The sequence below is a fragment of the Streptococcus sp. 1449 genome (assembly GCF_013276805.1).
Classification (GTDB): domain Bacteria; phylum Bacillota; class Bacilli; order Lactobacillales; family Streptococcaceae; genus Streptococcus; species Streptococcus pseudopneumoniae.
In genome coordinates, this window is the sequence record NZ_VMLS01000010.1 from 1 (window position 1) to 113734 (window position 113734).

Genomic DNA, 113734 nt, shown 5'->3' on the forward strand with positions numbered 1-113734 from the left:
GTCAGTTCTATCTGCCACCTCAAAACGGTGTTTTGAGCTGACTTCGTCAGTTCTATCTGCCACCTCAAAACGGTGTTTTGAGCTGACTTCGTCAGTTCTATCTGCCACCTCAAAACGGTGTTTTGAGCTGACTTCGTCAGTTCTATCTGCCACCTCAAAACGGTGTTTTGAGCTGACTTCGTCAGTTCTATCTGCCACCTCAAAACGGTGTTTTGAGCTGACTTCGTCAGTTCTATCTGCCACCTCAAAACGGTGTTTTGAGCTGACTTCGTCAGTTCTATCCACAACCTCAAAACAGTGTTTTGAGCAGCCCGCAGCTAGTTTCCTAGTTTGCTCTTTGATTTTCATTGAGTATTACTTCATTTTCTTCTGAAATAGAGTTGTCGCCCAGTCTATGCTATTGAAAATACGCCAAAACTTCTAAGGGTTTGTGAGCGATATAATCAGGTTGATAGTTTAGTAGATCTGCTTGCTCTCCAAATCCCCAAGTGACGGCCAATTTCTGAATACCTGTTTCTCGAGCTCCCAGCATATCAAACTTGGTATCTCCGATGATGATGGCTTGTTCTGGTGCTAGTTGATGTGTCTGTAAGGCTTGGTGAATGACATCTGCCTTATGGGGTGCTTCAGGGCTAGAACCATAAATACCATCAAAGAAATGATGGATTTCCAAGTTTTTGGCCATGTCTTGAGCAGTAGATGTATTCTTTGTCGTGGTGATGTAGAGTGGATAACTGCTCGATAACTCCTCAAGCAAGTCTATAATCTGAGGAAAGAGTTGAGCTTCATAGATGCCTTTTGCCTTATAGTAAGAACGATATATCTGCATGGCTTCAGAAATTTGGTCTTTGGACAGGCAGGTCGCAAAACTACTTTCGAGAGGTGGTCCCATAAAACCACGAATCGTTTTGGCATCAGGGCTAGGCACCCCCAGCTCTTTAAAGGTATAGGTAAAGGCATTGTGAATCCCGATAGAACTATCAACGAGGGTTCCATCCAAATCGAAAAAAATCGCTGTGATAGAGGTCATGGTTTCTCCTATTTGATAAGCTTATTCTCCGAAAATCTCTTTTTGGAGGCGACGACCAGTAGGGGTGGTAGCGAGTCCACCTTCAGCTGTTTCACGAAAGGCAGTTGGCATGCTTGCTCCTACTTGGTACATGGCATCGATCACTTCATCCACAGGGATTTTAGATTCGATACCTGCCAAGGCCATGTCTGCTGCGATGAAAGCAAAGCTAGCTCCCATGGCATTACGTTTGACACAGGGAACTTCGACCAAACCTGCAACAGGGTCACAGATGAGGCCTAGCATATTTTTAATGACAAAGGCAATAGCTTGACTGGCCTGATAAGGTGTTCCACCTGCAGCCAGAGTCAAGGCGGCAGCACTCATAGCAGAGGCTGAACCAACTTCAGCTTGACACCCACCCTCAGCACCTGAGATGGAGGCATTGTTTGCGATGACTAGTCCAAAGGCACCAGCAGCAAAGAGGAAATCCAATTGTTGCTCGTGGCTGAGGTCTAATTTTTCAATAGCAGCAGTGAGAACGGATGGCAGACAGCCAGCACTTCCAGCGGTTGGAGTGGCACAGACCAAGCCCATTTTGGCATTGTGTTCATTGACTGCGATGGCATTTCGGGCAGCCGAGAGAATCGTATAATCTGACAGAGTTTTTCCGTTTTTGATGTAGTGATCCAATTTGGCAGCATCTCCACCTGTCAGGCCACTACGAGATTTATTTTCATTGAGGCCAAGTTGGACAGAGGCTTTCATAACTTCCAGATTGCGTTCCATGAGAAGGAAGACTTCTTCACGTTCGCGACCGGTCAATTCAAACTCTGTTGTAATCATGAGTTCTGCGACATTTCCTTGAAAGTCCAGATCTGCTTGCTCGACCAATTCTTTGATAGAATAAAACATGCTTCCTCCTATTTAAAGAAATTGACATTGTGGAGATGAGGGATTTTTCGAATTTCTTCGATAGCCTCATCACAGTTGCGACTGTCAACTTCGATAATCATAATGGCTTTTTCACCAGCTTTTTCACGAGTGACATTCATCTGGGCGATATTGATACCATAGCGGGAAAGCGCCTCTGTTACAAGAGCAATCATGCCTGGAATATCTTGATGAACGATGATGATAGTCGGTGTATTCATATTGAGAGAGACGGCAAAACCATTGAGTTCGGTTACCTGAATATTTCCTCCACCGATAGAAATACCAGTTACGCTGATGGTCTTGTGAGCATTTTTGACGGTAATTTTAGTGGTGTTTGGATGAGGAGCATTGCTGTCTTTCTGAATGGTCCAGACAATCTTGATACCACGCTTGTGGGCAATCTCCAGACTGTTTGGAATTTCAGGATCATCTGTATCCATGCCTAAAATACCTGCAACAAGGGCTAGGTCTGTTCCGTGACCACGATAGGTCTTGGCAAATGAGTTAAAAAGTTGGAATTCAACTTCTGTCGGAGTATCATCAAAAATGGAAGAGACAATCTTCCCAATACGAACAGCACCAGCGGTATGGCTACTAGATGGGCCAATCATAACTGGTCCGATGATATCAAAGACAGATTGAAAACGAAGTGATTTCATCAGTTTCCCCTTATAAAAATTCTTATCTCTATTATATCAAAGAATGAGGGTCTTGACTTTAATTGTGGATGAAAACCTTTCTAATACCTCAAATAGCATAAAAATAGTATCTTTTATGACAAAAAACACCTTATCTAGGGAAATAAAAAATAATTTTGTAATATTTCTACATAAAAGTGTCAAGAAACGGTAATATTTAAAGGGTATGATAGAACTATAGAAAGAAGGAGAATTTTCGAATATGAAATCAATAACTAAAAAGATTAGAGCAACTCTTGCAGGAGTAGCTGCCTTGTTTGCAGTATTTGCTCCATCATTTGTATCTGCTCAAGAATCATCAACTTACACTGTTAAAGAAGGTGATACACTTTCAGAAATCGCTGAAACTCACAACACAACTGTTGAGAAATTAGCAGAAAACAACCACATTGAAAACATTCATTTGATTTATGTTGGTCAAGAGTTGGTTATTGATGGCCCTGTAGCGCCTGCTTCAACACCAGCGCCAACGACTTATGCAGCTCCAGCAGCTCAAGATGAGGCTGTTTCAGCTACAGTGACAGAAACTACAGAAGTAGCAGAAGAAACTCCAGTAGTAAGTGAAACAGTAGCAGAAGAAACAGTTGCTTCAACTGTCAGCGGATCTGAAGCAGAAGCTAAAGAATGGATCGCTCAAAAAGAATCAGGCGGTAGCTACACAGCTACAAATGGACGTTACATCGGACGTTACCAATTGACAGATTCATACTTGAACGGTGATTACTCAGCTGAAAACCAAGAACGTGTAGCAGATGCCTATGTTGCAGGACGTTACGGTTCATGGACTGCTGCTAAAAACTTCTGGCTTAACAATGGCTGGTATTAAGAACTAACGAACAAATAATATGTAAAGAGTCGAGGAAATCCCTCGGCTTTTTTATCTTTCCTTCGCTTGGTAATAGATCTCTACTTCTTTTTTGAGATGAGACAGTATAGAAGTTTCCTCGGTTAGCTCCAGAAGGGAGAACCCTTTTTGGATAAGTTTCGCATCATCCCTACAAATCCCAATACGGACATAGCAGATAGCCAGCCTATCGTAGCTTTTCTTATTCTTGGCGTCCTCCAGTAAAGTGTAGCAGATTTGCTTACACATGTTTTTATCTTGATTGTATAGATAGAGTGTGGAAAGGTTTAATAGAATTGTCATTCGCAAGTCATATAAATGTTGATAGTTTTTATAGACTTCTAGGCGTTGCAATATTTTTCCAGTGATGAGATGGAGGTATTCAATGGGAAAACTGAAAAGAATGGTATTGAGGATTTTTAGATCACTCTCATACCATGTATCTTGTTTTTCAATTTTTTTCCAAAGTTTTTTGACAACCTGTTCTGCGTGTTTTGATAGTTCCCCTGCCCCGTGTTGACGGAGATAAATAACAACTTCAAGCATATCTCTGATTTCTTCTATAGGGAGATCGTGGTGGGTCTTGAGGTAGTCTTGGCATTTTTGAAATAAATTGACAAGATCGCTGGTCCCGATAATGGAACGCATATTGAGATAGGTTTGCATAATCTCTGTGCGTTGACTTGGTTGATAAAGTTGACAGATATATTCAAACTCTTCAAAACTCATATTGATTTGACGGAGAAGAAATTCCATATTTTCATATTTTGGGGTTGTCTTGCCATTTTCGATTTTTGATAAGCTGGTTCTTGAGAGAACACCCCCACAGACCTCTTCTTGGGTCAGCCCCTTTGACTCACGTATTTCTTTATAGACCTTTCCGAAATCATAACGCATGATTTTCTCCTTTTCGTGAAAAAAGTTAACAAACAATAAAATTTTGTTAAAAATATTGTATCATAGCAATGTAAAAAGTAAAAAAGAAAGTCGAAATAAATTTGTGAAAAAAGTTAACGTAATTTTAAAATGAGCTTAATAAGAGGTATGATGTAGGTAGAAAATAAAGATAGGAGAAAAAGTATGAATAAAAAAATATTTTGTATTCTAGTATGTATTATATCATTGATTAGTCTGGCCATAATCTTTCCATGGGGCTGGCCGATATAATGTAAGGGAGCTTGAGTTGTTAAAGGAGGCTCAGTCCTTGGACAAAAATCTGCTGTACTACAATGCTTGGAAAGATATCAAGAACAAAGAATGATACGGTTGAAAATAAACTAATTCAAGAACTACTGGGCAGTGATTGAGGTTTGGGTGACATCAAAGAAAAGTTAGATGAATTCTAAAGAATTGAGTATTTCTATGTTAAAAAAATATCCTTGTACGATGCAACATGACCAGTCAGATTGTGCTGCGGCAGTTGTTTCAACAGTTCTTTTATCTTACAAAAAGGAACTATCAATCATGAAGATTAGGGAAATTATTGGTACAGACATGTATGGAACGACTGTCAGTGGTATTGTTTCAGGTCTGAATAAGTTGAATTTTACAGTAAAAGCTGTTCGAGTAGCACTGGAAGATTTGACTCCAAAATTAACATTTCCTGCGATTCTTCAAGTTAAGAATGATTTAGGTCAAAATCATTTTGTGGTATTACATAGTATCAAAAGGAATAGTAAATTTTACGTAGCAGACCCTGCTAGTGGCATACGCAAGATGTCAAGTGACGAACTGGGAGAAATTTATCAAGGTATTACTCTTTTTATGGTTCCAAATTCGGATTTTGAAAGAGGGAAACTAAAGGGAAAAGGACTTCTTGATTTATTTGGAAGGTTAATTTTTAATCAAAAAGGATTGATTAGTACAGTCATATTAGCTTCCTTTGTTTTAAGTATCATTGGTATTTTATCGAGTCTCTTTTCAAAAGTTATCATGGACGAGGTGATTCCATATGCTTTAAAAAATAGTCTGTATATGTTTTTGATAGTATTTGGAATAGTGTCGTTCTTACAGACTCTTCTATCTGCATTTCGTCAGCACGTTCTTTTGTTTCTATCTCGAAAAATTGATATACCGGTTTTAATGGGATATTATGACCATATTATTCATCTTCCTTATAGTTTTTTTGGAAGTCGTAGAGTTGGTGATGTTTTAACAAGATTTCAAGATGCGATGACGATAAAGAATGTGTTTACGTCAGTCTCTATTTCATTAGTCATGGATATCACCTTGTCAGTTATTAGTGCGGTTGTCCTTTGGACTATTAATCAATCTTTATTTCTGATATTAGTTTTTATGGTTATTGTTAACATCATTCTTATATACTGTTTTAAAAAGCCTTATAAAAAAATTAATCATGAACAAATGGAAGCAAATGGACTTCTTAATTCACAGTTAATTGAATCTATTCGTAACATTGATACCATTAAGTCTCAGCATGATGAGGAACAACGTTTAAACAAAATTGAAGAAAAATTTGTTCATACTTTAGAAATTGGTTATAAAGAGGGTGTTTTGCAGAATATTCAATCTACAATATCTTCAATGACCTCAACCATGGGTGGGTTATTATTTATGGGAGTGGGCGCATTATTTATCATTGATGGAAAAATGACTATTGGGGACCTCTTGGTTTTTCAGACATTAAGTCAATATTTTACAGAACCTATTCAGAATTTAGTTGGCTTGCAGTTAACCTTTCAAGAGGTACAGGTTGCGGTTAGTCGGCTTCAAGAATTGATGGAAGTAGATCGTGAAGACATTGCCTTGGATTATAGTATTAGAGACTTCACCTTATGTGATGACATTGAATTTAAAGATGTAACATTTGCCTATGGTTCACGCCCTCCTGTTATCAAGGACTTTAATTTGCGAATTAAACAAGGAGAAAAAATAGCTTTTGTTGGAGAAAGCGGAGCAGGAAAAAGTACGCTAGTTCGTTTGTTATTAAGATTTATAAATCCGAGTGAGGGGAAAATTCGTATAGGAGAAAATGACTTATCAGATCTTGACTATGGTAAACTACGTAAGAAAATTTCCTACATTCCTCAGACCATAGAGCTCTTTACAGGGGCAATTATTGATAATCTAAAAATTGGTAATCCTTCTGTTACATATGAGGATATGGTGAGAGTTTGTCGTATTGTTGGTATTCATGATACGATTCAACGTCTTCAAAATCGTTATGGCTCCTTTGTAGAAGAAGGCGGTCAAAATTTCTCGGGTGGAGAGAAACAACGATTGGCTATTGCAAGAGCACTACTGAGTAAAGCTGATTTGTATATATTTGATGAGGCAACCTCTAACTTAGATTCATTTAGTGAACAGATTATTCAGGATTTAATCTTTAATAAAATAATAGATAAGACAACAATTGTAGTAGCCCACAGGCTGTCTACAATTCTTCGATGTGATAAGATATGCTTTTTAGAAAATGGGACTATTGTGGAATATGGGACTCATGAAGAACTAATGGCGAAAAATGGAAAGTATGCTAGAATGGTTGGTTTGCAGAGCGTTCAAGTGAATCAACAAATTCAGTCACAGGCTGTGTTAGATACAGAGGAGGTTACTTATGGCTAAGTTAGAGGTAAAAGATAATAAAAAACTGGTACTAAAGTCAGTTATCTGTAAAAAGTTACATGATACAAAAGTAGAAGATGTAGATCAGGAAATTAATAAATTTCATCAACATTTGCAGTTGTTAAAAGCACAAATTTTTGGTCCATTAATTGTAAAAAGTTGTGGTACTACTATTCATGATGATGGATTAATAACGACTGATTTTGAGTTTTATATTCAAGCTCATAATGCTCAACAGTACAGTAACATTTATGATGTACAGGATTCTATCTCTGTTCCATATTGTTTATATGTTCGTTTTGAAGACAGTCCAGAGTATCTACAGTATGCGTATTCTAAATTGGATCTATATGTCTATGAAAATGATATTCAAACGGATGGGATTGTCTATACAGTTTATGTTAATTCTTCTCCTGAAAAAATGGTAGTAGATATTTTTAGACCAATTGTAAGCCTATGAAATTATATAATAAATCAGAATTACGTTATTCTCGTATTTTCTTTGATAAGAGACCACCAGCTTTTGCGTTTATTCTCATTATTTCAACTGCTATTATCTTAAGCGGTGCATTGGTTGGCGCAGCTTATATACCCAAAAACTATATTGTAAAAGCGAATGGAAATTCAGTTATAACAGGTACAGAGTTCCTATCAGCAATTGGTTCAGGGAAGGTAGTTACTTTACATAAGTCAGAAGGAGATATGGTAAATGCTGGAGATGTCATTATTTCGTTATCAAGTGGACAAGAAGGTTTACAAGCGAGCTCTTTAAATAAACAATTGGAGAAGTTACGTGCAAAAGAAGCTATCTTTCAAAAATTTGAACAATCATTAAATGAGAAATACAATCATTTATCTAATTCTGGTGAAGAACAGGAATATTATGGGAAAGTTGAATACTATCTGTCTCAGTTAAACTCGGAAAATTATAATAATGGTACCCAGTATTCAAAGATTCAGGATGAATATACGAAGTTGAATAAAATAACAGCTGAAAGAAATCAGTTAGATGCCGACTTGCAAGCTCTACAAAATGAATTGCTTCAACTTCAACAGCAAGGAGACTCACCTTCTCTATCAGATACGACATCAGCTGATAACAAAGCTAAGTTAGAAACTAAGATATCGGAAATAACAACAAAAATCGAAGCATTAAAAACAAATATTACTTCTAAGAATAGCGAGATTGATAGTCAACAAAGCAATATTAAGGATATGAACCGTACCTATAATGATCCAACTTCTCAGGCTTATAATATTTATGCTCAATTAGTTAGTGAGTTAGGTACTGCTCGTTCAAACAACAATAAAAGTATTACAGAGCTTGAGGCTAATCTTGGAGTGGCAACAGGTCAAGATAAAGCTCATAGTATATTAGCGCCAAATGAAGGTACTCTGCATTATCTGGTACCTTTGAAACAAGGAATGTCTATTCAGCAGGGGCAAACGATAGCAGAAGTTTCAGGGAAAGAAAAAGGTTACTATGTAGAAGCTTTTGTACTTGCGAGTGATATTTCTCGTGTTTCGAAAGGAGCAAAAGCTGATGTTGCTATTACTGGTGTAAATAGTCAAAAATATGGAACACTAAAGGGACAAGTCAGACAGATTGATTCAGGAACAATTTCCCAAGAAACGAAAGAAGGCAATATTAGTCTTTATAAAGTCATGATAGAATTAGAAACCTTAACTCTAAAACATGGAAGTGAGACAGTCGTCCTCCAAAAGGATATGCCAGTTGAAGTGCGGATTGTCTATGATAAAGAAACCTATCTTGATTGGATTTTAGAAATGTTAAGTTTCAAGCAATAATTGGTTTTAAACCTTAGGTAACCTATAAAAACAAATAAGGTAGAGAAAGGATATCTTATCTAGGTAGCTAAGTGATAGAAACACAGACGACGATTACTTGTTAGGAAACCATCCTAACCATGCTTAATAAAAAGGAGAAAACAAATGGAACTTGTATTACCAAATAATTATGTTGTGATTGATGAAGAAGAGATGATGTATCTTGATGGTGAAGGGTGGCTTGCCTTGCTTTGTGGAGGTGTAGGTGGTGTCGCAGGCGGAATAGCAGGAGCTATAACTGGTGCGGCAGCTGGTGCAGCACTAGGGACAATAACCTTACCAGTTATTGGTACAGTTAGCTATGCATTCATTTTAGCTACTTGTGGTGCAGCAACAGGTTATATGTCAGGCTATATTACCGGCTATAATTTCGGTAGGATATTGGAAAGTAATTTAGGCTGGGACTAGTTATGAAAGATAAAAAAGTACAACTATTTGCGACTATAGTATTTATTATAAATCTATTATTAGCTATCGTGAGTTCATTTGATACTATTATTTTTAAGCATGTTTTCCTTATAGTTAGCTATCTGGCAATCATGCTTGCCTTTCTTATCTATATTATTGTTAAATACATTCAATCACGGAATAATGGAAGGTAAGTATAGGATATTTTATGTGCCTATTCAATCATGGGCCTCTTTATCGATTACCATTTCATTTTCGGCTTAGAAAAGAAAGGACAAGGTTAAAACAATTTCTTCAATAAAGGAGTCAAGATTGGCTCCTTTTCTTGTCTTCTCTATCTAAGCATGTTATAATGAAAACTGCTCAAGCGACCTTCAATCGTGAAGCACACACGACCTTCAATCGTGAACTAGTCATTTCGTTTATCTTTTATTACGTCGTTAACTCGAAATGAGATGCAAGCTGAGCTTGTCTGATTTATAACCTCAATCAGTCTCCCAGACTGATTGAGCGAACTCAAGTTATGCCTGCGACTCGTTGCCTATCATATTTTCATTTTAAGATGATAGGCTAAAATGGTCTCCCAGACCATTTTACTACTAAAAGCAAACGAAAAGACTATACTCGAAGAAATTCTATTGAAAGTCATAGTAAATAGAATTTTGAGGGGTATAAATAAACGAATAGATGGGAGACTTACCATGAGTGATAACTCTAAAACACGTGTTGTCGTGGGGATGAGTGGTGGTGTTGATTCGTCGGTGACGGCTCTTCTTCTCAAGGAGCAGGGCTACGATGTGATCGGTATCTTCATGAAGAACTGGGATGACACAGATGAAAACGGAGTCTGTACGGCGACCGAAGATTATAAGGATGTGGCTGCGGTAGCAGACCAGATTGGCATTCCCTACTACTCTGTCAATTTTGAAAAAGAGTACTGGGACCGCGTTTTTGAGTATTTCCTAGCGGAATACCGTGCAGGACGCACGCCAAATCCAGATGTTATGTGCAACAAGGAAATCAAGTTCAAGGCCTTTTTGGACTATGCCATGACCTTGGAGGCAGACTATGTAGCGACTGGGCATTATGCCCGAGTGGCGCGTGATGAAGATGGTACTGTTCATATGCTTCGTGGCGTGGACAATGGCAAGGATCAGACTTATTTCCTCAGCCAACTGTCGCAAGAACAACTTCAAAAAACTATGTTCCCACTGGGACATTTGGAAAAGCCGGAAGTGCGAGAACTAGCAGAAAAAGCAGGCCTTGCGACTGCTAAGAAGAAAGACTCGACAGGGATTTGCTTTATCGGAGAAAAGAACTTTAAAAACTTTCTCAGCAACTATCTGCCAGCTCAGCCTGGTCGCATGATGACTGTGGATGGACGTGATATGGGCGAGCATGCAGGCCTTATGTACTATACGATTGGTCAGCGTGGCGGACTCGGTATCGGTGGGCAACACGGTGGTGACAATGCCCCTTGGTTCGTTGTTGGAAAAGACTTAAGCAAGAATATTCTCTATGTAGGACAAGGCTTCTACCATGACTCGCTCATGTCAACTAGCCTTGAGGCCAGTCAGGTTCACTTTACTCGTGACATGCCAGAGGAGTTTACGCTCGAATGTACGGCCAAATTCCGCTATCGTCAGCCTGATTCTAAGGTGACAGTACATGTTAAAGGAGACAAGGCAGAGGTCATCTTTGCGGAACCGCAACGCGCTATCACACCAGGACAGGCAGTTGTCTTTTACGATGGCGAAGAGTGTCTCGGTGGTGGTTTGATTGACAATGCTTACCGTGATGGACAAGTTTGTCAGTACATTTAGATTGACAAATTTTCTCAATTTGCTACAATAATAAAAGCAATAGAAATGATGGTCAAAGCTCATGGATGTTGCAGGCTTTTTTGTCCTGCACTTCTTTGGAGTTTTGACTGTTTTTGTGTCGTTTAGAGGAAAGGACAAAAATGACTCAACAAGACTTTCGGACAAAAGTGGGAAATACGGTTTTTGGTGTTCGGGCGACAGCCTTGATTCTCCAAAATCGCAAGTTTCTAGTCACCAGAGACAAGGGCAAGTATTATACTATTGGCGGTGCGATTCAAGTCAATGAAAGCACGGAAGACGCGGTAGTCCGTGAAGTGAGGGAAGAATTAGGTGTCCGAGCTCACGCTGGGCAACTAGCTTTCGTGGTTGAAAATCGTTTTGAACAGGACGGTGTTTCCTATCACAATATCGAGTTTCATTATTTGGTGAACTTACTTGAGGACGCCCCATTGACCATGCAGGAAGATGAGAAAAGGCAGCCTTGTGAGTGGATTGACTTGGATCAGCTCCAGAATATCCAGCTAGTTCCAGCCTTTTTGAAAACAGCCCTACCAACTTGGGACGGCCAACTGCGACACATTCATCTTGAGGAATAGGAGAGAAACATGACTTATAATTTTACTGAAGAATACGATATTATTGTAATCGGTGCGGGACACGCTGGGGTCGAGGCTTCCTTAGCTGCCAGCCGTATGGGTTGTAAGGTCTTGCTTGCGACCATCAACATTGAAATGCTGGCTTTCATGCCTTGTAATCCCTCTATCGGTGGTTCTGCCAAGGGGATTGTCGTGCGTGAAGTTGATGCACTTGGTGGCGAAATGGCCAAAACCATTGATAAGACTTACATCCAGATGAAGATGCTCAACACAGGGAAAGGACCAGCCGTTCGTGCCCTTCGTGCGCAGGCTGACAAGGAACTATACTCTAAGGAGATGCGCAAGACAGTTGAAAATCAAGAGAATCTCACCCTTCGTCAAACCATGATTGATGAGATTTTGGTGGAAGATGGCAAGGTTGTCGGTGTGCGTACAGCGACCCATCAAGAGTATGCTGCCAAAGCTGTTATCGTGACGACAGGGACTGCCCTCCGTGGGGAAATTATCATCGGAGACCTCAAGTACTCATCAGGTCCTAACCACAGCCTAGCATCTATTAACCTTGCTGACAATCTCAAGGAATTGGGACTTGAAATTGGTCGTTTCAAGACAGGAACCCCTCCACGTGTCAAGGCTTCTTCTATCAACTACGATGTGACAGAGATTCAGCCAGGAGACGAAGCGCCTAATCACTTCTCATACACTTCACGTGATGAGGATTATGTCAAAGATCAAGTGCCATGCTGGTTGACCTATACCAATGGTACCAGTCATGAGATTATCCAAAATAACCTCCACCGTGCGCCTATGTTTACAGGTGTGGTCAAGGGAGTGGGCCCTCGTTACTGTCCGTCGATTGAGGACAAGATTGTGCGCTTTGCAGACAAGGAACGCCACCAACTTTTCCTAGAGCCAGAAGGGCGCAATACAGAGGAAGTCTATGTCCAAGGCCTCTCAACCAGTTTACCTGAAGATGTGCAACGTGAGCTGGTTCATTCTATCAAAGGTTTGGAAAATGCAGAGATGATGCGAACAGGTTATGCCATCGAGTACGATATGGTCTTGCCACACCAGTTGCGTGCGACTCTGGAAACCAAGAAAATCTCCGGACTTTTCACTGCTGGTCAGACTAATGGAACGTCAGGTTATGAAGAGGCAGCAGGCCAAGGGATTATCGCTGGGATCAATGCGGCTCTGAAAATCCAAGGTAAACCTGAGTTGATTTTGAAGCGCAGTGACGGTTATATCGGGGTGATGATTGATGACTTGGTGACCAAGGGAACGATTGAGCCTTATCGCCTTTTGACCAGTCGTGCTGAATACCGCCTCATTCTCCGCCATGACAATGCTGATATGCGTTTGACTGAGATGGGCCGTGAGATTGGTCTTGTGGATGATGAACGCTGGACTCGCTTTGAAATCAAGAAAAATCAATTTGAAAATGAGATGAAACGCCTAGACAGCATCAAACTCAAGCCAGTCAAGGAAACCAATGCCAAGGTTGAGGAGATGGGCTTCAAGCCGTTGACAGATGCAGTGACAGCCAAGGAGTTCCTTCGCCGTCCAGAAGTTTCTTACCAAGATGTGGTGGCCTTCATCGGACCAGCTGCAGAGGACTTGGATGACAAGATTATCGAATTGATTGAAACAGAAATCAAGTACGAAGGCTATATTTCCAAAGCCATGGACCAGGTTGCTAAGATGAAACGTATGGAAGAAAAACGCATTCCAGCCAATATTGATTGGGATGACATTGACTCTATCGCGACAGAAGCCCGTCAGAAGTTCAAACTCATCAATCCAGAAACCATCGGCCAAGCCAGCCGTATTTCGGGAGTAAATCCAGCAGACATTTCTATTTTGATGGTGTATTTGGAAGGTAAAAATCGTAGTATTTCTAAAACTCTTCAAAAATCAAAATGATACGTCGTCGGCTTCTTACGAATGAGTTCAAAGCTTGGATTTGATTCATCTCCAGCCTCTCATAGTTCTCCGAACTATGAGAGCTAACTCAAGTTATGCTTTCGCCTAGCCTTCTAGTCTGATTTCGATTTTTATTGAGTTTTAATCTCAAAAGAAAGCATAGAGAAAAACAGCTCCGAAAATCGGGGCTGTTTTATGATTTATTCTTCATCTGGTGTGAGGATCATCGGGATGATAATCGGTTCACGTTCGGTATTTTCATAGAGGAAGGGGCGAATAGCGTTGACAATGGCACCATTGACAGATTGCACGCTAGCATCCTTGTTTTTCAGTGCGATACGAATGGCATTGAAGAGGATACGCTGGCTTTGGCGAATCAGGTCGCCAGACTCTCTCATGTAGACAAAGCCTCGGCTGAGGATGTCTGGACCAGATAGAATCATCTGCGACTTGAAGTCAACAGTTGCGACTGCTAAAACGACACCGTCTTCAGATAGATCACGACGGTCTTTGAGGACAGCTGCGCCGATTTCACCGATACGATTTCCATCGACATAGATGTCTTGGGCGTTGAAATGACCTGCAATACGAGCTGAGTCAGCAGTAAGGGCAAGCACATCACCATTACTCATGATAAAGATATTGTCCTTCTCAACACCAGTATCCACTGCTAGTCCAGCATGGACTTTTTGCATGCGGTATTCACCGTGGACAGGCATGAAGTATTTTGGCTTAATCAAGCGGAGCATGAGTTTTTGCTCTTGCTGGCCACCGTGTCCAGATGTATGGATATTGTTCACTTTACCGTGGATAACTTCGACACCAGCTTCAGAAATGATGTTAATCAGCTTGTTGACGCTAGTCGTATTTCCAGGGATTGGGCTTGAAGAGAAGATAACGGTATCACCGGGTTGGAGTTGCACCTGACGGTGGGTTCCGTTGGCGATACGAGAGAGGGCTGCCATCGGCTCACCCTGACTACCTGTACAGAGGATGAGAACTTCGCCTGCAGGGTAATCTTTGATTTCATTTGGCTCGATAAAGGTTCCCTTAGGAGCTTTGATGTAGCCAAGCTCAATTCCGTTGACAATGGCTTTTTCCATAGAACGACCAAAGACCGCAATCTTACGTCCAGTCTTAACAGCGGCTTCTGTTGCTTGTTGGAGACGAAAGATATTTGAGGCAAAGGATGCAAAGATGATACGTCCTTCAATGCCTTGGATAATCTTCATGATGGACTGACCAACGACTTTTTCAGAGTTGGTAAAGGTTGGCACTTCCGCATTTGTTGAGTCAGACAGAAGACAAAGCACGCCTTCTTCACCAAGGGCAGCCATACGATGCAAGTCTGCAGGTTCTCCAACTGGAGTAAAGTCGAACTTGAAGTCACCCGTACAGACGATTTTTCCTTGAGGAGTATGAATGACAATTCCCAAAGGCTCTGGAATAGAGTGAGTCGTTCTAAAGAAAGTTGCCTTGAGATTTTTAAAGGTCAACTCAGTGTTGTGGTTGATTTCGTAAAGTTTGGCGTTGCGCAAGAGGCCGTGTTCTTCGAGCTTCCCACGGATCAAAGCCAAGGCAAGTGGTCCAGCATAGATAGGGACATTTGCTTGCTTTAGCAGGAAAGGAATCCCACCGATGTGGTCCTCGTGTCCGTGTGTAATCAAAACAGCCTTGACGCGGTCGATATTGTCCACGATGTAAGAGTAGTCAGGAATGACATAGTCGATACCCAGCAAGTCATCTTCTGGGAATTTAATCCCAGCATCGACGATGATAATCTCATCTTGGTATTCAATCCCGTATGTGTTTTTCCCGATTTCTCCCAGACCACCGATGGCAAAAACGCCGACTTCTTCAGGTTTAAGAGTATAGGCCATATTAGAACTCCGTGATTTCGAAGGCGCCAGTTTCTTTTTCGTAATCTAGCAATTTGTCAGACAAGAGTTCGATATACTCGATATTGTACTCTGGGCGATTTTCTTCGACAAGTTGGCGAGCAGCGATACGGCCCTCAAGTTCTGAGTTGGCATCGATGTCTAGGTATAGTGCGCGTGTTGTTTCACGACGTGGGCTACGTTCTTTTGTTTCTTGATAAAAAACTTTGTAAATCATATAGTTCCTTTCTATTTTACAGGTCAGCTTATTCCAAACTTTTAGCATAGATTTGCTTGATTTCATTCCATTTTGTGTCTAGATTGACCTTGATTCGTTACAATTATTTCAATTATACCACAAAATGAAAAATTAGTAAAAGACGGAAACGAGAAAGTCATGGGACGATTTCTTTGGTAAACGCTTGCAATATCAAAAAGTATATGCTATAATAATAGAAAGAAATAGTATAAGCTGGAAAGGAAATAATTCGGAAACTATATTGTTTAGTGCTATTGATATTATGTTTAACTTTATAGATACTTCTGAATTGGATAAAGTTACCGAATTGAATGAACATGCTTTCCCTGTAGTTAGATTAGATAAAGCAGAGGAGCTTGGTTTAGATAATGAAGCTTTGGAGGTAGGCGTGTTTTAAACGAAATCGTAACGGATATAGAGACTAACGGAGAGTCAACTGATTTGGCTAGAATGGATCGCTCTCTTTTTCCTATAGGCTCTTATGGTAATTATTGTGGTTATGGGAAATAATGGATATTCTATTCCAGCTATTGATGATTTAGATATGGCTTGTTTCTATCATGATAAGTGTTTTAAGGGATTTTTAGCAGATAATAGAAGTTGCAATGCCGCATTCCTAATAAGATTATCTCCTATTGTAGCAAATAATGCTTGGAATACAACTAAAGGAGCATATGCAAGAGCAGCTGTGGTTCTATTTTCTAGATTCGTATAAGACCAAGTTTTTGTAAAATATGAGTTGTTACGTAAAAGTGTTGATATGAGTATTGGTGTCTATGAACAGAATCTTATTTTATAAGTTTTAACTTATCTTTTAAGGTTTCTGTTTATAGGCACTTGTAGATGTGTTTATGCCACTGAAATTAGATGCATATGCAATATTTCACTTTACTTATTAAGATAAATTTAAACTAAGGAGGTTGCTCTATGTATAACTTATTTGCTTTTGCTATCGGAGCTCGCTTGGTAGCTTTTATTGTTTTTGTTGCTTGCGTTTATGGAGGGAATCTTCTATTTGCCAAACTGGAACGACGACAAACCAAGTTCTTGTGGAAAATTACCTTTGTGACTCTCTACTCGCTTTTTCTCCTCCTTGTAACCTATGTCGTTTGGTTTGTATTTTACTTTGGATTAAATGCTTAGATGCCCCGCTTATGCTGGGGCTTTTTGTTTGGTGGCAAAAGATAGTAAATTTATGACACGAAAATTCCACCCCATCTATCAAGATGAGGTGGTCTTTGCATTTTTCTAAAATGACATGACAATGGAATTTTCAGAGCTTATTATTTTTATGGGAGTCATTGTTCTGCTCAAAAATAGAGTTGAAGCATAAAAATAAAACAATACAAACAGATAGATCAATTGGTAAAGGGATAGTAGTCATGTTTAAATCATTGAGAATGCTGAGCAAACTGTAAGAGATGAAGACAATAAAATTTATCCTTCTAAAAATGTGTTTCTTATCTAGCATGACTTACCAAACTTTTTACGAAGGTCTTTTCCAATGGTATAACCTGCCATAAATAAAGCGATACCAACACCTACACCAAAGCCACCCTTTATTTCTTGCAATTCCTTAGTAGAAATTTCACAATAGTTGTTCAAATCTTTCATCATATTAATCTCCTCCTAAAAAATAACCAGCTGCCAAACCAGAACCTATAAGTGCTGTTCCACCTGCAATAGCTTTCCAAGATACTGCTACTCCAAAGATAACCAAGGGAGCGAGACCGCCATCAATATCTGATAATTCATTTTCAGATAAGGATAAAAATTGATTGTCAAGAATGTCAAAATTTGTCATTGAACTTTCCTCCTTTTTTCTTATTCACTTTTATATTCGGAAAAGAAAAGGAAAAGTGAACATTTTTTTAAATTATTTTTAGTTAAGTGAGGGCATTTTTGTTTGGGGATAAAGAAAATTCCCATGTGCCAGCTTTTGTAGTATAATAGTAAGCAGACAAAAAGATAGGAATGTGTTATGAAAGTATTAGCTTTTGATACGTCTAGCAAGGCTCTTTCTCTGGCTATTTTAGAGGACAAGCAGGTTATTGCCGAGACGACGATTAATATCAAGAAAAATCACAGTATTACCCTTATGCCTGCCATCGATTTTTTGATGGCAAGTTTGGATTGGACACCCAAGGATTTGGACCGAATCGTGGTAGCTGAAGGGCCAGGTAGCTACACAGGCTTGCGAATTGCGGTGGCAACTGCCAAGACCTTAGCTCACACTCTGAACATCGAGTTAGTTGGTATGTCGAGTCTCTTGGCTCTGGTGCCCTACCAACAAGAAGGCTTGTTTGTCCCCTTGATGGATGCGCGTCGCAATAATGTTTATGCAGGATTTTATGAAAATGCCAAACCTGTCATGCCAGAAGCGCACCTGCCTTTTGAGCGAGTGATTGAGCTAATCAAGGGGGCTAGTCAGGTAACCTTTGTCGGAGAAGTTGGCCCCTTTGTGAAGCAGATTCAAGAACACTTGCCAAGGACTAATTTCAAAGAAACCTTGCCAAATGCAGCCAATCTAGCTCTTTGGGCTTGGGACAAGGAAGCAGACTCCTTGCACGACTTTGTGCCGAACTACCTCAAACGTGTTGAGGCTGAGGAAAACTGGCTTAAGAACCACACGGAGTCTGGCGAGTCTTACATTAAACGCCTATGATAGAAATCAAACGAACTCAACAGCAGTCTGACTTGGCTCAAGCCATCTACGCTGTTATGGCAGCTGTTTACCCAATCAGTCCGTGGACGCTGGAACAAATCCAAGCAGACCTGGCTCAAGACCAGACTTGGTATGCTCTGGCTTATGATGGGGCAGAAGTGATTGGATTTCTAGCTGTACAGGAGAATCTCTTTGAGGCAGAAGTCCTGCAAATCGCTGTCAAAGAAGCCTATCAGGGTCAGGGAATTGCGTCAGCCTTGTTTGCGACACTGCCGACAGACAAGGAGATTTTCCTCGAAGTCAGAAAATCAAATCAACGAGCGCAAGCATTTTACAAGAAAGAAAAGATGGCAGTCATCGCTGAGCGAAAGGCCTACTACCATGCCCCAGTCGAGGACGCCATTATCATGAAGAGAGAAATAGATGAAGGATAGATATATTTTAGCATTTGAGACATCCTGTGATGAGACCAGTGTCGCCGTCTTGAAAAACGACGATGAGCTCTTGTCCAATGTCATTGCTAGTCAAATTGAGAGTCACAAACGTTTTGGAGGCGTAGTGCCGGAAGTAGCCAGTCGTCACCATGTAGAGGTCATTACAGCCTGTATCGAGGAGGCGTTAGCCGAAGCAGGGATTACCGAAGAGGACGTGACAGCTGTGGCGGTTACCTATGGACCGGGCTTGGTCGGAGCCTTACTGGTCGGTTTGTCAGCTGCTAAGGCCTTTGCTTGGGCTCATGGACTTCCGCTGATTCCTGTTAACCACATGGCTGGTCACCTCATGGCCGCTCAGAGTGTGGAGTCTTTGGAGTTTCCCTTGCTAGCCCTTTTGGTTAGCGGTGGACACACAGAGTTGGTTTATGTTTCGGAGGCTGGGGACTACAAGATTGTTGGAGAAACGCGAGATGACGCGGTTGGGGAGGCCTATGATAAGGTTGGCCGTGTCATGGGCTTGACCTATCCTGCCGGTCGTGAGATTGACGAGCTAGCTCATCAGGGACAGGATATTTATGATTTTCCTCGTGCCATGATTAAGGAAGATAATCTGGAGTTTTCATTCTCAGGTTTGAAATCGGCCTTTATCAATCTTCACCACAATGCCGAGCAAAAGGGAGAAAGCTTGTCCACAGAGGATTTGTGTGCTTCCTTCCAAGCAGCTGTCTTGGATATTCTTATGGCAAAAACTAAGAAGGCTTTGGAGAAATACCCTGTTAAAACCCTTGTCGTAGCAGGTGGGGTAGCAGCCAATAAAGGCCTCAGAGAACGCCTAGCGGCCGAAATCACAGATGTCAAGGTTATCATCCCACCTCTGCGCCTCTGCGGAGACAATGCAGGTATGATTGCCTATGCCAGCGTCAGCGAGTGGAACAAAGAAAACTTTGCAAGCTTGGACCTCAATGCCAAACCAAGTCTCGCTTTTGATACCATGGAATAAAATGGAGTCAGCTTAAGGCTGGCTTTTTCACCCTTTGAAATGTCAGAATATTTTGACAAAACTATAAAAATAATGATATAATATGCAAAAGCTAGGAGGTGGCAAGATGATTGAGAGAATGGAATTGGGAGAATTTTACAAGGAATTGCGCTTGGCTAGAAAGCTCAAGCAGTCAGATGTGGCTTGTGAGGGTCTAACAGCTTCTCAGCTATCCAAGTTCGAACTAGGGCAGTCTATGCTATCTGCAGATAAGTTGATCCTAGCCATCCAAGGTATAAATGTGACCTTTGATGAGTTTGGGCACAAGCTCAACAACTATCAAGAATCTCCACATATGCGAATCGGTCGAAAGGTTGTGGATCGCTTTGCCCACCAAGATATCGCTGGCTTAGAGCAACTATTGGAGAAAATCAAGCAAGAACAGATGGCAGAGACCTATCGTCGTTTGAATGCTATTGTAATCAAAGATGCCATCCACTCACTAGATAAAAGCTACCCACTAGCAGAGGAGGATAGCGAGTTTTTGACCACCTATCTCTATGCTATCGAGTCTTGGACCTGGTTTGAACTCTATCTCTTTTGCAATACTATGCCCTTCTTGAGCAATCAAGATCTGATCTTTTTATCAACCTCCTTACTCGAAAAATCCAAAGAATTTAAAGAGTTGGTACATAATAGACTGTATATGAAAAGTGGCTTTCTGAATATTATATCAGAGCTCATGGAGCGAAAACTTTTCTCATACATCCCAATCTTCGAAGCCGAGTTGGAGAGCATGTTGCGTCCGTACGATGTTTTTGAGAAAGTATCGTGGCAATTTTTAAAGAAAATGAGTATTTTTCTTCAAACCAAGGGAAGCAACCAAAAAGAGATTGAAAATTTTATCCAATCTCTGCAAGTATTAGAAAATCCACAATTGACAGCCCTTTTTGAATTGCGTTTGCAGCAATACAAAGAGTTTATCGATTAGTTAAAAACGGGATGACAATAACCCACTCCGAAATAAGCAGGAGTATCAGTTGTATTTTTCTTTTCTTCATCATTATATCCCTCCTTGTTAGTAATAACTTTATTATACCAGAGAAGTAATCAAATTCACCAAAATCGCAAATCTGAAATTTCTATAAGAAAAAATATCAAATATGCGATTTTCTAAAATAAGCCAATTTCCGTGTTATACTGTCCTTGTAAAACATTTGAAGCAAATCCTAGGTCGCAGAAGTGGTTTACAAATGAAGATAATTGAAGGAGTGTAAAAGATGTTAAATTTACAATTTGCAGAAACAATGGAATTGACAGAAGCTGAGTTGGAGACAGTTTATGGAGGGGAACTTGGGTATAATGCCGTTATCCCAGGTGGTAGTTGGGGAGGTTTAGGAACGTCTTGGTCAATCACTAATTTCTGGGAGAAATATTTTAACCATGATTCTTCCACTGTTAATCGTCGCCATTATTGATATTCAAAGTCCTTGCCTTTTTCTTGGGTAGGGGCTGTCTTTATTTCATAGTATAGGAGAAAATAAAATGGGAAAGATAACTTCAAGATACTACTTTTTTATAGCGATTCTACTCGTTCTTGCTTATCAGTACCTTAGTGGTCTGGTTTTATCTAGCGACTTTGCTCTTGTTCTATCTGACTTTGGTTATTATCTGTCGGATATGATGTTGCATTTTCTTGTCGTTTTTATTGCTTTTTTTGCTATGGTTAAGTCAGGCAAATGGCAGAAAATCAAGAGTAGAAAGTTTAAAGGATCCTATCTTTTCTATTCCTTCCTAGCTCTGCTTGCTTTTGTTGTTTGGAATTTCGTCACCTTTTTTCTTTTCCCTCCTACCAAAAATGAAATTGCTTATCAACTGGATGTTCCTACTTTTACAGGAGCTACAGCATTTTTGATGTATTTTTTCTATCCTGTTATAGCAGGTCCCATTTTTGAAGACATGATTTATCGGGGATTGGTGATGACAGCTCTGGAAAAAGGAAAGAAATGGGGACTAGATGTACTTGGTTCTGCTATTTTATTTGGGGTCTTGCACATTAGTAATCACGGTTGGGTTTTAACAGACTTTTTTGTATATATGGGTGGTGGCCTCATATTTGCCATCTTGTTTAGAGTAACCAAGTCCATTTATTGGCCTATTGGACTGCATATAGTCTACAATGGCATTGGTCAAATTTTACCGTTGCTGTAATTTTGGTTGTGAGTAGTATCGCGGTCTATTTCTGGGGAAAGATTCCCATTTGAACTTAAAAAGGAGTTATAATGAAAGTATTTCTTCAAAATAGAGATTTTAGGCAATTAACCATCAACCAGTGGATTTCAACGGTTGGGGATACGATTTTTTATCTGGCCTTTTTGAATTATGTGGCAGACGCCTCTTTTGCTCCTTTGGCGATTTTACTTATCACGATTTCAGAAACCCTGCCCCAAGTTCTACAAATCTTTCTGGGAGTTTTGGCGGATTTTCAACATCATCGTGTCTTGAAATATACAATTATTAGTTTTGCAAAATTTTTGCTTTACTCTATAGTGTCCTTATCGCTTTCAGGGCAGTCCTTTTCCTTAGTACTAGTAGCCTTTATTTGTCTGATTAACCTCTTGTCTGACACATTGAGTTATTTTTCAGGCGCCATGCTCACTCCGATTTTCATTAGAATTATTGGACAAGACCATCTGGCAGAAGCTATTGGATTTAAACAGTCAACTGTTAGTTTAGTGAAAACAATCAGTAATATTTTAGGAGGAGTCTTATTAGGTATTCTATCCATCCAGTTTATTTCCTTACTGAACGCTCTTACCTTTTTAATCGCATTTTTAGGTATCCTATTCATAAAAACTGACCTCTTGAAAGTAGAAAAAACGATTAGCTATCAAGAAGGACTCTCTGTAAAATCCTTTTGCCAGCATTTGCTCCAATCATCGAAATTGATATGGAATATGAATAAGGTGCTCTTAGTTTTGTTTATTATTTCTATTAGTCAAGCAGTGATAAATGTTACAGTTCCTGTTTCTACTCTGTTTTTGAGGAATCAACCCTTTTTGAATTTACAAACAGGTCAATCTCTTGCCTTGCTATCCACTTTTGAACTGTCAGCCCTGATTGTCGGAAGTCTTGTAAGTGGCTATCTGAAAAATACGATTTCTATAAAAACAGCTCTCTATGCCTCACTTGTCATCCAATTGCTTCTTCTAGTAGGATTTGCCACAGTTCGTTTTGACTGGATTCTTATCTTTAGTACCTTGGATGCCTTTTTCGCAGGTGTTCTCTCTCCTAGATTGCAAGAACTCGTCTTTAAACAAATACCTGAGGAGTCAATGGGAGCAGTTCAATCTTCTATCGGTGCTATTACGGTTGTTTTACCTAGCTTATTTACAATAGCTTTGGTAACCATTGCTACTAGCTTTGGAACTCTGGCAGTTAGCTTTGTTTTATTGCTATTTCTTCTAGTTGCCTTTGTCATGCTTCTGAATATTCGTGAAAGTATTTAGCGGAGAATTTGTTTAATATATGTTTGAGACTGGATTGCCAGTCTTTTTATGATGGTCAAAATCAACAGACTTTTTTCTCTTTCCTGAATGTGTTATAATAGTCCATGCTGTGGCTGGAGTCTTTTCAGCCCACCTATTAAGACAATATGAGGAGAAAGATGAAAGAAAAAGGATTTTGGGAGGGAGCGCAGGCAGCCATGCCAACGGCCCTTGGTTATGTCAGTATCGGACTTGCCTGTGGGATTATCGGTGCGCCCTATGTGACACCTGTTGAGATGGGCTTGATGAGCCTCTTTGTTTATGCTGGGAGCGCCCAGTTTGCCATGTTGGCCCTGATTGCGGTTCAAGCGCCTGTGGCTGCCATTGCTATGACGGTTTTTTTGATCAATTTGCGTCTCTTTTTGTTGAGTTTGCATGCGTCGACCTATTTTCGTCATACTAGTCTCTGGCACAATATCGGTATGTCTAGTATCTTGACGGATGAGACTTATGGTGTTTTGATGGGCGAATTGGCCCATGCAGACAAGGTCAATCCTATGTGGATGCACGGAAACAATCTTAACAGCTATGTGGCTTGGTTTGTGGGAACAGTTGCCGGAACGGCTCTGGGTGGTCTGTTACCAAATCCAGAAATCTTTGGTTTAGATTTTGCCCTAGTTGGGATGTTTATCGGTATTTTTGCTTCGCAATTTCAGATTATGCAAAGACGGATTCCTGTCCGCAATCTGCTCATTATCCTAGCAGTTGTTGCGGTGTCCTTCTTTTTACTCTTGACAGTGGTGTCTCAGTCGCTAGCTGTTCTGTTTGCGACGCTACTTGGTTGTAGCATGGGGGTGGTTTTAGATGGTCAGTAAGTATCTTTTATTAGCAGTTATTTTCTCTGGTCTTGTGACCTGGATTCCCCGTATGATTCCCTTCATCTTGGTCAAGTATAAGGGCTTGCCTGCGATCGTTGAGCGTTTTTTGAAGTTCTTGCCCGTCTCTATTATTTTTGCCTTGATTCTTTCAAGCGTAGTGGCAGGTAAGGTTGGAAGTTTGCCTCAAATCAAATGGCTGGACTTCTTAGCCGTCTTTCCAACAGCTTGGGTAGCCTTTCGCTACCGCAATCTAGTCGGAACAGTTCTCTTTGGAGTGGTCTTGATTGCCGTCTTGCGTTTGGTCTTTTAATACTCTCCGAAAATCTCTTCAAACCACGTCAGCTTTGCCTTTCCGTAGGTATATGTAACTGACTTCGTCAGTCTTATCTCCAACCTCAAAACAGTGTTTTGAGCAACCTGTGGCTAGCTTTCTAGTTTGCTCTTTGATTTTCATTGAGTATAAATCAGCCATAAAGAAAACCTATCACAGATATAGATATCATATAATGGCGTAAATGGTCTTTTTCTGTTAAGATTATAAGGTATTCTATTTTGGAGGAAATGACATGAAAAAAATCGTTAAATACTCATCTCTTGCTGCTTTAGGGCTTGTTGCTGCAGGTGTTTTAGCAGCTTGCTCAGGTGGTGCTAAGAAAGAAGGAGAAGCAGCTAGCAAGAAAGAAATTATCGTTGCAACTAATGCTACACCAAAACCATTCAACTATGAAGAAAATGGCGAATTGACTGGTTACGAAATTGAAGTGGTTCGCGCTATCTTTAAAGACTCTGACAAGTATGATGTCAAGTTTGAGAAGACAGAGTGGTCAGGAGTCTTTGCAGGACTTGATGCCGACCGTTACAATATGGCTGTTGCCAACATCAGCTACACTAAAGAACGTGCTGAAAAATACCTTTATGCAGCTCCAACTGCTAAAAACCCTAACGTTCTTGTAGTGAAAAAAGATGACCCTAGCATCAAATCGCTTGATGATATCGGTGGAAAATCAACAGAAGTTGTTCAAGGGACAACTTCTGCTAAACAGCTAGAAGACTACAACAAACAACATTCAGATAATCCAACTGTCCTAAAGTATACTAAAGCAGACTTCCAACAAATCATGGGACGCTTGAGCGATGGCCAGTTTGACTACAAGATTTTTGATAAAATCGGTGTTGAAACAGTCATCAAGGACCAAGGTTTGGACAACTTGAAAGTTATCGAACTTCCAAGCGACCAACAACCTTATGTTTACCCACTTCTTGCTAAAGGTCAAGATGAGTTGAAAACATTTGTAGACAAACGTATCCAAGAACTCTACAAAGACGGAACTCTTGAAAAATTGTCAAAACAATTCTTCGGGGACACTTACCTACCAGCAGAAGCTGATATTAAATAATTATTTGAAATCATCCATTCTGAGTAAGGGGGGTGATTTCTCAGTTTTTAGGGGTATAGTTTTAAACTATATATCTGGCTATCTAATAACAATTTGTGAAATCAAACAAATTGTGAGATACTAGTACGGTATTATTTTTAAGGAGAAAGAATCATGAAAATTAAAAAATGGCTTGGCCTAGCAGCCCTTGCTACAGTCGCAGGTTTGGCTCTTGCAGCTTGCGGAAACTCAGAAAAGAAAGCAGACAATGCAACAACTATCAAAATTGCAACTGTCAACCGTAGCGGTTCTGAAGAAGCGCGTTGGGATAAGGTCCAAGAATTGGTTAAAAAAGACGGCATCACTTTGGAATTTACAGAGTTCACAGACTACTCACAACCAAACAAGGCAACTGCTGACGGCGAAGTAGACTTGAACGCTTTCCAACACTATAACTTCTTGAACAACTGGAACAAAGAAAACGGAAAAGACCTTGTAGCGATTGCAGATACATACATCTCTCCAATCCGCCTTTACTCAGGTTTGAATGGAAGTGACAACAAGTACACTAAAGTAGAAGACATCCCAGCAAACGGAGAAATCGCTGTACCGAACGACGCTACAAACGAAAGTCGTGCGCTTTACTTGCTTCAATCAGCTGGCTTGATTAAATTGGACGTTTCAGGAACTGCTCTTGCAACAGTTGCTAACATCAAAGAAAATCCAAAGAACTTGAAAATCACTGAATTGGATGCTAGCCAAACAGCTCGTTCATTGTCATCAGTTGACGCTGCCGTTGTAAACAATACCTTCGTTACAGAAGCAAAATTGGACTACAAGAAAGCACTCTTCAAAGAACAAGCTGATGAAAACTCAAAACAATGGTACAACATCATCGTTGCGAAAAAAGATTGGGAAACATCACCTAAGGCTGATGCTATCAAGAAAGTGATCGCAGCTTACCACACAGATGAGGTGAAAAAAGTTATCGAAGAAACATCAGACGGTTTGGATCAACCAGTTTGGTAATAAGAAACAGGGAGGTGGGAGAGAGAATTCCACCTCTTGCTTTTGTATAGAGCATGAATTGTCAGGAAGAGTAGTTCATAGAAAGGTAGAGAGAATATGGTTTTTCCTAGCGAACAAGAACAAATTGAAAAATTTGAAAAAGATCATGTAGCCCAGCATTATTTTGAGGTTTTGCGTACCTTGATTTCTAAGAAATCAGTCTTTGCCCAGCAAGTGGGTCTCAAAGAAGTTGCCAACTATCTGGGTGAGATTTTCAAGCGTGTGGGGGCTGAAGTGGAGATTGATGAGACTTACACGGCGCCTTTTGTCATGGCGCATTTCAAGAGTTCGCGTCCAGATGCCAAGACCCTGATTTTCTATAACCACTATGACACTGTACCAGCGGACGGGGATCAGGTCTGGACAGAGGATCCCTTTACGCTTTCGGTCCGCAATGGCTTTATGTATGGGCGTGGAGTTGATGACGACAAGGGTCATATCACAGCTCGTTTGAGTGCTTTGAGAAAATACATGCAGCACCACGATGACCTGCCTGTCAACATCAGTTTTATCATGGAGGGAGCGGAGGAATCGGCCTCGACAGACCTAGATAAGTATCTGGAAAAACATGCGGATAAACTCCGTGGGGCGGATTTATTGGTCTGGGAACAAGGAACCAAAAATGCCTTGGAACAGCTGGAAATTTCTGGTGGAAATAAGGGGATTGTGACCTTTGATGCCAAGGTAAAAAGTGCGGATGTCGATATCCATTCTAGTTATGGTGGGGTTGTGGAATCAGCTCCTTGGTATCTCCTCCAAGCCTTACAGTCTCTTCGTGCTGCGGATGGCCGTATCTTGGTTGAAGGTTTGTACGAAGAAGTACAAGAGCCAAATGAACGAGAAATGTCCTTGCTAGAAACTTATGGTCAACGAAACCCAGAGGAAGTTAGTCGGATTTATGGATTGGAGTTGCCTCTCTTACAGGAGGAGCGGATGGCCTTTCTAAAACGTTTCTTTTTTGAACCAGCCCTTAATATCGAAGGGATTCAGTCAGGTTATCAAGGACAAGGAGTTAAAACGATTTTGCCTGCAGAAGCCAGTGCCAAGCTAGAGGTTCGTCTGGTTCCGGGCTTAGAACCGCATGATGTTCTGGAAAAAATTCGGAAACAGCTAGACAAAAATGGCTTTGATAGGGTAGAATTATACTATACCTTGGGAGAGATGAGCTATCGAAGCGATATGAGCGCACCAGCCATTCTCAATGTGATTGAGTTGGCCAAGAAATTCTATCCACAGGGCGTTTCAGTCTTGCCGACGACAGCAGGGACAGGGCCTATGCATACGGTCTTTGATGCCCTAGAGGTGCCAATGGTGGCCTTCGGTCTAGGAAATGCCAATAGCCGAGACCACGGTGGAGATGAGAACGTGCGAATCGCCGATTACTACACCCATATTGAATTAGTAGAGGAGCTGATTAGAAGCTATGAGTAGAGATATTATCAAGTTAGATCAGATCGATGTGACTTTTCACCAAAAGAGGAGAACTATCACAGCGGTCAAGGATGTGACCATTCACATCCAAGAAGGGGATATCTACGGAATCGTTGGATATTCTGGAGCAGGGAAATCAACCCTTGTACGGGTGATTAATCTCTTACAAAAACCATCTGCAGGGAAAATTACCATTGACGACGATGTGATTTTTGATGGTAAGGTCACCTTGACGGCCGAGCAGTTGCGTCGTAAACGTCAGGATATCGGGATGATTTTCCAGCACTTTAACCTGATGAGCCAAAAGACAGCAGAGGAGAATGTAGCCTTTGCACTTAAACACTCTGGACTCAGCAAGGAAGACAAGAAGGCTAAAGTAGCTAAGTTGTTGGACTTGGTTGGTTTGGCAGACCGTGCTGAAAACTACCCTTCACAACTATCTGGAGGGCAAAAACAGCGTGTGGCTATTGCGCGTGCCTTGGCAAATGATCCAAAAATCTTGATTTCAGACGAGTCAACTTCTGCCCTTGATCCGAAGACAACCAAGCAGATTTTGGCCTTGTTGCAAGATTTGAACCAAAAATTAGGCTTGACTGTTGTCTTGATTACGCATGAAATGCAGATTGTCAAAGACATTGCCAACCGTGTGGCGGTTATGCAGGATGGGCATTTGATTGAAGAGGGTAGTGTGCTTGAAATCTTCTCAGACCCTAAACAACCTTTGACTCAAGACTTTATCTCAACAGCTACAGGTATTGACGAAGCCATGGTCAAAATCGAGAAGCAAGAAATCGTGGAACACTTGTCTGAAAACAGTCTCTTGGTGCAACTCAAGTACGCTGGAGCTTCAACAGACGAGCCACTTTTGAATGAATTGTACAAGCATTACCAAGTAATGGCTAATATTCTCTATGGGAATATCGAAATTCTCGATGGTACTCCTGTTGGAGAATTGGTGGTGGTCTTGTCAGGTGAAAAAGCAGCCTTGGCAGGTGCCCAAGAAGCCATTCGTCAAGCAGGTGTACAACTAAAAGTATTGAAGGGAGTACAGTAAGATGGAATCATTGATTCAAACCTATTTACCAAATGTCTATAAGATGGGCTGGGCTGGTCAGGCAGGCTGGGGAACGGCTATCTACTTAACTCTTTATATGACAGTTCTTTCCTTCATTATCGGAGGCTTCTTGGGGCTAGTGGCAGGTCTCTTTCTCGTCTTGACAGCGCCAGGTGGTGTCTTGGAGAATAAAGTCGTCTTCTGGATTTTAGATAAGATTACTTCCATTTTCCGTGCGGTACCATTTATCATTCTCTTGGCAGTCTTGTCACCCTTCTCTCATCTAATCGTAGGAACAAGCATTGGTCCAAATGCAGCTATCGTACCCCTATCTTTTGCAGTCTTTGCCTTCTTTGCCCGTCAAGTGCAGGTTGTCTTGGCTGAGCTAGATGGTGGTGTCATTGAGGCGGCTCAAGCTAGCGGAGCGACTTTCTGGGACATCGTGGGTGTTTACCTATCAGAAGGTCTTCCAGACTTGATCCGCGTGACAACTGTGACCTTGATTTCTCTTGTTGGGGAAACAGCTATGGCTGGTGCGGTTGGAGCCGGCGGTATTGGTAACGTAGCCATCGCTTATGGATTTAACCGTTACAATCACGATGTGACTATCTTGGCAACCATCATTATCATTTTGATTATCTTTGCAATCCAATTCTTGGGAGATTTCTTGACTAAGAAATTGAGCCATAAATAAAGAGAATTAGGCAATCTGTACATCATTCATAGGAGTTATCGTTATAGTCAAGACTTAAAATTCTCTGTACTGGTTGCTATCAACCGTTACTTTTATGAGTAAAAGAGTTAAGAATTGTGGGGAGTCAATATGCAAAATCTGGGAGAAGTTTTTAAAGAATTGAGAAAGAGTCGGAATGTATCTCTACAGGAGGCGACGGGAGGAGAGTTTACTTATTCCATGTTGAGCAAATTTGAGCGTGGAGAAGCAGACCTATCATCTATGAAATTGATTACTGCCTTAGATAACATCCACTCTGATTTGAATGAATTTATGTACTTGGTACGTGGTTTTTCTCAGAAAAAGGTTCTGGCTTTTCAAGAAAATCTTTGGGATCTATATGACAGAGAAGGGATTGATTCTCTCCATTCCTTGTATGAAGAGATGACTCAAAAGTATAGGTCAAGTGGTGAAACAAGCTATCTTTTACAAATGATTCGTATCAAAAGCCTTCTTGTGTTTTTTGATTCAAAAATAAGGGCAACGGATGAAGAACTGACTTTTCTCTATGACTATTTTTTTACTATTGACATCTGGGGAAATTATGAATTGGAACTATTTTCAACGATTTCTACTTTGTTTCCTCTGCCCCTCTATTTTAAATATTCTAGGGAGATGTTACAAAAGACGGATTTATTAGGCTCTTTACCTAGTAACAAAGTTGGTATTGACACCATTTTAATTAATGGACTCTTTAAAGCGATAGAGGAAAAGGATAAATTAAAAGCAGATTATTTTATCTTTCAGATTGAAAAACGAGAATTGCCAGAATCTCAAGCTTATCTTAAAATCATTTATATGATTGCTAAAGGGTATTATGATACTATTTTTAATGTAAAAAATAAGGGTCTTGAGAAAATCCAGAGAGGCATTACAATCTTACAAGATTTAGAGTATGTAGATGGTGCAAGATACTATGAAAACTATTTTGCAAATCAGCTTTCAAATAAAGATTTGTAATATATTCTCGTTACATCGACTGATGAAAAATAAATGGATTTGTAGATGGAGTGATAAATAGCAGTATCTAGGAGCTAGAGTTCCTATTTTCAGAAAAAATATATTACAAAAAAGTGGGGAGTCCCGCTTTTTTTGTTATACTGGCTTCAATAGAATACTCTTTGAAATATGGAGAAAGGCCTGTTATGAAACTATTCTTAAGACATCATTTATTTAGAATACTGACCTTATCGAGGTTTTTGAGCTCAAGTGGAGCTTATATTTATAATCTGGTATTTATCGTTTATGCTGCGAGTCTACCCTTTAAAAATATAGCTGTATTTATGGCGAATATGATTACGATTTTACCTTTCCTATTTACTTTTTATGTTGGGATTAAGGCGGATCATACTCGGAATAAAGCAGGGACAATTATCTGGGTTGGTTGTGTGCAAAGTCTCCTATTTCTTTTGATTGCTAGTGTGATTCATGATCAGAACTTCGTAACGTTTGCTGTTATCTGTATGGTTAATATCTGTTCGGATATTTTATCAGATTATACAGCAGGCCTTCGTATGCCGATTATCCAGCATAATATTTCGGAAGATAAGCTCTATGAAGCTTATTCCTTTACTCAGTTTGTCTCCTATTTATCAAATCTAGGAGGTCAAGCCTTAGGAGTGTGGTTACTCACAACCAGCAATCAAAATTTTTCTTTTGTTGCAATTGTGAATGCTGGCTTCTTTTTACTATCTTCTCTTATTTTGTTCAAAAATAGAAGAGAATTGACGTATTTGTCTGTAACGGTAGAGAATGAGTCGATTAGTTTACTTCAACAAGTTAAGGCAATCTATGCGGACATGGATGATATCTTTAGGCAAAGAGAAAGTAAATCTTTGTTTAAAATGATCCTTGTCATTTTGGTAATGAATACTTTGGGAGGAGCTGTTGGAGGTATTTATCACTTTTACTTATTAGACCATACTATCTATCATCTCAGCTATGCTCAAGCCCTATTTTTAATTGAATGTGTTAGCTTGGGAGGAGCTATTCTTGGTAGCCTAACCCCCAATGATTATTTTGGGAAATTGTCGTTTTCAAGTTTGCTATCGCTCAATGCAAGTCTGTTTGTCTTGCTTGCTACTGCTAATATTTTAGATTTTTCTCCTCTAGTAGGTGTTGCCTGCTTAACCTTTGTCATGTATTTGATGTCGAAATCAATGCCTAAATTAGATACTCTGTTATTGTCTAATTTGAGCGCGGATGTATTAGCTCGAAGTAATAATCTCTTGAGTATGATTGTTTCCCTAACATTACCTTTGGGGATGTCTGTATTTTCCTTCTTAGCTTTGCAAGATATCAGGCTTTGTTGGTGGGTATTTTTGGTAGTGAGTGTGATAGGGTTGATTTTACCACTAGAAAAAAGAAGTTTTTCAGGTAAAAAAGTTTAACCTAGGCAAATCAGGCTTACTAGAAGGTCTTCCAGATTTGATCCGTGTGACGACTGTGACCTTGATTTCCCTTGTTGGGGAAACAGCTATGGCCGGTGCGGTTGGAGCTGGCGGTATTGGTAACGTAGTCATCGCTTATGGATTTAACCGCTACAATCACGATAAAACTATCTTGGCAACCATCATTATCATTTTGATTATCTTTAAATTCATACTCAATGAAAATCAAAGAGCAAAGTAGGAAACTAGCCGCAGGTTGCTCAAAACACTGTTTTGAGGTTGGAGATAAGACTGACGAAGTCAGTTACATATACCTACGGCAAGGCGACGTTGACGTGGTTTGAAGAGATTTTCGAAGAGTATCAATTCTTGGGAGACTTCTTGACCAAGTCTTGAGCCATAAATAAAAAAGAGCCGCCTGGCTCTTTTTAACTAATCAGATTTTCTGTGCAAATTTTTTACTCAAGGCTTGTCCAATCAAGGCACCCACTAGGGCTCCGATGACAATACTTGCGATAAATAGAAGGACAGTTCCAGGGTTTGGCGCAACCATGATACGGTCGATATATTCTTGCGATTTTCCTCTTGCTAGAAGGGTTGCCATATAGGCTTGGGGTGCAATCCACATGAGTAAGATTGGTCCTGCTGTGCTAAAGGCAAAGAGTATGAAAGAAAGGAAATTCTTAGTTTGGTTCTTGTATTTTCCGAGGTTAGCTACTCCATCTGCTAGCAGCCCACAGATAATTCCAGGAAGGAAGGCACCGGCACCGTGTTTAGTTCCCAAGAAAAAGAGAGCAATAACAAGACCGATAGTGGTAACGGCTCCAAAGCGCGGAACTTTTGCGACTAGAATCATATAGACGCTACCGCCGACAAGGGCAGTAAAAGCAGGCGCATAAAACATGTTTCCAGTTTGGTCAAGGAGATTGCCCAAAAGAACACCAATCCCCATGCAGAGGAAGTAAAGAACTGCAAAAAGCAGTGTAGTTAAGATAGATTTTTCCATGAATTGTCTCCTGATCATTTTTTCACAATTCTCATTTTACCATGGTTTGATGGGATTGTAAATGGATACTAGAAGTTTTTGAAAACGCTTGAAATATGATATAATAGTTTCATAGTTATTTTTAGGAGGATATCATGGGGAGATTTTTAGACTTTGTCTTTAATCGTTTCTTTTTAGGGATGATTGCGACAGCCTTCTTTTGGCTATTAACCTTGGTGGGAGGGATTATCCTTGGTCTAGCGCCTGCTAGTGCCACCTTGATGAGCCTATATGCAGAACATGGTTATAGCTTTCGGGAATACAGTTTGAAGGAGGCCTGGTCTCTTTATAAGCAAAATTTTGTCTCAAGCAACCTGATTTTCTATAGCTTTCTAGGAGTGGATCTAGTTTTGGTTTATGGCCTGTATCTCTTGGTACAATTGCCTCATCAGACCATTGTTCATTTGATTGCGACCTTTTTAAATGTTCTAGTAGTTGCCCTGATCTTTTTGGCTTATACAGTATCTTTGAAATTACAAGTTTATTTTGATTTGTCCTATCGAAATAGCCTCAAACTATCCTTGATTGGCATCTTTATGAGCCTAGCAGCTGTGGTCAAGGTTCTCCTTGGGACCGTGCTACTTGTAGCAATTGGTTACTATATGCCTGCTCTGCTTTTCTTTGTAGGAATTGGGATGTGGCATTTCTTTATCAGTGATATGTTGGAACCGGTCTATGAAAGTATCCATGAAAAATTGGCGACAAAGTAGGATGAAGCAGTTTTGGCTACATACGCTTCTGCGAACCTACAGTTCAGTGATGATCATTATTATTGCGAGTTTTGCAATCTTACTCTCTTACGCTGACTGGGATTCACGGGAAAAGGAAGCCCAGAGAGTAGCCCAGCGTGTAACTGCTAGAACAGTGAGTGAAATTGAATATTACCATAGAGAATCAACCCAGATAGCTCAGGCTTTAGTTGAAAATCAAGCTCGTATTGAGGGAATCTATAAATACTTTAGCCTTAGCATGCCAGACTATTTTTACTGGCAATTAGAGCGGAAAGCTTCGCCTTATGTATCAGTTTCTCTGCATGAAAATGTTGATGACCTCTATGTTCGAAATGATTTTGTAACTGGAGTGGCCATTGCTTTTCAAGATTACAAGGAAGTCTATGTTTCTACTAAAGACAAACGTAGTGGAGAAAAAATCAGGGCTGAGGATTTCAAACCAGCAGGAAATAGTTTTGCCATTCCGGTGTCAGATCCAGTGTCAGATCAAGACTTAGGAGTGATTTACATCTCCTTGGATCCTGCTGTTTTATACCATGCCATTGATAATACTAGAGGTCATACTCCGATGGCAGTAACAGTGACCTCACCTTTTGATACGGAGATTTTTCATATTGGTGAAACAGTTGATAAGGAGAGTGAAAATTGGCTAGTTGGCTTAACCTCTCATGGATATCAGGTTCAGGTGGCAGTTCCCAAAAACTTTGTTTTACAAGGAACAGTGACTAGCTCTGCTTTGATTGTGGGCTTGAGCCTTCTCTTTATTATCATTCTTTATCTGACTTTGAGGCAGACTTTTGCTAATTACCAAAAGCAGGTAGTGGATTTAGTGGAATCCATTCAAGTCATTGCTCAAGGCGAAGAGGGGCGTCGGATTGACATTTCCGAAAAAGATCAGGAATTACTCCTAATCGCGGAGACGACCAATGATATGTTGGATCGATTGGAAAAGAACATCCATGATATTTACCAGTTAGAACTTAGTCAAAAAGATGCCAATATGCGAGCCTTGCAGGCGCAAATCAATCCTCATTTTATGTATAATACGCTGGAGTTCTTGCGCATGTATGCAGTTATGCAGAGTCAAGATGAGTTGGCAGATATCATTTATGAATTCAGTAGTCTCTTGCGGAACAATATTTCTGACGAAAGAGAAACTCTTCTCAAACAGGAATTAGAATTTTGCCGTAAATACAGCTATCTCTGCATGGTTCGCTATCCCAAGTCCATTGCCTATGGTTTCAAGATAGATCCAGAGTTAGAGAATATGAAGATTCCCAAGTTTACCTTGCAACCGCTGGTAGAAAATTATTTTGCGCATGGTGTTGACCACAGGCGGACAGATAATGTGATTAGCATCAAAGCGCTTAAACAGGATGGTTTTGTGGAAATTTTAGTGGTCGATAATGGCCGTGGAATGTCGGCTGAAAAGCTGGCAAATATCCGAGAAAAATTAAATCAGAGACATTTTGAACATCAAGCCAGCTATAGTGCGAAAAGGCAGTCTATCGGGATTGCAAATGTACATGAGCGTTTTGTGCTCTATTTTGGAGACCGCTATGCCATTACTATAGAGTCTGCAGAGCAAGCAGGTGTTCAGTATCGTATTACAATTCAAGATGAGTAGAAAGGGAGAAAATGTATAAAGTATTATTAGTAGATGATGAGTACATGGTGACAGAAGGTCTGAAACGTTTGATCCCCTTTGATAAGTGGGATATGGAGGTTGTCGCAACAGCCAGTCATGCCGATGAAGCCCTAGAATATGTTCAGAACAATCCCGTCGATGTCATCATTTCAGATGTCAATATGCCCGACAAAACAGGGCTTGATATGATTCGGGAGATGAAAGAAATCTTACCAGATACTGCCTATATCCTGCTCTCAGGTTATCAGGAGTTTGATTATGTAAAAAGAGCTATGAATCTTAGTGTGGTGGACTATCTGGTCAAGCCTGTTGATAAGGTAGAGTTAGGAAATCTGCTGGAGAAGATTGCAGGTCAGCTCGGCGAGAGAGGAAAGAAAAGTCAGACTCTTAGTCAAGAATTAGACGAGGCTGGATTTGTTAGTTATTTAGGGGATAAGGAGAATTGGTGGATAGGTCTATCCAAGGAAAAACAAGGTTCCTTCACCATTCCCTACTATGTCTTGGGTCAAGACTGGCAGATTTTTATTTCTGATCAACCCCTAGATGGTTTAGTCGTTACTCCCTTTGAAGCTCCCTATCAAGAACACTTTGAACGCTGGAAGCTGAATGCTGAGAAAGCCCTCTTTTACGGTTCTGTAAATTTAAAACAGTCTGAGAGTCTCTTTGCCTATTACGAACCGATTTATAGGGTTATCATTCAGGGGAACCTCAATCAAATCGTGGAAGAGTTAAACCTCTTGGAGAAGGTGGTTCTTGAAAATACACCCCGTGTTCCGATTACCAAACAGCTTTTTATCCAGTTTGTCATGGATGTCTTTCACTTGTTTGAACATCTCAAAGCTGATGATATGACGGACATTGTCAAAACGATTCATGCTATTCAATCCTTCGATGAATTGGTTTCTTATATCAAGGAAACTCTGACCAGCTTTTTCGGTCAATACCGTATGAATGAAAATGTGGTCAGTGTGTTGGAAGTCATTGGTCGTGATTACCAAAAAGAGCTTTCCCTCAAGGATATCAGTAAGGCCCTCTTTATCAATCCTGTCTATCTAGGGCAGTTGATTAAGCGAGAAACCGATTCGACCTTCGCAGAATTACTAAACAAACAACGCATTAAGGCTGCCCAGCAGCTCTTGCTTTCAACCAGTGATAGTATCGAAGATATTTGTTATGCTGTTGGTTACAGTAACCTTGGATATTTCTATAAAGTTTTCCGAAAATTGTGCGGAAAATCGCCAAAAGCCTACCGAAAACAGGTAGAAACGATACTGTAAGATTTGTATTCCTTTACAAAAAGTGCTATAATATGAATAATATTATCAGGAGGTTCTATTATGAAAAAGAAACCAATTTATCTATGGGTCTTGCTAATCTTGTCTGCCCTTATTTCAGCTATGTCTCTGTTTGGAATGTTGAGTCCCTTACCTAGCAAAGAAGCCCTTCGTGCCGCTCAGAAACAAGTTGCAGGGGTCAGTGCTCAGCAATTAGAAGACAACATCAATTACAGCTATAGAGTAGCAGAATCAACTCATTCTATTTTTAATATGGCCTTGATTGTGCTATCTGCTATTTTAGTGGTTGTAGCGATTGTCTTCCTTATTCGTAAGAATTTGCAGTATGCAAATTATACTTATGTCGGCTATGTTTTGCTAGCCATTATTGGTTCGATTTATGGCTATGTTAGTTTACAGGACGCTGTGCAGTTAGTTCACGATGAGACCATGCGTTTAGGGATCAGTGTTATTTCACAAGCCGTTAGCATTCTCTCTATCGTCATCAATATTCTCTTCCTAGCCCTTGTCTTCTACAAGATATGGCGTCAGCAGAAAGCCTTGGCAGAAGAAGAGGAAGCAGAAAATCTTGCTTAAGTATTGACAAAAAAGAGCTATCAAGTTACAATCTTGGTAGTTCTTTTTCGATTAAAAATAAAATCATGGAGGTACATATGAAGACAATTTCTTTAGTTTATATTAGTTTGAGTGGCAACACTGAAAGTTTTGTGACGCGCTTGAAAGACTATCTCTTGTCCCAGTACAAAGGGATTGAGGTTCAAAAGATTCATATCAAGGATTTGGTCAAGGAAGGCAAAAATTTCTATGAAATGGACCATCCCTATGTCGCTTTTTTGCCGACCTATCTCGAAGGTGGGAATGGCGTGGATAACGGAGATGTTGAGATTTTGACGACACCGGTGGGAGATTTTATTGCCTATGGTAACAATGCTAGTAAGTGTTTTGGTGTGGTTGGGTCAGGAAATCGTAACTTTAATAACCAATACTGCCTAACAGCCAAGCAATACAGTCAACGCTTTGGCTTCCCTGTATTGGCTGACTTTGAAATGCGAGGCATGCTGGAAGATATCAAACGTGTCGCAGCTATTATCGCAGATTTGTATGAGTTGGAAAAGGAGAATTAATACTCAATGAAAATCAAAGAGCAAACTAGGAAGCTAGTCGCAGGTTGCTCAAAGCACAGCTTTGAGGTTGCAGATAGAGCTGACGTGGTTTGAAGAGATTCTCGAATAGTATAAAGTTCTTATAAGAGGTGGTTGAAGTTGTTCAACTGTTTTTTGAGTATAAACAGTCTTTAAGAACGTAAAAAAGCATAAGTTCAGGTCTTCAAAACCTTGTTCTTATGCTTTTTATCATAGAAATATTTGCTGAATGTTCTCTTGAAATGAAACCTTATCTTCATCTCGCGCTTGTCCCTTACCCTGCTTTTCCGATTGCGAGTGCGTAGATAAAGAAGATGGCGAAGCCAAAGAGGAAAATCAATCCCGCAATGGCAAGGTGTTTGAGGCAAGAAGGAAGATTTTTGTTTTCACGCGTTACCAAGGCGTAATTCAAAAGAGCAAAGAAAGGTGTTGTCAGGAAAGAGCCAATCATGGCAAAGCGGAGCATGGTTGAAACCTGACCAGCGAAGAACTTGATAATGACGATACCGATGATAGCAGTGATGGTCATCCAGATGTTCAAAGATTTACGATTGTCCTCTTTTTGACTGATTAGCAGTCGGAGAGATTCCTGATTAACGCGAGAATAGCCATCGATAACAGTTATAACTGTTCCAAAGATACACAGGAAAGCAATAAAGGTAATCAAGTAACGGGACCATTCGCCAAGAACAGAGGCATACATGCCCACGAATTGAGAGATGTATTTGGCTGAAGCAGCTTCAACCGCCTGCCCTGTAGGATACTGAATCAGTGCTCCCAGTGCCACAAAGAAGACGGCTAGGATAGCTGTTCCAATATAACCAGTGTTAAAGTCAAACAGAGCGTCTTCTTTGTTAAAGTTGACGGTCTTTCTCTTTTCAGCTGACCAAAGTGAATTGATAGATGAAATTTCAATAGGAGCAGGCATCCATCCTAGGAGGGAGACGATGAAGGGCAGAGCTGCCATTTGCCAAGGTGTCTTCTCGACAAAATCAGAACTGTATTCTGGATGCTTGACCGCTGCTATGATAACTGCAAGAACAGTTGCAATGGTCAAAGCTGACATGATCCATTTGACCATGCCGTCTAAAAGTTTGTAGCCTCCAAAGAGTAACATAGCCCAAATGATGGCAACGAGAATGAGGGACCACTGAGTGATGCTAAGACCAATCATTGGGAAGGCACTGGCGATGATAGCTGAGCACAGAATGGCAACACCAGCCGTGTTGACCATAGCCGAAAAGACATTGAGAATAAAGAAAATCCAGAGATAGAGTTTTCCTTTTTCGGCATAACCTTCAACCAAAGTCTTTCCAGTATCAGCTGTGTATTCAGCACCAAAACGGAAAAATGGATATTTAAAGACATTGGCTAAGATGACCAAGAGAAGTAGAGACCAACCGTAAGAACCGCCAGCTTGAGTGGAAGATACAATGTGGGAACCTCCAACAGCGGCAGTTGCCATTAGGATTCCAGGTCCCATTGCTTTTAGTTTACTTGTCCAGGTTGATTGATTTAAGGAAATAGCTTGCGACATGATAAATACTCCTTTTTGAATTTTCAGAATAATCTGGATATGTAATCTATATTCTACAAAAAACTTTGGGAAAATGCAAGAATATTTTGAAAAAAGATAGAAAATTACAGAAAATTTACAAAGAAGATCTGAAAATAACTACTATGATAGCAATACTCTTCGAAAATCTCTTCAAACCACGTCAGCGTCGCCTTACCGTAGGTATGGTTACTGACTTCGTCAGTTCTATCCACAACCTCAAAACAATGTTTTGAGCAACCTGCGGCTAGCTTCCTAGTTTGCTCTTTGATTTTCATTGAGTATAAGGTGCAGCAGGATAAAGAAAAACCGAGAAGTTTCTTTCTCGGCTTTGCTTATTATGAGGTTCTTACTTTTTATGCTTCAAGAGTTGATTGATGTGATCCACTTTTTTAGCCTCTCTTTTATAGAGAATAGCCCAGATGATGAGATAGACAATCGCAAACTCGATAATGAGCTGGAGATAGAAGAACCAGTGGAAAGGGAACCAACCTGCCAGAGTTGCCAGTGGGATAAAGCCAGCCAGCATGAGGAAGAAATGGGAAAGCGTCGCACGAAGCATGCTCCAGTCACGGCTGAATAATCGTTTACCAAAGTTGAAGAGAATACCGATGGCTGCCCAGATAAGAGTACAGTAGAGCAAGACCAGGGCACCGTGAACCTGATGTTGAGTCATCACTTGGCCGATGAGAGAGTAGGGATTGAGCGGTGCGTAGGTATTTGGTGCATAAATGAGTGAAAAGATGATAGAGAGGATGAGGCCGATAAGAACACCGGCGGCTGCGTCGTGAAAGATTTGTTTTTTCATAGTTCTAATTTCTCCTTGATGGTTTTTAGATAACGGCGTGAAGAGTAGGTGAAGCTTTCGTTTTTCAAGAAAATTTCTACTAGGCCGTTGGGGGTGAGCTTGAGATGAGAGATGAAATCGATATTGATGATTTCTGATTGGGAAATTTGGATAAAATTGGTTGGCAGAATTTCAAGGACCTGATAGAGTCGTAAGTCAATGGTGTAGGTCTGACTCGCGGTTTCTGCTAGAACCTTTCGATTCTCGATATAGAAGCGCTGAATCTTGCCAATCTCAACTAGATAGACCTGATCATCGATTTTCCCTTTGATTTTTTCTCTTTGGTCCAGATTTTCTGCGAAATCGATGACTTTCTGGACTTTATCTGTCGGCTGAGGTGCTTGAACAATCAGCTTTTCCTCTTCGTAAGTTTCACTAATCTGTAGTTCTACTTTCATAAATTTCTCTCCTTGTTTTTTATACAAAATTGTGATCACTTCTTGTACACCTTTATTAAACACTATTTTACAGCCTATGGCAAGGGCCTTTGTCTATGTGGAGGAATTTGGCTCCTATGTGGCGCTTGCTTTTCTGTCCTTTCTGAAATATGGTATAATAGCACTATCAATTTCTAGGAAAATAGATACGGAAAGGGGCTGAAAGATGTCTCATATTATTGAATTACCAGAGGTGTTGGCAAACCAGATTGCAGCTGGGGAGGTCATTGAACGTCCTGCCAGTGTGGTCAAAGAGTTGGTAGAAAATGCCATTGACGCGGGCTCTAGTCAGATTATCATTGAGATTGAGGAAGCTGGTCTCAAGAAAATCCAAATCACAGATAATGGTCATGGAATTGCCCACGATGAAGTAGAATTAGCCCTGCGTCGCCATGCGACCAGTAAGATAAAAAATCAAGCAGATCTTTTTCGGATTCGGACGCTTGGTTTTCGTGGTGAAGCTCTGCCTTCTATCGCATCCGTCAGCGTTTTAACTCTTTTGACAGCAGTTGAGGGCGCAAGTCACGGAACCAAGTTAGTCGCGCGTGGGGGTGAAGTTGAGGAAGTCATCCCAGCGACTAGTCCTGTGGGAACCAAGGTTTGTGTAGAGGATCTCTTCTTCAACACGCCTGCCCGCCTCAAGTATATGAAGAGTCAGCAAGCGGAGCTGTCTCATATCATTGATATTGTCAACCGTCTGGGTTTGGCCCATCCTGAGATTTCTTTTAGTTTGATCAGTGATGGCAAGGAAATGACGCGGACAGCAGGGACTGGTCAATTGCGCCAAGCAATCGCAGGGATTTACGGTTTGGTCAGTGCCAAGAAGATGATTGAAATTGAGAACTCTGACCTAGATTTCGAAATTTCAGGTTTTGTGTCCTTGCCTGAGTTGACTCGGGCTAACCGCAATTATATCAGCCTCTTCATCAATGGTCGTTATATCAAGAACTTCCTGCTCAATCGTGCTATTTTGGATGGTTTCGGAAGCAAGCTTATGGTTGGACGTTTTCCACTGGCTGTCATTCACATCCATATCGACCCTTATCTAGCGGATGTCAATGTGCATCCAACCAAGCAAGAGGTGCGGATTTCCAAGGAAAAAGAACTGATGACGTTGGTCTCAGAAGCTATTGCAAATAGTCTCAAGGAACAAACCTTGATTCCAGATGCCTTGGAAAATCTTGCCAAATCGACCGTGCGTAATCGTGAGAAGGTGGAGCAAACTATTCTCCCACTCAAAGAAAATACGCTCTACTATGAGAAAACTGAGCCGACAATACCTAGTCAAGCTGAGGTGGCTGATTATCAGGTAGAATTGACTGATGAAGGGCAGGATTTGACCCTGTTTGCCAAGGAAACCTTGGACCGATTGACCAAGCCAGCAAAACTGCATTTTGCAGAGAGAAAACCTGCTAACTACGACCAGCTAGACCATCCAGAGTTAGATCTTGCTAGCATCGATAAGGCTTATGACAAACTGGAGCGAGAAGAAGCATCCAGCTTCCCAGAGTTGGAGTTTTTCGGACAAATGCACGGGACTTATCTCTTTGCCCAAGGGCGAGATGGACTTTACATCATAGATCAGCACGCTGCTCAGGAACGGGTCAAGTACGAGGAGTACCGTGAAAGCATTGGCAATGTTGACCAGAGCCAGCAGCAACTCCTAGTGCCCTATATCTTTGAATTTCCTGCGGATGATGCCCTGCGTCTCAAGGAAAGAATGCCTCTCTTAGAGGAAGTGGGCGTCTTTCTAGCAGAGTACGGAGAAAATCAATTTATTCTACGTGAACATCCTATTTGGATGGCAGAAGAAGAGATTGAATCAGGCATCTATGAGATGTGCGACATGCTCCTTTTGACCAAGGAAGTTTCTATCAAGAAATACCGAGCAGAGCTGGCTATCATGATGTCTTGCAAGCGATCTATCAAGGCCAATCATCGTATTGATGATCATTCAGCTAGACAACTCCTCTATCAGCTTTCTCAATGTGACAATCCCTATAACTGTCCTCACGGACGTCCTGTCTTGGTGCATTTTACCAAGTCGGATATGGAAAAGATGTTCCGACGTATTCAGGAAAATCACACCAGTCTCCGTGAGTTGGGGAAATATTAAAAGTATAAAAAAGTCTGGGAAAAATTTTCAAAATCAGAAAAACGCATAAAATCAGGTGTTCAAAAACCTTGATTTTATGCGTTTTATCATGGAAATAGTTACTTCATTTTTTCCTAATTCTTTTCGAAACTCTTTTTAAACGACGTCAGTTTTATCAGTAATCTCAAAACAGTGTTTTGAGCTAATTTTGCCAGTTTTGTCTGTAACATCGAAGTTGTGTTTTACCACTCTGCGACTGGTTTCCTAGTTTGCTCTATGATTTTCACAGAGTATTAAATTGCGATTTTGCCAAGTTTTTTTATTCGTCTAAAAGTAGAGTCTGTTCTATGCGTCTAATGTACGAATTAGGTTGACCATTTCAATAGCTCCTTGTGCACACTCAGAACCCTTATTTCCTGCTTTAGTACCAGCTCGTTCTATGGCTTGTTCAATTGTATCTGTCGTTAGCACACCAAACATAACTGGGATTTCGCTATTTAAACTGATTTGGGCGATTCCCTTAGATACCTCACTACATACATAATCATAATGACTTGTACTCCCTCTAATGACAGCTCCCAAGCAGATAATTGCATCATATTTTTTACTTTTTGCCATTTTTGATGCAATCAGAGGTATTTCAAAAGCTCCTGGAACCCAGGCTACCTCGATATCTTTCTCGTTTACATTCTCTCTTTTGAGATTATCTAGTGCTCCAGATAATAATTTTGAAGTTATAAATTCATTAAATCTCGCTACAACAATACCGATTTTAATATCGTTCGCTACTAAATTACCTTCATAAGTGTTCATTTATTTTTCCTCCATATTTAAAATGTGACCCATTCGATTTTTCTTTGTTTCTAAATAAAAACTATCGTAAGGATTGGCTTCTATTTCGATTGATATTCTACTGGAAATGGTAATTCCATATTTTTCTAACTGTTCAACCTTGTCAGGATTATTTGTCAGTAAATGAAGTGACTGAAGTCCCAGATCTTTAAGCATTTGTGCTCCAATATGATATTCTCTTAAATCACCTTCAAAGCCTAATGCAAGATTGGCATCAAGAGTATCCATGCCTTGATCTTGTAAATGATAGGCTTTTAATTTATTGATAAGTCCAATTCCTCGTCCCTCCTGTCGCAAGTAAAGTAAGACACCCGAACCATTCTCAACAATCATTTTCATAGCTTTATCGAATTGCTGTCCACAATCGCAACGTAAAGAGCCTAAAACATCTCCTGTTAAACATTCGGAGTGGACCCGACATAATACATTGGCTTCATCCTCTATGTTTCCCATAATAAGAGCAAGATGATGTTCCCCATTTAGTTTATCTATATAGCTAATTGCTTTGAAATTACCGTATCTAGTAGGCATATTGACAGTTGAAACTCGTTCTACCAGCTGATCATATACTTTTCTATATTCTTGTAATTCTTTGATGGTAATTAGTGGAATGTTGTGTTTCTTCGAGAACTGAATTAAATCATCTGTTCTCATCATTTTGCCATCATGATTCATTATTTCACAACATAGGCCACACTCTTTTAGTCCAGCTAATTTTAATAAATCAACAGTTGCTTCTGTGTGTCCATTTCTTTCTAGGACACCACCTTTTTTTGCAATTAAAGGAAACATGTGTCCTGGCCTGCGAAAATCAGAGGGTGTTATATCTTCAGCTACACACATACGTGCGGTCAGTCCTCTTTCCTCGGCAGAAATACCTGTGGTCGTTTCTTTATAATCAATTGAAACTGTAAAAGCAGTCTTATGATTATCTGTATTGTTTTCAACCATAGGTGAAAGCATTAATTGATTAGCTAAACTTTCGCTCATAGGCATACAAATTAATCCTTTGGCATAAGTAGCCATAAAATTAACATTTTCTGTTGTAGCTGCTTGTGCAGAACAAATTAAGTCTCCTTCATTTTCTCTATCCTTGTCGTCTATAACAAGAACAAGTCGTCCCTTCTGCAATGCTTCTAATGCTTCTTGTATTTTTCGATATTCCATTGACTGATTATCCTTTCTGCTAAAATCCATTTTGATATAATAGTTCCTTAGATATTTCTGATTTTGGAGAGTTATCCATCAGTTTTTGCACATATTTACCTAAGATATCATTTTCAAGATTTACTGTACTCCCGACTTGTTTACTCTTAAGAATGGTTTGTTCCAAGGTATGAGGGATAACAGATACTGAAAAGTTTACTTTGGAGACTTTAGCGACAGTCAGACTAATGCCGTCAATTGTAATAGATCCTTTTTCAACTATTAAATCTAAAATTTCTTTTTGTGTGTTGATTTGATACCATACAGCATTATTATCTTTTTTTATTGACGAGATTTTTCCTGTACCATCAATGTGTCCTGTAACGACGTGACCCCCAAGTCGACCGTTGACAGATAAGGCTCTTTCTAGATTCACCTCACTTCCATGTTTTAATAGAGTAAGAGCTGTTCGACTCCATGTTTCATTCATTACATCAACTGTAAAGGATTGATGATTGAAATGAGTAACTGTAAGACAGATACCATTTACTGCTATACTATCGCCTAAATGGATATCCGTTAATATTTTTGAGGCTTTAATTGATAGTTTACAATTACGAGAGTCTTTCTGTATTCTTTCAACTTTTCCGATTTCTTCAATTATTCCTGTGAACATGGATAAATCACTTCACTTTCTATGAGATAGTCATTTCCTATTTGAGAAAAAGCATAAGGTTTCAATCTAATAGCGTCATTTGGCAAAGAAATGCCTTCACCTCCGACAGGAAACTTGGCACTGCCTCCAAAAATTTTTGGTGCAATATATATTTTCAGCTCATCAACAATTTGTTGTTCCAAAGCACTCCAATTCATTAGACTGCCCCCTTCTAGAACTAGGCTATCAATCTGCATGTTTCCTAGATGTTGCATTAAACTCGATAAGTCTATATGATTTCCTTTTTTCTTTATGGAAAGTATTTCACAGCCATGATTTTGATATAGCTTCATTTTATTTTTGTCTTCAGAGGAAGTGGCAATGTAAGTTTTAATATCATTTGCTGTTTTTACGATTTTAGAGGTAAGAGGAGTTCGTAAATGTGTATCGCATATGATACGGATAGGATTTTTCCCTTCCTCCAATCTACATGTCAGCAAAGGATCGTCTTGAATAACAGTATTGACTCCCACCATAATTGCACTAACATGGTGTCGTAACTGATGCACATGCTTTCTTGCCTCTTCTTCAGTAATCCATTTGGATTGATTTGTTTTAGTGGCTATTTTTCCATCCATTGTCATTGCATATTTCATAAAAACATAGGGTACATGCTGGGTAATATACTTTCTAAAACTTTTTATTAAGTTAAGACACTCATTTTCTAAAATTCCAACAGTAACTTGAAGATTATTTTCCTCAAGTATCTTTACTCCTTCTCCAGATACAATAGGATTACAGTCTAGGCTTCCAATGACTACTCTTGTAATACCACTATCGATTATAGCATCTATACAGGGAGGTGTTTTCCCGAAGTGACAACAGGGTTCAAGTGTTACATAAAGCGTCGCTCCGACAGGGGATTCTCTACAGTTTTTAAGAGCATTTCTCTCAGCATGTGGGCCACCAAAAAACTCATGATAACCTTGTCCGATAATGTGATTATCTTTTACAATAATTGCGCCAACCATAGGATTGGGATTGACGTAACCAGCCCCTTTTTGTGCCAGTTTTATTGCTAATTTCATATATTTTGAATCGCTCATCTCACTACCTCCAAAAAAATATACCTTGAATAGGGGACTACTCAAGGCATACAAAAGAAAACTTATGCGATTAACAAAAATGCTCTGAAATGACAAGTAATCATTTCAGAGCACGCAAAAAGCACAAATATACTTTTATCTTCTTTCATCCAGACTATACTGTCGGCTTTGGAATTTCACCAAATCATGCCTTTCGGCTCGTGGGCTATACCACCGGTAGGGAATTGCACCCTGCCCTGAAGATAGTTATTCAATTACAGATGATTATAGTACTTAATTTTGAATATGTCAACAGATAAATACCGATTGTTTTTGATATACTGTATTTGTGATAATCGATTCTCGCTCCTCGGATAAAGAAAATATGATATACTAGATAAACGAAATAAGAGAGAAGGAACACTATGTACGCATATTTAAAAGGAATCATTACCAAAATTACTGCCAAATACATTGTTCTTGAAACCAATGGTATTGGTTATATCCTGCATGTGGCCAATCCTTATGCCTATTCAGGTCAGGTTAATCAGGAGGCTCAGATTTATGTGCATCAGGTTGTGCGTGAGGACGCCCATTTGCTTTATGGATTTCGCTCAGAGGATGAGAAAAAGCTCTTTCTTAGTCTAATTTCGGTCTCTGGGATTGGTCCTGTATCAGCTCTTGCTATTATCGCTGCTGATGACAATGCTGGCTTGGTTCAAGCCATTGAAACCAAGAACATCACCTACTTGACCAAGTTCCCTAAAATTGGCAAGAAAACAGCCCAGCAGATGGTGCTGGACTTGGAAGGCAAGGTAGTAGTTGCAGGAGATGACCTTCCTGCCAAGGTCGCAGTGCAAGCAAGTGCTGAAAACCAAGAATTGGAAGAAGCTATGGAAGCCATGTTGGCTCTGGGCTACAAGGCAACAGAGCTCAAGAAAATCAAGAAATTCTTTGAAGGAACGACAGATACAGCTGAGAACTATATCAAGTCGGCCCTTAAAATGTTGGTCAAATAGGAGCAGAGAATGACAAAACGTTGTTCGTGGGTCAAGATGACCAACCCGCTCTACATCGCCTATCATGATGAGGAGTGGGGCCAGCCCCTCCATGATGACCAAGCATTGTTTGAGTTGTTGTGTATGGAAACCTATCAGGCAGGCCTGTCTTGGGAAACGGTACTCAACAAACGCCAAGCTTTCCGAGAAGCCTTTCATAGCTATCAAATTCACTCAGTCGCAGAGATGACTGACACTGAATTGGAAGCCATGCTGGAGAATCCAGCTATCATTCGAAATAGAGCCAAGATTTTTGCTACACGCGCTAACGCCCAAGCTTTTCTACAGTTACAGGCAGAGTACGGCTCTTTTGATGCCTATCTTTGGTCTTTTGTTGAGGGGAAAACTGTCGTTAACGATGTTCCTGATTATCGCCAAGCCCCAGCTAAAACACCCTTATCTGAGAAATTAGCCAAAGATCTCAAAAAACGAGACTTCAAGTTCACAGGCCCAGTCGCCGTATTGTCTTTTCTACAGGCTGCAGGGCTAGTTGATGACCACGAGAATGATTGTGAGTGGAAAGGTCTTAAATGATGTCTAACAAAAATAAGGGAATTCTGATTTTTGCGATTCTCTATACAATCCTCTTTGTGTTTGATGGCGTTAAATTGCTGGCTTCTTTAATGCCATCTGTCATTGCAAATTATCTTGTTTATGTAGTTTTAGCTTTATATGGCTCCTTCTTGTTCAAGGATAGATTGATCCAACAATGGAAGGAGATTAGAAAGACTAAAAGAAAATTCTTCTTTGGCGTCTTAACAGGATGGCTCTTTCTCATTCTGATGACTGTTGTCTTTGAATTTGTATCAGAGATGTTGAAGCAGTTTGTGGGATTAGATGGACAAGGTCTAAATCAGTCTAATATTCAAAGTACCTTTCAAGAACAACCACTACTGATAGCTGTTTTTGCTTGTGTCATTGGACCTCTGGTAGAAGAATTATTTTTCCGTCAGGTCTTATTGCATTACTTGCAGGAACGGTTGCCAGGTTTACTAAGCATTATTCTGGTAGGACTTGTTTTTGCTCTGACTCATATGCACAGTTTGGCTCTATCAGAGTGGATTGGTGCAGTTGGTTACTTAGGTGGAGGCCTTGCCTTTTCTATTATTTATGTGAAAGAAAAAGAGAATATCTACTATCCCCTACTTGTTCACATGTTAAGCAACAGCCTCTCCTTAATCATTTTAGCTATCAGTATAGTAAAATGAAATGAGAACAGGACAAATCGATTTCTAACAATGTTTTAGAAGTAGAGGTGTACTATTCTAGTTTCAATATACTGTAATATGTGATGAAAATGCCAGTAATGATACCGAGAAAAAAGCTGAGAAACTTTTCCCAGCTTTATTTGTTATAGTCAAAGAGAATGACTTGTTCCTGTGCATCTACATGAGCATGGACCCCAAAGGGTACAATTGCTCTTGGAGTTGCGTGGCCGACATTCAGATTATAGACAATCGGGATATTGCTGTCAATGATATCCAATAGTGCCTCTTTATAGTCGTCATGGAAAGTTTCATCCATAGGTTTTCCGACCAAGAGTCCATTGATGACCGCGAATATGCCAGTGTCCTTTAAAGTTAGCAACATCTTTTTGAAGTCTTCTGGCTTAGGCTTTTCTTCGCTTGTTTCGAGCAAGAGGATTTTCCCTTCCCAGTCTGACAAGTCAGGGAAAAGTTTGTATTTTTGGCAGAGCTCCGTGCTATCTGCGTATCGAGAGTTGTCAAAGATATCGTAGAGGGATTCGAGGCAACCACCGAGGATTTTCCCCTCGAACTGGGCACTTCCTTGCAACAAGTCAAAACCTGTATTTGTATGACTGACACGAGGTGTTCCCAGGGCCGTGGGACTAAAATCAGTTCGTTCCTCATACCAAACGTCACTAGGGCGGATTTCTGAAATTCTTCCCGTCTCAATCAATTCTTTAAAGTAGTGAAGGCTATAGGCTAGCATTTCTTTGTCTAATTCACAAATGTCTGCTAAAAAGGATTGACCATAAAAAGTCTTGATTCCTAATTTATGCAACATGAGGTGGTTCATGGTTGTATCCGAGAAGCCAAGAAAAATTTTTTGTTTGATAACCTTTTGGAGTTGGTCATTTTCAAAAAGATAAGGTAGCAAGCGATAGGTATCGTCTCCACCGATGGCACATAGGATCATGTCGATGCTATCATCAGAAAAGGCATGAATCAAATCCTCTGCACGAGCTTCAGGATGGTCCTTGATAAAGTCTAATCCTTTTAACGAATGGGGCAAAAAGATAGGATTGAGTCCCAGATCCTTGAGACGTTGGATACCCAAGTCTACTTCGTGTTTGACAAAGTCCTCTCCGATAATGCCACTAGATAAACTAACAATACCAATAGTAGAAATCATATCTGATCCTCCTAGAAATAGATTGAGCCTATTTTATCACAAAATATAAGAGAAAGCTATGTGGGATTTCAGAAGAATACTTTTAATACTCTTCGAAAATCTCTTCAAACCACGTCAGTTTTATTTGCAACCTCAAAGCTGTGCTTTGAGCAACCTGCAGCTAGCTTCCTAGTTTGCTCTTTGATTTTCATTGAGTATGAGCCTATTTTATCACAAAAGATTAGATGGAGCTATGTGGATGTCAGAAGAATACTTTAAAATCAAAAAAGTAAGTGAAAAAGCAACCGCACCTGCAGTTGCTTTTATCGTTTTCTTATTCTTGATAGCGTGTTGGTCCTGCACTTGCACTACGGATATTCAAGCGTTTCTTGAGATAGAAGCGAAGGGCTAGGAGGGCTGCTCCAATAATAGCTAGTGGCAATGGATCCAGTACTGGGTTAAGGCTAGCTGGTAGGAAGCTTGTTGCAAAGAAGACAAGCAACCAAAGGAACATAGAAGCTAGGATAACTAGTACAGATTTCCAGAAAGGTGGACGTTGACTGCGATCCATATCTGGTCCATAGTATTGGTAAACAAAGTAGTACATCAAGTAGAAGGCAAATCCACCAACCAGTCCAACTAATAGAAGAGTAATCAATCCATAGCCGAAAGCTTGATCTGCCGCAAAGAAGGTTGTGAGGGCGCTGACAAGGGCAAAGAGGCTAGTGATGAAAAGAGCTGAGTCCATAATCATGAGTTTTGGATCATCATTTTCTTTTGGATGCTCTTTTTCGTACTGCTCTTTGACAGTGAAGCTATGAGCCCAATGAGTTGGTGCGCCGTATAGGGAACGGGCAGTTGTACCTTTAGATTGCTCCTCAAGGATTTGGGGAATGACTTCCTCAAAAATAGTCTGGATTTCAGCGTCTGTTTTCCCATCTTTGATGAATTGTTGGGTAGCAATGTGGACAAACTCTTGGTTTTTCTTAGTTAATTTTTGTAGATCAATCTGAGACATAGGAACTCCTCTTAGAACCATTTTTTATGGATGAGATAGAGAGTGAGCGAGACACTCATAGCAAAGGCGATAAAGACGATTAACCAGAAGGCATTTGGCTCTCCGTTTAGGGGGATTTCATTATCCTTAAAGTTCATCCCGTAGGCAGAAAAGACCATGGTTGGGATGGACATGACGATGGTCACAAGAGCCAAGGTTTTCATGATGTTGTTCTGGTTGTTAGAAATGATAGAGGCGAAGGTCTCTGTCATAGAATGCAAGACGTTTCCATAAATGTCTGCCATCTCGATGGCCTGTTGGGTTTCAATCAGGGTGTCTTCAAGCAGGTCTTCGTCCTCAAGGTATTTCTTGATATTGCTGGTTGAACTGGTCAATTTCTTAATCACACGCTCATTTGTTTTGAGGGAGGCCTTGAAATAGACGATGGTTTTTTCTAATTCCATGAGTTCAATCAATTCTTCATTACGAGTTGATTGATGCAGTTGACTTTCGATTTGTTCACTCTTGCGGTCAATCGAACGAAGGGCTGTTAGGTAAAGCTCTGCATTGCGATAAAGAATCTGGAAGATAAAACGCGAACGCATAAAAGTATAGAAATTACGCAATCGACGGTTGATAAAGACATCGAGGACTGGTAATGGTTCCAAACAAGTAGTGATAATGGTTTCCTCGGTGATGATAATACCAAGCGGGATGGTGACGTAGTAGGTGCGGTTATTTCTTTCCTCTGTGACCGGCACGTCAACGATAATCAGGGTGTACTCGTCTTCAATGGTAATACGAGACATTTCTTCCGCATCGAGCGGTGCTCGAAGGTCCGCAATATCAATATCGAAGGCGTTAGCGATTTCCAGTGATTCATTTTGAGTCGGATTGACGAGATTGATCCAAGTACCCGGTTCAAGCGTATCGATCTCTTTAAATTCAGTTGTTGTAGAGAGAAAAACTTGTTTCATATCCCTTATCCTTTCTCATTTTTCAGATTTTTTCACACCGTACTATTATACTACAAAATCGGCCTTTTGGGTAATAGAATCTCACTTTTTTTGGTATAATGGTAAGCAATAATGGACTAGAAAGAACAAAGATGCAAGATAAAATTGTCATTCATGGGGCGCGTGCCCATAATTTAAAAAATATTGATGTGGAGATTCCGCGAGACAAGTTGGTTGTCGTGACTGGCTTGTCAGGTTCAGGGAAGTCCAGTCTGGCTTTTGATACCCTCTATGCGGAGGGACAACGTCGCTATGTAGAGAGTTTGTCCGCCTACGCTCGTCAGTTCTTGGGAAATATGGAAAAACCAGATGTAGATGCTATTGATGGTCTCAGCCCAGCTATTTCCATCGACCAGAAAACGACTAGCAAAAACCCTCGTTCGACGGTGGGAACAACGACTGAAATCAATGACTATCTGCGTCTTCTCTACGCACGTGTGGGGACGCCTTACTGTATCAAGGGGCATGGAGCTATCAAGGCTTCTTCGGTGGAGCAAATCGTTGATAAGGTTTTGGAGTTACCTGAACGCCAGCGCTTGCAGATTTTGGCCCCTGTCATCCGCAAGAAAAAAGGTCAACATAAGAGTGTTATCGAGAAGGTTCAGAAAGATGGGTATGTCCGTGTCCGTGTGGATGGGGAAGTCTATGATGTGACCGAAGTGCCAGAGTTGTCCAAGAGCAAGCAACACAATATCGATGTCGTGGTTGACCGTATTGTCATCAAGGAGGGCATTCGTAGTCGTCTCTTTGATTCCATTGAGGCTGCCCTTCGTATCGCAGAAGGCTATGTCATTATCGACACTATGGACGATTCGGAGTTGCTCTTCTCTGAGCATTATGCCTGCCCAGTTTGTGGATTTACTGTTCCAGAGTTAGAGCCACGTCTCTTCTCCTTCAATGCTCCTTTTGGCTCTTGTAGTGAGTGTGACGGTTTGGGCATCAAGTTGGAGGTGGATACTGATTTGGTAGTGCCAGACGCCAGCAAGACCTTACGTGAGGGAGCGCTAGCACCTTGGAATCCTATCTCATCCAACTACTATCCAAACATGCTAGAGCAGGCTATGACGACCTTTGGAGTGGATATGGATAAGCCTTTTGAGGACTTGTCAGAAGAAGATAAAAACTTGATTCTATACGGCTCAGATGGCAAGGAATTCCATTTCCACTATGAGAATGAATTTGGTGGCGTGCGCGATATCGACATTCCGTTTGAGGGAGTTATCAATAATATCAAACGTCGTTACCATGAAACCAATAGCGATTACACTCGCACTCAGATGCGTCTCTACATGAATGAGCTGACCTGCGGAACCTGTCAAGGCTATCGTCTCAATGACCAGGCCTTGTCTGTCCGTGTGGGCGGCCAGCAAGGGCCACATATTGGAGAAATCTCAGACCTGTCTATCGCTGACCACTTGGACTTGGTGAGCCAGCTGACCTTGTCTGAAAATGAAGCCATCATTGCTCGTCCCATTCTCAAGGAAATCAAGGACCGTTTGACCTTCCTTAATAACGTGGGCCTTAACTATCTAACCCTGTCACGTTCGGCAGGAACCCTTTCAGGTGGGGAAAGTCAGCGTATTCGCTTGGCAACTCAGATTGGTTCTAACCTATCAGGCGTCCTCTATATCCTAGATGAGCCGTCAATCGGTCTTCATCAGAGGGATAATGATCGCCTGATTGCCAGTCTCAAAAAGATGCGTGACTTGGGCAATACTCTCATCGTGGTAGAACACGATGAAGATACCATGCGTGAGGCGGATTATCTGATTGACGTTGGTCCTGGTGCGGGTGTTTTTGGTGGGGAAATTGTTGCGGCAGGTACGCCTAAACAGGTAGCTCGTAACAGTAAGTCTATCACAGGCCAGTACTTGTCAGGCAAACGTGCCATTCCAGTGCCAACAGAGCGCCGTGTGGGAAATGGTCGTTTTATCGAGGTGACGGGAGCGCGTGAGAATAACTTGCAAAATATCACTGCTCGCTTCCCATTAGGAAAATTTATCGCAGTGACAGGGGTATCAGGTTCAGGGAAATCGACATTAATCAACAGTATCCTCAAAAAAGCTATTGCTCAGAAGCTCAACCGTAATTCAGACAAGCCTGGTAAATTCAAGACCATCACAGGGATTGAGCATGTTGATCGTTTGATTGATATTGACCAGAGCCCGATTGGACGAACGCCAAGGTCTAACCCTGCTACCTATACAGGAGTTTTTGACGATATACGTGACCTCTTTGCTCAGACTAATGAAGCCAAGATTCGAGGCTACAAGAAGGGGCGTTTCAGTTTCAATGTCAAGGGAGGTCGCTGTGAAGCTTGCTCAGGTGACGGGATTATCAAGATTGAGATGCACTTCTTGCCAGATGTTTATGTGGCTTGTGAAGTTTGCCACGGAACCCGCTATAACAGTGAAACCCTAGAAGTTCACTACAAGGAAAAGAATATTTCGCAGGTCTTGGATATGACGGTCAACGATGCGGTAGAATTTTTCCAACACATTCCGAAAATTCAACGCAAACTCCAGACCATCAAGGATGTAGGTCTAGGCTATGTGACCTTGGGACAGCCAGCTACCACCCTTTCTGGGGGAGAAGCCCAACGTATGAAGTTAGCTAGCGAACTCCACAAACGCTCGACAGGAAAATCTTTCTACATTCTGGATGAGCCGACGACAGGGCTTCATACAGAGGACATTGCTCGCCTGCTCAAGGTTTTAGCTCGCTTTGTAGACGATGGCAATACAGTCCTCGTCATCGAGCACAATCTGGATGTTATCAAGACGGCAGACCATATCATTGACTTGGGACCTGAGGGCGGTGTCGGTGGTGGAACCATCATCGTAACAGGAACTCCAGAAGAAGTAGCTGCCAAGGAAGCCAGCTATACAGGACACTATTTGAAAGGAAAGTTACATCATGAATAAACGCGTACAAGCATTTCTAGCTAAAATGCAAGAAAAAGAACTAGATGGTATCATCATCAACAATCTTAAAAACGTCTATTATTTGACTGGTTTTTGGGGCTCAAACGGAACAGTCTTTATCAGCCGTGACCGTCAGGTCTTAGTGACAGACTCTCGCTATATCATCGCAGCTAAGCAAGAAACCAGTGGTTTTGAGATTGTGGCTGGTCGTGATGAATTGGCTGTCATTGCAGGAATTGTTAAGGACATGGGCTTGACTCGTATCGGTTTTGAAGATGAGATTTCAGTGTCTTATTACCACCGTATGCAGGCAGCTTTTGCAGGTTTGGACTTGCTTCCACAAACTCAGTTTGTGGAAGGTCTTCGTATGATTAAGGATGAGGCAGAGATTGCAGCGATTCGCAAGGCTTGTTCTATCTCAGACCAAGCTTTCCGCGATGCGCTTGACTTTATCAAACCAGGAAAAACTGAAATTGAGATTGCCAACTTCCTTGACTTCCGCATGCGTGAGTTGGGAGCATCTGGCTTATCTTTTGATACGATCCTAGCTAGCGGTATCAATTCTTCTAAACCCCATGCCCATCCAATGCACAAACCAGTGGAGTTGGGAGAAGCCATTACCATGGACTTCGGCTGTCTCTATGACCACTATGTCAGTGATATGACCCGGACTATCTATCTAGGGCATGTTAGCGATGAGCAGGCAGAGATTTACAATACGGTTCTAAAAGCTAACCAAGCCTTGATTGACCAAGCTAAGGCAGGCTTAGGTTTCCGTGACTTTGACAAAATCCCTCGTGATATTATCATTGAGGCAGGTTATGGCGACTACTTTACTCACGGCATTGGCCACGGTATTGGTCTGGATATCCATGAGGAACCCTACTTTAGCCAGACTTCTACAGAAACTATTAAGACAGGTATGACCTTGACCGATGAACCAGGTATCTATATCGAAGGCAAATATGGCGTTCGTATCGAGGATGATATCCTGATTACAGAGACAGGTTGTGAATTATTGACCCTAGCTCCAAAAGAGTTGATAGTCATTTAGTTGTTTGTCAAGAAAAAAGTACGAAAATGACGAAAAAAGTCAAAAAAAATTAAAAATAGGTCGCAAGTCGGATGTTTTTTATGGTATAATAGACTAAACTGATAGTAACATGTAGCGAAAGGGGTAGGTACATGATTAAAATTTATACAGTCTCAAGTTGTACTAGCTGTAAAAAAGCAAAAACCTGGCTTAATGCCCACCAGTTAAGTTATAAAGAACAAAACCTTGGTAAAGAAGGAATTACGCGAGAAGAATTACTGGATATTCTAACCAAAACAGATAACGGAATAGCCAGTATCGTCTCATCTAAAAATCGCTATGCCAAAGCCCTTGGAGTGGATATTGAAGATTTGAGTGTTAACGAAGTCCTCAATCTGATTATGGAAACACCTAGAATTTTAAAGAGCCCAATCCTTGTAGATGAAAAACGCCTGCAAGTTGGCTATAAGGAAGACGATATTCGTGCCTTCCTACCACGCTCTGTCCGTAATGTAGAAAATGCAGAAGCACGTTTGCGTGCAGCTCTATAAACATCAAGGCTGGGAGCAATTCCCAGTCTTATTCTATTTTAATTTCAAAAAGAAAGAAGAAAGAAATGAAAAAAATAGTTCTTGTTAGTCTAGCTTTCCTTTTTGTCCTGGTTGGTTGCGGACAGAAAAAAGAAACTGGACCAGCTACAAAAACAGAAAAAGATACGCTTCAGTCGGCATTGCCAGTTATTGAAAATGCTGAGAAGAATACAGTTGTAACCAAGACTTTGGTCTTGCCCAAGTCAGATGATGGTAGCCAGCAGACCCAAACCATTACTTACAAAGACAAGATTTTTTTGAGTCTAACTATCCAACAAAAGCGTCCAGTCTCAGATGAGCTGAAGACCTACATTGACCAACATGGAGTGGAGGAAACTCAAAAAGCTCTTCTCGAGGCGGAAGAGAAAGACGACTCCATCATAGAAGCTCGTAAATTAGCAGGATTTAAGCTTGAAACAAAACTATTGAGTGCAACAGAACTTCAAACAACGACTGGTTTTGATTTTCAAGTTTTGGATGTCAAGAAGGCTTCTCAGTTAGAATATTTGAAGAATATTGGCTTAGAAAATCTTTTGAAGAATGAACCAAGCAAATATATTTCAGACAGATTGGCAAATGGTGCGACAGAACAATAGAAAATCCAAATAAATAAACTGCCTGAATTGTAGAACGTAAGGAATTATGCTATAATGGTACTATTCTAAGGAAAGAGGGTGTTAGAATGGGATTTACTGAAGAAACAGTACGTTTTAAATTGGACGATTCCAATAAAAAAGAAATTAGCGAAACTTTGACTGATGTCTATGCTTCGTTGAACGATAAGGGCTACAACCCAATTAACCAAATTGTAGGTTACGTATTGAGTGGAGACCCTGCCTACGTTCCTCGTTATAATAATGCACGAAATCAAATCCGTAAGTATGAGCGTGATGAAATCGTTGAGGAATTGGTTCGCTACTACCTTAAAGGACAAGGAGTCGATCTGTAACCTATGAGAATTATGGGATTGGACGTCGGTTCAAAAACGGTAGGGGTGGCTATTAGCGACCCGCTCGGTTTTACAGCTCAAGGGCTTGAAATCATCCAAATCAATGAGGAGCAAGGCCAATTTGGTTTTGACCGCGTTAAGGAGCTGGTTGATACTTACAAGGTGGAACGATTTGTAGTGGGCCTGCCTAAAAACATGAACAATACAAGCGGACCGCGCGTAGAAGCTAGTCAAGCCTACGGAGCAAAGCTAGAAGAGTTTTTTGGTTTACCAGTAGACTATCAGGATGAACGCTTGACAACAGTGGCTGCTGAGCGTATGTTGATTGAACAAGCAGATATCAGTCGCAATAAGCGCAAGAAAGTCATTGATAAGTTAGCAGCTCAGCTGATTTTACAAAATTATTTAGATAGAAAATTTTAATATAAAGGAGAGGATATGTCACACGATCATAACCACGACCACGAAGAACGTGAACTAATCACACTAGTAGATGAGCAAGGAAATGAAACCTTGTTTGAAATCCTTTTGACAATTGATGGAAAAGAAGAATTTGGTAAAAACTATGTTCTTCTAGTACCAGTTAACGCAGAAGAAGACGAAGACGGACAAGTTGAAATCCAAGCTTACTCATTCATCGAAAACGAAGATGGAACAGAAGGCGAATTGCAACCAATCCCAGAAGACTCAGAAGACGAATGGAACATGATTGAAGAAGTCTTTAATAGTTTTATGGAGGAGTGATACAGTCTGGGAGACTGTATCAGCCCAACTCCTGAAAATTAGAAGAGTTGGAACATCCAGTGGATGTTTTAGCCCAAGTTAATATTCATAGTTGTTAGTGATTAGCTAACCAGGTGAGAGGTCGGGACGAAAATCCTGACCTCATTTTTTGTTATCTACGGAATTTTGCTAGATAATTGATTAGACTTTTGTCAAGGAGATGTGTATGTTTGAAGTAGGAGAATGGCTTTATAGTCGGATTGGTTTGAATTTTCGATCAGGCTTGAGCCGAATGCAACAAGCGGTGGATTTGTTAGGAAATCCTGAGCAGTCTTACCCTATTATCCACGTAACAGGGACTAATGGGAAAGGTTCTACCATTGCTTTTATGAGGGAGTTATTTATGGGGCATGGCAAAAAAGTCGCGACCTTTACCTCCCCTCATATCGTCTCTATCAATGATCGAATCTGCATTAATGGGCAATCTATAGCAGACACAGACTTTATCCGTTTGGCTGAGCAGGTCAAGGAGATGGAGAAAACGCTTCTGCAAACCCATGATCAGTTGTCCTTTTTTGAACTGCTGACCTTGATTGCTTTTCTTTATTTTAGAGAGCAAGAAGTGGATTTGGTTTTACTAGAAGTGGGAATTGGCGGCTTACTTGACACGACCAATGTGGTAACTGGAGAGCTTGCTGTTATCACCTCCATTGGGCTTGACCATCAGGAAACCTTGGGTGATAGTCTGGAAGCAATCGCAGAGCAGAAAGCTGGTATTTTCAAGGCTGGTAAGAAGGCAGTGATTGCGAAATTGCCTCCAGAAGCTAGGCTTGTCTGTCAGAAAAAAGCAGACTCTTTAGCTGTTGATCTTTATCAGGCAGGTCAAGATTTTTCAATGCTGAATGGTAATTTTTCAAGCTCTTTACTAAATCTTTCACAGCTGAACATAGGCTTAGAAGGAGCTTATCAGCAGGAAAATGCGGCCTTGGCGTTGCAAGCATTTCTTCTCTTTATGGGAGAAGGAAAGGAAGTTGTTGATGAGCAGGTTGTAAGACAGGCTTTGGAGAAGACCCATTGGGCTGGGCGTTTGGAGCGTATTCGCCCTCAGATTTACTTGGATGGTGCTCATAACCTCCCTGCCTTGACTCGCTTGGTTGAGTTTATCAAAGAAAAAGAGCAGGAAGCCTATCGTCCTCAAATCCTCTTTGGGTCCTTGAAACGGAAGGATTATCAAGGGATGTTAGGTTATCTGACTGAGAATTTGCCTCAGGTGGAACTCAAGGTAACTGGCTTTGATTATCAGGGAGCTTTGGACGAAAGGGATGTGACAGGTTACGATATAGTTTCTTCTTACCGAGAATTTATCAGCGATTTTGAAGAAAGAACAGATGCTCAGGATTTGTTATTCATTACAGGGTCTCTCTATTTTATCTCAGAAGTACGGGGCTACCTGCTGGGGCATGAACAGATAAATTGACCACCTTTTTTGAACTTGTTATACTAGGGGAATTGCTGGTTAGAGAAAATTTCTCTAAATTGGTAGTAGAAAGGAAATCCATCATGAAATTAAAAAGATTCACACTTTCTCTTGCTTCTCTAGCAAGTCTTAGTCTCGTAGTAGCTTGTTCACAAAGAGCTCAACAGATTCAACAACCAGCAGCTCAAGCACAAATATAACAAACTCAGCAATCACAACCTGCTGCTTCATCGTCTACAGAAAATACAAACCAGGTAGCAACAAGTTCTTCATAAAATGCACCTGAGGCTCAACCGACTGATATTGATGGGACTTATACAGGCCAAGATGACGGAGACCGTATTACTTTAGTGGTCACTGGAACGACTGGTACATGGACTGAGCTCGAATCTGACGGGGATCAGAAAGTCAAACAGGTCACATTTGATGCAGCAAATCAACGCATGATTATTGGTGATGATGTCAAAATTTACACTGTAAACGGTAATCAAATCATCGTAGATGATATGGATAGAGACCCATCGGACCAAATCGTTTTAACTAAATAAGACTATGCAAGTAGAAAAGGCTGGATTTTTCATCCTTTTTACTTTTACCTAGAAAATAATCATAAATACTTGCCTTCTGTCGAATAGCTGAGTTATACTAGTATCAATTACTTGTTTTTAGCATTCAAAATATCAAGGAGGGGATATGAAATATAGGAAATTTCAATTATTGATGTCCAAGTATGGCTTTAGTCTTTCGATTATGCTACTTGAACTTTGTCTGGTTTTTGGTCTCTTTCTTTATTTAGGACGTATGGCTCCCATTTTATGGATTACTGTCCTCATTCTACTGAGTATCATTACAATCATTTCGATAGTCAACCGTAATACGACTCCTGAGAATAAGGTAACCTGGTTGTTAGTAGCCTTTGTGCCAGTATTTGGCCCCTTGCTCTATCTGATGTTTGGTGAAAGGCGATTGTCCAAAAAAGAAATCAAACAACTGAAGAAGCTAGGCTCCATGCATTTCCAAGAAGCAAATAGCCAGCTACTAAAAGAGGAATTAAAAGAAAGTGATAAGGCAGCTTATGGCGTCATCAAGTCCTTATTGAGTATGGATACCAATGCCGATGTCTATGATCAAACTGCCTCTACATTTTTTCCTAACGGAGAAGCTATGTGGAAAAAGATGGTAGAAGATCTTAAAAAGGCTGAAAAATTTATTTTCTTGGAATATTACATTATAGAAGAAGGTTTGATGTGGAATCGCATACTAGATATACTAGAGCAAAAGGTCGCTCAAGGAGTTGAGGTTAAACTGCTCTATGATGATATCGGCTGTATGGCTACTTTAACAGGAGATTATGCACATCGACTTCGTCAGCTGGGCATCGAGGCCCATAAATTCAATAAAGTTATTCCTCGTTTGACAGTGGCCTATAATAACAGAGATCATAGAAAAATATTGATTGTTGATGGTCAGATAGCCTATACTGGTGGGGTCAATCTGGCAGATGAGTACATTAACCACGTCGAGAGATTTGGTTATTGGAAGGATAGTGGAATTCGCTTGGACGGACTAGCAGTAAAAGCCCTGACACGCTTGTTTTTAACCACTTGGTACATCAATCGAGGAGAGATTAGTGATTTTGATCAATATCATTTAGAAAATCATTCTATCCCAAGTGACGGTTTAACCATTCCATACGGAAGTGGACCCAAGCCAATTTTTCGAACGCAGGTAGGGAAAAAGGTTTATCAGAGTTTGATCAATCAAGCAACGGAATCGGTCTATATTACGACACCTTATTTGATCATAGATTATGATTTAACGGAGACAATCAAAAATGCTGCTATGAGAGGGGTCGATGTTCGGATTGTCACTCCTTACATACCAGATAAGAAGTTCATTCAGTTAGTCACAAGAGGCGCTTATCCAGACCTTCTTTCTGCTGGTGTTCGAATTTATGAGTATAGTCCAGGTTTTATTCATAGTAAGCAGATGTTGGTAGACGAAGATTTTGCGGTGGTGGGGACAATCAATCTCGACTACCGAAGCTTGGTACACCATTATGAAAATGCAGTCTTACTCTATAAAACTCCTTCTATAATGGAAATCGCCCGAGATTTTCAAAATATATTTGCAGATTCTCAGGAAGTCTATCCTCATTCTATCAAAACGAGCTGGTATCAAAAGCTTGTAAAAGAAATTGCCCAGTTATTCGCCCCTATCTTATAAGAAATCTAGGACTGAGGACACAAACCAGTCCTATTTTTCTTGTCTTTTACGAATAAGAAGATGTAGGAGGAAAGATGCTGACCCAGAAAGAATTGGATTATATCATATCATTTAAACAGACACAGTTACACCGCTTTCGAGAAATTGAAACCTTTGTGAAACTATGCAAAAAATCACTCAAACACCCATCGCAAGCTGACAATCCTAGGACTTTTTGATATACTAAGACAGATAAATTGAATAGGAGAAACGATATGAGTGTGTATGGTAGAGTAGAAGAAGTTCATCAGGAGAATCGTGAACCTCTAGAATACCAAATCGAACAAGAATTGCATCATCGTGAATCAAGTCGTCTTCCTTTGGTGAAAATTTTACTATGGAGTACGCTTGTAACAGGAATAACTCTAGGAGTACCGCTATTACTCGATTTAATGAGTGCACAAGAAGTGCAGGATTTTTATGCAGGTTGGGCGCTTCATCAGGCAGGGAAAATTTACAGCGACTATTATGGAAGTCAAGGTTTACTTTATTATTTGCTGACTTACGTGAGTCAGGGCGGATTTTTCTTTGCCATCTTTGAGTGGTTAGCCTTGGTAGCAGGCGGATTTTTCCTTTTTAGATCAGCGGACACCTTGACAAATCAAGGAGACCAAGCTGGACAAGTGGTGACTATTTTTTACATGCTAGTTACAGGTCTTGCTTTTGGTGGAGGCTATGCGACTCTTTTAGCGCTTCCTTTCTTATTCGCAGCCTTTAGTTTAGTTGCGGCTTATCTAAGTAATCCAAACCATGATAAGGGATTTGTACGGATTGGGCTAGCTTTGGCAGGCGGATTTTTCTTTGCTCCCTTATCATCGCTCCTGTTTATTGCTGTAGTGAGTTTAGGCTTGTTGGTCTTTAACCTTGGGCATAGACGCTTTGTGCATGGGTTTTATCAGTTTCTTGCAGTGGCTTTAGGTTTTTCACTTATCTTTTATCCAACTGCCTACTATAGTGTTGCAACAGGAAGTTTTGGGGATGCTATTAGTGGTATTCGCTATCCCATTGACAGTATTCGCTTTGATTTCACTTCTAAAATTTTAGAGAATATGGCTTTTTATGGCTTGTTGTCCCTTGGTTTGGGATTTGTGGTTTGTATCTTTTTAGGTCTCTTTCAATCCAAACCCTCTAAACTATACGTCATTTCGGTTCCTGCAAGTCTTGTGACAATTTTAGGTTTGATTTTACTTTTCTTTTCACAGGAGCCTCTGCACGCTTCCTGTTTGATGGTCGTCTTTCCTGTTTTTCTACTTTTATTGGTAACCAATATTAAGAGTCAACAGAGGGGGCGTAGTGTTAGACGAAGACGAAGAGAAACGCCAGTTAGTCTATGGAGTCGTTTCTTCAAAGGAAATCTATATCTGCCAGTTTTAGGGCTTGTCTATCTTTTGTCTATTCCTTTTTTGATGAAGTTAGTCCTTTATCCGGTACCTTATCAAGAACGTAATCGTCTTGCTGATTTGGTAAAAGAGGAGACAAATACGGAAGATGCTATCTATGCATGGGATGATACTGCGACTCTTTATCGTAAGAGTGAGCGCTTGTCGCCATCGGTGATTTTGTCTCCCGTGCACTATACAGCAACTGAGGAAAACCGGAATAAGCTACTCAATGACTTGAAAGAAAAACAACCCAAGGTGATTGTGGTAAATGACAAGGTGCCAGTCTGGTCTGAAGTAGAAACACTCTTAAAAGAAAATTATCAACCAGTAAAGACAGATTACTCAGAGTTTAAAGTCTATAAAATCAAATAACCAAATCAATATCTTGTGTATTTTTAAAAATTTTAGGATTTTTAACACAAGATATTGATTTTTCTTTTTAGAGTGGTATAATACTTTTTAGAAAGAACATTTTAGAAAAGAGCATGCATATGATTGCACTAGAAGAAAAAATTACAATTTTGCCAACTCTCTTCGTCGAGAAACGAGATGGGAGACGTGTTGTATTTGATGTGGACAAGATTGACAAGACTCTCCACAAGGCGGCAGACAAGGTTATGGATGTGACACCCTTGGTCGAAAAACGCCTCAATGCTCTGACCGAGCGAATTGTCACAGAAATTCATAGTCGCTTTCCAAAGGGAGTGAAGATTTATGAAATTCAAAATATCGTAGAACATGAACTCCTTGAAGCCAAAGAATATGCGCTGGCTGAGGAGTATATTACTTATCGGACGCAGAGGGATTTTGAGCGATCAAAAGCTACAGATATCAACTTTAGTATTCATAAGCTTCTTAATAAAAATCAGGCAGTTGTCAATGAAAATGCCAATAAAGACAGCGATGTCTTTAATACCCAGCGTGATTTGACAGCAGGCATTGTTGGGAAATCAATCGGACTGCAAATGCTTCCCAAGCACGTAGGCAATGCCCACCAAAAGGGGGATATTCACTATCACGATTTGGACTACAGTCCCTATACCCCTATGACCAACTGCTGTTTGATTGATTTCAAGGGGATGTTGGAAAATGGTTTTAAGATTGGAAATGCAGAGGTAGAAAGTCCCAAGTCTATCCAGACTGCGACAGCACAGATTTCTCAAATCATCGCCAACGTTGCTTCTAGCCAGTACGGTGGCTGTTCAGCTGACCGTATCGATGAAATCCTGGCGCCTTATGCAGAGAAGAACTATCAAAAACATCTCAAAGATGCAGAAGAGTGGGTCTTGCCTGAAAAACGGGAAGATTACGCTTGGAAGAAAACGCAAAAGGACATCTACGATGCCATGCAATCTCTTGAGTATGAAATCAACACCCTCTTCACTTCAAATGGACAAACACCTTTTACTTCGCTCGGTTTTGGTCTAGGAACCAATCGTTTTGAGCGGGAAATTCAAAAAGCTATCTTGAACATCCGAATCAAGGGACTTGGTTCAGAACACCGCACAGCTATCTTCCCTAAACTTATCTTCACGCTTAAAAGAGGACTCAACTTAGAAGAAGGGACTCCCAACTACGACATTAAGCAGTTGGCTCTTGAGTGTGCAACCAAGCGGATGTACCCAGATGTCTTGTCTTACGATAAGATTATCGAGTTGACAGGTTCTTTCAAGGTTCCTATGGGTTGCCGCTCCTTCCTTCAAGGATGGAAGGATGAAAATGGTGTAGAAGTCAATTCAGGTCGCATGAACCTTGGTGTTGTGACAGTTAACCTACCTCGTATTGCTCTTGAGTCTGAGGGCGACATGAATAAGTTCTGGGAAATCTTCAACGAGCGAATGAATATCGCTGAAGATGCTCTGGTTTACCGTGTCGAACGCACTAAAGAAGCGACGCCAGCCAATGCTCCTATCCTTTATCAATACGGTGCTTTTGGCCATCGTCTAGGTAAAGAAGAAAGTGTTGACCAGCTCTTTAAGAATCGTCGCGCAACCGTTTCGCTGGGTTACATCGGTTTGTACGAAGTGGCTACCGTCTTCTTTGGAAATAGCTGGGAACACAATCCAGAAGCCAAGGAATTCACGCTGGATATCATTCGTGATATGAAACGCCGTGTAGAAGAGTGGTCTGACCAATATGGATACCATTTCTCTATCTACTCAACACCGTCTGAAAGTTTGATAGACCGTTTCTGCCGACTAGATACAGAGAAGTTTGGTTCTATTCCTGATATTACAGATAAGGAATACTACACCAATTCTTTCCACTACGATGTTCGTAAAAATCCAACACCGTTTGAAAAATTAGACTTTGAGAAAGTCTATCCAGAAGCAGGTGCGTCAGGTGGTTTCATCCATTACTGTGAGTATCCAGTCCTCCAGCAAAATCCAAAAGCCTTGGAAGCTGTCTGGGATTATGCTTATGATCGTGTAGGTTATCTAGGGACCAATACACCAATTGACCGTTGCTACAAGTGTGACTTTGAAGGGGATTTTGAAGCAACTGAGAGGGGCTTTGCTTGTCCTAACTGTGGCAACAGTGACCCTAAAACCGTAGATGTTGTTAAACGGACTTGTGGCTATCTAGGTAATCCTCAAGCAAGACCTATGGTCAACGGCCGTCACAAGGAAATCGCTGCGCGTGTCAAACATATGAATGGCTCAACGATTAAAATAGCTGGACATCAAGTAACAAATTAGAAAGAAATGAAATGGGAAAATATCAATTAGATGATAAGGGGCGTGCACAAGTGACCCGTTATCACGAGAAACACTCTAAAGGTGGAGCTGGTAAGAAAGAACGCTTGCTCAACCTCAGAGAACAATTTTTAAATAAGAATAAGAAGAAATAAAAGTGAGAGTCAGCTCTCGCTTTTCTCATAGTGGGAGGTAAGGATGGAATTACGCAGACCGACAATAGTAGATAGAGAAGCTGTTTTAGACATGATGGCAGAGTTTGAAAAGAGTCAATCAGTCCATGATGAGGGGCTTTGGGGATGTTGAGGATTTTTCTTACGAGGAGTGGCTAGAAGGTAACCGTAATAAAGAAATGGGAATATGGCTACCTGAAAATCGCGTTCCATCGATACAGTTCGTATTGTTTGGTGAATCAGGTTGTGCTCTAGGATTTTTGAATCTGCGATTGAGACTGAATGAGGGGTTACTGAATTATGCTGGCCACATTGGCTACTCCATCCGTCCATCAGAAAGAGGCAAAGGTTATGCAAAAGAGACTCTCCGTCAGGGCTTGCAAGTTGCTAAGGAAAAGAACATCAAGAAAGCTCTGGTGACCTGTAGTGTGAATAATCCTGCTAGCAGAGCAGTCATTCTAGCAAATGGTGGAATATTTGAGGATGCTCGCAATGGAGTCGAGCGTTATTGGATAGAGGTAGCGAATGAATAATCCAAAACCACAAGAATGGAAAAGCGAGGAACTTAGTCAAGGTCGTATCATTGACTACAAGGCCTTTAACTTTGTGGACGGCGAAGGCGTGCGCAACTCTCTCTATGTATCAGGCTGTATGTTTCACTGCGAGGGATGTTATAATGTTGCGACTTGGTCTTTTAATGCTGGTATTCCCTATACAGCAGAATTAGAAGAGCAGATTATGGCAGATCTTGCTCAACCTTATGTTCAAGGTTTGACTTTGCTGGGAGGGGAGCCTTTTCTTAATACTGGGATTCTCTTGCCACTTGTTAAGCGGATTCGGAAGGAATTGCCAGACAAGGACATCTGGTCCTGGACCGGCTACACTTGGGAAGAAATGATGTTGGAAACTCCAGATAAACTGGAACTCTTGTCACTGATTGACCTTCTTGTCGATGGAAGATATGATCGAACTAAGAGAAATCTTATGCTCCAGTTTCGAGGTTCGTCTAACCAACGAATTATCGATGTGCAAAAATCGCTCAAAAGTGGGCAAGTAGTGATTTGGGACAAGCTCAATGACGGAAAAGAAAGCTATGAACAGGTGAAGAGAGAATGAAGAAAAAAGACTTAGTAGACCAACTAGTCTCAGAGATCGAGACGGGGAAAGTCAGGACACTGGGAATATACGGTCATGGAGCTTCAGGTAAATTAACCTTTGCACAGGAATTGTACCAAGCTTTAGATTCTACTACAGTAAATTTGCTAGAGACAGATCCTTATATCACCTCAGGACGCCATCTGGTAGTACCCAAGGACGCGCCGAATCAAAAGGTGACAGCCAGTCTGCCAGTGGCGCATGAACTGGAGAGTTTGCGGAGAGATATTCACGCAATGCAGGCAGGTATGGATGTCTTAACAATTGAAGAACCTTGGAAGGCTAGTGAGGTCTTGTCTGGAGCAAAGCCAATTCTGATTGTCGAAGGGATGTCTGTTGGCTTTTTACCCAAAGAACTCTTTGACAAAACCATCTGTTTCTACACGGATGAGGAGACCGAATTAAGGCGGCGCCTAGCTAGAGATACGACTGTGAGAAATCGCGATGCATCCTTTATATTGGCTAGCCATCAGATGAGACGGGAGCAGTATCTGCGATACTATAAAGAAACTGAGTCAAGGGCGGACATTCTAGTGGACCAATCAGAAGGTAAATTTGATGTCAAGAGGACTTAACTTATATGGAAGAAAATCCCTAATTTTAAAAAGAAAAAATAGGAAAACAGTTTCATCGTAAAAAAACGAAAAAACAGCAACAAATCCCTTGCAATCGCAGGGGCTTTGTGTTATTCTATTATGGTGCTGTAAATTACAGCTTTAGCTTTGATGCAAGAGGTTGCGACACGCTCGGTTGCATTGCCACGCAACACCGCGTCGGTTTTCTTGTGGAGCTAGCCTATTATCTTAAATAGACGAAAAGGAGAAAAAGATGGCAAACAAAAAAATCCGTATCCGTTTGAAAGCTTACGAACACCGTACGCTTGATACAGCGGCTGCAAAAATCGTAGAATCAGCTACTCGTACAGGTGCACAAGTTGCGGGTCCAATCCCACTTCCAACTGAACGTAGCCTCTACACAATCATTCGTGCGACTCACAAATATAAAGACTCTCGCGAACAATTTGAAATGCGTACACACAAACGTTTGATCGATATCGTTAACCCAACTCAAAAAACAGTTGATGCTTTGATGAAATTGGATCTTCCAAGTGGTGTAAACGTAGAAATCAAACTTTAATCTAAAATATAAAAGAGCAGAGGCTGGTGTTTCAATCTAATTGGACACGGGCTAAACTTGGTGTGAAAAAGATAAACTTCCTAGTGTCTGCTAGACACTGCGTCAGTTTCCTATTTTCACTTTGAGTTTGACGCCCTTTGTATCTTAGACCTGAGCATAAAAAACGCTCGTTAAAAACTTTTTGAATAAAAAATATAGAAAAGGAACTATTTTCTCATGACAAAAGGAATCTTAGGGAAAAAAGTGGGAATGACTCAAATCTTCACTGAAGCTGGCGAATTGCTCCCTGTAACAGTTATTGAAGCAACTCCAAACGTTGTTCTTCAAGTTAAAACTGTTGAAACAGACGGATACAACGCTATCCAAGTTGGTTTCGATGACAAACGCGAAGTATTGAGCAACAAACCTGCTAAAGGACATGTAGCGAAAGCTAACACGGCTCCTAAGCGCTTCATTCGTGAATTCAAAAACGTTGAAGGCTTGGAAGTTGGTGCTGAAATTACAGTTGAAACATTCGCAGCTGGAGATGTTGTTGATGTAACTGGTACTTCTAAAGGTAAAGGTTTCCAAGGTGTTATCAAACGCCACGGACAATCACGTGGACCAATGGCTCACGGTTCTCGTTACCACCGTCGTCCAGGTTCTATGGGACCTGTTGCACCTAACCGCGTATTTAAAGGTAAAAACCTTGCAGGACGTATGGGTGGCGACCGCGTAACAATTCAAAACCTTGAAGTTGTACAAGTTGTTCCAGAAAAGAACGTTATCCTTATCAAAGGTAACGTACCAGGTGCTAAGAAATCTCTTATCACTATCAAGTCAGCAGTTAAAGCTGGTAAATAATAAGGAAAGGGGAATACAGTCAAAATGGCAAATGTAACATTATTCGACCAAACTGGTAAACAAGCGGGCGAAGTTGTTCTTAACGATGCAGTATTTGGTATCGAACCAAACCAATCTGTTGTGTTTGATGTAATCATCAGCCAACGCGCAAGCCTTCGTCAAGGAACTCACGCAGTTAAAAACCGCTCAGCTGTTTCAGGTGGCGGACGCAAACCATGGCGTCAAAAAGGAACTGGACGTGCTCGTCAAGGTTCTATCCGCTCTCCACAATGGCGTGGTGGTGGAATCGTCTTCGGACCAACTCCACGTAGCTATGCGTACAAACTTCCTCAAAAAGTTCGTCGCCTTGCGCTTAAATCTGTTTACTCAGAAAAAGTTGCTGAAAATAAATTTGTAGCCGTTGATTCTCTTGAATTTACAGCTCCAAAAACTGCTGAATTTGCAAAAGTTCTTGCAGCTTTGAGCATCGATTCTAAAGTCCTTGTTATTCTTGAAGAAGGAAACGAATTCGCAGCTCTTTCAGCTCGTAACCTTCCAAACGTGAAAGTTGCGACTGCTACAACTGCAAGTGTTCTTGACATCGCAAATAGTGACAAACTTCTTGTTACTCAAGCAGCTATCTCTAAAATCGAGGAGGTTCTTGCATAATGAATTTGTATGATGTTATCAAAAAACCTGTCATCACTGAAAGCTCAATGGCTCAACTTGAAGCAGGAAAATATGTATTTGAAGTTGACACTCGTGCACACAAACTTTTGATTAAGCAAGCTGTTGAAGCTGCTTTCGAAGGTGTTAAAGTTGCTAATGTTAACACAATCAACGTAAAACCAAAAGCTAAACGTGTTGGACGTTACACTGGTTTTACTAACAAAACTAAAAAAGCTATCATCACACTTACAGCTGATTCAAAAGCAATCGAGTTGTTTGCTGCTGAAGCTGAATAATCTAAGGAGGAAATATCGTGGGAATTCGTGTTTATAAACCAACAACAAACGGTCGCCGTAATATGACTTCTTTGGATTTCGCTGAAATCACAACAAGCACTCCTGAAAAATCATTGCTTGTTGCATTGAAGAGCAAGGCTGGTCGTAACAACAACGGTCGTATCACTGTTCGTCACCAAGGTGGTGGACACAAACGTTTCTACCGTTTGGTTGACTTCAAACGTAACAAAGACAACGTTGAAGCGGTTGTTAAAACAATCGAGTACGATCCAAACCGTTCTGCAAACATCGCTCTTGTACACTACACTGACGGTGTGAAAGCATACATCATCGCTCCAAAAGGTCTTGAAGTAGGTCAACGTATCGTTTCAGGTCCAGAAGCAGATATCAAAGTCGGAAACGCTCTTCCACTTGCTAACATCCCAGTTGGTACTTTGATCCACAACATCGAATTGAAACCAGGTCGTGGTGGTGAATTGGTACGTGCTGCTGGAGCATCTGCTCAAGTATTGGGTCAAGAAGGTAAATACGTTCTTGTTCGTCTTCAATCAGGTGAAGTTCGTATGATTCTTGGAACTTGCCGTGCTACAGTTGGTGTTGTCGGAAACGAACAACACGGACTTGTAAACCTTGGTAAAGCGGGACGTAGCCGTTGGAAAGGTATCCGCCCAACAGTTCGTGGTTCTGTAATGAACCCTAACGATCACCCACACGGTGGTGGTGAAGGTAAAGCACCAGTTGGTCGTAAAGCACCATCTACTCCATGGGGCAAACCTGCTCTTGGTCTTAAAACTCGTAATAAGAAAGCGAAATCTGACAAACTTATCGTTCGTCGTCGCAACGAGAAATAATATTAAACTAGTCGCTTAAGCAACTAGTAAATCCGCCAGCTCGGTAGCGCTCCATGTGAGCGCAAGCCGCTGTGGTACAACATTTAAAGGAGAAAATATAAAAATGGGACGCAGTCTTAAAAAAGGACCTTTCGTCGATGAGCATTTGATGAAAAAAGTTGAAGCTCAAGCTAACGACGAAAAGAAAAAAGTTATTAAAACTTGGTCACGTCGTTCAACGATCTTCCCAAGTTTCATTGGTTACACTATTGCAGTTTATGACGGACGTAAACACGTACCTGTTTACATCCAAGAAGACATGGTAGGTCACAAACTTGGTGAATTTGCACCAACTCGTACTTACAAAGGTCACGCTGCAGACGACAAGAAAACACGTAGAAAATAAGGAGAACATAAATGGCAGAAATTACTTCAGCTAAAGCAATGGCTCGTACAGTACGTGTTTCACCTCGTAAATCACGTCTTGTTCTTGATAACATCCGTGGTAAAAGCGTAGCCGATGCAATCGCAATCTTGACATTCACTCCAAACAAAGCTGCTGAAATCATCTTGAAAGTTTTGAACTCAGCTGTAGCTAACGCTGAAAACAACTTTGGTTTGGATAAAGCTAATTTGGTAGTATCTGAAGCATTCGCAAACGAAGGACCAACTATGAAACGTTTCCGTCCACGTGCGAAAGGTTCAGCTTCACCAATCAACAAACGTACAGCTCACATCACTGTAGCTGTTGCAGAAAAATAAGGAGGTAAAATCGTGGGTCAAAAAGTACATCCAATTGGTATGCGTGTCGGCATCATCCGTGATTGGGATGCCAAATGGTATGCTGAAAAAGAATACGCGGATTACCTTCATGAAGATCTTGCAATCCGTAAATTCGTTCAAAAAGAACTTGCTGACGCAGCAGTTTCAACTATTGAAATCGAACGCGCAGTAAACAAAGTTAACGTTTCACTTCACACTGCTAAACCAGGTATGGTTATCGGTAAAGGTGGTGCTAACGTTGATGCACTCCGTGCAAAACTTAACAAATTGACTGGAAAACAAGTACACATCAACATCATCGAAATCAAACAACCTGATTTGGATGCTCACCTTGTAGGTGAAGGAATTGCTCGTCAATTGGAGCAACGTGTTGCTTTCCGTCGTGCACAAAAACAAGCAATCCAACGTGCAATGCGTGCTGGAGCTAAAGGAATCAAAACTCAAGTATCAGGTCGTTTGAACGGTGCAGATATCGCCCGTGCTGAAGGATACTCTGAAGGAACTGTTCCGCTTCACACACTTCGTGCAGATATCGATTACGCTTGGGAAGAAGCAGATACTACATACGGTAAACTTGGTGTTAAAGTATGGATCTACCGTGGTGAAGTTCTTCCAGCTCGTAAAAACACTAAAGGAGGTAAATAACCAATGTTAGTACCTAAACGTGTTAAACACCGTCGTGAGTTCCGTGGAAAAATGCGCGGTGAAGCAAAAGGTGGAAAAGAAGTAGCATTCGGTGAATACGGTCTTCAAGCTACAACTAGCCACTGGATCACTAACCGCCAAATCGAAGCTGCTCGTATCGCCATGACTCGTTACATGAAACGTGGTGGTAAAGTTTGGATTAAAATCTTCCCACACAAATCATACACTGCTAAAGCTATCGGTGTGCGTATGGGATCTGGTAAAGGGGCACCTGAAGGTTGGGTAGCACCAGTTAAACGTGGTAAAGTGATGTTCGAAATCGCTGGTGTATCTGAAGAGATTGCACGTGAAGCGCTTCGACTTGCTAGCCACAAATTGCCAGTTAAATGTAAATTCGTAAAACGTGAAGCAGAATAAGGAGAAGGCATGAAACTTAATGAAGTAAAAGAATTTGTTAAAGAACTTCGTGGTCTTTCTCAAGAAGAACTCGCGAAGCGCGAAAACGAATTGAAAAAAGAATTGTTTGAACTTCGTTTCCAAGCTGCTACTGGTCAATTGGAACAAACAGCTCGCTTGAAAGAAGTTAAAAAACAAATCGCTCGTATCAAAACAGTTCAATCTGAAGCGAAATAATAGACTAGGGAAGGAGAAATTTCAATGGAACGCAATAATCGTAAAGTTCTTGTTGGACGTGTTGTATCTGACAAAATGGACAAGACAATCACAGTTGTAGTTGAAACAAAACGTAACCACCCAGTCTATGGTAAACGTATTAACTACTCTAAAAAATATAAAGCTCATGATGAAAACAATGTTGCCAAAGAAGGCGATATCGTACGTATCATGGAAACTCGCCCGCTTTCAGCTACAAAACGTTTCCGTCTTGTAGAAGTTGTTGAAGAAGCGGTCATCATCTAATCAAACCTGAAAGGAGAAAACTGAAATGATTCAAACAGAAACTCGTTTGAAAGTCGCAGACAACAGCGGTGCTCGCGAAATCTTGACTATCAAAGTTCTTGGTGGTTCAGGACGTAAATTTGCAAACATCGGTGATGTTATCGTGGCATCTGTAAAACAAGCTACTCCTGGTGGTGCGGTTAAAAAAGGTGACGTTGTTAAAGCAGTTATCGTTCGTACTAAATCAGGTGCTCGTCGTGCTGATGGTTCATACATCAAATTTGACGAAAACGCAGCAGTTATCATCCGTGAAGACAAAACTCCTCGCGGAACACGTATCTTTGGCCCAGTTGCACGTGAATTGCGTGAAGGTGGCTTCATGAAGATCGTGTCACTTGCTCCAGAAGTACTTTAATTGGTTGCTCAAAGAAAATTAAAACAAGTCTAGGAAGTAAAACGAAAGCATAACTTAAGTTAGGTGAGTTGAAACTGACGAAGGATTGCTTTGATTTTCGAAGAGCAAAAACAAACAAACTAGTCCCCTAGCTTCAAGCTAGGGTGCCCTTATGGGCGTAAGAAAAATCAAGGAGAAACCTAATGTTTGTAAAAAAAGGCGACAAAGTTCGCGTAATCGCTGGTAAAGATAAGGGAACAGAAGCTGTTGTCCTTACTGCCCTTCCAAAAGTAAACAAAGTTATCGTTGAAGGTGTTAACATCGTTAAGAAACACCAACGTCCAACTAACGAGCTTCCTCAAGGTGGTATCATCGAGAAAGAAGCAGCTATCCATGTATCAAACGTTCAAGTTTTGGACAAAAATGGTGTAGCTGGTCGTGTTGGTTACAAATTTGTAGACGGTAAAAAAGTTCGCTACAACAAAAAATCAGGCGAAGTGCTTGATTAATCACGAAGGAAAGGAGAAGTATAATGGCAAATCGTTTAAAAGAAAAATATCTTAATGAAGTAGTTCCTGCTTTGACAGAACAATTCAACTACTCATCAGTGATGGCTGTGCCTAAAGTAGATAAGATCGTTTTGAACATGGGTGTTGGTGAAGCTGTATCAAACGCTAAAAGCCTTGAAAAAGCTGCTGAAGAATTGGCACTTATCTCAGGTCAAAAACCACTTATCACTAAAGCTAAAAAATCAATCGCCGGCTTCCGTCTTCGTGAAGGTGTTGCGATCGGTGCAAAAGTTACCCTTCGTGGTGAACGGATGTACGAATTCTTGGATAAATTGGTTTCAGTTTCACTTCCACGTGTACGTGACTTCCACGGTGTTCCAACAAAATCATTTGATGGACGCGGAAACTATACACTTGGTGTGAAAGAACAATTGATTTTCCCAGAAATCAACTTCGATGACGTTGACAAAACTCGTGGTCTTGACATTGTTATCGTAACAACTGCTAACACTGACGAAGAGTCACGTGCATTGCTTACAGGCCTTGGAATGCCTTTTGCAAAATAATATAGGAGGTAAATCTAATGGCTAAAAAATCAATGGTAGCTAGAGAGGCTAAACGCCAAAAAATTGTTGACCGTTATGCTGAAAAACGTGCTGCATTAAAGGCAGCAGGGGACTATGAAGGTTTATCTAAATTACCTCGCAACGCCTCACCGACTCGTTTACATAATCGTTGTAGAGTTACGGGGCGCCCACATTCAGTTTACCGCAAATTTGGTCTGAGTCGTATCGCTTTTCGCGAACTTGCGCATAAAGGTCAAATTCCTGGTGTAACAAAAGCATCTTGGTAATTTAAGATATCAAGGGCGTCAAAACTCTAAGTGAAAATAGGAAACTTGACGAAGAAACTGAGGTTTCTAGGAAAGTTTATCTTTTTCACACAGAGTTTAGCCCGGGTTCAGTTGGGCTAGCCAATTTGAACACGAGCTACAGCTTTGGCAAAAAAAGACCAATTTTCTTTGGAGCATCGCTCCTGCATCAAATTGCCTATTTTTGCTCTTGCTGTTACGCTCTTTGTATCATGTATTAACTAGCAAGTGCAACTTGCAAACTACTAGTAAGAGGAGAAAAACAAAATGGTTATGACTGACCCAATCGCAGACTTCCTAACTCGTATTCGTAACGCTAACCAAGCTAAACACGAAGTACTTGAAGTACCTGCATCAAACATCAAAAAAGGGATTGCTGAAATCCTTAAACGCGAAGGTTTTGTAAAAAACGTTGAAATCATCGAAGATGACAAACAAGGCATCATCCGTGTATTTCTTAAATACGGACCAAACGGTGAAAAAGTTATCACTAACTTGAAACGTATTTCTAAACCAGGACTTCGTGTCTACAAAAAACGTGAAGACCTTCCAAAAGTTCTTAACGGACTTGGAATTGCTATCCTTTCAACTTCTGAAGGTTTGCTTACTGATAAAGAAGCACGCCAAAAGAATGTTGGTGGTGAGGTTATCGCTTACGTTTGGTAATTGATGATGTGAGAGCGTTAAAAGAATGCAGTGAAAATAGGAAGTTTGTAGCAGGAGCGATGCTCCAAGACAAACTTATCTTTTTCACCAAATTCTTAGCTCGAACTCAAATCAAGATACAAAGCTCGTTAGAGCGTGTTCAGTTCAGCTCTTGAACTAAATAAGTATCTGAACCCCGTGAAAACTGGCCGTTCTGGCCTGACAATTTAACAGGAGAAAATAAACATGTCACGTATTGGTAATAAAGTTATCGTGTTGCCTGCTGGTGTTGAACTCACTAACAATGACAACCTTGTAACTGTAAAAGGACCTAAAGGAGAACTTACTCGTGAGTTCTCAAAAGATATTGAAATCCGTGTGGAAGGTACTGAAGTAACCCTTCACCGTCCAAACGATTCAAAAGAAATGAAAACTATCCACGGAACTACTCGTGCCCTTTTGAACAACATGGTTGTTGGTGTATCAGAAGGATTCAAGAAAGAACTTGAAATGCGTGGGGTTGGTTACCGTGCACAACTTCAAGGATCTAAACTTGTTTTGGCTGTTGGTAAATCTCACCCAGACGAAGTTGAAGCTCCAGAAGGAATTACTTTTGAACTTCCAAACCCAACAACAATCGTTGTTAGCGGAATTTCAAAAGAAGTAGTTGGACAAACAGCTGCTTACGTACGTAGCCTTCGTTCACCAGAACCATATAAAGGTAAAGGTATCCGTTACGTTGGTGAATTCGTTCGCCGTAAAGAAGGTAAAACAGGTAAATAATGTTGAGTGGTTGATTCTCAACCACCAACCTATTTTCCAACTTTGTGCATAGCACACGATTTAAAACTAAAGAGGTGAAAACTGTGATTTCAAAACCAGATAAAAACAAACTCCGCCAAAAACGCCACCGTCGCGTTCGCGGAAAACTCTCTGGAACTGCTGATCGCCCACGTTTGAACGTATTCCGTTCTAATACAGGCATCTACGCTCAAGTGATTGATGACGTAGCGGGTGTAACGCTCGCAAGTGCTTCAACTCTTGACAAAGAAGTTTCAAAAGGAACTAAAACTGAACAAGCTGTTGCTGTCGGTAAACTCGTTGCAGAACGTGCAAACGCTAAAGGTATTTCAGAAGTGGTGTTCGACCGCGGTGGATATCTATATCACGGACGTGTGAAAGCTTTGGCTGATGCAGCTCGTGAAAACGGATTGAAATTCTAATAGGAGGACACTAGAAAATGGCATTTAAAGACAATGCAGTTGAATTAGAAGAACGCGTAGTTGCTGTCAATCGTGTTACAAAAGTTGTTAAAGGTGGACGTCGTCTTCGTTTCGCAGCTCTTGTTGTTGTTGGTGACCACAACGGTCGCGTAGGATTTGGTACTGGTAAAGCTCAAGAAGTTCCAGAAGCAATCCGTAAAGCAGTAGATGATGCTAAGAAAAACTTGATCGAAGTTCCTATGGTTGGAACAACAATCCCACACGAAGTTCTTTCAGAATTCGGTGGAGCTAAAGTATTGTTGAAACCTGCTGTAGAAGGTTCTGGAGTTGCCGCTGGTGGTGCAGTTCGTGCCGTTGTGGAATTGGCAGGTGTGGCAGATATTACATCTAAATCACTTGGTTCTAACACTCCAATCAACATTGTTCGTGCAACTGTTGAAGGTTTGAAACAATTGAAACGCGCTGAAGAAGTTGCTGCCCTTCGTGGTATTTCAGTTTCTGATTTGGCATAAGAAAGGGGATAAAATGGCTCAAATTAAAATTACTTTGACTAAGTCTCCAATCGGACGCATTCCATCACAACGTAAAACTGTTGTAGCACTTGGACTTGGCAAATTGAACAGCTCTGTTATTAAAGAAGATAACGCTGCTATCCGTGGTATGATCACTGCAGTATCTCACTTGGTAACAGTTGAAGAAGTAAACTAATGAATTTTTAGGGGATGTGCACTATACCATCCCCTAAAACTAGATATAGTCATCTATGATGACGTCGTATAGGCGAGTTGATGGGGGAGACAACCTTTTCTCCCTTATCGGCGCTAGCATTTTACAAAAGAGGAGAAAATAAAAATGAAACTTCATGAATTGAAACCTGCAGAAGGTTCTCGTAAAGTACGTAACCGCGTTGGTCGTGGTACTTCATCAGGTAACGGTAAAACATCTGGTCGTGGTCAAAAAGGTCAAAAAGCTCGTAGCGGCGGCGGAGTTCGCCTTGGTTTTGAAGGTGGACAAACTCCATTGTTCCGTCGTCTTCCAAAACGTGGATTCACTAACATCAACGCTAAAGAATACGCAATTGTGAACCTTGACCAATTGAACGTCTTTGAAGATGGTGCTGAAGTAACTCCAGTTGTTCTTATCGAAGCAGGAATTGTTAAAGCTGAAAAGTCAGGTATTAAAATTCTTGGTAACGGTGAGTTGATTAAGAAATTGACTGTGAAAGCAGCTAAATTCTCTAAATCAGCTGAAGAAGCTATCACTGCTAAAGGTGGTTCAGTAGAAGTCATCTAAGAGAGGTGACCTATGTTTTTTAAATTATTAAGAGAAGCTCTTAAAGTCAAGCAGGTTCGATCAAAAATTTTATTTACAATTTTTATCGTTTTGGTCTTTCGTATCGGAACTAGCATTACAGTTCCTGGTGTGAATGCCAATAGCTTGAATGCTTTAAGTGGATTATCCTTCTTAAACATGTTGAGCTTGGTGTCGGGGAATGCCCTAAAAAACTTTTCGATTTTTGCCCTAGGAGTTAGTCCCTATATTACTGCTTCTATCGTTGTCCAACTCTTACAAATGGATATTTTACCGAAATTTGTAGAGTGGGGAAAACAAGGGGAAGTAGGTCGAAGAAAATTGAACCAAGCTACTCGTTATATTGCCCTTGGTCTAGCCTTTGTGCAATCTATCGGGATTACAGCTGGTTTTAATACCTTGGCTGGAGCTCAATTGATTAAAACTGCTTTAACTCCCCAAGTTTTTCTGACGATTGGTATCATCTTAACAGCTGGTAGTATGATTGTCACTTGGTTGGGAGAGCAAATTACAGATAAGGGATACGGAAATGGTGTTTCTATGATTATCTTTGCCGGGATTGTTGCCTCAATTCCAGAGATGATTCAGGGCATCTATGTGGACTACTTTGTGAACGTCCCAAGTAGCCGGATCACTTCATCTATCATTTTCGTAATCATTTTGATTATTACTGTATTGTTGATCATTTACTTTACAACTTATGTTCAACAAGCAGAATACAAAATTCCAATCCAATATACTAAGGTTGCACAAGGTGCTCCATCTAGCTCTTACCTTCCATTGAAGGTAAACCCTGCTGGAGTTATCCCTGTTATCTTTGCCAGTTCCATTACTGCAGCGCCTGCGGCGATTCTTCAGTTTTTGAGCGCCACAGGTCATGATTGGGCTTGGGTAAGGGTAGCACAAGAGATGTTGGCAACCACTTCTCCAACTGGTATTGCTATGTATGCTTTATTGATTATTCTCTTTACATTCTTCTATACGTTTGTACAGATTAATCCTGAAAAAGCGGCAGAGAACCTACAAAAGAGCGGTGCCTATATCCATGGAGTTCGTCCTGGTAAAGGTACAGAAGAATATATGTCTAAACTTCTTCGTCGTCTTGCAACGGTTGGTTCCCTCTTCCTTGGTGTGATTTCCATTTTGCCGATTGCAGCTAAAGATGTATTTGGTCTTTCTGATGTTGTTGCCTTTGGTGGAACAAGTCTCTTGATCATTATCTCTACAGGTATCGAAGGAATCAAGCAATTGGAAGGTTACCTATTGAAACGTAAGTATGTTGGTTTCATGGATAGAACAGAATAAAAGTATTTACTGATACTCTTCGAAAATCAAATTCAAACCACGTCAGCTTTATCTGCAACCTCAAAGCAGTGCTTTGAGCAACCTGCGGCTAGCTTCCTAGTTTGCTCTTTGATTTTCATTGAGTATGAAGCAGTAAATGCTGAGGGAGTGGAGGTTTAACTCTAACATTAGTGAGAGTTTGGTCTCCCCTCTTCTATTTTGTTTTTAAATAGGGGTGAAAAGACTTTTTGCTTCTATTTAAAAATAAAATAAGGAGATCAGATCATGAATCTTTTGATTATGGGCTTACCTGGTGCAGGTAAGGGAACTCAAGCAGCAAAAATCGTAGAACAATTCCATGTTGCACATATCTCAACAGGTGATATGTTCCGCGCTGCAATAGCAAATCAAACTGAAATGGGTGTTCTTGCTAAGTCATACATTGACAAGGGTGAATTGGTTCCTGATGAAGTTACAAATGGAATCGTAAAAGAACGTCTTTCACAAGATGATATTAAAGAAACAGGATTCTTATTGGATGGTTACCCACGTACAATCGAACAAGCTCATGCCTTGGACAAAACATTGGCTGAACTTGGCATCGAACTGGAAGGTGTTATCAACATCGAAGTGAATCCAGACAGCCTCTTGGAACGTTTGAGTGGCCGTATCATCCACCGCGTAACTGGAGAAACTTTCCACAAGGTCTTTAACCCACCAGTTGACTATAAAGAAGAAGATTACTACCAACGTGAAGATGATAAGCCTGAGACAGTCAAACGTCGTTTGGATGTGAATATTGCTCAAGGGGAACCAATCATTGCTCACTACCGTGCCAAAGGTTTGGTTCATGACATCGAAGGTAATCAAGATATCAATGATGTCTTCTCAGATATCGAAAAAGTATTGACAAATTTGAAATAAAGCGTTTTTCACACTTGCAAAAATCCGCTACAAATGTTATACTGAGATAGTCTGACTTATAATTGTTGTCTCTGTGTCTAGAGGCATCGAATCGAAATTTATGGAGGTGCTTTTGCGTGGCAAAAGACGATGTGATTGAAGTTGAAGGCAAAGTAGTTGATACAATGCCGAATGCAATGTTTACGGTTGAACTTGAAAATGGACATCAGATTTTAGCAACAGTTTCTGGTAAAATTCGTAAAAACTATATTCGTATTTTAGCGGGAGATCGTGTTACTGTCGAAATGAGTCCATATGACTTGACACGTGGACGTATCACTTACCGCTTTAAATAATCGAAAAACTTGGAGGGATAAGAAATGAAAGTAAGACCATCGGTCAAACCAATTTGCGAATACTGTAAAGTTATTCGTCGTAATGGTCGTGTTATGGTAATTTGCCCAGCAAATCCAAAACACAAACAACGTCAAGGATAAGATAGAAAGGAGAAAACATGGCTCGTATTGCTGGAGTTGACATTCCAAATGACAAACGTGTAGTAATCTCATTGACTTATGTTTATGGTATCGGACTTGCAACATCTAAGAAAATTTTGGCTGCTGCTGGAATCTCAGAAGATGTTCGTGTACGTGATCTTACATCAGATCAAGAAGATGCTATCCGTCGTGAAGTGGATGCAATCAAAGTTGAAGGTGACCTTCGTCGTGAAGTAAACTTGAACATCAAACGTTTGATGGAAATCGGTTCATACCGTGGTATCCGTCACCGTCGTGGACTTCCTGTCCGTGGACAAAATACTAAAAACAACGCTCGCACTCGTAAAGGTAAAGCTGTTGCGATTGCTGGTAAGAAAAAATAATATAGGAGGTAAAAGTCTTGGCTAAACCAACACGTAAACGTCGTGTGAAAAAAAATATCGAATCTGGTATTGCTCATATTCACGCTACATTTAATAACACTATTGTTATGATTACTGATGTGCATGGTAATGCAATTGCTTGGTCATCAGCTGGTGCTCTTGGTTTCAAAGGTTCTCGTAAATCTACACCATTCGCTGCTCAAATGGCTTCTGAAGCTGCTGCTAAATCTGCACAAGAACACGGTCTTAAATCAGTTGAAGTTACTGTAAAAGGTCCAGGTTCTGGTCGTGAGTCAGCTATTCGTGCGCTTGCTGCCGCTGGTCTTGAAGTAACAGCAATTCGTGATGTGACTCCAGTGCCACACAATGGTGCTCGTCCTCCAAAACGTCGCCGTGTATAATCATCGCATTACACTGCTTTTCGTTTAAGAGGGAGTAACTAAATGATCGAGTTTGAAAAACCAAATATAACAAAAATTGATGAAAATAAAGATTATGGCAAGTTTGTAATCGAACCACTTGAACGTGGCTACGGTACAACTCTTGGTAACTCTCTTCGTCGTGTACTTCTAGCTTCTCTACCAGGAGCAGCTGTGACATCTATCAACATTGATGGTGTGTTACATGAGTTTGACACAGTTCCAGGTGTTCGTGAAGACGTGATGCAAATCATTCTGAACATTAAAGGAATTGCAGTGAAATCGTACGTTGAAGACGAAAAAATCATCGAACTGGATGTTGAAGGTCCTGCTGAAGTAACAGCTGGTGACATTTTGACAGATAGCGATATTGAAATTGTAAATCCAGATCATTATCTCTTTACAATCGGTGAAGGTTCTTCCCTAAAAGCGACTATGACTGTTAACAGTGGTCGTGGATATGTACCTGCTGATGAAAATAAAAAAGATAATGCACCAGTTGGAACACTTGCTGTAGATTCTATTTATACACCAGTTACAAAAGTCAACTATCAAGTGGAACCTGCTCGTGTAGGTAGCAATGATGGATTTGACAAACTAACCCTTGAAATCTTGACAAATGGAACAATTATTCCAGAAGATGCTTTAGGGCTTTCAGCACGTATTTTGACAGAACATCTTGATTTGTTTACAAATCTTACTGAGATTGCTAAGTCAACTGAAGTGATGAAAGAAGCTGATACTGAATCTGACGACCGTATTTTGGATCGTACGATTGAGGAACTGGACTTGTCTGTGCGTTCATACAACTGTTTGAAACGTGCCGGTATCAATACTGTGCATGATTTGACAGAAAAATCTGAAGCAGAGATGATGAAAGTACGAAATCTTGGACGCAAGAGTTTGGAAGAAGTGAAACTCAAACTCATTGATTTGGGTCTTGGATTAAAAGATAAATAAAGGAGGAATACATGGCTTACCGTAAACTAGGACGCACTAGCTCACAACGTAAAGCAATGCTTCGCGATTTGACAACTGACCTTTTGATCAACGAATCAATCGTGACAACTGAAGCTCGTGCTAAAGAAATCCGTAAAACTGTTGAAAAAATGATTACTCTAGGTAAACGTGGTGATTTGCATGCACGTCGTCAAGCAGCTGCTTTCGTACGTAATGAAATCGCATCTGAAAACTATGATGAAGCAACTGACAAGTACACTTCTACTACAGCACTTCAAAAATTGTTCTCAGAAATCGCACCTCGTTATGCTGAACGTAACGGTGGATACACTCGTATCCTTAAAACTGAACCACGTCGTGGTGATGCAGCACCAATGGCGATCATCGAATTAGTATAAAATCATCAATTTTGTTGAGTGTTATGATGATGGAGTCTTGTGCTCTTAGTCTAGCTCTGGTCTACCGCTAGGATTTCGGTCCTAGCGGGAACACTCATCATAAGTTGGGATAGTAGACGCTTGTTTACGAAATTGTTTTTTCTTAAGAACAACTTCGTAAGCAGGCGTTTTTGAGTATTTTCGTTAGAATTATGCTATACTAATTGAAAAGAATCCTGTTTAATGTTCAGGTTTCCTATTAAAAGAAGAATTGGAGTTTGCTTATGAAAGCGATTATAACTGTTGTTGGTAAAGATAAATCTGGAATTGTTGCAGGTGTTTCTAGTAAAATTGCAGAATTGGGTTTGAACATAGACGATATTTCTCAAACTGTTTTGGATGAATATTTTACGATGATGGCTGTCGTCTCTAGCGATGAAAAGCAAGATTTTACCTATCTTCGTAATGAATTTGAAGCTTTTGGGCAAACTTTGAATGTGAAAATCAATATTCAGAGTGCAGCGATTTTCGAAGCTATGTATAATATCTAGGAGGTTATCATGGATATTAGACAAGTTACTGAAACCATTGCTATGATTGAGGAGCAAAACTTCGATATCAGAACTATTACCATGGGGATTTCCCTTCTGGACTGTATCGATCCAGATATCAATCGTGCTGCAGAGAAAATTTATCGAAAGATTACGAGCAAGGCCGCTAATTTAGTGGCTGTTGGTGATGAAATTGCGGCTGAGTTGGGAATCCCTATCGTTAATAAGCGTGTATCGGTGACTCCTATTTCTCTGATTGGAGCAGCGACAGATGCGACGGACTACGTGGTTCTGGCAAAAGCGCTTGATAAGGCTGCGAAAGAGATTGGAGTGGACTTTATTGGTGGTTTCTCTGCCTTGGTACAAAAAGGTTATCAAAAGGGAGATGAGATTCTCATCAATTCTATTCCTCGTGCTTTGGCTGAAACGGACAAGGTATGCTCGTCAGTCAATATCGGCTCAACCAAGTCTGGTATCAATATGACGGCTGTCGCAGATATGGGACGTGTTATCAAGGAAACGGCAACTCTATCTGATATGGGGGCAGCTAAGTTGGTTGTATTCGCTAATGCTGTTGAGGACAATCCATTTATGGCGGGTGCCTTCCATGGTGTTGGGGAGGCAGATGTTATCATCAATGTCGGAGTTTCTGGTCCTGGTGTGGTGAAACGTGCCCTGGAAAAAGTTCGTGGAGAGAGCTTTGATGTAGTAGCAGAAACGGTCAAGAAGACTGCCTTTAAAATCACTCGGATCGGTCAATTGGTTGGTCAAATGGCCAGTGAGAGACTGGGTGTGGAGTTTGGTATTGTGGACTTGAGTTTGGCGCCAACTCCTGCGGTTGGAGATTCTGTTGCACGTGTCCTTGAAGAAATGGGGCTAGAAACAGTTGGTACGCATGGAACGACGGCTGCCTTGGCTCTCTTGAATGACCAAGTTAAAAAGGGTGGAGTGATGGCCTGCAACCAAGTCGGTGGTTTGTCTGGTGCCTTTATTCCTGTTTCCGAGGATGAGGGAATGATTGCTGCAGTGCAAAATGGCTCTCTTAATTTGGAAAAACTAGAAGCTATGACGGCTATCTGTTCTGTTGGTTTGGATATGATTGCCATCCCAGAAGATACACCTGTTGAAACCATTGCGGCTATGATTGCGGATGAGGCTGCAATTGGTGTCATTAACATGAAAACAACAGCTGTTCGTATCATTCCAAAAGGAAAAGAAGGCGATATGATTGAGTTTGGTGGCCTATTAGGAACTGCACCTGTTATGAAAGTAAATGGAGCTTCGTCTGTTGATTTCATCTCTCGTGGAGGACAAATCCCAGCACCAATTCATAGTTTTAAAAATTAAGAAAATAGGAGAAATTTTAAGTTCTATTTAAGATTAGCTGTGTATACTATAATCATTAAATAAAGACCTCCTAATATTATTTGAAACAGATAACACTGATTTAGTTTGAATTTGATTTTCATCTAATATCTTTATTTAATAGAACTCCTAAACTTTTTCATAATAATCTCCTGCAAAAGTCGCCTGTATGGGTGGCTTTTGTTTTATCATCCATGATATAATAGAAGCAAACGGAGGACGAAAAATGGTAAAAGTACGATTGTATTTGGTACGTCATGGCAAGACCATGTTTAACACGATTGGTCGCGCGCAAGGCTGGAGCGATACTCCCTTAACGGCTGAAGGTGAGCGAGGAATTCAAGAATTAGGGATTGGCTTGCGAGAATCTGGTCTACAGTTTGAGCGCGCTTATTCCAGTGATTCTGGGCGCACCATTCAGACCATGGGAATCATTCTTGAAAAACTTGGCTTGCAGGGGAAAATCCCTTATCGCATGGACAAGCGTATCAGAGAATGGTGTTTTGGAAGCTTTGATGGAGCTTACGATGGCGATCTTTTTATGGGTATTATTCCTCGTATCTTTAATGTGGACCATGTTCACCAATTGTCTTATGCTGAACTGGCTGAGGGCTTGGTAGAGGTTGACACAGCTGGTTGGGCTGAAGGATGGGAAAAACTCAGTGGCCGAATTAAGGAAGGCTTTGAAGCGATTGCCAAAGAAATGGAAGAACAAGGTGGGGGCAATGCCCTCGTTGTCAGCCACGGAATGACCATTGGAACCATTGTTTATCTGATCAATGGCATGCATCCTCATGGGCTAGATAATGGTAGCGTAACGATCCTTGAATATGAGGACGGCCAGTTTAGCGTAGAAGTTGTCGGCGACCGTAGTTACCGGGAACTAGGACGTGAGAAGATGGAGGAATCCTCTATTTAATCAGTCTAGACTTGCTTGCTCTGAACTAGGGATTTGATAAGAATATCAAGACAAGAAAAAACAGCCGAGGGTAATCCTTTCGGCTGTTTTTGATGGGGAAACTAAAGTGTAATGCTATTGCTTTTAGAGATTTTCATAAACAAGAGCAAGGAAGCTACTGTTAGAATAGTCAAGATAGTTGACAAGGCTGCGGCTACACCGTAATTTCCTCTGAGAACCTCTGTATAAATGGCTACAGTCATTGTTCTTGTTTTGACATTGTAGAGGAGGATAGAAGTGGAGAGCTCTGAAATCATTGTGACCCAAGATAGGATGGCTCCAGAAATGATACCAGATAGCATCATTGGAGTTGTAATCTTAGCAAAGGTATTGAGACGACTACTTCCTAAGCTTTCAGCGGCTTCTTCAATACTTGGGGCTATTTGTTGCAAGCTAGCAACAGATGAGCGAATAGTATAAGGTAATCTTCTGACAGATAGGGACATAATCAAGATGAAAGCAGTTCCTGTAATCATAAGAAATCCACTTCCAAATAGGCCAGTATTGAAGGAAGAAATGAAGGCAATCCCTAGAACGGTTCCTGGTACAATATAAGGGACCATACTGAGGCTGTCAATTAAGTTTGTAAACAAATTCCGTTTTCTAACAGCTAGGTAGGAGATAAATGTTGCGAAAAGGACAACTAGGACTAAGGCAATCAAAGGGATACGAATAGTATTGAAAATAGCAGATCCCATACGATTGAAAGCTACCTTGTAACTGTTTAGAGAATAGCCTTTGACAAATACCATACCTGATGTTTTTAGGAAAGAGGTATAAATCAAGTAGATTTGAGGTAAAACAGAGATAAAGATAATTCCGTAGACTGTTGCATAAATGGCAGCCATTTTTCCTTTTGTAGTTTTTTTAGGCTCAATTGGATGGAGCGAATTCATGCTGAAACTGTAGCGGTTTGCAATGTATTTTTGGATAAGGAAAATCGCCAAGGCAATGATAATCGCCATAATGGCTAAAGCAGATGCAAAAGCAGAATTTCCTCCAACCTCGCTAATGAATTGGGTATAAATCAGGACAGGGAAAGTCCGATATCCTTCGCCAATCAACATAGGCGTTCCAAAGTCTGAGAATGCTCTCATAAATACAAGCAGGGCAGCAGCTAGTAAGGTTGGAACAAGGAGAGGTAAAACAACCGTTACGATACGCTTAAATCCGAAGGACCCCATGCTTTCAGCGGCTTCAAGTAGGGAATTGTCAATGCTTTTCATTGTTCCAGCAACGTATAGAAATACCAGTGGGAATAGTTGCAGTGTAAAGACAAGTACAATTCCTTTGAATCCATAAATATCGATAGCTGGAAGATGAAGGGTATTTGTCAGGAATTTAGTAATGACCCCATTTCGTCCCAGCAAGAGAATCCAGGAGTAGGCTCCCACGAAAGGAGCTGACATGGAAGCAATGATAATCAATATTTGTAGAAATTTCTTCCCCTTGAAGTCATACATAGAGAAGAGATAAGCTAATAGGGTTCCTACAACTAAGGAAGTGACAGTAGCGGTAATGGAAACCTTGAAACTGTTGACAAGTGTCTCAGAGTAGTAGGCTTTGCTAAAGAAAGTGACAAAATTAGCTAGTGAAAATTGTCCTTCATGTATAAGTGCTTGCTTGAGCACGGTAACGATAGGATAAACGAGAAAGACAAGATAGGTAAGAAAGATGAAGAAAGAGGAGGCTGTCCAAATATTTAGTTTTTTACGTTCCATGGTTGACTCCTTTTATCAGGTTTTGCGAACCATCTGCAGAAAAGACGTTTAATTTTTGAGTATTGATTCGTAGACGAATACGATCGCCTTTTTGTAGATCTTCTTCAAAAGTTGATTCTTCGCTAACTTGAATTTTTGAGGCAAAGCCTGTCTCGATGAAGTATTCAGTATTCAGTCCAAGATAGACGCTATCGCTAATAGTTCCTTCAATATCTCCAGATTCATCTTTGATAAACTCTTCAGGACGAATACTTACATGAATGGCTTGCTCCTCAGCCTGATCAAGAGCTGGCATTCGAAGAGCATAGCCATCTGAAAAGACGATATAAGCACCGTCGCTCCGTTTTTCAAGAGTGGCAGGGATGATATTTGTGCGTCCGATAAAGGTTGCTACAAACTCATTAGCTGGTTTATGATAGAGTTCTTTTGGTCGGCCGATTTGTTGAATCACCCCATCTTTCATAACAGCAATTTGATCTGAAATAGCCATCGCTTCTTCTTGGTCGTGGGTTACATAAACGGTTGTAATTCCTACTTCGTGTTGGATTTCTCGAATGGCTTGACGCATATCCAAGCGAAGTTTGGCATCTAGGTTACTAAGTGGCTCGTCCATGAGGAGAACACTTGGATTAACCGCTAAGGCACGTGCCAAGGCGACACGTTGTTGTTGTCCACCACTGAGTTTATCGGGCTTCCGATCCGCATATTGAGCAATTTGCATGAGTTCAAGATACTTGTTGGTCTGTTGGATCAATTCTTCTTTTGGAACCTTCTTTTGCTTGAGACCAAAAGCGACATTATCTCGGACAGTCAAATGTGGGAAAATAGCGTAGTTTTGAAAAACCATGCCAATATTGCGTTTGCTGGGTTCCATATTATTGATTTTTGTATCATCGAAGTAAAATTCTCCACCTTCGATACTGTTGAAACCTGCAATCATACGAAGAAGGGTCGTTTTCCCACACCCTGAAGGCCCAAGAAGGGTAAAGAGACTTCCTTTTGGAATTGTAATGTTCAAATTCTCAATAACAGGGACATTGTGGTAGATTTTTTTGGCGTTAATAATTTTGATCTCACTCATAGTGAACCTCTTTTACTGTTTAGATTGGATATCTGTAAAGACTTCGTTGTATTTCTTAACAATATCTGATTTATTCTTGATGACATAATCATAATCTTCAGTGAGTGTTTTGATTTTGTCAATTGGTTTCATATTTTCACTTGTTTTAGCATTTTTACGAACAGGACGGTTAGTAGTGGTTGTACCAAGTGTATCTTGTACTTCTTGAGAGATGATGAAATCGATAAATTTCTTGGCATTTTCCATGTTCTTAGCTTTTTTAACGATAGCAGCACTAGCAGGTAGGAAGACTGTTCCTTCTTTTGGATAGACAACTTTGATGTTAGCTCCGTCATTTAAGAGTTTAACAGCTGGATCTTCATAAGAGAGACCAACAGCCATTTCTCCATCAGCGACTGCTTTATAGACACCAGATGAACTTGAACCGATTTTACCATCAATAAGTGTGAAGAGATCTTTTACATAAGACCAAGCCTTATCATCTTTGTAACCACCTTGAGCTTGTAGCATATTTGTTAATTGAGCAAAGGCGCTAGAAGAGTTTGCTGGGTCAGCAGTTGCGATTTTTCCTTTTAGTTCAGGTTTGAGAAGGTCGCTATATCCTTCGATGTTCATGCCTTTCGTTAAATCAGGATTGACGATTAAAACACTACCATCTAGTGTATAAGGAGTAGAGTAACCAGTTGTGTTTTGATATTCTTTGATAACATTATCATTTTCTTTTGAAGTATAGTTTTCAAAGAGTTCTCCGTGGGTAGCATATTGTGTATAAGAACCACCAAAGATGACATCAGCTACAGGAGCTTCTTTTTCTGACTCTAGTTTTTTGAAAAGTTCTCCAGTACCAGCTTGAATCAGTTCTACTTTGATACCATATTTTTCTTCAAAGGCAGGAATAGTTGCTCCAATTAAGCCCTCTGAGTTTGGTGAATAAACGACTAGCGAACCGCCGTCTCCTTTATCAGATGAACCGCCATCGGCAGATTCATTAGAAGAACAAGCAGTAAGACCAAAAAGAGCTAGTCCGCAAGCAGCATAATACATCCATTTCTTTTTCATGATGGATACCTCCGTTGTGTTATTTAAGTTTATTTTAAAACAGTGTAAGCGTTTTTAAAACCGACAATTCTATTCTATTAGAGTAAAATTCTCTACAAAAAGAAGAATAGCTTATTTTACTATTCTTCCGAGTGATTTCAATTCCTTTGGGGAAATATGGAGATACTTTTTAAATACTTTGGCAAAATATTTATAGTCTGAAAATCCAACTTGATCAGAGATGTCGCTTAGAGGGGAGTTGGGAGATTCAGCCATCTTATCTATAGCTTGTTTCAGGCGATATTGTAAGATATATTCATTTAGCGTCATGGGGAAGTCTTCTTTGATCACTTTATATAGGTAGCTTTCGCTATAGTTTAAAGCTTCAGCAATAGTCGCAATCGTAAAATGCTCTGCATAATGCTTGTGGACAAAGGAAATAATTTGTTGAATGATTTGGTTTTGTGTATCAACCTGTTGGATAGAGGTGAGTAAAGTTTGATATTCTTCTAAAAAAGGAGTTTCTTGATAGGTGCTACCTTGTAATCGCAAAACAATGTTTTGAAGACATTCTGTCAATTCCTTGGTATCAATTGGCTTGGATAAGAAATCAGCTGCTCCATATTGCATGGCTTTTTTGGCGTTTTGAAAATCGTTATAACCTGATAAGATAACTTTTTCATAGGAGAGGGTACGAGTGGCTTCAAACATCATAAAAGCATCCATAATTGGCATTGTGATGTCTGTTAAGACAATATGAGGTTCTTTTTCTTGGATGAGTTTCATTCCCTCTTGACCGTGACTGGCAGTTCCTACGACTTGGATACCCAAGGCAGAGTAGTCTACGGCAATCTCTAGCCATTTTCGAATGAGGTGTTCGTCTTCTACGATAATGAGCTTAAACATGAGTTAGTCCTTTCGTTATAAATTTGACCCAAGTTTCTCCTTGGCGATTGACTCCTAAATCTAGCTGGACATCAGAAAAGAAATTACTCAATCGTTTGTAGCTGTTCACGATGCCATGCTGGGTATGAGGGCTTTCTAAAGAGTCTAAAATAGCGAGTCGCTCTTGTTTGGTGAGTCCTCCAGCATTATCCTTGACTAAAAAAGTTAGAGAATCTGCTTCCAAGGTAATTTGGATATCAATATGAAGATCAATATGGTATTGCATCCCATATTTTATAGCATTTTCTACTAGAGGAAGCAAGAAAAGCTTAGGAATAGGCTGATTATCAACAGTTTCTGGGCAGACAATATCATAGGAAAAGTGCTCGAAACGAATCTTATGAATCATCAGGTAATCCTCTATAATCTTTAAATCTTGGCAAATGGTTGTTTCTTTTTCTAAATCGGTGATACTGTAGCGAAGAATGCGCGTGAGATTTTGAATTAGGTCTTGTGTGAGAGCAGCATCCATTAAAGAAGTGATTTTAATCGTCTCAAGTGTGTTGTAGAGAAAATGAGGATTGAACTGAGCTTCCAGCATTTTTCTTTCAAAAATCCACTTTTCTTTTTCTATGGTTAGCATTTTTTGATGAAGTTGATCTAATTCGTACAACATATTGTTGATTTTTTCTGCCATAAATTCAAACTCATCACCTGTTTGTAGAGAAAGCCTTTTTTCTGCTTGTTTGGGAATTTCTTGAAGTTGATAAACCAAACTTTCAATAGGAACAGCATTGTGTGTGGCAATCTTATGAGCAATTCGTCTCGCTTGCCAGAAGTAGAGGAAGAATATACATAAGGTGAGGACGGAGGCTAGACCGAGTAAGCTAGGAATGGGAAAGAAGGATTGAAAAGTATAGATTGAAAAAATAGCACCGACTTTTTCTTTTTGAACAATAAGCGGTTCATTCGCATACCAGTGGGTGCGAGAGTGTAGGAGTTTTTCATCCAATTTTTCAAGAGTGGAACGAGTAAACTGATTTGTATTGTTGGAAAACATATTTCCAAAGCTATCGGTAATGATGTATTTGGAATTGATCATTGGGAAGCTTGAGATGAAATCATTCTCATTTACGAAAGCAATAGTATAGGCCTTAACTCGTTGGTTTTGAAGTAGTGGTTTGATAAAGAGTGTGTAATGTTGCTTGTCTGAAGAGAGTGCAATTTTTTCTGTCACTTTTTCTTGAGAAGGATTTTGAATGAGCAGTTTTAGATAGTAGGGTGATAAAATACTTTCTTGATGATTTCGATTGGTACTAAATAGTAATTCACCTGTATCGTTTAGAATAATGAGGTCAGAACTAAGCTTCAATCTAGCTTTTGTCTCGTAAAATAAGCTAAAGACTTCTCTCTCTGTGTGTTTGCCGTCCAAAAATTCAGGAATCATTTTATGGTTCATAGTAGTCAGGAGCTCATTATTTGCTTCTTTCATTTCTTGAACCTGTTTTACAATCTGTCTCGTATCTTTGGAGAGTTGCTGCTTTTGTAAAAAATAGGAAAAACCAAAAAGTAAAATGAGTAGTAAAAGAGAGGTCACAAAGGCTGCGATAGAGCTTCTATGGAGAATTTCTTTTTGGAGCGATTTTTTAAAGGAATGAGACATCTGCTACCTCCTTGGAAGGGTTTTCTGTTATAAGTATAGCAGTTTAAAAATTTTAGAGCAAGGTAAAATAGAAAAGTATAGAATAGAACGAGACCAAATTCTCTCAAAAATGGTATAATAGTAACATCACAAAATTGGAGAGAGACCATGAGTTTTTACAATCATAAAGAAATTGAGCCTAAGTGGCAGGGCTACTGGGCAGAACATCATACATTTAAGACTGGAACAGATGCATCAAAACCTAAGTTTTATGCTCTTGATATGTTCCCTTATCCATCTGGAGCGGGTCTGCACGTAGGACACCCAGAAGGTTATACTGCAACCGATATTCTCAGCCGCTACAAACGTGCGCAAGGCTACAATGTCCTTCACCCAATGGGTTGGGATGCTTTTGGTTTGCCTGCAGAGCAATATGCTATGGATACTGGTAATGACCCAGCAGAATTTACAGCTGAGAACATTGCTAATTTCAAACGCCAAATCAATGCGCTTGGATTTTCTTATGACTGGGATCGTGAAGTCAATACAACCGATCCAAACTACTACAAGTGGACTCAATGGATTTTCACCAAGCTTTACGAAAAAGGCTTGGCCTATGAAGCGGAAGTGCCTGTAAACTGGGTTGAGGAACTAGGAACAGCCATTGCCAACGAAGAAGTCCTTCCTGATGGAACTTCTGAGCGTGGAGGCTATCCAGTTGTCCGTAAGCCGATGCGTCAATGGATGCTTAAAATCACTGCCTATGCAGAACGTTTGCTTAATGACTTGGATGAACTTGATTGGCCAGAGTCTATCAAGGACATGCAACGCAACTGGATCGGTAAATCAACTGGTGCCAATGTAACCTTCAAGGTTAGGGGAACTGATAAGGAATTTACTGTCTTTACCACTCGTCCTGATACCCTTTTCGGTGCGACTTTCACTGTTTTGGCTCCTGAGCATGAATTAGTAGATGCTATCACAAGTACAGAGCAAGCAGAAGCAGTAGCAGACTATAAACACCAAGCCAGCCTCAAGTCTGACTTGGCTCGTACAGACCTTGCCAAAGAAAAAACTGGTGTTTGGACTGGTGCTTATGCCATCAACCCTGTCAATGGTAAGGAAATTCCAATCTGGATTGCGGATTACGTTCTTGCTAGTTACGGAACAGGTGCCGTTATGGCTGTTCCTGCCCACGACCAACGTGACTGGGAATTTGCCAAACAATTTGACCTTCCAATCGTCGAAGTACTTGAAGGTGGAAACGTTAAAGAAGCTGCCTACACAGAGGATGGTCTTCATGTCAATTCAGACTTCCTAGATGGACTCAACAAAGAAGACGCTATTGCCAAGATTGTGGCTTGGTTGGAAGAAAAAGACTGTGGACAAGAGAAGGTTACCTACCGTCTCCGCGACTGGCTCTTTAGCCGTCAACGTTACTGGGGTGAGCCAATTCCAATCATTCATTGGGAAGATGGAACTTCAACAGCTGTCCCTGAAAGTGAATTGCCACTTGTCTTGCCTGTAACCAAGGACATCCGTCCTTCAGGTACTGGTGAAAGTCCACTAGCTAACTTGACAGATTGGCTTGAAGTGACTCGTGAGGATGGCGTCAAAGGTCGTCGTGAAACCAATACTATGCCACAGTGGGCAGGTTCAAGCTGGTACTACCTCCGCTATATTGACCCACACAATACTGAGAAATTGGCCGATGAGGATCTTCTCAAACAATGGTTGCCAGTAGATATCTACGTGGGTGGTGCAGAGCATGCCGTTCTTCATTTGCTTTACGCTCGTTTCTGGCACAAATTCCTCTATGACCTTGGTGTTGTTCCAACAAAAGAGCCATTCCAAAAACTCTTTAACCAAGGGATGATTTTGGGAACAAGCTACCGTGACCACCGTGGGGCTCTTGTGGCAACCGATAAGGTTGAAAAACGTGACGGTTCTTTCTTCCATGTGGAAACAGGAGAAGAGTTGGAGCAAGCACCAGCCAAGATGTCTAAATCCCTCAAGAACGTTGTTAACCCAGACGACGTGGTGGAACAATACGGTGCCGATACCCTTCGTGTCTATGAAATGTTCATGGGACCACTTGATGCTTCGATTGCTTGGTCAGAAGAAGGTCTGGAAGGAGGCCGTAAGTTCCTTGACCGTGTTTACCGTTTGATTACAAGCAAGGAAATCCTTGCGGAAAACAATGGCGCTCTTGATAAGGTCTACAATGAAACAGTCAAATCTGTTACTGAGCAAATCGAGTCTATGAAGTTCAACACAGCTATTGCCCAACTTATGGTCTTTGTCAATGCGGCTAACAAGGAAGACAAGCTCTATGTTGACTATGCCAAAGGATTTATCCAATTGATTGCCCCATTTGCACCTCACTTGGCAGAAGAACTTTGGCAAACAGTTGCAGCAACAGGTGAGTCAATCTCTTACGTAGCTTGGCCAACATGGGACGAAAGCAAACTAGTTGAAGACGAAGTCGAAATTGTTATCCAAATCAAAGGAAAAGTCCGTGCTAAAGTCATGGTTGCTAAAGACCTATCACGCGAAGAATTGCAAGAAATTGCTCTAGCGGATGAAAAAGTCAAAGCAGAAATTGACGGTAAGGACATCGTGAAAGTGATTAGTGTACCGAATAAATTGGTTAACATTGTTGTGAAATAAAAAGAAGTAACTCTAGAGTATGAACTTTAGAATAGGTCAGAATGAATAGATTAGTGAACGATAGCAGGAAGTGTGAAATTTTATTATTTAAGATTTCTATTATTGTAGTGTCAGTTATAGTATTAGTAATGTCAATAGTGGGTGCATATTATTTTAAAAATTGTCTTTGGGACAAGGAAAGTTTAAATTTGACACTCACTTTAGACACTCTCTTTGCAGTTTTTATTACTTTCTTTAGTTTTTCAAATGATAAATCAAGCAATATTTTTGGAATATCTCCAAATGAAATTATAAGGACACAGTCTGAAGTGTATCAATTTTTATTTACAAAATCTTTTGCAACTCTATTAATAGTGACAAATTTGTTATCCATTATTCATTATTTTGGAGCCAAAAATTTAATAGTTTCTTTTAATGAAACTTATCCTCGTATTCAATCCAGTGTTGGTATCATGTGGCTACCACTGTTTGGTATTCTGATAATCTATTTTATTTGGCTCTTAATAGAGGGATTAAAATATATCAGAAAAATAAATTATATTATTCAAAATAGGGAAATAATCTATTTTTATTCGCAGGTAAAAGTTGTAGATAAACTTACTGATTCTGAATCGAAAAAATACGGTGAATATATTGATTTGTACGAATCGTGTCGTCAGAACAATTTAAGTGTTCTACTTAACTTTCTTCAAAATTCGGATGATAAACGAGGAGTTATTGCTAGTAACTCAGTGAGAATTATGTTTGAATCTTTGGATAAAGCAGACCAAATTGCGGCCCTGAATATTTGTAGAAACTATGTAGCACGAGAAAATGTTTTAAATAAAGAAGATGCAGAAAAATTGTTAAATGAAATTGATAAAAAACTTGAAATTAGCAGATAGGACAATTCAAATAGAGTTGAGTAAAAAGTTTGAAAAGTGAAACAAGGAGAAAGCTATGCCAGTAAATGAATATGGTCAGATGATTGGTGAGTCAATGGAAGGTTATACACCCGGTGCACTGCCTTCTATTGATTTCTTAGAAGGGCGTTATGCTAGGATAGAGGCTCTCTCGGTAGAAAAACATGCGGAGGATTTGCTAGCTGTTTATGGCCCGGATACTCCTCGGGAGATGTGGACCTATCTTTTTCAGGAGCCAGTAGCAGATATGGGGGAGCTGGTTAGCCTTTTAAATCAGATGTTGGCTCGTAAGGACCGTTTTTACTATGCAATCATAGACAAGGCGACTGGTAAGGCTTTGGGAACTTTTTCTCTCATGCGCATTGACCAGAATAACCGAGTAATAGAAGTCGGAGCAGTCACTTTTTCTCCAGAGCTAAGGGGTACACGGATAGGAACTGAGGCTCAGTATCTCCTAGCTCGCTATATTTTTGAGGAGCTAAACTATCGTCGCTATGAGTGGAAATGCGATGCTCTTAACCTGCCATCCAGACGAGTTGCGGAGCGTTTGGGATTTGTCTATGAAGGAACCTTCCGCCAGGCGGTGGTTTATAAGGGACGGACGAGGGATACGGATTGGTTGTCTATGATTGATAAGGACTGGCCTCAAGTCAAAGATCGTTTGGAAACATGGCTGCGTCCTGAAAATTTTGATAAAAATGGACAGCAGTACAAGAGCTTGAGAGAACTTTAAGAGGTGTTGAGATGATTACTATTAAAAAGCAAGAAATTGTCAAGCTAGAGGATGTTTTGCATCTCTATCAGGCTGTCGGTTGGACAAATTATACCCATCAACCAGAGATGCTGGAGCAGGCCTTATCGCATTCATTAGTAATTTATCTGGCACTTGATGGTGATGCTGTGGTGGGCTTGATTCGTTTGGTAGGAGATGGATTCTCATCAGTTTTTGTACAGGATTTGATTGTTTTACCAATCTATCAGCGTCAAGGGATTGGTAGTGCCCTAATGAAAGAGGCCTTAAAAGATTACAAAGATGCTTATCAAGTCCAGCTGGTGACAGAAGAGACAGAAAAAAACGTGGGATTTTATCGTTCTATGGGCTTTGAAATCTTATCCACCTATAATTGTATAGGGATGACTTGGGCGAATCGAGAAAAATAACAAAACTTGTTTTTTCTTAAGCAAAGTTTAAGGATGGTCTAGTATTATATAGTCATTAAATAAAGACCTCCTAACTTTATTTAATGAAATCCTAAAACTTTTTTTTATCATAATCTCCTAATGAAGTCACCTAATCAGGTGGCTTTTTGTGAGGTGATAGTGATAGTGATTTTCTGCAAAATGGTAGAATCTGAGAAAAAGTTAAGCTAGTTTTAAGCTTCGTCTTGTATCATATAGTTATTAAATAAAGACCTCCTAACTTTATTTAATAAAATCCTAAACTTTTCTTTTTCATAATAATCTCCCTAAACTCCACCCAATCAGGTGGAGTTTTTTGGCTCTATTTCAGGCTTTTCGGAAGTTTTCTAAATATCATTTTTCAATAGCTTTCTCTAAATCTTATAAACTTTATTGGACAGATTCTAAAGTTGGAGAAGCTGAATGGATGAGGATATAAACCTTTGACAAATTTTGTGAACTATGGGATAATAAAGAGGAATTGAGTACTAGTTCTATATCATAGGCTAGAAAAGACCCCAAGCTCACGTCCAAATAAGCTAGGGGTCTTTTTTGACACTATTTGTCCTTGTTTAGCCATTTATCGACTAATCGAAGAACGACACCGACCACAATTGGTCCGATGATAGTTTTGAGTACTAATTCCATCATGGGCTAATTCACCTCCTTTCGTAGGCGGTGTAGCAGTGCCGAACAATATTATACCACATAAGTGCTAAACTCGGGAGTCACCCAATCGGGTGGCTTTTTTGTTTGTGGCTTGGTTTTTTGATATAATAGAGCCATGAGTAGAATTTTAGACAATGAGATAATGGGGGATGAGGAGTTAGTAGAACGCACACTCCGTCCTCAGTATTTACGTGAATATATCGGGCAGGATAAGGTCAAGGATCAGCTCCAAATCTTTATCGAAGCTGCCAAAATGCGGGATGAAGCGCTGGATCATGTCCTTTTATTTGGACCTCCAGGCTTGGGGAAAACGACCATGGCCTTTGTTATTGCCAACGAACTGGGTGTCAATCTCAAGCAGACGTCTGGGCCTGTCATTGAAAAAGCCGGTGATCTAGTAGCGATTTTGAATGACTTAGAGCCTGGGGATGTCCTTTTTATTGATGAGATTCATCGCTTGCCCATGTCTGTGGAAGAGGTGCTTTATAGTGCCATGGAGGACTTCTACATTGATATCATGATTGGTGCTGGTGAAGGCAGTCGCAGTGTTCATTTGGAGTTGCCACCTTTTACCTTGATTGGTGCGACGACTCGGGCTGGTATGCTCTCAAATCCGCTACGGGCACGTTTTGGGATTACAGGTCATATGGAGTATTATGCTCATGCTGACTTGACGGAAATTGTTGAGCGGACGGCAGATATTTTTGAGATGGAAATTACTCATGAGGCAGCGTCTGAGTTAGCCCTACGTAGCCGTGGGACCCCTCGTATTGCCAATCGTCTCCTCAAGCGCGTGCGCGATTTTGCCCAGATAATGGGGAATGGGGTGATCGATGATCTTATTACCGATAAGGCTTTGACTATGCTGGATGTTGACCATGAAGGTTTGGACTATGTGGATCAAAAAATCCTTCGTACCATGATTGAGATGTACAGTGGAGGACCTGTTGGTCTAGGAACTCTTTCTGTGAATATCGCCGAAGAGCGTGAGACAGTTGAAGATATGTATGAGCCTTACTTGATTCAAAAAGGTTTTATCATGCGGACACGGTCTGGACGGGTGGCGACTGCTAAGGCATATGAGCACTTAGGTTATGAATACAGTGAAAAATAAGCAAGAAATCTTAGAGGCTTTTAGAGAAAATCCAGATATGATGGCCATTCTGACTATCATCCGAAACCTTGGTCTGAAAGATTCCTGGTTGGCAGCAGGTTCTGTCAGAAATTTTATCTGGAATCTCTTGTCAGACAAATCCCCTTTTGACTGTGAAACAGATGTAGATGTGATTTTCTTTGATCCAGATATTTCTTATGAGGAAACCTTGTCCCTAGAGAAAAAGCTGAGAGAGGACTTTCCTCAGTACCAGTGGGAATTGAAAAATCAAGTCTATATGCACCAGCACAGCCCTCATACTGCTCCCTATACCAGTTCCCGTGATGCTATGAGTAAGTATCCAGAACGATGTACGGCTGTTGGATTACGCTTGAATGAAGAATCCGTTTTGGAACTCTTTACTCCATACGCTTTGGAGGATATTTTGAATTTTCAAGTTCGTCCAACTCCTCATTTTTTAGAGAATGAAGACCGAATGGAATTTTATCGAACACGTCTATCCAAGAAAAATTGGCAGGAGAAATGGAAAAATTTGATTTTTAAAAATACTTAAGGAAACTTTAAGCTAGGAAGTGTATACTAAGTTCATAAGTTAAGAAGACCTTAACTTAAACTCCTAAAACTTTTTCATAATAATCTCCCTATAAAAAATAAAGTCGCCAAATCAGGCGGCTTATTTTTTTGAAAAAAGGGCTTGGTGCCTGATAATAATACTCAATGAAAATCAAAGTGTAAACTAGGAAGCTAACCGCAGGTTGCTCAAAACACTGTTTTGAGGTTGCAGATAGAGCTGACGTGGTTTGAAGAGATTTTCGAAGAGTATAAATAGCTTAGTGATAGAAGAAAATAGGGAAATATGGTATAATGAAACGATAGATTTTTGAATAGGAATAAGATCATGTTTGGATTGTTTAAGAAAGATAAGGCTGTGGAAGTAGAGGTTCCGACACAGGTTCCTGCTCATATCGGCATCATCATGGATGGCAATGGCCGTTGGGCTAAAAAACGTATGCAACCGCGAGTTTTTGGACATAAGGCGGGCATGGAAGCATTGCAAACTGTGACCAAGGCAGCTAACAAACTAGGCGTTAAGGTTATTACGGTCTATGCTTTTTCTACAGAAAACTGGACCCGTCCAGATCAGGAAGTCAAGTTTATCATGAACTTGCCAGTAGAGTTTTATGATAATTATGTCCCGGAACTGCATGCGAATAATGTTAAGATTCAAATGATCGGAGAAACGGACCGCCTGCCTAAGCAAACCTTTGAAGCTCTGACCAAGGCTGAGGAATTGACTAAGAACAACACAGGTTTGATTCTTAATTTTGCTCTTAACTATGGTGGACGTGCTGAGATTACACAGGCTCTTAAGTTGATTTCTCAGGATGTTTTAGATGCCAAAATCAACCCAGGTGACATCACAGAGGAGTTGATTGGTAATTATCTTTTTACCCAGCATTTACCTAAGGACTTACGAGACCCAGACTTGATTATCCGTACCAGTGGAGAATTGCGTTTGAGTAATTTCCTACCATGGCAGGGGGCCTATAGTGAACTCTATTTTACAGATACCTTGTGGCCTGATTTTGACGAGGCGGCCTTGCAGGAAGCCATTCTTGCCTACAATCGTCGTCATCGCCGATTTGGAGGAGTTTAGGAGGAAATATGACACAGGATTTACAGAAAAGAACCTTGTTTGCAGGGATTGCACTGGCTATTTTCCTACCGATTTTGATGATTGGGGGACTCTTGCTTCAGATAGCAATCGGAATCATAGCCATGCTAGCCATGCATGAACTTTTGAGGATGAGAGGTCTAGAGACCATGACGATGGAGGGCCTCTTGACCCTCTTTGCAACCTTTGCCTTGACCATTCCCTTGGAGAATTACCTGACTTTTTTGCCAGTTGATGGGAATGTGGTTGCCTATAGTGTTTTGATTTCAATCATGTTAGGAACGACTGTGTTTAGCAAGTCTTATACGATTGAGGATGCGGTTTTCCCTCTTGCTATGAGCTTCTACGTGGGCTTTGGATTTAATGCTTTACTAGATGCTCGTGTTGCAGGTTTAGATAAGGCGCTTTTGGCCTTGTGTATCGTCTGGGCGACAGACAGTGGTGCCTATCTTGTTGGGATGAACTATGGGAAACGAAAGTTAGCACCAAGGGTATCGCCTAATAAAACCCTTGAGGGTGCCTTGGGTGGTATTTTAGGAGCGATTTTAGTAACCATTATCTTTATGATAGTTGACAGTACAGTTGCTCTTCCATATGGAATTTACAAGATGTCAGTCTTTGCTATTTTCTTTAGTATTGCTGGACAATTTGGTGATTTACTAGAAAGTTCGATCAAACGTCATTTTGGTGTTAAGGATTCTGGGAAATTTATCCCTGGACATGGTGGTGTTTTGGATCGTTTCGATAGTATGTTGCTTGTATTTCCAATCATGCACTTATTTGGACTCTTTTAATCAAAAGACGGAGGAAACGCTATGCTCGGAATTTTAACCTTTATTCTGGTTTTCGGGATTATTGTAGTGGTGCACGAGTTCGGGCACTTCTACTTTGCCAAGAAATCAGGGATTTTAGTACGTGAATTTGCCATCGGTATGGGACCTAAAATTTTTGCTCACATTGGCAAGGATGGAACGGCCTATACCATTCGAATCTTGCCTCTGGGTGGCTATGTCCGCATGGCCGGTTGGGGTGATGATACAACTGAAATCAAGACAGGAACGCCTGTTAGTTTGACACTTGCTGATGATGGTAAGGTTAAACGCATCAATCTCTCAGGTAAAAAATTGGATCAAACAGCCCTCCCTATGCAGGTGACCCAGTTTGATTTTGAAGACAAGCTCTTTATCAGGGGCTTGGTTCTGGAAGAAGAAAAAACATTTGCAGTGGATCACGATGCAACGGTTGTGGAAGCAGATGGTACTGAGGTTCGGATTGCACCTTTAGATGTGCAATATCAAAATGCGACTATCTGGGGCAAACTCATTACTAATTTTGCAGGCCCTATGAATAACTTTATCTTAGGGGTTGTTGTTTTCTGGATTTTAATCTTCATGCAGGGTGGTGTCAGAGATGTTGATACCAACCAGTTCCATGTCATGCCCCAAGGAGCCTTGGCTAAGGTGGGAGTATCAGAAACGGCACAGATTACCAAGATTGGCTCACATGAGATTAGCAACTGGGAAAGTTTGATTCAGGCTGTGGAAACAGAAACCAAAGGTAAGACGGCCCCGACTTTGGATGTGACTATTTTTGAAAATGGGAGTGACAAACAAGTCACTGTTACTCCGGAAGAAAGTCAAGGCCGTTACCTTCTAGGTGTTCAACCGGGAATTAAGTCGGACTTTCTATCCATGTTTGTAGGTGGTTTTACAACTGCTGCTGACTCGGCCCTACGAATTTTATCAGCACTGAAAAATCTGATTTTCCAACCGGATTTGAACAAGTTGGGTGGACCTGTTGCCATCTTTAAGGCAAGTAGTGATGCTGCTAAAAATGGAATTGAGAATGTCTTGTACTTCTTGGCAATGATTTCCATCAATATCGGGATTTTTAATCTTATTCCGATTCCAGCTCTGGATGGTGGTAAGATTGTGCTCAATATCCTAGAAGCTATCCGCCGCAAACCATTGAAACAAGAAATTGAAACCTATGTCACCTTGGCCGGAGTGGTCATCATGGTTGTCTTGATGATTGCTGTGACCTGGAATGACATTATGCGACTCTTTTTTAGATAATCGAGGAATATTATGAAACAAAGTAAAATGCCTATCCCAACGCTTCGCGAAATGCCAAGCGATGCTCAAGTTATCAGCCATGCTCTTATGTTGCGTGCTGGTTATGTTCGCCAAGTATCTGCAGGTGTTTATTCTTACCTACCACTTGCTAATCGTGTGATTGAAAAAGCTAAAAATATCATGCGCCAAGAATTCGACAAGATTGGTGCCGTTGAGATGTTGGCTCCTGCCCTTCTCAGTGCAGAATTGTGGCGCGAATCAGGTCGTTACGAAACTTACGGTGAAGACCTTTACAAACTAAAAAACCGTGAAAAATCAGACTTTATCCTAGGTCCAACACACGAAGAAACCTTTACAGCTATTGTCCGTGATTCTGTTAAGTCTTACAAGCAATTGCCACTCAACCTTTACCAAATCCAGCCTAAGTATCGTGATGAAAAACGCCCACGTAATGGACTTCTCCGTACACGTGAGTTTATCATGAAGGATGCTTACAGCTTTCACGCTAACTATGATAGCTTGGACAGTGTTTATGATGAGTACAAGGCTGCTTATGAGCGTATTTTCACTCGTAGTGGCTTAGACTTCAAGGCTATCATTGGTGACGGTGGAGCCATGGGTGGTAAGGACAGCCAAGAATTTATGGCCATTACACCTGCTCGTACAGACCTTGACCGCTGGGTTGTCTTGGACAAGTCAGTTGCCTCATTTGACGAAATTCCTGATCAAGTGCAAGAAGAAATCAAGGCAGAATTGCTCAAATGGATGGTCTCTGGTGAAGATACCATTGCTTACTCAAGTGAGTCTAGCTATGCAGCTAACTTAGAAATGGCAACAAACGAGTACAAACCAAGCAACCGTGTTGTCGCTGAAGAAGAAGTAACTCGTGTTGCAACGCCAGATGTTAAATCAATCGATGAAGTTGCAGCCTTCCTAAACGTCCCAGAAGAACAAACAATTAAAATCCTCTTCTACATGGCAGATGGTGAGCTTGTTGCAGCCCTTCTAGTTGGAAATGACCAACTCAATGAAGTTAAGTTGAAGAACCACTTGGGAGCAGATTTCTTTGACGTTGCTAGTGAAGAAGAAGTGGCAAATGTTGTTCAAGCAGGATTTGGTTCACTTGGCCCGGTTGGTTTGTCAGAGAATGTTAAAATCATCGCAGACCGTAAGGTGCAAGATGTTCGCAATGCAGTTGTCGGTGCTAACGAAGATGGCTACCACTTGACTGGTGTGAATCCAGGCCGTGATTTTACTGCAGAATATGTGGATATCCGTGAAGTTCGTGAGGGTGAAATTTCCCCAGACGGGCAAGGAGTCCTTAACTTTGCGCGTGGTATCGAAATTGGCCACATCTTCAAACTCGGCACTCGCTATTCAGCAAGTATGGGAGCAGATGTTTTGGATGAAAATGGCCGTGCTGTGCCAATTATCATGGGATGTTACGGTATCGGTGTCAGCCGTCTCCTTTCAGCAGTGATGGAGCAACACGCTCGCCTCTTTGTTAACAAAACACCAAAAGGTGAATACCGTTACGCTTGGGGAATCAACTTCCCTAAAGAATTGGCGCCATTTGATGTTCACTTGATCACTGTCAATGTCAAGGACGAAGAAGCACAAGCTCTGACAGAAAAACTTGAAACAAGCTTGATGGGAGCTGGTTACGAAGTCTTGACAGACGACCGTAATGAACGTGTCGGAGTTAAATTTAGCGACAGCGACTTGATTGGGTTGCCAATCCGTATCACTGTTGGGAAGAAAGCGGCCGATGGCATCGTAGAAGTGAAGATTAAAGCGACTGGTGACACTATCGAAGTTCATGCAGATAACGTGCTTGAAACGCTTGAAATTCTCAGCAAGAAATAAAAACTATAATCAGAAGAAAAACAAGGAAAAAATGTAACTAGTTTTTACCTTGTTTTTTCTGTATAATGGGAAAAATGACTAGATAAAGAGGTAAATGTATGCTAAGATTTCCAAAGGATTTTGTCTGGGGATCCTCTACTTCTGGGCCGCAGACAGAAGGACGTATAGCTGGTGACGGTAAGGGAGATAATTTCTGGGATTATTGGTACCAAGTGGAGCCAAATCGCTACTATAATGGAATTGGTCCAGATAAAACATCAAGCTTTTATGAAAACTGGGAAAAGGATATTGAGCTACTGTTAGAAACTGGTCACACGGCCTTTCGGACTTCTATTCAGTGGTCACGGATTTTTCCACAAGGGCGTGGAAAAGTCAATTCTCAAGGTGTAGATTTTTACCGTAAGGTCTTTGAGGCTATTAAGGCCAAAGGGATTCGTCTTTTAGTCAATCTTTATCATTTTGATTTGCCTTTTGCCCTTCAAGAAGCTGGTGATGGTTGGGAAAATAAGGCGACTGTCTCAGCCTATGAAGACTATGCTCGTTTTTGTTTTGAGACTTATGGAGATTTAGTGGATCAATGGATTACCTTTAACGAGCCAATCGTTCCAGTAGAATTTGGCTATTTTTACGATGCCCATTATCCACATAAGGTGGATGCAGAGGCAGCCGTTAAAGTAGCATATCATACACAATTGGCCAGCAGTCGGGCGGTTAAGGCTTGTCATGAACTTTTGCCAGATTCCAAGATTGGGATTGTCCTCAACTTGACACCGGCTTATCCACGTAGCCAGCATCCTGCTGATGTCAAGGCAGCTCGTATTGCGGACCTTTTTCAGGCCCAATCTTTCTTAGATCCATCTGTCTTGGGGACTTATCCACAGGAGTTGGTAGAAATCTTACATGAATACGGTCTCTTGCCTGATGCTACAGAGGAGGAGTTGGAAGTCATTCGTGACAATACGGTAGACTTCCTTGGTGTCAACTACTATCAACCTTTGCGTGTTATGGCACCTCGATTTGCTAAGAATCCAGAGAGTCCTCTTTTGCCAGAACATTTTTATGAGCCTTATGTAATGCCTGGACGTAAAATCAATCCTCATCGTGGCTGGGAGATTTATGAGCAAGGGATTTATGACATCGCCCAAAATATCAAGGAAAATTATGGCAATATTGAGTGGATGTTGACAGAGAATGGTATGGGTGTTGAAGGAGAGGAAAAATTCCGTGAGAATGGAATGATTCAAGATGATTACCGTATTGACTTTGTAAAAGCTCATCTTCGTGAACTTCACCGTGCCATTGAAGACGGAGCCAATTGTAAGGGCTACTTAATTTGGACCTTTATCGATTGTTGGTCATGGCTTAACAGCTATAAAAATCGCTATGGTTTGGTCGAATTAGACTTGGAAACGCAAGAACGTCGTCTGAAAAAATCAGGGTACTGGTTCAAGGAATTAAGCGATAATAATGGATTTTAAAAAGGACTCTGACTGATTATCCAAATTGGTCAGAGTTTTTTACTTATAGGAGTTTAATTTGAACTATACCAATTTTTACTCTTGACAAGTGAAAGAAACAAGTATATACTGTTTTTGCTGATTCTATAAAAGAGGAATTAGACTATACCAATTTTAAGGAGGAAGCACAGCTTGCCTGTGTCGTATATACTATGTGTGGAATTGTTGGTGTTGTTGGAAACACAAATGCAACTGATATTTTGATTCAAGGGCTTGAAAAGCTCGAATACCGTGGCTATGATTCTGCGGGAATTTTTGTCCTAGGTGGTGCTGAAAACCATCTAGTCAAAGCTGTAGGTCGTATTGCAGAATTATCTGCTAAGACAGTTGGTGTTGAGGGAACAACTGGTATCGGACATACTCGTTGGGCAACTCATGGGAAACCAACGGAAGACAATGCTCACCCACACCGCTCTGAGACAGAACGTTTTGTCTTGGTTCACAATGGGGTGATTGAAAACTACCTTGAAATTAAAGAAGAATACCTTGCTGGGCACCACTTCAAAGGGCAAACAGATACGGAAATCACCGTACATTTGATTGGAAAATTTGCGGAAGAAGACGGTCTCTCAGTTCTTGAAGCCTTTAAAAAAGCTCTTCATATTATCCGTGGTTCATATGCCTTTGCCTTGATTGACTCTGAAAATCCAGATGTCATCTATGTAGCGAAAAACAAATCTCCACTTTTGATTGGTCTTGGGGAAGGCTACAATATGGTCTGCTCAGATGCTATGGCTATGATTCGTGAAACCAACCAATACATGGAAATTCATGACCAAGAGTTGGTAATCGTCAAGGCTGATAGCGTGGAAGTTCAAGACTATGATAGTAACAGTCGTGAACGTGCTAGCTATACTGCGGAACTTGACTTGTCAGATATCGGTAAGGGAACTTACCCTTACTACATGCTCAAGGAAATTGACGAGCAACCAACAGTGATGCGTAAGTTGATCCAAGCCTACACAGATGAGGTTGGTCAAGTAGTCGTAGACCAAGCTATCATCCAGGCTGTTCAAGACGCAGACCGCATCTACATCCTTGCAGCTGGGACATCTTACCACGCAGGATTTGCTTCTAAGAAGATGCTGGAAGAATTGACAGATACACCAGTTGAACTTGGAATTTCATCTGAGTGGGGTTACGGTATGCCACTTCTCAGCAAGAAACCACTCTTCATCTTTATCAGCCAGTCTGGTGAAACAGCAGATAGCCGTCAGGTTTTGGTCAAGGCTAATGAAATGGGAATCCCAAGCTTGACAGTGACAAACGTCCCAGGTTCAACTCTTTCTCGTGAAGCCAACCATACCATGCTCCTTCATGCAGGTCCTGAAATTGCCGTGGCATCAACCAAGGCCTATACAGCGCAAATTGCAGCCCTTGCCTTCCTTGCAAAAGCAGTCGGAGAAGCAAATGGCAATGCCAAAGCGCAAGCCTTTGATTTAGTTCATGAGTTGTCAATCGTAGCTCAGTCTATCGAATCAACTCTTTCAGAGAAAGAAACCATTGAAGTCAAGGTTCGTGAGCTACTTGAAACAACTCGTAACGCCTTTTACATCGGACGTGGTCAAGATTACTACGTAGCCATGGAAGCAAGTCTCAAACTTAAAGAGATTTCTTACATCCAGTGTGAAGGCTTTGCGGCAGGAGAACTTAAGCACGGAACTATTGCCTTGATTGAAGAAGGAACACCTGTTTTGACTCTCTTGTCAGATCCAGTCCTTGCCAACCACACTCGTGGAAATATCCAAGAGGTGGCAGCCCGTGGTGCAAAAGTCCTCACTATCGCAGAAGAAAATGTTGCTAAAGAGACAGACGCTATCGTCCTTACGACTGTACACCCTTACCTCTCACCAATTTCAATGGTCGTACCAACACAATTGGTCGCTTACTTTGCAACCCTCCACCGTGGCCTCGATGTGGACAAACCACGTAACCTTGCCAAGTCAGTAACGGTAGAATAGAATCTATGAATATACGGGCGTAAAGCCATAGGTTTATCCTATAAGGTTTTACAGCCTATTTTTTATGTTACAAATGATGATAAGGGTTTACTTTTCAATAATTATAGCAGATTGAATTTAGAACAGTACACAGGAATACTAAAATATTTCTAGAAATTAATTTGAATTTTCCAATTGATTTGTTCGTATCTTATTTCAAACTACTATAAAAAGAGGAAGCTGGGCAAAAACTCAATTTGAAGAGAAAATTCAGTAAATCTTTCCATGATAAAACGCATCATATTAAGGTTTTGTACACCTGATATGATGCGTTTTATCATTTTTAAGCCTTTTTGCCCAGCCTCGTCAAAAGTAAAGTTTTGGCACAAAATCTGTGACAAAACTTTAGTTTTAAAGGTTTTTAACTTTGTATATACTAGTTTTAAGAAAAGGAGGATGATCCTAATGGAAGAAAAAGTATCATTGAAAGTCAGAGTTCAAAAACTAGGGACATCGCTTTCAAATATGGTTATGCCCAATATTGGAGCATTTATTGCTTGGGGAGTGTTGACTGCCCTCTTTATCGCTGATGGCTATCTGCCAAATGAACAGTTAGCTACTGTTGTTGGTCCTATGTTAACGTATTTATTGCCAATCCTGATTGGTTACACAGGTGGATATATGATCCATGGTCAACGTGGTGCCGTTGTAGGAGCTATTGCTACTGTTGGTGCAATCACAGGTTCTAGTGTTCCTATGTTTATCGGAGCTATGGTAATGGGCTCACTGGGAGGATGGACTATCAAGAAATTTGATGAAAAGTTCCAGGAAAAAATTCGTCCCGGATTTGAAATGTTAGTTAATAATTTCTCAGCTGGTCTCGTTGGTTTTGCATTATTGCTTTTGGCTTTCTACGCAATCGGTCCAGTCGTATCGACTCTTACTGGAGCTGTTGGGAATGGTGTTGAGGCTATTGTCAATGCTCGCCTCCTTCCTATGGCTAATATTATCATCGAACCGGCTAAAGTCCTTTTCCTCAATAATGCCCTCAATCATGGCATTTTTACTCCTCTGGGAGTAGAACAGGTAGCTCAAGCTGGTAAGTCAATTCTCTTCCTATTGGAAGCTAATCCTGGACCAGGCCTGGGAATTCTATTAGCTTATGCTGTATTCGGTAAAGGTTCTGCTAAATCTTCTTCTTGGGGGGCAATGGTTATTCATTTCTTCGGAGGGATTCATGAAATTTACTTTCCTTATGTTATGATGAAGCCTACTCTATTTTTAGCTGCTATGGCAGGAGGTATCTCTGGAACTTTTACTTTTCAACTCTTAGACGCTGGTCTTAAATCTCCAGCTTCACCAGGTTCTATTATTGCGATTATGGCTACGGCGCCAAAAGGCGTTTGGCCCCATCTAAATGTTCTTCTAGGTGTTTTAGTGGCAGCAGTTGTTTCTTTCCTTGTAGCAGCCCTTATTCTTCATGCAGACAAGTCAACTGAGGATTCTCTCGAAGCTGCTCAGGCGGCTACCCAAGCAGCTAAGGCTCAGTCTAAAGGTCAGTTAGTATCAACTTCTGTTGATGCAGTTGTTTCGACAGACTCAGTGGAAAAAATCATTTTCGCCTGCGATGCTGGTATGGGAAGCTCTGCTATGGGAGCTAGTATTCTTCGAGATAAGGTTAAAAAAGCAGGTCTAGAGATTCCAGTATCTAATCAGGCAATCTCAAATTTGCTTGATACACCAAAAACATTAATTGTTACTCAGGAAGAACTGACACCAAGAGCTAAAGACAAGAGTCCAAGTGCTATTCATGTTTCTGTTGATAATTTCTTAGCGTCCCCTCGTTATGATGAAATTGTAGCTTCATTAACAGGAGCTTCTCCAATAGCAGAAATTGAAGGAGATATATCAACTTCAGCATCAGTAGATAGTCAGGAAATTGACCTTAACCATATTGATGCTGTAGTAGTTGCTTATGGTAAAGCACAGGGATCTGCAACTATGGGCTGTGAAACGATTCGGGCTATCTTTAGAAACAAGAATATTCGTATTCCAGTTTCTACTGCCAAAATTTCAGAATTAGGTGAATTTAATTCTAAAAACATAATGATTGTAACAACTATTTCTTTACAGGCAGAAGTGCAGCAAACAGCACCGAATTCTCAATTTCTTATTGTGGATAGTTTAGTAACAACACCAGAATATGACAAAATGGCTGTTAGAATGTACAAATAGAACTAGAGGTTTCTAAATTACGAATGCTATTAACCAAACGAGAAGAACAATTATTGAAGGCTTTCCTACATGTAGGGAAGCTTTCAATGCAAGACATGACTGAAATCTTACAGGTTTCATCTAGAACAATTTATCGAACTTTATCAGATTTGACAGATAGCATGGAGCAATATGGAATCGAAATAACGAAGCATGGGAAATACTATATTTTGACTGGAGAGTTGGATGATTTGCCGACAGAACTTGAAGTGTTAGTTGAGTATAGTCCCCAAGAAAGACAAGAGTTGATTACCTATCGCCTTCTGACTGAGAGTGGTTTTGTCACCAATGAAGCATTGCAAGAGTGCATGAAAGTCAGTAATGTAACTATTATTCAGGATATTTCAGATATTGATAAGCGTCTTTTAGACTTTGATCTGAAAATTGAACGACAAAAAGGTTATCGTATTTCTGGTGATTCAGTTGGTAAGAGAAGATTTTTGGCTATTTTACTGACAAACTGTATCTCAGTAGCAGATTTTTCAACCGGTAATTTTGGGAGCTTTGATATTTTAGAAGCAGATAGAACTAGGCTGGCCAGTCAGATTGTTAATAAGCAACTGTCAGGTTTTCCAGATATGGATGCTAGGATGAAGATGTTTTTTGCGATCTTGTTATCTCTTATAGGTCAGGAGCAAAACATTGAAAATTCACCTAATACTAGTAAGCAGGCTTTGGAAATTTCTCAAAAAATTTTTCAAGCTTACTCTAAGCAGACTGCACAATTTTATAGTATTCAGGAAATTATCTATTTTGCGAGCATCTTGGATGAATTAATCATTAAACGTCAGGACAATCCGCTCTTTACGGAGAAATTTGATGGTGAATTTTTCTACAATATTTCAAATCTGATTGATACGGTTTCCATGTATACCAAGATTGACTTTTTTAAGGACAAGGTTTTATTCAATTTTCTTTTCCATCATATTCGGCTCAGTTTAGGCGTCCCTATCCTTTTTCAGGGTGAAAATTTGCCAGAATCTGTCCAGATTTTAGTTGAAAGGAATAAATTTCTTTATACAGTCATCAGTCTTTTAGTAAATGATATTTTTCCGAAATATCTTCATACAGAGTATGAGTATGGCATGATTGCCCTACATTTTATCTCTAGCTTAGGCCGTAGTCCAGAGATTTATCCAGTCCGTGTTTTGCTTTTAACGGATGAACGTCGGGTCACTAGAGATTTATTAGTCAGTAAAATTAAGAGTGTTGCTCCTTTTGTAGAGTTGATAGATATTCAGTCTCTAGTAGATTACCACAGTATTGATCTCAGTCAGTATGATTATATTTTATCTACCAAGCCGCTGACTAATCAGGAAATCGATGTAATTTCTAGTTTTCCAACCGTCAAAGAACTGCTTGAATTACAGGAACGACTTCAGTATGTACAGGCACATCGTACAATTGTCGCGCGTGATGCTATCGCTCCAGAGAAAAGTTATGACTTGCAAGATTATTTAATATCTAGTAGTCAGCTTTTGAGTCAATTCGAGTTGGTTCAATTGGAGAATAATCAATCATTTGAGCACACGGTAGAACAAATCATCCAATATCAGAAGAATGTGAGTGACAGAGATTACCTAACAAGAAAATTGTTATCTCACTTCCAGAATAGTCCTATGGCTATTCCTAATACTGGTCTGGTGCTTTTACATAGTCAGTCTAGCAAAGTAACAACAAATAGTTTTACTATGTTTGAACTCAAACTACCTATCTCCGCATTGTCAATGAAACGAGAGGAAGAAGAGGTCAAAAGGTGTCTGCTAATGCTAATGTCTAAAGAAGCTAGCGAGGAAGCTAGAGATTTAATGACAGCTATTAGTCAGTCGATTATTGAAAATCATCTTTATACAGAGATTTACAAGACGGGAAATCAATCCATTATTTATCAGATGCTAAATACTATTTTTAAAGAAAAAATTAAGAAATTGGAGAACTAATATGAAACTTGAAAAACATTTGATTAAGCTTAATAAACAATTTTCTAACAAGGAGGAAGCTATTTGTTATTGTGGGCAAGTTCTTTATGAGGGTGGATATGTTAATGAAGACTATATTGAAGCCATGATTGAGCGAGATAAAGAGCTATCTGTTTACATGGGTAACTTTATCGCCATACCGCATGGAACAGATGCAGCAAAAAATGATGTCCTCAAGTCTGGTATTACAGTCGTTCAAGTCCCTAGAGGGGTTGATTTTGGGAATGTATCTAACCCTCAAGTGGCAACGGTTCTTTTTGGTATTGCTGGTATTGGTAATGAACACTTAGAAATTATTCAGAAAATTTCTATCTTCTGTGCAGATGTAGATAATGTTCTTAAACTAGCAGATGCTCAGTCAAAAGAGGAAGTGTTGCGCTTATTTGATGCTGTTGAATAATTGAATTTCGTCATTTGTCATCTAGTATATATGTCCCTCAAATAGGAAAAGGAGAAATTTAATGAAACATTCTGTTCATTTTGGTGCCGGTAATATCGGTCGTGGTTTTATAGGTGAAATTCTATTTAAAAATGGTTTCCATATTGATTTTGTGGATGTCAATAATCAGATAATTCATGCTCTAAATGAAAAGGGCAAGTATGAAATTGAAATTGCACAGAAAGGACAGTCTCGTATAGAAGTAACTAATGTGGCTGGCATTAATAGTAAAGAAGATCCTGAGCAAGTCATTGAAGCGATTCAAAAGACGGATATTATTACTACTGCAATCGGACCTAATATACTCCCTTTTATCGCTGAACTTCTAGCCAAAGGAATCGAAGCTCGCCGAGTTGCAGGAAATACACAGGCATTGGATGTTATGGCCTGTGAAAATATGATTGGCGGGTCTCAATTTCTTTATCAAGAAGTCAAGAAATATTTAAGTCCGGAAGGTTTGACATTTGCTGATAACTACATAGGTTTTCCAAATGCTGCAGTAGACAGGATTGTTCCAGCACAAAGTCACGAAGATTCCCTTTTTGTTGTGGTCGAACCCTTTAATGAATGGGTCGTGGAAACCAAGCGTCTTAAAAATCCAGATTTACGTCTAAAAGATGTGCATTATGAAGAAGATTTAGAACCCTTTATTGAGCGAAAACTTTTTTCAGTCAATTCTGGACATGCAACTTCAGCTTACATTGGTGCGCATTA

126 protein-coding genes, 4 pseudogenes and 1 riboswitch (1 of these 131 cut by a window edge) are annotated in these 113734 nt (G+C 40.6%); of the genes and pseudogenes, 102 read left to right on the forward strand and 28 right to left on the reverse strand.

What is annotated here, in order from left to right; all coding sequences use genetic code 11:
* The 4 genes from HT687_RS11765 to sdaAB form a co-directional block, all read right to left on the reverse strand.
* On the reverse strand, positions 1–348 hold a 348-nt coding region (locus HT687_RS11765), incomplete at its 3' end, for a hypothetical protein (protein ID WP_345890530.1).
* Between the two features lie 49 nt (positions 349–397).
* Positions 398–1030, reverse strand: a complete 633-nt coding sequence (locus HT687_RS02675) for an HAD family hydrolase (protein WP_000200890.1) — start codon at positions 1028–1030, stop codon at positions 398–400.
* 21 nt (positions 1031–1051) lie between these two features.
* Positions 1052–1924 carry an L-serine ammonia-lyase, iron-sulfur-dependent, subunit alpha gene (gene sdaAA, locus HT687_RS02680; protein WP_016398971.1) on the reverse strand — a complete coding sequence of 291 codons (873 nt, stop codon included), beginning with the start codon at positions 1922–1924 and terminating at the stop codon, positions 1052–1054.
* A gap of 8 nt (positions 1925–1932) precedes the next feature.
* On the reverse strand, positions 1933–2604 hold the full coding sequence (gene sdaAB / locus HT687_RS02685) for an L-serine ammonia-lyase, iron-sulfur-dependent subunit beta (protein ID WP_000838912.1): 672 nt from the start codon (positions 2602–2604) through the stop codon (positions 1933–1935).
* Positions 2605–2845: 241 nt separating this feature from the next.
* Here sdaAB and HT687_RS02690 point away from each other — a divergent pair, with 241 nt between their 5' ends.
* Complete coding sequence (locus HT687_RS02690; protein WP_054393072.1) at positions 2846–3469, forward strand: LysM peptidoglycan-binding domain-containing protein; 624 nt, start codon at positions 2846–2848, stop codon at positions 3467–3469.
* A 51-nt stretch (positions 3470–3520) separates the two neighbouring features.
* Here the strand turns inward: HT687_RS02690 and HT687_RS02695 are convergent, their stop codons facing one another.
* The gene (locus HT687_RS02695) at positions 3521–4384 is read right to left on the reverse strand and encodes a helix-turn-helix transcriptional regulator (protein WP_172924074.1); all 864 of its coding nucleotides are present in this window, start codon (positions 4382–4384) and stop codon (positions 3521–3523) included.
* Positions 4385–4849: 465 nt separating this feature from the next.
* Between HT687_RS02695 and HT687_RS02700 the strand changes: the two genes are divergently transcribed.
* The 7 genes from HT687_RS02700 (at position 4850) to mnmG (ending at position 13667) form a co-directional block, all read left to right on the forward strand.
* A complete protein-coding gene (locus HT687_RS02700) occupies positions 4850–7069 on the forward strand; it encodes a peptidase domain-containing ABC transporter (RefSeq protein ID WP_138699722.1) in 2220 nt (739 codons plus the stop codon).
* Positions 7062–7529: a hypothetical protein gene (locus HT687_RS02705; RefSeq protein WP_001096141.1), complete on the forward strand. Its 468-nt coding sequence runs from the start codon at positions 7062–7064 to the stop codon at positions 7527–7529. Before HT687_RS02700 ends, HT687_RS02705 begins: the two co-directional genes overlap by 8 nt.
* On the forward strand, positions 7526–8878 hold the full coding sequence (locus tag HT687_RS02710; RefSeq protein ID WP_050259655.1) for an HlyD family efflux transporter periplasmic adaptor subunit: 1353 nt from the start codon (positions 7526–7528) through the stop codon (positions 8876–8878). Before HT687_RS02705 ends, HT687_RS02710 begins: the two co-directional genes overlap by 4 nt.
* Before the next feature lie 144 nt (positions 8879–9022).
* Positions 9023–9325 (forward strand): hypothetical protein, encoded by a 303-nt coding sequence (locus HT687_RS02715; protein ID WP_054393074.1) that lies wholly within the window; start codon positions 9023–9025, stop codon positions 9323–9325.
* A 701-nt stretch (positions 9326–10026) separates the two neighbouring features.
* A complete protein-coding gene (mnmA, locus tag HT687_RS02720; RefSeq protein WP_172924075.1) occupies positions 10027–11148 on the forward strand; it encodes a tRNA 2-thiouridine(34) synthase MnmA in 1122 nt (373 codons plus the stop codon).
* A gap of 140 nt (positions 11149–11288) precedes the next feature.
* Positions 11289–11744, forward strand: a complete 456-nt coding sequence (locus tag HT687_RS02725; RefSeq protein WP_023935518.1) for an NUDIX hydrolase — start codon at positions 11289–11291, stop codon at positions 11742–11744.
* Positions 11745–11753: 9 nt separating this feature from the next.
* Positions 11754–13667: a tRNA uridine-5-carboxymethylaminomethyl(34) synthesis enzyme MnmG gene (gene mnmG, locus HT687_RS02730; RefSeq protein WP_023935520.1), complete on the forward strand. Its 1914-nt coding sequence runs from the start codon at positions 11754–11756 to the stop codon at positions 13665–13667.
* A gap of 200 nt (positions 13668–13867) precedes the next feature.
* Here mnmG and HT687_RS02735 read toward each other — a convergent pair whose 3' ends face one another.
* Positions 13868–15547, reverse strand: coding sequence for a ribonuclease J (locus HT687_RS02735; RefSeq protein WP_000331986.1), 1680 nt, complete (start codon positions 15545–15547; stop codon positions 13868–13870).
* 1 nt (position 15548) lies between these two features.
* Positions 15549–15782 carry a DNA-dependent RNA polymerase subunit epsilon gene (locus tag HT687_RS02740; RefSeq protein ID WP_000639571.1) on the reverse strand — a complete coding sequence of 78 codons (234 nt, stop codon included), beginning with the start codon at positions 15780–15782 and terminating at the stop codon, positions 15549–15551.
* 184 nt (positions 15783–15966) lie between these two features.
* On the opposite strand from HT687_RS02740, the gene HT687_RS02745 reads away from it, so the two are divergent.
* The 3 genes and pseudogenes from HT687_RS02745 (at position 15967) to HT687_RS02755 (ending at position 16946) form a co-directional block, all read left to right on the forward strand.
* Positions 15967–16200: a hypothetical protein gene (locus tag HT687_RS02745; RefSeq protein ID WP_001200005.1), complete on the forward strand. Its 234-nt coding sequence runs from the start codon at positions 15967–15969 to the stop codon at positions 16198–16200.
* An 83-nt stretch (positions 16201–16283) separates the two neighbouring features.
* Positions 16284–16377 (forward strand): annotated as a pseudogene (locus tag HT687_RS12305) (phospholipase); the annotation flags it as partial.
* A 353-nt stretch (positions 16378–16730) separates the two neighbouring features.
* Positions 16731–16946, forward strand: a complete 216-nt coding sequence (locus HT687_RS02755; protein ID WP_023935522.1) for a hypothetical protein — start codon at positions 16731–16733, stop codon at positions 16944–16946.
* Positions 16947–17267: 321 nt separating this feature from the next.
* Here HT687_RS02755 and cibB read toward each other — a convergent pair whose 3' ends face one another.
* Both cibB and cibA read right to left on the reverse strand, forming a co-directional pair.
* Positions 17268–17420, reverse strand: coding sequence for a fratricide two-peptide bacteriocin subunit CibB (gene cibB, locus HT687_RS02760; RefSeq protein ID WP_000974046.1), 153 nt, complete (start codon positions 17418–17420; stop codon positions 17268–17270).
* Position 17421: 1 nt separating this feature from the next.
* Complete coding sequence (gene cibA, locus HT687_RS02765; RefSeq protein WP_000180803.1) at positions 17422–17607, reverse strand: fratricide two-peptide bacteriocin subunit CibA; 186 nt, start codon at positions 17605–17607, stop codon at positions 17422–17424.
* Between the two features lie 177 nt (positions 17608–17784).
* Here cibA and tsaB point away from each other — a divergent pair, with 177 nt between their 5' ends.
* The 9 genes from tsaB (at position 17785) to HT687_RS02810 (ending at position 24557) form a co-directional block, all read left to right on the forward strand.
* Complete coding sequence (tsaB, locus tag HT687_RS02770) at positions 17785–18468, forward strand: tRNA (adenosine(37)-N6)-threonylcarbamoyltransferase complex dimerization subunit type 1 TsaB (protein ID WP_023935526.1); 684 nt, start codon at positions 17785–17787, stop codon at positions 18466–18468.
* Complete coding sequence (rimI, locus tag HT687_RS02775; RefSeq protein WP_023935528.1) at positions 18465–18902, forward strand: ribosomal protein S18-alanine N-acetyltransferase; 438 nt, start codon at positions 18465–18467, stop codon at positions 18900–18902. The genes tsaB and rimI overlap by 4 nt, the downstream gene beginning before the upstream one ends.
* A complete protein-coding gene (gene tsaD, locus HT687_RS02780) occupies positions 18892–19902 on the forward strand; it encodes a tRNA (adenosine(37)-N6)-threonylcarbamoyltransferase complex transferase subunit TsaD (RefSeq protein WP_023935530.1) in 1011 nt (336 codons plus the stop codon). Before rimI ends, tsaD begins: the two co-directional genes overlap by 11 nt.
* A 106-nt stretch (positions 19903–20008) precedes the next feature.
* Positions 20009–20872, forward strand: coding sequence for an XRE/MutR family transcriptional regulator (locus tag HT687_RS02785; RefSeq protein ID WP_023935532.1), 864 nt, complete (start codon positions 20009–20011; stop codon positions 20870–20872).
* A 289-nt stretch (positions 20873–21161) separates the two neighbouring features.
* Positions 21162–21359 carry a peptide pheromone VP1 gene (locus HT687_RS02790; RefSeq protein ID WP_000933471.1) on the forward strand — a complete coding sequence of 66 codons (198 nt, stop codon included), beginning with the start codon at positions 21162–21164 and terminating at the stop codon, positions 21357–21359.
* A 67-nt stretch (positions 21360–21426) separates the two neighbouring features.
* A complete protein-coding gene (locus tag HT687_RS02795) occupies positions 21427–22092 on the forward strand; it encodes a CPBP family intramembrane glutamic endopeptidase (protein ID WP_023935534.1) in 666 nt (221 codons plus the stop codon).
* 71 nt (positions 22093–22163) lie between these two features.
* Positions 22164–23390 carry an MFS transporter gene (locus tag HT687_RS02800; protein ID WP_023935536.1) on the forward strand — a complete coding sequence of 409 codons (1227 nt, stop codon included), beginning with the start codon at positions 22164–22166 and terminating at the stop codon, positions 23388–23390.
* A 158-nt stretch (positions 23391–23548) separates the two neighbouring features.
* Positions 23549–24244, forward strand: coding sequence for an AzlC family ABC transporter permease (locus HT687_RS02805; RefSeq protein WP_023935538.1), 696 nt, complete (start codon positions 23549–23551; stop codon positions 24242–24244).
* Positions 24234–24557, forward strand: a complete 324-nt coding sequence (locus tag HT687_RS02810; RefSeq protein ID WP_000253927.1) for an AzlD domain-containing protein — start codon at positions 24234–24236, stop codon at positions 24555–24557. Before HT687_RS02805 ends, HT687_RS02810 begins: the two co-directional genes overlap by 11 nt.
* Before the next feature lie 18 nt (positions 24558–24575).
* Here the strand turns inward: HT687_RS02810 and HT687_RS02815 are convergent, their stop codons facing one another.
* Complete coding sequence (locus tag HT687_RS02815; protein ID WP_166736624.1) at positions 24576–24719, reverse strand: hypothetical protein; 144 nt, start codon at positions 24717–24719, stop codon at positions 24576–24578.
* A 94-nt stretch (positions 24720–24813) separates the two neighbouring features.
* Between HT687_RS02815 and HT687_RS02820 the strand changes: the two genes are divergently transcribed.
* From HT687_RS02820 to HT687_RS12165, 9 genes and pseudogenes are all read left to right on the forward strand, one after another.
* The gene (locus tag HT687_RS02820) at positions 24814–25644 is read left to right on the forward strand and encodes an amino acid ABC transporter substrate-binding protein (protein WP_023935540.1); all 831 of its coding nucleotides are present in this window, start codon (positions 24814–24816) and stop codon (positions 25642–25644) included.
* A gap of 153 nt (positions 25645–25797) precedes the next feature.
* Positions 25798–26652, forward strand: coding sequence for a MetQ/NlpA family ABC transporter substrate-binding protein (locus tag HT687_RS02825; RefSeq protein WP_000694496.1), 855 nt, complete (start codon positions 25798–25800; stop codon positions 26650–26652).
* A gap of 96 nt (positions 26653–26748) precedes the next feature.
* The gene (locus tag HT687_RS02830; protein ID WP_023935542.1) at positions 26749–28122 is read left to right on the forward strand and encodes a M20/M25/M40 family metallo-hydrolase; all 1374 of its coding nucleotides are present in this window, start codon (positions 26749–26751) and stop codon (positions 28120–28122) included.
* Entirely contained in the window at positions 28115–29176 is a 1062-nt protein-coding gene (locus HT687_RS02835; protein ID WP_172924076.1) for a methionine ABC transporter ATP-binding protein, read from the forward strand. The genes HT687_RS02830 and HT687_RS02835 overlap by 8 nt, the downstream gene beginning before the upstream one ends.
* 1 nt (position 29177) lies before the next feature.
* Complete coding sequence (locus HT687_RS02840; protein WP_000444647.1) at positions 29178–29870, forward strand: methionine ABC transporter permease; 693 nt, start codon at positions 29178–29180, stop codon at positions 29868–29870.
* Positions 29871–29999: 129 nt separating this feature from the next.
* The gene (locus HT687_RS02845) at positions 30000–30869 is read left to right on the forward strand and encodes an Rgg/GadR/MutR family transcriptional regulator (RefSeq protein WP_054388120.1); all 870 of its coding nucleotides are present in this window, start codon (positions 30000–30002) and stop codon (positions 30867–30869) included.
* A 185-nt stretch (positions 30870–31054) separates the two neighbouring features.
* Complete coding sequence (locus HT687_RS02850) at positions 31055–32299, forward strand: hypothetical protein (RefSeq protein WP_054388112.1); 1245 nt, start codon at positions 31055–31057, stop codon at positions 32297–32299.
* Between the two features lie 22 nt (positions 32300–32321).
* Positions 32322–32540, forward strand: a pseudogene (locus HT687_RS02855) (hypothetical protein); the annotation flags it as partial.
* Positions 32518–32643 carry a hypothetical protein gene (locus HT687_RS12165; RefSeq protein ID WP_257379697.1) on the forward strand — a complete coding sequence of 42 codons (126 nt, stop codon included), beginning with the start codon at positions 32518–32520 and terminating at the stop codon, positions 32641–32643. The pseudogene HT687_RS02855 and the gene HT687_RS12165, both read left to right, overlap by 23 nt.
* 92 nt (positions 32644–32735) lie before the next feature.
* On the opposite strand, the gene HT687_RS02860 is transcribed toward HT687_RS12165, so the two are convergent.
* Complete coding sequence (locus HT687_RS02860; protein WP_000415698.1) at positions 32736–33305, reverse strand: MptD family putative ECF transporter S component; 570 nt, start codon at positions 33303–33305, stop codon at positions 32736–32738.
* A 134-nt stretch (positions 33306–33439) separates the two neighbouring features.
* Between HT687_RS02860 and HT687_RS02865 the strand changes: the two genes are divergently transcribed.
* From HT687_RS02865 to nrdI, 5 genes are all read left to right on the forward strand, one after another.
* Positions 33440–34054, forward strand: a complete 615-nt coding sequence (locus HT687_RS02865; RefSeq protein WP_023935553.1) for a DUF624 domain-containing protein — start codon at positions 33440–33442, stop codon at positions 34052–34054.
* Positions 34032–35702 (forward strand): sensor histidine kinase, encoded by a 1671-nt coding sequence (locus HT687_RS02870; RefSeq protein WP_081005425.1) that lies wholly within the window; start codon positions 34032–34034, stop codon positions 35700–35702. Before HT687_RS02865 ends, HT687_RS02870 begins: the two co-directional genes overlap by 23 nt.
* Before the next feature lie 11 nt (positions 35703–35713).
* Positions 35714–37000, forward strand: a complete 1287-nt coding sequence (locus tag HT687_RS02875; RefSeq protein WP_054388111.1) for a response regulator transcription factor — start codon at positions 35714–35716, stop codon at positions 36998–37000.
* Positions 37001–37060: 60 nt separating this feature from the next.
* Complete coding sequence (locus tag HT687_RS02880; protein WP_054388109.1) at positions 37061–37594, forward strand: hypothetical protein; 534 nt, start codon at positions 37061–37063, stop codon at positions 37592–37594.
* Between the two features lie 77 nt (positions 37595–37671).
* Entirely contained in the window at positions 37672–38142 is a 471-nt protein-coding gene (gene nrdI, locus HT687_RS02885; protein ID WP_023935560.1) for a class Ib ribonucleoside-diphosphate reductase assembly flavoprotein NrdI, read from the forward strand.
* A 292-nt stretch (positions 38143–38434) separates the two neighbouring features.
* Here nrdI and HT687_RS02890 read toward each other — a convergent pair whose 3' ends face one another.
* From HT687_RS02890 to HT687_RS02905, 4 genes are all read right to left on the reverse strand, one after another.
* The gene (locus HT687_RS02890) at positions 38435–39697 is read right to left on the reverse strand and encodes an NRAMP family divalent metal transporter (protein ID WP_054388107.1); all 1263 of its coding nucleotides are present in this window, start codon (positions 39695–39697) and stop codon (positions 38435–38437) included.
* A gap of 104 nt (positions 39698–39801) precedes the next feature.
* Positions 39802–39993, reverse strand: coding sequence for a hypothetical protein (locus HT687_RS02895; protein ID WP_023935564.1), 192 nt, complete (start codon positions 39991–39993; stop codon positions 39802–39804).
* 71 nt (positions 39994–40064) lie between these two features.
* The gene (locus HT687_RS02900; protein ID WP_023935566.1) at positions 40065–40523 is read right to left on the reverse strand and encodes a DUF3021 domain-containing protein; all 459 of its coding nucleotides are present in this window, start codon (positions 40521–40523) and stop codon (positions 40065–40067) included.
* The gene (locus HT687_RS02905; RefSeq protein WP_054388105.1) at positions 40520–40960 is read right to left on the reverse strand and encodes a LytTR family DNA-binding domain-containing protein; all 441 of its coding nucleotides are present in this window, start codon (positions 40958–40960) and stop codon (positions 40520–40522) included. The genes HT687_RS02900 and HT687_RS02905 overlap by 4 nt, the downstream gene beginning before the upstream one ends.
* Positions 40961–41165: 205 nt before the next feature.
* On the opposite strand from HT687_RS02905, the gene mutL reads away from it, so the two are divergent.
* On the forward strand, positions 41166–43115 hold the full coding sequence (mutL, locus tag HT687_RS02910; protein WP_054388104.1) for a DNA mismatch repair endonuclease MutL: 1950 nt from the start codon (positions 41166–41168) through the stop codon (positions 43113–43115).
* A 324-nt stretch (positions 43116–43439) separates the two neighbouring features.
* On the opposite strand, the gene ribE (HT687_RS02915) is transcribed toward mutL, so the two are convergent.
* From ribE (HT687_RS02915) to ribD, 4 genes are read right to left on the reverse strand one after another with little or no spacing between them, the layout of a single operon-like run.
* Positions 43440–43907, reverse strand: a complete 468-nt coding sequence (gene ribE, locus HT687_RS02915; RefSeq protein WP_001099498.1) for a 6,7-dimethyl-8-ribityllumazine synthase — start codon at positions 43905–43907, stop codon at positions 43440–43442.
* A complete protein-coding gene (locus tag HT687_RS02920) occupies positions 43908–45113 on the reverse strand; it encodes a bifunctional 3,4-dihydroxy-2-butanone-4-phosphate synthase/GTP cyclohydrolase II (RefSeq protein WP_000456639.1) in 1206 nt (401 codons plus the stop codon).
* 19 nt (positions 45114–45132) lie between these two features.
* Entirely contained in the window at positions 45133–45768 is a 636-nt protein-coding gene (ribE, locus tag HT687_RS02925) for a riboflavin synthase (protein WP_000493848.1), read from the reverse strand.
* The gene (ribD, locus tag HT687_RS02930; protein ID WP_138701333.1) at positions 45753–46853 is read right to left on the reverse strand and encodes a bifunctional diaminohydroxyphosphoribosylaminopyrimidine deaminase/5-amino-6-(5-phosphoribosylamino)uracil reductase RibD; all 1101 of its coding nucleotides are present in this window, start codon (positions 46851–46853) and stop codon (positions 45753–45755) included. The genes ribE (HT687_RS02925) and ribD overlap by 16 nt, the downstream gene beginning before the upstream one ends.
* 133 nt (positions 46854–46986) lie before the next feature.
* Positions 46987–47101, reverse strand: a riboswitch (FMN riboswitch).
* Positions 47102–47257: 156 nt separating this feature from the next.
* Here ribD and ruvA point away from each other — a divergent pair.
* The 3 genes from ruvA to HT687_RS02945 are packed head-to-tail and all read left to right on the forward strand — an operon-like array spanning position 47258 to position 49098.
* Complete coding sequence (ruvA, locus tag HT687_RS02935) at positions 47258–47851, forward strand: Holliday junction branch migration protein RuvA (RefSeq protein ID WP_000271487.1); 594 nt, start codon at positions 47258–47260, stop codon at positions 47849–47851.
* Positions 47852–47860: 9 nt separating this feature from the next.
* Positions 47861–48424 (forward strand): DNA-3-methyladenine glycosylase I, encoded by a 564-nt coding sequence (locus tag HT687_RS02940; RefSeq protein ID WP_000166585.1) that lies wholly within the window; start codon positions 47861–47863, stop codon positions 48422–48424.
* A complete protein-coding gene (locus HT687_RS02945; protein ID WP_000987416.1) occupies positions 48421–49098 on the forward strand; it encodes a type II CAAX endopeptidase family protein in 678 nt (225 codons plus the stop codon). Before HT687_RS02940 ends, HT687_RS02945 begins: the two co-directional genes overlap by 4 nt.
* A 136-nt stretch (positions 49099–49234) precedes the next feature.
* On the opposite strand, the gene HT687_RS02950 is transcribed toward HT687_RS02945, so the two are convergent.
* From HT687_RS02950 to HT687_RS02960, 3 genes are all read right to left on the reverse strand, one after another.
* Positions 49235–50266: a S66 peptidase family protein gene (locus HT687_RS02950; RefSeq protein WP_050207607.1), complete on the reverse strand. Its 1032-nt coding sequence runs from the start codon at positions 50264–50266 to the stop codon at positions 49235–49237.
* Positions 50267–50579: 313 nt separating this feature from the next.
* Positions 50580–51263, reverse strand: coding sequence for a DUF1129 domain-containing protein (locus HT687_RS02955; RefSeq protein ID WP_000078022.1), 684 nt, complete (start codon positions 51261–51263; stop codon positions 50580–50582).
* 11 nt (positions 51264–51274) lie between these two features.
* Positions 51275–52219, reverse strand: coding sequence for a magnesium transporter CorA family protein (locus tag HT687_RS02960; protein WP_000815623.1), 945 nt, complete (start codon positions 52217–52219; stop codon positions 51275–51277).
* A gap of 131 nt (positions 52220–52350) precedes the next feature.
* On the opposite strand from HT687_RS02960, the gene uvrA reads away from it, so the two are divergent.
* The 48 genes and pseudogenes from uvrA (at position 52351) to HT687_RS03200 (ending at position 86315) form a co-directional block, all read left to right on the forward strand.
* Positions 52351–55182: an excinuclease ABC subunit UvrA gene (gene uvrA, locus HT687_RS02965; protein WP_138706686.1), complete on the forward strand. Its 2832-nt coding sequence runs from the start codon at positions 52351–52353 to the stop codon at positions 55180–55182.
* Positions 55175–56236, forward strand: a complete 1062-nt coding sequence (locus tag HT687_RS02970) for a Xaa-Pro peptidase family protein (RefSeq protein ID WP_001042866.1) — start codon at positions 55175–55177, stop codon at positions 56234–56236. The genes uvrA and HT687_RS02970 overlap by 8 nt, the downstream gene beginning before the upstream one ends.
* A 131-nt stretch (positions 56237–56367) precedes the next feature.
* Complete coding sequence (gene spx, locus HT687_RS02975) at positions 56368–56766, forward strand: transcriptional regulator Spx (protein ID WP_000591165.1); 399 nt, start codon at positions 56368–56370, stop codon at positions 56764–56766.
* 65 nt (positions 56767–56831) lie between these two features.
* Entirely contained in the window at positions 56832–57401 is a 570-nt protein-coding gene (locus tag HT687_RS02980; RefSeq protein WP_000725131.1) for an SP0191 family lipoprotein, read from the forward strand.
* Positions 57402–57487: 86 nt separating this feature from the next.
* On the forward strand, positions 57488–57754 hold the full coding sequence (locus tag HT687_RS02985; RefSeq protein WP_000507059.1) for an IreB family regulatory phosphoprotein: 267 nt from the start codon (positions 57488–57490) through the stop codon (positions 57752–57754).
* Between the two features lie 3 nt (positions 57755–57757).
* Positions 57758–58177, forward strand: a complete 420-nt coding sequence (ruvX, locus tag HT687_RS02990) for a Holliday junction resolvase RuvX (protein WP_001808830.1) — start codon at positions 57758–57760, stop codon at positions 58175–58177.
* Positions 58178–58192: 15 nt separating this feature from the next.
* Complete coding sequence (locus HT687_RS02995) at positions 58193–58498, forward strand: DUF1292 domain-containing protein (protein WP_000017620.1); 306 nt, start codon at positions 58193–58195, stop codon at positions 58496–58498.
* Between the two features lie 205 nt (positions 58499–58703).
* Positions 58704–59954, forward strand: coding sequence for a folylpolyglutamate synthase/dihydrofolate synthase family protein (locus HT687_RS03000; RefSeq protein ID WP_172924077.1), 1251 nt, complete (start codon positions 58704–58706; stop codon positions 59952–59954).
* Between the two features lie 83 nt (positions 59955–60037).
* Positions 60038–60502, forward strand: a pseudogene (locus HT687_RS03005) (SP_0198 family lipoprotein).
* 145 nt (positions 60503–60647) lie between these two features.
* Positions 60648–62180 carry a cardiolipin synthase gene (gene cls / locus HT687_RS03010; protein WP_138707064.1) on the forward strand — a complete coding sequence of 511 codons (1533 nt, stop codon included), beginning with the start codon at positions 60648–60650 and terminating at the stop codon, positions 62178–62180.
* Between the two features lie 254 nt (positions 62181–62434).
* On the forward strand, positions 62435–63973 hold the full coding sequence (locus HT687_RS03015; protein WP_172924078.1) for a damage-inducible protein CinA: 1539 nt from the start codon (positions 62435–62437) through the stop codon (positions 63971–63973).
* Between the two features lie 119 nt (positions 63974–64092).
* Positions 64093–66300, forward strand: a complete 2208-nt coding sequence (nrdD, locus tag HT687_RS03020) for an anaerobic ribonucleoside-triphosphate reductase (RefSeq protein WP_023935579.1) — start codon at positions 64093–64095, stop codon at positions 66298–66300.
* Between the two features lie 11 nt (positions 66301–66311).
* On the forward strand, positions 66312–66452 hold the full coding sequence (locus HT687_RS03025; RefSeq protein ID WP_000521618.1) for a hypothetical protein: 141 nt from the start codon (positions 66312–66314) through the stop codon (positions 66450–66452).
* Positions 66453–66495: 43 nt separating this feature from the next.
* A pseudogene (locus tag HT687_RS03030) lies at positions 66496–67003 on the forward strand (GNAT family N-acetyltransferase).
* Positions 66996–67586 (forward strand): anaerobic ribonucleoside-triphosphate reductase activating protein, encoded by a 591-nt coding sequence (gene nrdG / locus HT687_RS03035; protein WP_001064218.1) that lies wholly within the window; start codon positions 66996–66998, stop codon positions 67584–67586. The pseudogene HT687_RS03030 and the gene nrdG overlap by 8 nt, the downstream one beginning before the upstream one ends.
* A complete protein-coding gene (locus tag HT687_RS03040) occupies positions 67583–68200 on the forward strand; it encodes a phosphoribulokinase (RefSeq protein ID WP_000725982.1) in 618 nt (205 codons plus the stop codon). Before nrdG ends, HT687_RS03040 begins: the two co-directional genes overlap by 4 nt.
* Positions 68201–68453: 253 nt before the next feature.
* On the forward strand, positions 68454–68762 hold the full coding sequence (gene rpsJ, locus HT687_RS03045) for a 30S ribosomal protein S10 (RefSeq protein ID WP_001284513.1): 309 nt from the start codon (positions 68454–68456) through the stop codon (positions 68760–68762).
* Between the two features lie 216 nt (positions 68763–68978).
* Positions 68979–69605, forward strand: coding sequence for a 50S ribosomal protein L3 (rplC, locus tag HT687_RS03050; protein WP_000160203.1), 627 nt, complete (start codon positions 68979–68981; stop codon positions 69603–69605).
* A gap of 24 nt (positions 69606–69629) precedes the next feature.
* Positions 69630–70253 (forward strand): 50S ribosomal protein L4, encoded by a 624-nt coding sequence (gene rplD, locus HT687_RS03055; RefSeq protein WP_000024554.1) that lies wholly within the window; start codon positions 69630–69632, stop codon positions 70251–70253.
* Positions 70253–70549 (forward strand): 50S ribosomal protein L23, encoded by a 297-nt coding sequence (locus HT687_RS03060; RefSeq protein WP_001055347.1) that lies wholly within the window; start codon positions 70253–70255, stop codon positions 70547–70549. The genes rplD and HT687_RS03060 overlap by 1 nt, the downstream gene beginning before the upstream one ends.
* Before the next feature lie 17 nt (positions 70550–70566).
* Positions 70567–71400, forward strand: coding sequence for a 50S ribosomal protein L2 (gene rplB, locus HT687_RS03065; RefSeq protein WP_000512910.1), 834 nt, complete (start codon positions 70567–70569; stop codon positions 71398–71400).
* A gap of 103 nt (positions 71401–71503) precedes the next feature.
* Positions 71504–71785: a 30S ribosomal protein S19 gene (gene rpsS, locus HT687_RS03070; RefSeq protein ID WP_000533766.1), complete on the forward strand. Its 282-nt coding sequence runs from the start codon at positions 71504–71506 to the stop codon at positions 71783–71785.
* 11 nt (positions 71786–71796) lie between these two features.
* Positions 71797–72141, forward strand: coding sequence for a 50S ribosomal protein L22 (gene rplV, locus HT687_RS03075; RefSeq protein ID WP_000818137.1), 345 nt, complete (start codon positions 71797–71799; stop codon positions 72139–72141).
* 12 nt (positions 72142–72153) lie between these two features.
* Entirely contained in the window at positions 72154–72807 is a 654-nt protein-coding gene (gene rpsC / locus HT687_RS03080; RefSeq protein ID WP_000529936.1) for a 30S ribosomal protein S3, read from the forward strand.
* Positions 72808–72810: 3 nt separating this feature from the next.
* Positions 72811–73224, forward strand: coding sequence for a 50S ribosomal protein L16 (rplP, locus tag HT687_RS03085; protein ID WP_000960946.1), 414 nt, complete (start codon positions 72811–72813; stop codon positions 73222–73224).
* A 9-nt stretch (positions 73225–73233) separates the two neighbouring features.
* Positions 73234–73440 (forward strand): 50S ribosomal protein L29, encoded by a 207-nt coding sequence (gene rpmC, locus HT687_RS03090; protein WP_000772918.1) that lies wholly within the window; start codon positions 73234–73236, stop codon positions 73438–73440.
* A 24-nt stretch (positions 73441–73464) separates the two neighbouring features.
* The gene (rpsQ, locus tag HT687_RS03095; RefSeq protein ID WP_000440801.1) at positions 73465–73725 is read left to right on the forward strand and encodes a 30S ribosomal protein S17; all 261 of its coding nucleotides are present in this window, start codon (positions 73465–73467) and stop codon (positions 73723–73725) included.
* A 25-nt stretch (positions 73726–73750) separates the two neighbouring features.
* On the forward strand, positions 73751–74119 hold the full coding sequence (rplN, locus tag HT687_RS03100; RefSeq protein ID WP_000616545.1) for a 50S ribosomal protein L14: 369 nt from the start codon (positions 73751–73753) through the stop codon (positions 74117–74119).
* A gap of 182 nt (positions 74120–74301) precedes the next feature.
* Entirely contained in the window at positions 74302–74607 is a 306-nt protein-coding gene (gene rplX / locus HT687_RS03105) for a 50S ribosomal protein L24 (RefSeq protein WP_000497691.1), read from the forward strand.
* A 23-nt stretch (positions 74608–74630) separates the two neighbouring features.
* Positions 74631–75173 (forward strand): 50S ribosomal protein L5, encoded by a 543-nt coding sequence (rplE, locus tag HT687_RS03110; protein WP_000013542.1) that lies wholly within the window; start codon positions 74631–74633, stop codon positions 75171–75173.
* A gap of 17 nt (positions 75174–75190) precedes the next feature.
* Entirely contained in the window at positions 75191–75460 is a 270-nt protein-coding gene (rpsN, locus tag HT687_RS03115; RefSeq protein WP_001085703.1) for a 30S ribosomal protein S14, read from the forward strand.
* Between the two features lie 285 nt (positions 75461–75745).
* Entirely contained in the window at positions 75746–76144 is a 399-nt protein-coding gene (rpsH, locus tag HT687_RS03120; RefSeq protein WP_000245503.1) for a 30S ribosomal protein S8, read from the forward strand.
* A gap of 225 nt (positions 76145–76369) precedes the next feature.
* Positions 76370–76906, forward strand: coding sequence for a 50S ribosomal protein L6 (rplF, locus tag HT687_RS03125; protein ID WP_000086635.1), 537 nt, complete (start codon positions 76370–76372; stop codon positions 76904–76906).
* 83 nt (positions 76907–76989) lie between these two features.
* Positions 76990–77346 carry a 50S ribosomal protein L18 gene (gene rplR, locus HT687_RS03130; protein WP_000624044.1) on the forward strand — a complete coding sequence of 119 codons (357 nt, stop codon included), beginning with the start codon at positions 76990–76992 and terminating at the stop codon, positions 77344–77346.
* 17 nt (positions 77347–77363) lie between these two features.
* The gene (gene rpsE, locus HT687_RS03135) at positions 77364–77858 is read left to right on the forward strand and encodes a 30S ribosomal protein S5 (RefSeq protein ID WP_000874202.1); all 495 of its coding nucleotides are present in this window, start codon (positions 77364–77366) and stop codon (positions 77856–77858) included.
* A 13-nt stretch (positions 77859–77871) separates the two neighbouring features.
* Complete coding sequence (rpmD, locus tag HT687_RS03140) at positions 77872–78054, forward strand: 50S ribosomal protein L30 (RefSeq protein WP_000057241.1); 183 nt, start codon at positions 77872–77874, stop codon at positions 78052–78054.
* Between the two features lie 144 nt (positions 78055–78198).
* On the forward strand, positions 78199–78639 hold the full coding sequence (rplO, locus tag HT687_RS03145; protein WP_000766086.1) for a 50S ribosomal protein L15: 441 nt from the start codon (positions 78199–78201) through the stop codon (positions 78637–78639).
* Between the two features lie 12 nt (positions 78640–78651).
* Positions 78652–79962 (forward strand): preprotein translocase subunit SecY, encoded by a 1311-nt coding sequence (gene secY / locus HT687_RS03150; RefSeq protein WP_000465393.1) that lies wholly within the window; start codon positions 78652–78654, stop codon positions 79960–79962.
* Between the two features lie 264 nt (positions 79963–80226).
* On the forward strand, positions 80227–80865 hold the full coding sequence (locus HT687_RS03155; protein ID WP_023932501.1) for an adenylate kinase: 639 nt from the start codon (positions 80227–80229) through the stop codon (positions 80863–80865).
* A 116-nt stretch (positions 80866–80981) separates the two neighbouring features.
* On the forward strand, positions 80982–81200 hold the full coding sequence (gene infA / locus HT687_RS03160) for a translation initiation factor IF-1 (protein WP_001029883.1): 219 nt from the start codon (positions 80982–80984) through the stop codon (positions 81198–81200).
* Between the two features lie 24 nt (positions 81201–81224).
* Complete coding sequence (gene rpmJ / locus HT687_RS03165; RefSeq protein ID WP_001808836.1) at positions 81225–81341, forward strand: 50S ribosomal protein L36; 117 nt, start codon at positions 81225–81227, stop codon at positions 81339–81341.
* Positions 81342–81358: 17 nt separating this feature from the next.
* Positions 81359–81724 (forward strand): 30S ribosomal protein S13, encoded by a 366-nt coding sequence (gene rpsM, locus HT687_RS03170; protein ID WP_000090781.1) that lies wholly within the window; start codon positions 81359–81361, stop codon positions 81722–81724.
* A gap of 17 nt (positions 81725–81741) precedes the next feature.
* Positions 81742–82125, forward strand: coding sequence for a 30S ribosomal protein S11 (gene rpsK / locus HT687_RS03175; RefSeq protein WP_001118385.1), 384 nt, complete (start codon positions 81742–81744; stop codon positions 82123–82125).
* 42 nt (positions 82126–82167) lie between these two features.
* Positions 82168–83103, forward strand: a complete 936-nt coding sequence (locus HT687_RS03180; protein ID WP_000568988.1) for a DNA-directed RNA polymerase subunit alpha — start codon at positions 82168–82170, stop codon at positions 83101–83103.
* 11 nt (positions 83104–83114) lie between these two features.
* Positions 83115–83501 carry a 50S ribosomal protein L17 gene (rplQ, locus tag HT687_RS03185; protein WP_000331493.1) on the forward strand — a complete coding sequence of 129 codons (387 nt, stop codon included), beginning with the start codon at positions 83115–83117 and terminating at the stop codon, positions 83499–83501.
* Between the two features lie 263 nt (positions 83502–83764).
* A complete protein-coding gene (locus HT687_RS03190) occupies positions 83765–84031 on the forward strand; it encodes an ACT domain-containing protein (protein WP_031233450.1) in 267 nt (88 codons plus the stop codon).
* 9 nt (positions 84032–84040) lie between these two features.
* Positions 84041–85378, forward strand: coding sequence for a PFL family protein (locus HT687_RS03195; RefSeq protein WP_023935585.1), 1338 nt, complete (start codon positions 84041–84043; stop codon positions 85376–85378).
* A gap of 244 nt (positions 85379–85622) precedes the next feature.
* Positions 85623–86315, forward strand: a complete 693-nt coding sequence (locus tag HT687_RS03200; protein WP_031233452.1) for a histidine phosphatase family protein — start codon at positions 85623–85625, stop codon at positions 86313–86315.
* 101 nt (positions 86316–86416) lie between these two features.
* Here HT687_RS03200 and HT687_RS03205 read toward each other — a convergent pair whose 3' ends face one another.
* From HT687_RS03205 to HT687_RS03225, 5 genes are all read right to left on the reverse strand, one after another.
* Entirely contained in the window at positions 86417–88075 is a 1659-nt protein-coding gene (locus HT687_RS03205) for an iron ABC transporter permease (RefSeq protein WP_023935589.1), read from the reverse strand.
* Entirely contained in the window at positions 88065–89156 is a 1092-nt protein-coding gene (locus tag HT687_RS03210) for an ABC transporter ATP-binding protein (RefSeq protein ID WP_023935591.1), read from the reverse strand. Before HT687_RS03210 ends, HT687_RS03205 begins: the two co-directional genes overlap by 11 nt.
* Positions 89157–89168: 12 nt before the next feature.
* Positions 89169–90215, reverse strand: coding sequence for an ABC transporter substrate-binding protein (locus HT687_RS03215; RefSeq protein ID WP_023935593.1), 1047 nt, complete (start codon positions 90213–90215; stop codon positions 89169–89171).
* Positions 90216–90326: 111 nt separating this feature from the next.
* Complete coding sequence (locus HT687_RS03220) at positions 90327–91100, reverse strand: response regulator (protein ID WP_023935595.1); 774 nt, start codon at positions 91098–91100, stop codon at positions 90327–90329.
* A complete protein-coding gene (locus HT687_RS03225; protein WP_023935597.1) occupies positions 91093–92742 on the reverse strand; it encodes a histidine kinase in 1650 nt (549 codons plus the stop codon). The genes HT687_RS03220 and HT687_RS03225 overlap by 8 nt, the downstream gene beginning before the upstream one ends.
* 147 nt (positions 92743–92889) lie before the next feature.
* On the opposite strand from HT687_RS03225, the gene leuS reads away from it, so the two are divergent.
* From leuS to HT687_RS03245, 4 genes are read left to right on the forward strand one after another with little or no spacing between them, the layout of a single operon-like run.
* Positions 92890–95391, forward strand: coding sequence for a leucine--tRNA ligase (leuS, locus tag HT687_RS03230; RefSeq protein ID WP_023935599.1), 2502 nt, complete (start codon positions 92890–92892; stop codon positions 95389–95391).
* A 41-nt stretch (positions 95392–95432) separates the two neighbouring features.
* The gene (locus HT687_RS03235; RefSeq protein WP_001081167.1) at positions 95433–96275 is read left to right on the forward strand and encodes a hypothetical protein; all 843 of its coding nucleotides are present in this window, start codon (positions 95433–95435) and stop codon (positions 96273–96275) included.
* A 55-nt stretch (positions 96276–96330) separates the two neighbouring features.
* Positions 96331–97026 (forward strand): GNAT family protein, encoded by a 696-nt coding sequence (locus HT687_RS03240; RefSeq protein ID WP_001144903.1) that lies wholly within the window; start codon positions 96331–96333, stop codon positions 97024–97026.
* Between the two features lie 11 nt (positions 97027–97037).
* Positions 97038–97454, forward strand: a complete 417-nt coding sequence (locus HT687_RS03245) for a GNAT family N-acetyltransferase (RefSeq protein WP_000628388.1) — start codon at positions 97038–97040, stop codon at positions 97452–97454.
* 576 nt (positions 97455–98030) lie between these two features.
* On the opposite strand, the gene HT687_RS03250 is transcribed toward HT687_RS03245, so the two are convergent.
* Entirely contained in the window at positions 98031–98123 is a 93-nt protein-coding gene (locus tag HT687_RS03250; protein WP_000970382.1) for a type I toxin-antitoxin system Fst family toxin, read from the reverse strand.
* Between the two features lie 133 nt (positions 98124–98256).
* Here HT687_RS03250 and ruvB point away from each other — a divergent pair, with 133 nt between their 5' ends.
* The 12 genes from ruvB to HT687_RS03310 all read left to right on the forward strand — a co-directional run.
* On the forward strand, positions 98257–99255 hold the full coding sequence (ruvB, locus tag HT687_RS03255; protein ID WP_023935601.1) for a Holliday junction branch migration DNA helicase RuvB: 999 nt from the start codon (positions 98257–98259) through the stop codon (positions 99253–99255).
* Entirely contained in the window at positions 99236–99808 is a 573-nt protein-coding gene (locus tag HT687_RS03260; protein WP_023935602.1) for a nucleotidyltransferase family protein, read from the forward strand. Before ruvB ends, HT687_RS03260 begins: the two co-directional genes overlap by 20 nt.
* Before the next feature lie 345 nt (positions 99809–100153).
* Positions 100154–100912, forward strand: coding sequence for an isoprenyl transferase (locus HT687_RS03265; protein ID WP_000467312.1), 759 nt, complete (start codon positions 100154–100156; stop codon positions 100910–100912).
* 8 nt (positions 100913–100920) lie between these two features.
* On the forward strand, positions 100921–101724 hold the full coding sequence (locus HT687_RS03270; RefSeq protein ID WP_000189868.1) for a phosphatidate cytidylyltransferase: 804 nt from the start codon (positions 100921–100923) through the stop codon (positions 101722–101724).
* A 21-nt stretch (positions 101725–101745) separates the two neighbouring features.
* The gene (rseP, locus tag HT687_RS03275; protein ID WP_172924079.1) at positions 101746–103005 is read left to right on the forward strand and encodes an RIP metalloprotease RseP; all 1260 of its coding nucleotides are present in this window, start codon (positions 101746–101748) and stop codon (positions 103003–103005) included.
* A gap of 12 nt (positions 103006–103017) precedes the next feature.
* Complete coding sequence (locus tag HT687_RS03280) at positions 103018–104871, forward strand: proline--tRNA ligase (RefSeq protein WP_172924080.1); 1854 nt, start codon at positions 103018–103020, stop codon at positions 104869–104871.
* A gap of 98 nt (positions 104872–104969) precedes the next feature.
* A complete protein-coding gene (bglA, locus tag HT687_RS03285; protein ID WP_172924081.1) occupies positions 104970–106349 on the forward strand; it encodes a 6-phospho-beta-glucosidase in 1380 nt (459 codons plus the stop codon).
* A gap of 191 nt (positions 106350–106540) precedes the next feature.
* A complete protein-coding gene (gene glmS, locus HT687_RS03290) occupies positions 106541–108349 on the forward strand; it encodes a glutamine--fructose-6-phosphate transaminase (isomerizing) (RefSeq protein WP_000334311.1) in 1809 nt (602 codons plus the stop codon).
* A gap of 444 nt (positions 108350–108793) precedes the next feature.
* Entirely contained in the window at positions 108794–110563 is a 1770-nt protein-coding gene (locus HT687_RS03295; protein WP_023935603.1) for a PTS mannitol-specific transporter subunit IIBC, read from the forward strand.
* 23 nt (positions 110564–110586) lie between these two features.
* Positions 110587–112542, forward strand: coding sequence for a transcription antiterminator (locus tag HT687_RS03300; RefSeq protein WP_014017193.1), 1956 nt, complete (start codon positions 110587–110589; stop codon positions 112540–112542).
* Between the two features lies 1 nt (position 112543).
* Positions 112544–112981: a PTS sugar transporter subunit IIA gene (locus HT687_RS03305; RefSeq protein ID WP_000764149.1), complete on the forward strand. Its 438-nt coding sequence runs from the start codon at positions 112544–112546 to the stop codon at positions 112979–112981.
* 61 nt (positions 112982–113042) lie between these two features.
* On the forward strand, positions 113043–113734 hold the 5' portion of the coding sequence (locus tag HT687_RS03310) for a mannitol-1-phosphate 5-dehydrogenase (RefSeq protein WP_000682963.1). Its footprint extends 445 nt past the window's final position; 692 of the gene's 1137 nt are visible here — the first part of the coding sequence; it begins with the start codon at positions 113043–113045; the stop codon falls past the right edge of the window.

Coding starts and splice junctions, on each gene's coding strand:
- HT687_RS02675 (WP_000200890.1), bottom strand. CDS start 1,030: ATGACCTCTATCACAGCGATTTTTTTCGATTTGGATGGAACCCTCGTT.
- sdaAA (WP_016398971.1), bottom strand. CDS start 1,924: ATGTTTTATTCTATCAAAGAATTGGTCGAGCAAGCAGATCTGGACTTT.
- sdaAB (WP_000838912.1), bottom strand. CDS start 2,604: ATGAAATCACTTCGTTTTCAATCTGTCTTTGATATCATCGGACCAGTT.
- HT687_RS02690 (WP_054393072.1), top strand. CDS start 2,846: ATGAAATCAATAACTAAAAAGATTAGAGCAACTCTTGCAGGAGTAGCT.
- HT687_RS02695 (WP_172924074.1), bottom strand. CDS start 4,384: ATGCGTTATGATTTCGGAAAGGTCTATAAAGAAATACGTGAGTCAAAG.
- HT687_RS02700 (WP_138699722.1), top strand. CDS start 4,850: ATGTTAAAAAAATATCCTTGTACGATGCAACATGACCAGTCAGATTGT.
- HT687_RS02705 (WP_001096141.1), top strand. CDS start 7,062: ATGGCTAAGTTAGAGGTAAAAGATAATAAAAAACTGGTACTAAAGTCA.
- HT687_RS02710 (WP_050259655.1), top strand. CDS start 7,526: ATGAAATTATATAATAAATCAGAATTACGTTATTCTCGTATTTTCTTT.
- HT687_RS02715 (WP_054393074.1), top strand. CDS start 9,023: ATGGAACTTGTATTACCAAATAATTATGTTGTGATTGATGAAGAAGAG.
- mnmA (WP_172924075.1), top strand. CDS start 10,027: ATGAGTGATAACTCTAAAACACGTGTTGTCGTGGGGATGAGTGGTGGT.
- HT687_RS02725 (WP_023935518.1), top strand. CDS start 11,289: ATGACTCAACAAGACTTTCGGACAAAAGTGGGAAATACGGTTTTTGGT.
- mnmG (WP_023935520.1), top strand. CDS start 11,754: ATGACTTATAATTTTACTGAAGAATACGATATTATTGTAATCGGTGCG.
- HT687_RS02735 (WP_000331986.1), bottom strand. CDS start 15,547: ATGGCCTATACTCTTAAACCTGAAGAAGTCGGCGTTTTTGCCATCGGT.
- HT687_RS02740 (WP_000639571.1), bottom strand. CDS start 15,782: ATGATTTACAAAGTTTTTTATCAAGAAACAAAAGAACGTAGCCCACGT.
- HT687_RS02755 (WP_023935522.1), top strand. CDS start 16,731: ATGTATAACTTATTTGCTTTTGCTATCGGAGCTCGCTTGGTAGCTTTT.
- cibB (WP_000974046.1), bottom strand. CDS start 17,420: ATGATGAAAGATTTGAACAACTATTGTGAAATTTCTACTAAGGAATTG.
- cibA (WP_000180803.1), bottom strand. CDS start 17,607: ATGACAAATTTTGACATTCTTGACAATCAATTTTTATCCTTATCTGAA.
- tsaB (WP_023935526.1), top strand. CDS start 17,785: ATGAAAGTATTAGCTTTTGATACGTCTAGCAAGGCTCTTTCTCTGGCT.
- rimI (WP_023935528.1), top strand. CDS start 18,465: ATGATAGAAATCAAACGAACTCAACAGCAGTCTGACTTGGCTCAAGCC.
- tsaD (WP_023935530.1), top strand. CDS start 18,892: ATGAAGGATAGATATATTTTAGCATTTGAGACATCCTGTGATGAGACC.
- HT687_RS02785 (WP_023935532.1), top strand. CDS start 20,009: ATGATTGAGAGAATGGAATTGGGAGAATTTTACAAGGAATTGCGCTTG.
- HT687_RS02790 (WP_000933471.1), top strand. CDS start 21,162: ATGTTAAATTTACAATTTGCAGAAACAATGGAATTGACAGAAGCTGAG.
- HT687_RS02795 (WP_023935534.1), top strand. CDS start 21,427: ATGGGAAAGATAACTTCAAGATACTACTTTTTTATAGCGATTCTACTC.
- HT687_RS02800 (WP_023935536.1), top strand. CDS start 22,164: ATGAAAGTATTTCTTCAAAATAGAGATTTTAGGCAATTAACCATCAAC.
- HT687_RS02805 (WP_023935538.1), top strand. CDS start 23,549: ATGAAAGAAAAAGGATTTTGGGAGGGAGCGCAGGCAGCCATGCCAACG.
- HT687_RS02810 (WP_000253927.1), top strand. CDS start 24,234: ATGGTCAGTAAGTATCTTTTATTAGCAGTTATTTTCTCTGGTCTTGTG.
- HT687_RS02815 (WP_166736624.1), bottom strand. CDS start 24,719: ATGGCTGATTTATACTCAATGAAAATCAAAGAGCAAACTAGAAAGCTA.
- HT687_RS02820 (WP_023935540.1), top strand. CDS start 24,814: ATGAAAAAAATCGTTAAATACTCATCTCTTGCTGCTTTAGGGCTTGTT.
- HT687_RS02825 (WP_000694496.1), top strand. CDS start 25,798: ATGAAAATTAAAAAATGGCTTGGCCTAGCAGCCCTTGCTACAGTCGCA.
- HT687_RS02830 (WP_023935542.1), top strand. CDS start 26,749: ATGGTTTTTCCTAGCGAACAAGAACAAATTGAAAAATTTGAAAAAGAT.
- HT687_RS02835 (WP_172924076.1), top strand. CDS start 28,115: ATGAGTAGAGATATTATCAAGTTAGATCAGATCGATGTGACTTTTCAC.
- HT687_RS02840 (WP_000444647.1), top strand. CDS start 29,178: ATGGAATCATTGATTCAAACCTATTTACCAAATGTCTATAAGATGGGC.
- HT687_RS02845 (WP_054388120.1), top strand. CDS start 30,000: ATGCAAAATCTGGGAGAAGTTTTTAAAGAATTGAGAAAGAGTCGGAAT.
- HT687_RS02850 (WP_054388112.1), top strand. CDS start 31,055: ATGAAACTATTCTTAAGACATCATTTATTTAGAATACTGACCTTATCG.
- HT687_RS12165 (WP_257379697.1), top strand. CDS start 32,518: ATGAAAATCAAAGAGCAAAGTAGGAAACTAGCCGCAGGTTGCTCAAAA.
- HT687_RS02860 (WP_000415698.1), bottom strand. CDS start 33,305: ATGGAAAAATCTATCTTAACTACACTGCTTTTTGCAGTTCTTTACTTC.
- HT687_RS02865 (WP_023935553.1), top strand. CDS start 33,440: ATGGGGAGATTTTTAGACTTTGTCTTTAATCGTTTCTTTTTAGGGATG.
- HT687_RS02870 (WP_081005425.1), top strand. CDS start 34,032: ATGAAAAATTGGCGACAAAGTAGGATGAAGCAGTTTTGGCTACATACG.
- HT687_RS02875 (WP_054388111.1), top strand. CDS start 35,714: ATGTATAAAGTATTATTAGTAGATGATGAGTACATGGTGACAGAAGGT.
- HT687_RS02880 (WP_054388109.1), top strand. CDS start 37,061: ATGAAAAAGAAACCAATTTATCTATGGGTCTTGCTAATCTTGTCTGCC.
- nrdI (WP_023935560.1), top strand. CDS start 37,672: ATGAAGACAATTTCTTTAGTTTATATTAGTTTGAGTGGCAACACTGAA.
- HT687_RS02890 (WP_054388107.1), bottom strand. CDS start 39,697: ATGTCGCAAGCTATTTCCTTAAATCAATCAACCTGGACAAGTAAACTA.
- HT687_RS02895 (WP_023935564.1), bottom strand. CDS start 39,993: ATGAAAATCAAAGAGCAAACTAGGAAGCTAGCCGCAGGTTGCTCAAAA.
- HT687_RS02900 (WP_023935566.1), bottom strand. CDS start 40,523: ATGAAAAAACAAATCTTTCACGACGCAGCCGCCGGTGTTCTTATCGGC.
- HT687_RS02905 (WP_054388105.1), bottom strand. CDS start 40,960: ATGAAAGTAGAACTACAGATTAGTGAAACTTACGAAGAGGAAAAGCTG.
- mutL (WP_054388104.1), top strand. CDS start 41,166: ATGTCTCATATTATTGAATTACCAGAGGTGTTGGCAAACCAGATTGCA.
- ribE (WP_001099498.1), bottom strand. CDS start 43,907: ATGAACACTTATGAAGGTAATTTAGTAGCGAACGATATTAAAATCGGT.
- HT687_RS02920 (WP_000456639.1), bottom strand. CDS start 45,113: ATGGAATATCGAAAAATACAAGAAGCATTAGAAGCATTGCAGAAGGGA.
- ribE (WP_000493848.1), bottom strand. CDS start 45,768: ATGTTCACAGGAATAATTGAAGAAATCGGAAAAGTTGAAAGAATACAG.
- ribD (WP_138701333.1), bottom strand. CDS start 46,853: ATGAGCGATTCAAAATATATGAAATTAGCAATAAAACTGGCACAAAAA.
- ruvA (WP_000271487.1), top strand. CDS start 47,258: ATGTACGCATATTTAAAAGGAATCATTACCAAAATTACTGCCAAATAC.
- HT687_RS02940 (WP_000166585.1), top strand. CDS start 47,861: ATGACAAAACGTTGTTCGTGGGTCAAGATGACCAACCCGCTCTACATC.
- HT687_RS02945 (WP_000987416.1), top strand. CDS start 48,421: ATGATGTCTAACAAAAATAAGGGAATTCTGATTTTTGCGATTCTCTAT.
- HT687_RS02950 (WP_050207607.1), bottom strand. CDS start 50,266: ATGATTTCTACTATTGGTATTGTTAGTTTATCTAGTGGCATTATCGGA.
- HT687_RS02955 (WP_000078022.1), bottom strand. CDS start 51,263: ATGTCTCAGATTGATCTACAAAAATTAACTAAGAAAAACCAAGAGTTT.
- HT687_RS02960 (WP_000815623.1), bottom strand. CDS start 52,219: ATGAAACAAGTTTTTCTCTCTACAACAACTGAATTTAAAGAGATCGAT.
- uvrA (WP_138706686.1), top strand. CDS start 52,351: ATGCAAGATAAAATTGTCATTCATGGGGCGCGTGCCCATAATTTAAAA.
- HT687_RS02970 (WP_001042866.1), top strand. CDS start 55,175: ATGAATAAACGCGTACAAGCATTTCTAGCTAAAATGCAAGAAAAAGAA.
- spx (WP_000591165.1), top strand. CDS start 56,368: ATGATTAAAATTTATACAGTCTCAAGTTGTACTAGCTGTAAAAAAGCA.
- HT687_RS02980 (WP_000725131.1), top strand. CDS start 56,832: ATGAAAAAAATAGTTCTTGTTAGTCTAGCTTTCCTTTTTGTCCTGGTT.
- HT687_RS02985 (WP_000507059.1), top strand. CDS start 57,488: ATGGGATTTACTGAAGAAACAGTACGTTTTAAATTGGACGATTCCAAT.
- ruvX (WP_001808830.1), top strand. CDS start 57,758: ATGAGAATTATGGGATTGGACGTCGGTTCAAAAACGGTAGGGGTGGCT.
- HT687_RS02995 (WP_000017620.1), top strand. CDS start 58,193: ATGTCACACGATCATAACCACGACCACGAAGAACGTGAACTAATCACA.
- HT687_RS03000 (WP_172924077.1), top strand. CDS start 58,704: ATGTTTGAAGTAGGAGAATGGCTTTATAGTCGGATTGGTTTGAATTTT.
- cls (WP_138707064.1), top strand. CDS start 60,648: ATGAAATATAGGAAATTTCAATTATTGATGTCCAAGTATGGCTTTAGT.
- HT687_RS03015 (WP_172924078.1), top strand. CDS start 62,435: ATGAGTGTGTATGGTAGAGTAGAAGAAGTTCATCAGGAGAATCGTGAA.
- nrdD (WP_023935579.1), top strand. CDS start 64,093: ATGATTGCACTAGAAGAAAAAATTACAATTTTGCCAACTCTCTTCGTC.
- HT687_RS03025 (WP_000521618.1), top strand. CDS start 66,312: ATGGGAAAATATCAATTAGATGATAAGGGGCGTGCACAAGTGACCCGT.
- nrdG (WP_001064218.1), top strand. CDS start 66,996: ATGAATAATCCAAAACCACAAGAATGGAAAAGCGAGGAACTTAGTCAA.
- HT687_RS03040 (WP_000725982.1), top strand. CDS start 67,583: ATGAAGAAAAAAGACTTAGTAGACCAACTAGTCTCAGAGATCGAGACG.
- rpsJ (WP_001284513.1), top strand. CDS start 68,454: ATGGCAAACAAAAAAATCCGTATCCGTTTGAAAGCTTACGAACACCGT.
- rplC (WP_000160203.1), top strand. CDS start 68,979: ATGACAAAAGGAATCTTAGGGAAAAAAGTGGGAATGACTCAAATCTTC.
- rplD (WP_000024554.1), top strand. CDS start 69,630: ATGGCAAATGTAACATTATTCGACCAAACTGGTAAACAAGCGGGCGAA.
- HT687_RS03060 (WP_001055347.1), top strand. CDS start 70,253: ATGAATTTGTATGATGTTATCAAAAAACCTGTCATCACTGAAAGCTCA.
- rpsS (WP_000533766.1), top strand. CDS start 71,504: ATGGGACGCAGTCTTAAAAAAGGACCTTTCGTCGATGAGCATTTGATG.
- rplV (WP_000818137.1), top strand. CDS start 71,797: ATGGCAGAAATTACTTCAGCTAAAGCAATGGCTCGTACAGTACGTGTT.
- rplP (WP_000960946.1), top strand. CDS start 72,811: ATGTTAGTACCTAAACGTGTTAAACACCGTCGTGAGTTCCGTGGAAAA.
- rpmC (WP_000772918.1), top strand. CDS start 73,234: ATGAAACTTAATGAAGTAAAAGAATTTGTTAAAGAACTTCGTGGTCTT.
- rpsQ (WP_000440801.1), top strand. CDS start 73,465: ATGGAACGCAATAATCGTAAAGTTCTTGTTGGACGTGTTGTATCTGAC.
- rplN (WP_000616545.1), top strand. CDS start 73,751: ATGATTCAAACAGAAACTCGTTTGAAAGTCGCAGACAACAGCGGTGCT.
- rplX (WP_000497691.1), top strand. CDS start 74,302: ATGTTTGTAAAAAAAGGCGACAAAGTTCGCGTAATCGCTGGTAAAGAT.
- rplE (WP_000013542.1), top strand. CDS start 74,631: ATGGCAAATCGTTTAAAAGAAAAATATCTTAATGAAGTAGTTCCTGCT.
- rpsN (WP_001085703.1), top strand. CDS start 75,191: ATGGCTAAAAAATCAATGGTAGCTAGAGAGGCTAAACGCCAAAAAATT.
- rpsH (WP_000245503.1), top strand. CDS start 75,746: ATGGTTATGACTGACCCAATCGCAGACTTCCTAACTCGTATTCGTAAC.
- rplF (WP_000086635.1), top strand. CDS start 76,370: ATGTCACGTATTGGTAATAAAGTTATCGTGTTGCCTGCTGGTGTTGAA.
- rpsE (WP_000874202.1), top strand. CDS start 77,364: ATGGCATTTAAAGACAATGCAGTTGAATTAGAAGAACGCGTAGTTGCT.
- rpmD (WP_000057241.1), top strand. CDS start 77,872: ATGGCTCAAATTAAAATTACTTTGACTAAGTCTCCAATCGGACGCATT.
- rplO (WP_000766086.1), top strand. CDS start 78,199: ATGAAACTTCATGAATTGAAACCTGCAGAAGGTTCTCGTAAAGTACGT.
- secY (WP_000465393.1), top strand. CDS start 78,652: ATGTTTTTTAAATTATTAAGAGAAGCTCTTAAAGTCAAGCAGGTTCGA.
- HT687_RS03155 (WP_023932501.1), top strand. CDS start 80,227: ATGAATCTTTTGATTATGGGCTTACCTGGTGCAGGTAAGGGAACTCAA.
- rpmJ (WP_001808836.1), top strand. CDS start 81,225: ATGAAAGTAAGACCATCGGTCAAACCAATTTGCGAATACTGTAAAGTT.
- rpsM (WP_000090781.1), top strand. CDS start 81,359: ATGGCTCGTATTGCTGGAGTTGACATTCCAAATGACAAACGTGTAGTA.
- HT687_RS03180 (WP_000568988.1), top strand. CDS start 82,168: ATGATCGAGTTTGAAAAACCAAATATAACAAAAATTGATGAAAATAAA.
- rplQ (WP_000331493.1), top strand. CDS start 83,115: ATGGCTTACCGTAAACTAGGACGCACTAGCTCACAACGTAAAGCAATG.
- HT687_RS03190 (WP_031233450.1), top strand. CDS start 83,765: ATGAAAGCGATTATAACTGTTGTTGGTAAAGATAAATCTGGAATTGTT.
- HT687_RS03195 (WP_023935585.1), top strand. CDS start 84,041: ATGGATATTAGACAAGTTACTGAAACCATTGCTATGATTGAGGAGCAA.
- HT687_RS03200 (WP_031233452.1), top strand. CDS start 85,623: ATGGTAAAAGTACGATTGTATTTGGTACGTCATGGCAAGACCATGTTT.
- HT687_RS03205 (WP_023935589.1), bottom strand. CDS start 88,075: ATGGAACGTAAAAAACTAAATATTTGGACAGCCTCCTCTTTCTTCATC.
- HT687_RS03210 (WP_023935591.1), bottom strand. CDS start 89,156: ATGAGTGAGATCAAAATTATTAACGCCAAAAAAATCTACCACAATGTC.
- HT687_RS03215 (WP_023935593.1), bottom strand. CDS start 90,215: ATGAAAAAGAAATGGATGTATTATGCTGCTTGCGGACTAGCTCTTTTT.
- HT687_RS03220 (WP_023935595.1), bottom strand. CDS start 91,100: ATGTTTAAGCTCATTATCGTAGAAGACGAACACCTCATTCGAAAATGG.
- HT687_RS03225 (WP_023935597.1), bottom strand. CDS start 92,742: ATGTCTCATTCCTTTAAAAAATCGCTCCAAAAAGAAATTCTCCATAGA.
- leuS (WP_023935599.1), top strand. CDS start 92,890: ATGAGTTTTTACAATCATAAAGAAATTGAGCCTAAGTGGCAGGGCTAC.
- HT687_RS03235 (WP_001081167.1), top strand. CDS start 95,433: ATGAATAGATTAGTGAACGATAGCAGGAAGTGTGAAATTTTATTATTT.
- HT687_RS03240 (WP_001144903.1), top strand. CDS start 96,331: ATGCCAGTAAATGAATATGGTCAGATGATTGGTGAGTCAATGGAAGGT.
- HT687_RS03245 (WP_000628388.1), top strand. CDS start 97,038: ATGATTACTATTAAAAAGCAAGAAATTGTCAAGCTAGAGGATGTTTTG.
- HT687_RS03250 (WP_000970382.1), bottom strand. CDS start 98,123: ATGATGGAATTAGTACTCAAAACTATCATCGGACCAATTGTGGTCGGT.
- ruvB (WP_023935601.1), top strand. CDS start 98,257: ATGAGTAGAATTTTAGACAATGAGATAATGGGGGATGAGGAGTTAGTA.
- HT687_RS03260 (WP_023935602.1), top strand. CDS start 99,236: ATGAATACAGTGAAAAATAAGCAAGAAATCTTAGAGGCTTTTAGAGAA.
- HT687_RS03265 (WP_000467312.1), top strand. CDS start 100,154: ATGTTTGGATTGTTTAAGAAAGATAAGGCTGTGGAAGTAGAGGTTCCG.
- HT687_RS03270 (WP_000189868.1), top strand. CDS start 100,921: ATGACACAGGATTTACAGAAAAGAACCTTGTTTGCAGGGATTGCACTG.
- rseP (WP_172924079.1), top strand. CDS start 101,746: ATGCTCGGAATTTTAACCTTTATTCTGGTTTTCGGGATTATTGTAGTG.
- HT687_RS03280 (WP_172924080.1), top strand. CDS start 103,018: ATGAAACAAAGTAAAATGCCTATCCCAACGCTTCGCGAAATGCCAAGC.
- bglA (WP_172924081.1), top strand. CDS start 104,970: ATGCTAAGATTTCCAAAGGATTTTGTCTGGGGATCCTCTACTTCTGGG.
- glmS (WP_000334311.1), top strand. CDS start 106,541: ATGTGTGGAATTGTTGGTGTTGTTGGAAACACAAATGCAACTGATATT.
- HT687_RS03295 (WP_023935603.1), top strand. CDS start 108,794: ATGGAAGAAAAAGTATCATTGAAAGTCAGAGTTCAAAAACTAGGGACA.
- HT687_RS03300 (WP_014017193.1), top strand. CDS start 110,587: ATGCTATTAACCAAACGAGAAGAACAATTATTGAAGGCTTTCCTACAT.
- HT687_RS03305 (WP_000764149.1), top strand. CDS start 112,544: ATGAAACTTGAAAAACATTTGATTAAGCTTAATAAACAATTTTCTAAC.